The organism is Balneatrix alpica DSM 16621 (assembly GCF_000619885.1).
Classification (GTDB): Bacteria; Pseudomonadota; Gammaproteobacteria; order Pseudomonadales; family Balneatricaceae; genus Balneatrix; species Balneatrix alpica.
Genome location: NZ_KK211040.1, coordinates 282489 through 367191, shown reverse-complemented (window position 1 = coordinate 367191; position 84703 = coordinate 282489). Strand labels below are relative to the sequence as shown.

Annotated in this window: 82 protein-coding genes and 1 other RNA gene (1 of these 83 running past the window's edge); 53 read left to right on the top strand and 30 right to left on the bottom strand. The window is 53.6% G+C overall.

Annotated features, from left to right (window positions below; all coding sequences use genetic code 11):
* Positions 1–231: 231 nt before the first annotated feature.
* The 4 genes from thiI (at position 232) to Q334_RS0114490 (ending at position 5490) form a co-directional block, all read left to right on the top strand.
* Positions 232–1692 carry a tRNA uracil 4-sulfurtransferase ThiI gene (gene thiI / locus Q334_RS0114505; RefSeq protein WP_027313849.1) on the top strand — a complete coding sequence of 487 codons (1461 nt, stop codon included), beginning with the start codon at positions 232–234 and terminating at the stop codon, positions 1690–1692.
* 406 nt (positions 1693–2098) lie between these two features.
* A complete protein-coding gene (locus Q334_RS0114500) occupies positions 2099–2356 on the top strand; it encodes an OadG family protein (protein ID WP_027313848.1) in 258 nt (85 codons plus the stop codon).
* 32 nt (positions 2357–2388) lie between these two features.
* Complete coding sequence (gene oadA, locus Q334_RS0114495) at positions 2389–4170, top strand: sodium-extruding oxaloacetate decarboxylase subunit alpha (RefSeq protein WP_027313847.1); 1782 nt, start codon at positions 2389–2391, stop codon at positions 4168–4170.
* Positions 4171–4182: 12 nt separating this feature from the next.
* Positions 4183–5490: a sodium ion-translocating decarboxylase subunit beta gene (locus tag Q334_RS0114490; protein WP_027313846.1), complete on the top strand. Its 1308-nt coding sequence runs from the start codon at positions 4183–4185 to the stop codon at positions 5488–5490.
* A gap of 97 nt (positions 5491–5587) precedes the next feature.
* On the opposite strand, the gene Q334_RS0114485 is transcribed toward Q334_RS0114490, so the two are convergent.
* Positions 5588–6235 carry a LysE family translocator gene (locus Q334_RS0114485; protein WP_027313845.1) on the bottom strand — a complete coding sequence of 216 codons (648 nt, stop codon included), beginning with the start codon at positions 6233–6235 and terminating at the stop codon, positions 5588–5590.
* Positions 6236–6283: 48 nt separating this feature from the next.
* The gene (locus Q334_RS20690) at positions 6284–6514 is read right to left on the bottom strand and encodes an AAA family ATPase (RefSeq protein WP_027313844.1); all 231 of its coding nucleotides are present in this window, start codon (positions 6512–6514) and stop codon (positions 6284–6286) included.
* 41 nt (positions 6515–6555) lie between these two features.
* On the opposite strand from Q334_RS20690, the gene Q334_RS19295 reads away from it, so the two are divergent.
* The gene (locus tag Q334_RS19295; protein WP_051527829.1) at positions 6556–7761 is read left to right on the top strand and encodes a GNAT family N-acetyltransferase; all 1206 of its coding nucleotides are present in this window, start codon (positions 6556–6558) and stop codon (positions 7759–7761) included.
* Complete coding sequence (locus tag Q334_RS19290; protein WP_027313843.1) at positions 7762–8241, top strand: YchJ family protein; 480 nt, start codon at positions 7762–7764, stop codon at positions 8239–8241.
* Positions 8242–8313: 72 nt separating this feature from the next.
* Here the strand turns inward: Q334_RS19290 and gatB are convergent, their stop codons facing one another.
* The 3 genes from gatB to gatC are packed head-to-tail and all read right to left on the bottom strand — an operon-like array spanning position 8314 to position 11541.
* On the bottom strand, positions 8314–9768 hold the full coding sequence (gene gatB, locus Q334_RS0114465; protein WP_027313842.1) for an Asp-tRNA(Asn)/Glu-tRNA(Gln) amidotransferase subunit GatB: 1455 nt from the start codon (positions 9766–9768) through the stop codon (positions 8314–8316).
* 12 nt (positions 9769–9780) lie between these two features.
* Complete coding sequence (gene gatA / locus Q334_RS0114460; protein ID WP_027313841.1) at positions 9781–11226, bottom strand: Asp-tRNA(Asn)/Glu-tRNA(Gln) amidotransferase subunit GatA; 1446 nt, start codon at positions 11224–11226, stop codon at positions 9781–9783.
* A 27-nt stretch (positions 11227–11253) separates the two neighbouring features.
* Complete coding sequence (gatC, locus tag Q334_RS0114455) at positions 11254–11541, bottom strand: Asp-tRNA(Asn)/Glu-tRNA(Gln) amidotransferase subunit GatC (protein ID WP_027313840.1); 288 nt, start codon at positions 11539–11541, stop codon at positions 11254–11256.
* A 237-nt stretch (positions 11542–11778) separates the two neighbouring features.
* Between gatC and Q334_RS0114450 the strand changes: the two genes are divergently transcribed.
* The 4 genes from Q334_RS0114450 to Q334_RS0114435 are packed head-to-tail and all read left to right on the top strand — an operon-like array spanning position 11779 to position 14830.
* A complete protein-coding gene (locus Q334_RS0114450; RefSeq protein WP_027313839.1) occupies positions 11779–12816 on the top strand; it encodes a rod shape-determining protein in 1038 nt (345 codons plus the stop codon).
* A 19-nt stretch (positions 12817–12835) separates the two neighbouring features.
* Positions 12836–13756, top strand: a complete 921-nt coding sequence (gene mreC / locus Q334_RS19285; protein ID WP_081414472.1) for a rod shape-determining protein MreC — start codon at positions 12836–12838, stop codon at positions 13754–13756.
* Complete coding sequence (gene mreD, locus Q334_RS0114440) at positions 13753–14235, top strand: rod shape-determining protein MreD (protein WP_027313838.1); 483 nt, start codon at positions 13753–13755, stop codon at positions 14233–14235. Before mreC ends, mreD begins: the two co-directional genes overlap by 4 nt.
* Position 14236: 1 nt before the next feature.
* Positions 14237–14830, top strand: coding sequence for a Maf family protein (locus tag Q334_RS0114435; protein ID WP_027313837.1), 594 nt, complete (start codon positions 14237–14239; stop codon positions 14828–14830).
* A 72-nt stretch (positions 14831–14902) separates the two neighbouring features.
* Here Q334_RS0114435 and Q334_RS0114430 read toward each other — a convergent pair whose 3' ends face one another.
* Complete coding sequence (locus Q334_RS0114430; RefSeq protein ID WP_027313836.1) at positions 14903–16543, bottom strand: fatty acid--CoA ligase; 1641 nt, start codon at positions 16541–16543, stop codon at positions 14903–14905.
* Between the two features lie 183 nt (positions 16544–16726).
* On the opposite strand from Q334_RS0114430, the gene Q334_RS0114425 reads away from it, so the two are divergent.
* The gene (locus tag Q334_RS0114425) at positions 16727–17782 is read left to right on the top strand and encodes a helix-turn-helix transcriptional regulator (RefSeq protein ID WP_027313835.1); all 1056 of its coding nucleotides are present in this window, start codon (positions 16727–16729) and stop codon (positions 17780–17782) included.
* 27 nt (positions 17783–17809) lie between these two features.
* On the opposite strand, the gene Q334_RS0114420 is transcribed toward Q334_RS0114425, so the two are convergent.
* On the bottom strand, positions 17810–19336 hold the full coding sequence (locus tag Q334_RS0114420; protein ID WP_081414471.1) for a multicopper oxidase domain-containing protein: 1527 nt from the start codon (positions 19334–19336) through the stop codon (positions 17810–17812).
* 226 nt (positions 19337–19562) lie between these two features.
* Between Q334_RS0114420 and rng the strand changes: the two genes are divergently transcribed.
* The 3 genes from rng to Q334_RS0114405 are packed head-to-tail and all read left to right on the top strand — an operon-like array spanning position 19563 to position 25540.
* A complete protein-coding gene (gene rng / locus Q334_RS0114415) occupies positions 19563–21029 on the top strand; it encodes a ribonuclease G (protein ID WP_027313833.1) in 1467 nt (488 codons plus the stop codon).
* A gap of 30 nt (positions 21030–21059) precedes the next feature.
* Entirely contained in the window at positions 21060–24683 is a 3624-nt protein-coding gene (locus Q334_RS0114410; protein WP_162157439.1) for a YhdP family phospholipid transporter, read from the top strand.
* Positions 24680–25540 carry a carbon-nitrogen hydrolase family protein gene (locus tag Q334_RS0114405; RefSeq protein ID WP_027313831.1) on the top strand — a complete coding sequence of 287 codons (861 nt, stop codon included), beginning with the start codon at positions 24680–24682 and terminating at the stop codon, positions 25538–25540. The genes Q334_RS0114410 and Q334_RS0114405 overlap by 4 nt, the downstream gene beginning before the upstream one ends.
* A gap of 75 nt (positions 25541–25615) precedes the next feature.
* Here the strand turns inward: Q334_RS0114405 and yjgA are convergent, their stop codons facing one another.
* The 12 genes from yjgA to Q334_RS0114345 form a co-directional block, all read right to left on the bottom strand.
* Positions 25616–26131, bottom strand: a complete 516-nt coding sequence (gene yjgA, locus Q334_RS0114400) for a ribosome biogenesis factor YjgA (protein WP_027313830.1) — start codon at positions 26129–26131, stop codon at positions 25616–25618.
* A 12-nt stretch (positions 26132–26143) separates the two neighbouring features.
* Positions 26144–27496, bottom strand: coding sequence for a magnesium transporter (mgtE, locus tag Q334_RS0114395; RefSeq protein WP_027313829.1), 1353 nt, complete (start codon positions 27494–27496; stop codon positions 26144–26146).
* 143 nt (positions 27497–27639) lie between these two features.
* A complete protein-coding gene (locus Q334_RS0114390) occupies positions 27640–27912 on the bottom strand; it encodes an HPr family phosphocarrier protein (RefSeq protein ID WP_027313828.1) in 273 nt (90 codons plus the stop codon).
* 1 nt (position 27913) lies between these two features.
* A complete protein-coding gene (gene rapZ, locus Q334_RS0114385) occupies positions 27914–28780 on the bottom strand; it encodes an RNase adapter RapZ (protein ID WP_027313827.1) in 867 nt (288 codons plus the stop codon).
* Positions 28780–29232 (bottom strand): PTS IIA-like nitrogen regulatory protein PtsN, encoded by a 453-nt coding sequence (gene ptsN, locus Q334_RS0114380; RefSeq protein ID WP_027313826.1) that lies wholly within the window; start codon positions 29230–29232, stop codon positions 28780–28782. Before ptsN ends, rapZ begins: the two co-directional genes overlap by 1 nt.
* Before the next feature lie 9 nt (positions 29233–29241).
* A complete protein-coding gene (hpf, locus tag Q334_RS0114375; RefSeq protein ID WP_027313825.1) occupies positions 29242–29550 on the bottom strand; it encodes a ribosome hibernation-promoting factor, HPF/YfiA family in 309 nt (102 codons plus the stop codon).
* 89 nt (positions 29551–29639) lie between these two features.
* The gene (locus Q334_RS0114370) at positions 29640–31118 is read right to left on the bottom strand and encodes an RNA polymerase factor sigma-54 (protein ID WP_027313824.1); all 1479 of its coding nucleotides are present in this window, start codon (positions 31116–31118) and stop codon (positions 29640–29642) included.
* A 97-nt stretch (positions 31119–31215) separates the two neighbouring features.
* Entirely contained in the window at positions 31216–31941 is a 726-nt protein-coding gene (lptB, locus tag Q334_RS0114365) for an LPS export ABC transporter ATP-binding protein (RefSeq protein WP_027313823.1), read from the bottom strand.
* Between the two features lie 2 nt (positions 31942–31943).
* Positions 31944–32441, bottom strand: coding sequence for a lipopolysaccharide transport periplasmic protein LptA (gene lptA / locus Q334_RS0114360; RefSeq protein ID WP_027313822.1), 498 nt, complete (start codon positions 32439–32441; stop codon positions 31944–31946).
* A complete protein-coding gene (gene lptC / locus Q334_RS0114355; protein WP_027313821.1) occupies positions 32425–32991 on the bottom strand; it encodes an LPS export ABC transporter periplasmic protein LptC in 567 nt (188 codons plus the stop codon). Before lptC ends, lptA begins: the two co-directional genes overlap by 17 nt.
* 9 nt (positions 32992–33000) lie before the next feature.
* Positions 33001–33537, bottom strand: a complete 537-nt coding sequence (gene kdsC / locus Q334_RS0114350) for a 3-deoxy-manno-octulosonate-8-phosphatase KdsC (RefSeq protein WP_027313820.1) — start codon at positions 33535–33537, stop codon at positions 33001–33003.
* Positions 33538–33539: 2 nt separating this feature from the next.
* A complete protein-coding gene (locus Q334_RS0114345; protein ID WP_027313819.1) occupies positions 33540–34511 on the bottom strand; it encodes a KpsF/GutQ family sugar-phosphate isomerase in 972 nt (323 codons plus the stop codon).
* Between the two features lie 190 nt (positions 34512–34701).
* On the opposite strand from Q334_RS0114345, the gene Q334_RS0114340 reads away from it, so the two are divergent.
* The 9 genes from Q334_RS0114340 to hisD are packed head-to-tail and all read left to right on the top strand — an operon-like array spanning position 34702 to position 41241.
* Positions 34702–35520 (top strand): ABC transporter ATP-binding protein, encoded by an 819-nt coding sequence (locus tag Q334_RS0114340; protein ID WP_027313818.1) that lies wholly within the window; start codon positions 34702–34704, stop codon positions 35518–35520.
* A gap of 5 nt (positions 35521–35525) precedes the next feature.
* On the top strand, positions 35526–36308 hold the full coding sequence (gene mlaE, locus Q334_RS0114335; protein WP_027313817.1) for a lipid asymmetry maintenance ABC transporter permease subunit MlaE: 783 nt from the start codon (positions 35526–35528) through the stop codon (positions 36306–36308).
* A gap of 1 nt (position 36309) precedes the next feature.
* Positions 36310–36768, top strand: coding sequence for an outer membrane lipid asymmetry maintenance protein MlaD (gene mlaD, locus Q334_RS0114330; protein ID WP_027313816.1), 459 nt, complete (start codon positions 36310–36312; stop codon positions 36766–36768).
* 25 nt (positions 36769–36793) lie between these two features.
* A complete protein-coding gene (locus Q334_RS0114325; RefSeq protein WP_027313815.1) occupies positions 36794–37405 on the top strand; it encodes an MlaC/ttg2D family ABC transporter substrate-binding protein in 612 nt (203 codons plus the stop codon).
* A gap of 9 nt (positions 37406–37414) precedes the next feature.
* Positions 37415–37708, top strand: coding sequence for an STAS domain-containing protein (locus Q334_RS0114320; protein WP_027313814.1), 294 nt, complete (start codon positions 37415–37417; stop codon positions 37706–37708).
* Between the two features lie 21 nt (positions 37709–37729).
* Entirely contained in the window at positions 37730–37972 is a 243-nt protein-coding gene (locus Q334_RS0114315; protein ID WP_027313813.1) for a BolA family protein, read from the top strand.
* 15 nt (positions 37973–37987) lie between these two features.
* On the top strand, positions 37988–39250 hold the full coding sequence (gene murA, locus Q334_RS0114310) for a UDP-N-acetylglucosamine 1-carboxyvinyltransferase (protein WP_027313812.1): 1263 nt from the start codon (positions 37988–37990) through the stop codon (positions 39248–39250).
* Positions 39251–39286: 36 nt separating this feature from the next.
* On the top strand, positions 39287–39940 hold the full coding sequence (gene hisG / locus Q334_RS0114305) for an ATP phosphoribosyltransferase (RefSeq protein ID WP_027313811.1): 654 nt from the start codon (positions 39287–39289) through the stop codon (positions 39938–39940).
* Complete coding sequence (hisD, locus tag Q334_RS0114300; protein WP_027313810.1) at positions 39940–41241, top strand: histidinol dehydrogenase; 1302 nt, start codon at positions 39940–39942, stop codon at positions 41239–41241. Before hisG ends, hisD begins: the two co-directional genes overlap by 1 nt.
* Positions 41242–41290: 49 nt before the next feature.
* On the opposite strand, the gene Q334_RS19280 is transcribed toward hisD, so the two are convergent.
* Entirely contained in the window at positions 41291–42406 is a 1116-nt protein-coding gene (locus Q334_RS19280; protein WP_051527827.1) for a trypsin-like peptidase domain-containing protein, read from the bottom strand.
* 70 nt (positions 42407–42476) lie between these two features.
* Here Q334_RS19280 and Q334_RS0114290 point away from each other — a divergent pair, with 70 nt between their 5' ends.
* Complete coding sequence (locus Q334_RS0114290; protein ID WP_027313809.1) at positions 42477–43244, top strand: Nif3-like dinuclear metal center hexameric protein; 768 nt, start codon at positions 42477–42479, stop codon at positions 43242–43244.
* A gap of 74 nt (positions 43245–43318) precedes the next feature.
* On the opposite strand, the gene Q334_RS0114285 is transcribed toward Q334_RS0114290, so the two are convergent.
* Positions 43319–43801 (bottom strand): YhcB family protein, encoded by a 483-nt coding sequence (locus tag Q334_RS0114285; protein ID WP_027313808.1) that lies wholly within the window; start codon positions 43799–43801, stop codon positions 43319–43321.
* Positions 43802–43984: 183 nt separating this feature from the next.
* Between Q334_RS0114285 and zapE the strand changes: the two genes are divergently transcribed.
* The 8 genes from zapE to Q334_RS0114245 all read left to right on the top strand — a co-directional run bounded on the left by zapE (position 43985) and on the right by Q334_RS0114245 (position 50185).
* Positions 43985–45091 carry a cell division protein ZapE gene (gene zapE, locus Q334_RS0114280; protein ID WP_027313807.1) on the top strand — a complete coding sequence of 369 codons (1107 nt, stop codon included), beginning with the start codon at positions 43985–43987 and terminating at the stop codon, positions 45089–45091.
* A 154-nt stretch (positions 45092–45245) separates the two neighbouring features.
* Positions 45246–45674, top strand: a complete 429-nt coding sequence (gene rplM / locus Q334_RS0114275; RefSeq protein ID WP_027313806.1) for a 50S ribosomal protein L13 — start codon at positions 45246–45248, stop codon at positions 45672–45674.
* Between the two features lie 12 nt (positions 45675–45686).
* Positions 45687–46079, top strand: coding sequence for a 30S ribosomal protein S9 (gene rpsI / locus Q334_RS0114270; RefSeq protein WP_027313805.1), 393 nt, complete (start codon positions 45687–45689; stop codon positions 46077–46079).
* Positions 46080–46299: 220 nt separating this feature from the next.
* Entirely contained in the window at positions 46300–46896 is a 597-nt protein-coding gene (petA, locus tag Q334_RS0114265; protein ID WP_027313804.1) for a ubiquinol-cytochrome c reductase iron-sulfur subunit, read from the top strand.
* Positions 46896–48155, top strand: coding sequence for a cytochrome b (locus tag Q334_RS0114260; protein ID WP_051527826.1), 1260 nt, complete (start codon positions 46896–46898; stop codon positions 48153–48155). The genes petA and Q334_RS0114260 overlap by 1 nt, the downstream gene beginning before the upstream one ends.
* Complete coding sequence (locus tag Q334_RS0114255; protein WP_027313802.1) at positions 48155–48940, top strand: cytochrome c1; 786 nt, start codon at positions 48155–48157, stop codon at positions 48938–48940. The genes Q334_RS0114260 and Q334_RS0114255 overlap by 1 nt, the downstream gene beginning before the upstream one ends.
* Before the next feature lie 86 nt (positions 48941–49026).
* Entirely contained in the window at positions 49027–49656 is a 630-nt protein-coding gene (locus Q334_RS0114250) for a glutathione S-transferase N-terminal domain-containing protein (RefSeq protein ID WP_027313801.1), read from the top strand.
* A gap of 91 nt (positions 49657–49747) precedes the next feature.
* Positions 49748–50185 (top strand): ClpXP protease specificity-enhancing factor, encoded by a 438-nt coding sequence (locus Q334_RS0114245; RefSeq protein ID WP_027313800.1) that lies wholly within the window; start codon positions 49748–49750, stop codon positions 50183–50185.
* Positions 50186–50188: 3 nt separating this feature from the next.
* On the opposite strand, the gene Q334_RS0114240 is transcribed toward Q334_RS0114245, so the two are convergent.
* Genes Q334_RS0114240 through Q334_RS0114225 form a run of 4 tightly spaced genes read right to left on the bottom strand, consistent with a single transcriptional unit; the run spans position 50189 to position 53544 of the window.
* On the bottom strand, positions 50189–50761 hold the full coding sequence (locus tag Q334_RS0114240) for a BON domain-containing protein (RefSeq protein ID WP_027313799.1): 573 nt from the start codon (positions 50759–50761) through the stop codon (positions 50189–50191).
* Positions 50758–51351 (bottom strand): phosphoheptose isomerase, encoded by a 594-nt coding sequence (locus tag Q334_RS0114235; protein ID WP_027313798.1) that lies wholly within the window; start codon positions 51349–51351, stop codon positions 50758–50760. Before Q334_RS0114235 ends, Q334_RS0114240 begins: the two co-directional genes overlap by 4 nt.
* 14 nt (positions 51352–51365) lie before the next feature.
* Complete coding sequence (locus tag Q334_RS0114230) at positions 51366–51722, bottom strand: YraN family protein (RefSeq protein ID WP_027313797.1); 357 nt, start codon at positions 51720–51722, stop codon at positions 51366–51368.
* Position 51723: 1 nt separating this feature from the next.
* Positions 51724–53544, bottom strand: coding sequence for a penicillin-binding protein activator (locus Q334_RS0114225; protein WP_027313796.1), 1821 nt, complete (start codon positions 53542–53544; stop codon positions 51724–51726).
* 34 nt (positions 53545–53578) lie between these two features.
* Here Q334_RS0114225 and rsmI point away from each other — a divergent pair, with 34 nt between their 5' ends.
* From rsmI to Q334_RS0114130, 20 genes are all read left to right on the top strand, one after another.
* Complete coding sequence (rsmI, locus tag Q334_RS0114220) at positions 53579–54430, top strand: 16S rRNA (cytidine(1402)-2'-O)-methyltransferase (protein ID WP_027313795.1); 852 nt, start codon at positions 53579–53581, stop codon at positions 54428–54430.
* 45 nt (positions 54431–54475) lie between these two features.
* An RNA gene (rnpB, locus tag Q334_RS20170) (RNase P RNA component class A) lies at positions 54476–54823 on the top strand.
* A 134-nt stretch (positions 54824–54957) separates the two neighbouring features.
* Positions 54958–55425, top strand: a complete 468-nt coding sequence (gene mraZ, locus Q334_RS0114215) for a division/cell wall cluster transcriptional repressor MraZ (protein ID WP_035461652.1) — start codon at positions 54958–54960, stop codon at positions 55423–55425.
* Positions 55426–55433: 8 nt separating this feature from the next.
* The gene (gene rsmH, locus Q334_RS0114210; RefSeq protein ID WP_027313793.1) at positions 55434–56366 is read left to right on the top strand and encodes a 16S rRNA (cytosine(1402)-N(4))-methyltransferase RsmH; all 933 of its coding nucleotides are present in this window, start codon (positions 55434–55436) and stop codon (positions 56364–56366) included.
* A 1-nt stretch (position 56367) separates the two neighbouring features.
* On the top strand, positions 56368–56724 hold the full coding sequence (gene ftsL / locus Q334_RS0114205; protein ID WP_081414467.1) for a cell division protein FtsL: 357 nt from the start codon (positions 56368–56370) through the stop codon (positions 56722–56724).
* Entirely contained in the window at positions 56721–58412 is a 1692-nt protein-coding gene (locus Q334_RS0114200) for a peptidoglycan D,D-transpeptidase FtsI family protein (protein WP_027313791.1), read from the top strand. Before ftsL ends, Q334_RS0114200 begins: the two co-directional genes overlap by 4 nt.
* Before the next feature lie 5 nt (positions 58413–58417).
* Positions 58418–59884, top strand: coding sequence for a UDP-N-acetylmuramoyl-L-alanyl-D-glutamate--2,6-diaminopimelate ligase (locus tag Q334_RS0114195; protein WP_081414466.1), 1467 nt, complete (start codon positions 58418–58420; stop codon positions 59882–59884).
* Positions 59881–61242 (top strand): UDP-N-acetylmuramoyl-tripeptide--D-alanyl-D-alanine ligase, encoded by a 1362-nt coding sequence (locus Q334_RS0114190; RefSeq protein ID WP_027313789.1) that lies wholly within the window; start codon positions 59881–59883, stop codon positions 61240–61242. The genes Q334_RS0114195 and Q334_RS0114190 overlap by 4 nt, the downstream gene beginning before the upstream one ends.
* Before the next feature lies 1 nt (position 61243).
* Entirely contained in the window at positions 61244–62329 is a 1086-nt protein-coding gene (gene mraY / locus Q334_RS0114185; protein WP_027313788.1) for a phospho-N-acetylmuramoyl-pentapeptide-transferase, read from the top strand.
* A 9-nt stretch (positions 62330–62338) separates the two neighbouring features.
* On the top strand, positions 62339–63688 hold the full coding sequence (murD, locus tag Q334_RS0114180) for a UDP-N-acetylmuramoyl-L-alanine--D-glutamate ligase (protein WP_027313787.1): 1350 nt from the start codon (positions 62339–62341) through the stop codon (positions 63686–63688).
* Complete coding sequence (gene ftsW / locus Q334_RS19275) at positions 63685–64875, top strand: putative lipid II flippase FtsW (protein WP_051527824.1); 1191 nt, start codon at positions 63685–63687, stop codon at positions 64873–64875. Before murD ends, ftsW begins: the two co-directional genes overlap by 4 nt.
* Positions 64868–65950 (top strand): undecaprenyldiphospho-muramoylpentapeptide beta-N-acetylglucosaminyltransferase, encoded by a 1083-nt coding sequence (murG, locus tag Q334_RS0114170; protein ID WP_027313786.1) that lies wholly within the window; start codon positions 64868–64870, stop codon positions 65948–65950. The genes ftsW and murG overlap by 8 nt, the downstream gene beginning before the upstream one ends.
* Positions 65951–65972: 22 nt before the next feature.
* The gene (gene murC, locus Q334_RS0114165; RefSeq protein ID WP_051527863.1) at positions 65973–67367 is read left to right on the top strand and encodes a UDP-N-acetylmuramate--L-alanine ligase; all 1395 of its coding nucleotides are present in this window, start codon (positions 65973–65975) and stop codon (positions 67365–67367) included.
* A complete protein-coding gene (locus Q334_RS0114160; RefSeq protein ID WP_027313784.1) occupies positions 67367–68305 on the top strand; it encodes a D-alanine--D-alanine ligase in 939 nt (312 codons plus the stop codon). The genes murC and Q334_RS0114160 overlap by 1 nt, the downstream gene beginning before the upstream one ends.
* Before the next feature lie 70 nt (positions 68306–68375).
* Positions 68376–69158: a cell division protein FtsQ/DivIB gene (locus Q334_RS0114155; RefSeq protein WP_051527823.1), complete on the top strand. Its 783-nt coding sequence runs from the start codon at positions 68376–68378 to the stop codon at positions 69156–69158.
* Between the two features lie 43 nt (positions 69159–69201).
* On the top strand, positions 69202–70455 hold the full coding sequence (gene ftsA / locus Q334_RS0114150) for a cell division protein FtsA (RefSeq protein ID WP_027313782.1): 1254 nt from the start codon (positions 69202–69204) through the stop codon (positions 70453–70455).
* Positions 70456–70513: 58 nt separating this feature from the next.
* Positions 70514–71692 carry a cell division protein FtsZ gene (gene ftsZ / locus Q334_RS0114145; protein WP_027313781.1) on the top strand — a complete coding sequence of 393 codons (1179 nt, stop codon included), beginning with the start codon at positions 70514–70516 and terminating at the stop codon, positions 71690–71692.
* Between the two features lie 75 nt (positions 71693–71767).
* Entirely contained in the window at positions 71768–72679 is a 912-nt protein-coding gene (gene lpxC / locus Q334_RS0114140) for a UDP-3-O-acyl-N-acetylglucosamine deacetylase (protein WP_027313780.1), read from the top strand.
* A 145-nt stretch (positions 72680–72824) separates the two neighbouring features.
* Positions 72825–75569 (top strand): preprotein translocase subunit SecA, encoded by a 2745-nt coding sequence (secA, locus tag Q334_RS0114135; protein WP_027313779.1) that lies wholly within the window; start codon positions 72825–72827, stop codon positions 75567–75569.
* A gap of 78 nt (positions 75570–75647) precedes the next feature.
* Complete coding sequence (locus tag Q334_RS0114130; RefSeq protein WP_027313778.1) at positions 75648–76532, top strand: DMT family transporter; 885 nt, start codon at positions 75648–75650, stop codon at positions 76530–76532.
* Here the strand turns inward: Q334_RS0114130 and Q334_RS0114125 are convergent.
* Positions 76522–77031 (bottom strand): hypothetical protein, encoded by a 510-nt coding sequence (locus tag Q334_RS0114125; protein WP_027313777.1) that lies wholly within the window; start codon positions 77029–77031, stop codon positions 76522–76524. The two genes, Q334_RS0114130 and Q334_RS0114125, sit on opposite strands and share 11 nt — an antisense overlap.
* Before the next feature lie 233 nt (positions 77032–77264).
* On the opposite strand from Q334_RS0114125, the gene metE reads away from it, so the two are divergent.
* Entirely contained in the window at positions 77265–79616 is a 2352-nt protein-coding gene (gene metE / locus Q334_RS0114120; RefSeq protein ID WP_027313776.1) for a 5-methyltetrahydropteroyltriglutamate--homocysteine S-methyltransferase, read from the top strand.
* Between the two features lie 31 nt (positions 79617–79647).
* Here metE and Q334_RS0114115 read toward each other — a convergent pair whose 3' ends face one another.
* The 4 genes from Q334_RS0114115 to Q334_RS0114100 form a co-directional block, all read right to left on the bottom strand.
* A complete protein-coding gene (locus tag Q334_RS0114115) occupies positions 79648–81492 on the bottom strand; it encodes a protein kinase domain-containing protein (RefSeq protein WP_027313775.1) in 1845 nt (614 codons plus the stop codon).
* Between the two features lie 71 nt (positions 81493–81563).
* Positions 81564–83141: a dihydrolipoyllysine-residue acetyltransferase gene (locus Q334_RS0114110; protein ID WP_027313774.1), complete on the bottom strand. Its 1578-nt coding sequence runs from the start codon at positions 83139–83141 to the stop codon at positions 81564–81566.
* Positions 83142–83150: 9 nt separating this feature from the next.
* The gene (locus Q334_RS0114105) at positions 83151–84128 is read right to left on the bottom strand and encodes an alpha-ketoacid dehydrogenase subunit beta (RefSeq protein ID WP_027313773.1); all 978 of its coding nucleotides are present in this window, start codon (positions 84126–84128) and stop codon (positions 83151–83153) included.
* On the bottom strand, positions 84121–84703 hold the end of the coding sequence (locus tag Q334_RS0114100; protein WP_027313772.1) for a thiamine pyrophosphate-dependent dehydrogenase E1 component subunit alpha. Its footprint extends 608 nt past the window's final position; the window shows 583 of its 1191 coding nt (coding positions 609–1191); its start codon lies off the right edge, out of view; its stop codon occupies positions 84121–84123. The genes Q334_RS0114105 and Q334_RS0114100 overlap by 8 nt, the downstream gene beginning before the upstream one ends.

The window sequence follows — 84703 nt, the reverse complement described above, 5'->3', positions numbered from 1 at the left end:
CGTAGCTCAGCTGGATAGAGTACCTGGCTACGAACCAGGCGGTCAGAGGTTCGAATCCTCTCGGGCGCGCCATTTGGCTTCTTCCTTATTCCCTGCCTTTTCATAGTTCGCTCCCCTTTTGTTGTTCTGTTAGAATACGCGGCTTTATTTTGGCGCCTGCCCTCAAGCCTGGCTCGGCGTTATTCAGCTTCTCTCGCTAACTGTTTCGCTCAAGAGTCCAGAAGTCGCACTATGAAGTTTATTGTTAAGCTCTTCCCGGAAATCACCATTAAAAGTCGTTCGGTTCGTCAGCGCTTCGCTAAGCGTTTGGCTTCTAACCTGAAGATTCAGTTGTTGCGTCTGGACTCGCGGTTGTGGATTAAACCCCATTGGGATTTTATTGAAATCATTGCGGAGCAGGCCGATCCTGCCTTTGGGGAGGCGATTAAGGATGTATTGGGGCGTACCCCTGGTATTGCCTCTTACTCAGAAGTCAGTGAGATCCCCTTTACCACCTTTGATGCTCTGCTGGAGCCCTTGGTCGAAATTAATGCGGCCCGTTTGGCTGGCAAAACTTTCGCAGTGCGGGTGAAGCGGGTGGGGGATCATGATTTCACCTCTATCGATATGGAACGTTATCTTGGTGGGGGCTTGCGTGCCCGTACCCAGACGGCAGGTATCGATCTGTCCAAGCCTGATGAGGTGGTGCAGGTTGAGCTACGCCATTCTCGTGCCTTTATCGTCACAGATCGACGCCAGGGCTTGGGGGGCTTTCCCCTGGGAACCCAGGATGATGTGTTGTCGCTGATTTCCGGTGGTTTTGATTCTACGGTAGCGACCTATCAAACCATGCGTCGTGGCTGCAAAACCCACTTCTGCTTCTTTAATCTGGGTGGTCTGGCCCATGAGGTGGGGGTGCGTCAGGTGTCTCACCATATTTGGCAGCGCTACGGTTCGGCTGCCAAGGTAAAGTTTATTTCCATTCCTTTTGAAGAGGTGGTGGGTGACATTCTGGAGAATGTGCACCACTCGATGATGGGGGTGGTACTCAAGCGGGTCATGCTGCGGGCAGCGAATAAAGTGGCCTGGCGCTTGGGGGCTGGGGCCTTGGTTACTGGGGAAAGTATCGCTCAGGTTTCCAGCCAAACCCTGACTAACCTAAATGTGATTGATGAAGCCAGTGAAGTGCTGGTATTGCGTCCGCTGATCGTCACGGATAAGCAGGACATCATCAATCAGGCCAAACAAATTGGTACCTATGATTATGCTGCCTCTATGCCGGAATATTGTGGCGTGATCTCAGACCGTCCAACGGTGAACGCTTCTTTGGCGAAGGTAAAAGAAGAAGAGGCCAAGCTGAGTGAGGAGGTCTTCAATCGGGCACTGGATCGTGCCACGGTACGTAAGATCGACCGCATCCTAGAGGATTTGCCTAATCTGGATGAGCTGGAAGCGCCAGTATGCCAGGTAGTACGGGCACAGCAGGATGTAGTTATTGATATTCGTCATCCCGATGAGCAAGAGCAACAGCCGCTGGATTTGCCAGGGCAGACAGTGCTGCATATTCCTTTTTATAAACTTAATGCTGCCTTTGCCGAGCTGCAGCAAAATCGCCAGTATCTGCTCTATTGTGAGCAAGGGGTAATGAGTAAATTGCATGCCGTGCATTTGCGTGATGCAGGCTTTGATAATGTGGGTGTGTACCAACCCTGAAGGCTACCCTTTATCAGTATCAACCCAGGCTTGCCTGGGTTTTTTTATGGTGTTTTTCGGCTAAAAAAAATCAAAAGGGTAATTTGCAACTACTTATATTTGTTCTGCTAGGGGCGGTTAAGGAAAGGTGTCGACACTTGTTTGGCTACCGCCTAGGTCTAATGGCATTTGTTGCTGTCTGTGGCAGACTTGCTGCAGGTCTGTTTCGTTGATTGTCGACAATTTTGTTGCGAATGTAAGGGTTTTCCTCTAGGTAAAAGCGGGGATTCCCTTGTCTAGCCCGGAATGCTTGGGGTAGAGTAACGAAGTTTTGCACTACTGATACGGTGTAGGGCGTCCTCTTGACGAGCTTTACGGAGGGCAAACTGCGGTAGTGTGTCGACACTTCACCCTCGAGGAGCTTCCGATGGATGCCGCTAATCTATTGAATGAAGGTTTCATGCTGATGGTATTTGGCATGGGCTTCGTGTTTGTGTTCCTTTCGTTGCTGGTGGTGGCGACCCAAAGAATGAGTGCCCTGGTTGGTCGCTTCCTGCCAGAGCCTGCCCCTAAAGCAAAAGCCTCTAAGCGCCCATCCGTGGCGCCTGCCCAAAATAATGACCAGGATGGCCAGGTGATGGCTGTAATCTCTGCAGCTGTGCATCACCATCGCACGCGTCAATGAGTCGAACGATAAATTACTAAGGGCTGTTTTCTATGACCAATGCAAAGAAACCCTTGGGTATCACCGATGTCGTACTACGGGATGCGCACCAATCACTGTTCGCTACCCGGATGCGTCTGGATGATATGCTGCCCATCGCGGAAAAGCTGGATAAAGTCGGCTTTTGGTCGCTGGAGAGCTGGGGTGGTGCCACCTTTGATTCCTGCATTCGCTACCTGGGAGAAGATCCCTGGCAGCGTATTCGTGAGCTGAAAAAAGTCATGCCCAATACTCCGCAACAAATGCTGCTGCGGGGGCAAAACCTGTTGGGTTATCGTCATTACGCCGATGATGTGGTGAGCAAGTTTGTTGAGCGTGCGGCGGTCAATGGCGTAGACGTGTTCCGGGTGTTCGATGCCATGAACGACCCGCGTAACCTGCAAACGGCCATTCAGGCTGTGCTAAAGCAGGGTAAGCATGCCCAGGGCACCATTTCCTATACCATTAGCCCGGTACACACCATCGATATGTGGGTGGACCTGGCCAAGCGTATTCAGGACATGGGCGCACACTCGGTCTGCATTAAAGATATGGCGGGCCTGATTAAGCCCTATGTGGCTTTTGAGTTGGTGAGCCGCTTGAAGGCTGAGTTGGAGATTCCGGTGCAGTTACACTGCCATGCCACCACGGGTCTATCGACTGCTGCCATTGTGAAAGCCGTGGAGGCCGGGGTGGATCATGTCGATACCGCCATTTCCTCAATGTCGATGACCTATGGCCATTCCCCCACCGAGTCTGTGGTATCTATCTTCGAAGGCACCGACCGGGATACCGGGCTGGACATTATCGCCCTGGAAGAAATTTCAGCTTACTTCCGTGAAGTGCGGAAAAAATACAGTAAGTGGGAAGGTTCTCTGAAAGGGGTGGATTCCCGCATTCTGGTGGCGCAAGTACCTGGCGGCATGCTGACCAACATGGAAAGCCAGCTTCGTGAACAGGGCGCTGCCGACCGCCTGGATGATGTGTTGGCTGAGATTCCCCGCGTACGTGAAGACCTCGGCTTTATCCCCCTGGTTACCCCAACCTCCCAGATTGTCGGTACCCAGGCAGTTTTGAATGTCCTAACTGGTGAGCGCTACAAGTCCATCTCCAAAGAGACCCAAGCGGTACTGCGTGGCGAATACGGTAGTGCCCCTGCTCCCTTTAATGCGGAACTGCAGGCACGTGTACTCGATGGGGCGGAACCTGTGACCTGCCGTCCAGCGGACTTGCTGGAGCCGGAAGTCGAGAAACTGACCGCTGAGCTGCAAGCTTTGGCCGAGAAGGAAGGCCTGCGCCTGGAGCAGGGCGAACGTCTGATTGATGATGTATTGACCTATGCACTCTTCCCGCAGATTGGTCTGAAATTCCTGAAAAACCGTGATAATCCCGAAGCCTTTGAACCTAAACCTGGCCTACAAGAGGAGAAACCCATGGCTGCAGCGAAATCCAATGGCGGTCCTGCTGTTTACACCATCACCGTTAATGGTCAGCGTTATGTGGTTGAGGTTGCTGAAGGTGGTGAAATCTCCCAGGTTCAACCCGCTGCCGCCGCTCCTGTTGCAGCGCCGGTAGCGAACGAAGGGGAAGAGGTTGGCTCTCCTCTGGCCGGTAACATCTGGAAGGTACAGGTCAGCGTGGGTCAGATGGTCCAAGAGGGCGATGTGCTGGTGGTGTTGGAAGCGATGAAGATGGAAACCGAAGTTCGAGCTGCGCGTGCCGGTAAGGTGGTGAGCGTAGAGGTAAAAGAAGGGGATGCCGTGGTCGTAGGCGATACCCTGGTTACCTTGGCATAAGGGCGGGCTTTCATGGAACGCTTAATGACACTCGTGACCAGCTCGGGTTTATATAACCTGAGCTGGGGACAGACGGTGATGATCATTGTCGGTCTGATGTTGCTCTATCTTGCCATTCGCAAGAACTTTGAGCCTCTGTTGCTGGTGCCCATCGGTTTTGGCGGCATTCTGGCCAATATCCCCCAGGCGGGTATGGCCTTCTCTGCGGTCGAACAGGCCATTTATATGGCGAATCCGGACGTGCTGGCGGCGATGGGGCAAGTGCTGGGTGTGGCCTCAGATAACGCCAAAGAGTTGCTGGAGGCCTATCATTCGGCTTCGGCAGCGGTACATCAGGCAGCCATTAACGTGGCCAATGATGCGGGTTATGGCAATGGCATGCTCTATAACTTCTATTCCGTGGCGATTGCCAGTGGCGTAGCGCCCCTGGTGATCTTTATGGGAGTGGGAGCGATGACCGACTTTGGTCCGCTGCTGGCTAACCCGAAAACCCTGTTCCTCGGTGCTGCGGCGCAGTTTGGTATCTTCGCCACCGTACTGGGTGCAGTGGGATTGAGTGCGATAGGGGTGATGGACTTCAGCATTGCTGATGCTGCCGCCATCGGCATTATCGGTGGGGCAGATGGTCCCACCGCAATCTACGTAGCCAGCATGCTGGCACCGCATTTACTGGGTGCGATTGCCGTTGCTGCCTATTCCTACATGGCCTTGGTGCCTCTGATTCAGCCGCCCATCATGCGTGCACTGACGACAGTGGAAGAGCGCAAGATCAAAATGGAACAGCTGCGTCACGTCTCTAAGACCGAGAAGATTATGTTCCCGATGGTATTGCTGTTGATGGTCGCCCTGTTGCTGCCTGATGCTGCACCCTTATTGGGGATGTTCTGCTTCGGTAACCTGATGCGTGAATGTGGTGTGGTGGATCGCCTAAGTGATACCGCGCAGAATGCGCTGATCAATATCGTCACCATCTTCCTGGGTTTGTCGGTGGGCTCCAAGTTGAGCGCGGATAAGTTCCTGGACGTGACCACGCTGGGGATACTGGTACTGGGTATTGCTGCCTTCTGCATCGGGACCGCCGCCGGGGTCATTATGGCCAAACTGATGAATAAACTGCCGGGTAGCAAGGTTAATCCCTTGATTGGTTCGGCAGGGGTATCTGCGGTGCCGATGGCGGCGCGGGTATCGAATAAGATTGGTTTGGAGGCTAACCCGCAAAACTTCCTGCTGATGCATGCCATGGGCCCTAATGTGGCGGGTGTGATAGGTTCAGCGGTGGCTGCGGGGGTGATGATCAAGTTTGTGGCGGGGGCTGGCTAAAGCACTGCCTAACTTGTTGGAAAATTGTTTGCATAACACTAAAGCCCTCAAATGAGGGCTTTAGTGTTTTTAGCCTACCTGGAAAAGGCGAATGCTTTTAACTGTTTTGCAGGGGTTTTAGCAAAGCTAGTTTGGCTGCAAAGGCGATAAAAACAGTGCCGGTGACTGATTTAAGCCATTGGGTAAAGCGGGGGCTGGTGGCCAGTTGTTTGAGGCGGGCCAAGAGTAAAATCATGGCACTAAACCAAACTAAATTGAGCAGCGCATGGAGGCTAACCAGCAGGTAAGCACTGCTGGCGCTATCTGTAAAGGGTACAAACTGGGGGAAGGCCGCCAGGTAAAACATGGAGACTTTGGGATTTAGCAGGTTGGTCAGTAGACCTTCAACAAAAGCACTCTTTAAGGAAAAGCGCTTGCCTGTCACCGGAGGAGTAGCTGGGTTGGGCAGCTGGGGTTGGCGCCAGGCCTGCCATAACGCTTTGCCACCAATCCAAGCCAGATAAGCCGCCCCCAGCATTTTGAACACGAAAAAGGCCTGGGCAGATTGCAGCAAGAGTACTGAAATGCCAAGAATCGACAGGCTGCCATGTAGATAAAACGCTAGGATAAAACCGGCAATGTTAGCAAAGCCGGCGGCTTTACCGGCACTGGGTACGGTCTTGGCGATGAGGACGCCATTAGGGCCAGGTGAGATGACTAGTAAACTGGCAACCAGGATAAAGCTGAAGATCTGCACGGCTTCCATAATGGGCCTACATGGGGCAAGAGCGAGGAGCCTAAGCCTAGTGTCGATTCAAGAGGCAGGCAAGCCTAGTCTGGCCATTGCCAGGGGAAGGTTGGTTGGCGGTATAGCGAATCCGCTGAGTCGAAGTTCTCCTTGTGCGCTTAGGGCAAGTAAGCGCAGGGTACGGTAGAGATTGGACTTGCCACAGCCGTTAGCGCCGCTAATCAGGTTCAGCCCGGTTAAGGGTAAAGTCAGATTGAGCAAGGAACGGTAGTTCCCTACCGCTAAGGTGGTTAGCATAATGGCTCCCTGCGTGAATTCAGTTGCTAAGGATAACCCTAATGGCGTGGAATGCTTACCCGCATCTTCTCCCTGCATTACGCTGTTTGTCTGGCTTGGCGGAACTGGGGCAGGCACCCTGGCAGGCTATGCAGTCCGCTCACTGTGTTTCTGCTCAGGAAACTGAGGCGTATCCCTTTATTAGTTATGCATTTTTACAGGCTTTGGAAGAATCGGGAGCGGTCGCCGCGGCCACGGGGTGGCAGCCTGCACATCTTTATTGGCAGCAGGCACAACAGGCCGCGGCTTTACCCTGTTATCTCAAGCAGCACTCCCGTGGCGAGTACGTCTTTGATCAGCCCTGGGCAGAAGCCTGGCAACGGGCGGGTCAGAGTTATTATCCGAAAGGGGTGGTATCCATTCCTTTCTCGCCTGTGCAGGGGCCGCGTTTACTGGGGGATCGTCAGGGCTTCCCATTGCTTGAGCAACAACTACGCCACTGGGTGGAGGAGCGGCAACTTTCCAGTGTGCATGTACTCTTTAGTGCAGCAAGTGAACAGGATGTGTGGCAATCCGCAGGTTGGTTGCAGCGGTTAGGTTGCCAGTTCCATTGGTATAACCGTGGCTATCAGGAGTTTGCTGACTTTTTGACGTTATTGCAGGCGCGTAAACGCAAAAATATGCGTAAAGAGCGCGAACAAATTAGCCAACAGGGGGTGAGTGTTCGTTGGCGCGCGGCGGTAACCCTGGATGAGCAGGAGTGGCGACAGTTTTATCAGTGTTATGCCAGTACCTACTGGCGTCGAGGGCAGCAGCCTTATTTACCCTTGCGTTTTTTTCAGCTCCTGGCGGCACGCTTGCCGGAGCAGGTACAGCTAGTACAGGCGCTCCATCAGGGACGCTGGGTGGCCTCTGCCCTGTTTTTACAGGATCAGGATTGTCTCTATGGACGCTATTGGGGATGCCTGGAGCACTACGACAAACTCCACTTTGAATGTTGTTTCTATCAAGGGATGGAGCGTGCAATAGCGACAGGGCTCAAGAGCTTTGATGCCGGTGCGCAGGGGGAGCATAAATTGCTACGGGGCTTTGAACCGGTTCTGACTCATTCCTGGCATTGGTTGCAGCCTGGGTTGCAGCAGGCGGTGGCGGACTTTTTGCAGCAGGAGCGTCCAGCTGTACGGGCCTATGCACGGGAAGCGAGCAGCTATTTACCCTATAACCAAGCTTGGATTGAGCGTTTTGCCCCTGAGGGGGCGGAGGTATAAGTGAGTTTAACGACCTGTGTATGTGGTAGTGGCCGGGATTATCAGCATTGCTGTGCGCCGCTGCACCGTGGGGAACAACGGGCAACCAGCCCAGAGCAATTGATGCGCTCGCGTTATGCGGCTTTTGCTTTAGGTGGGTTAGGGGCGTATTTGCTGCGCACCTGGCATCCCGTGCAACGGCCCGGCCTTACCGAAGCAGAGTTGGATCAGTCAGAGACGGATTGGCAGCGACTCGAGATTGTGCAGGCGCCTTCTCCGCAGGGAGATGAGGGGATAGTGGAGTTTCGCGCCTACTATCAAGAACAAGGACGGTTGGCCTGTCTGCATGAGCGCTCTATCTTTCGCTATAGTGCTGAGGCGGGCTGGCAGTACCTGAGCGGCCAGATTAATCCTCCTGCCCAGCAGTTAGTCAAGGCGGGGCGCAATGATCCTTGTCCCTGTGGTAGCGGTAAAAAATATAAGAAGTGTTGTGGGGGGTGATCGGCCCGCCAGCCGACGGGCCGGAAAACCGGCCTGTCGGGGCTGCCTAGTGGCAACTAGTAAGCGCTGAGGTTAGTCGCAGAGTGCATCCAGCTTTTGCTTGAGCAGTCCTTGTACTTGGCCTGGGTTAGCTTTGCCTCCGGAGGCTTTCATTACCTGCCCCATAAAGAAGCCCAGCATCTTGCCACGTTTGTCAGGCTCGGCGGCGCGGTACTGTTCAACCTGAGGGGTACAGCTAGCGATCACCTGATCAATAGCTGCTTCCAGCGCACCGCTGTCGGTCACTTGTTTCAGGCCTTTGCTCTCGATGATGGCATCGGGAGTGCCCTCACCATTCCACATCGCTTCAAATACGGTTTTGGCAATCTTGGAGGTGATGGTGTCATCCAGTATGCGGCTGATCAGCTGGGCCAGATCAGCGGCAGGTACTTTCAGCTCGCTGAACTCCATACCGGCCTGATTCAGGTATTTGGACACCTCGCCCAACAGCCAGTTTGCCGCCTGCTTGGCATCGCCACAGCCTTTTACGACCTGCTCGAAGTAGTCCGCCATGTCGCGGTAGGCCGCCAACAGGCCAGCATCGTAGTCATTCAGGCCATAGTCCTGCATAAAGCGCGCTTTGCGTGCGTCGGGTAGTTCAGGCAGGGTCTGGCGTACGGCATCGATATAGACATCATCAATGACTACCGGCAGTAGGTCGGGGCAGGGGAAGTAGCGATAATCGTTGGCTTCTTCCTTGGAGCGCATGGAGCGGGTTTCGTTTTTGTCTGCATCGTACAGGCGGGTTTCCTGCACAACGGTACCGCCATCTTCGATCAGGTCAATTTGACGCTCGATTTCATGCTGAATCGCCTTCTCGACAAAGCGGAAGGAGTTGACGTTTTTGATCTCGGCGCGGGTGCCAAACTTTTCCTGCCCTTTAGGACGTACGGAGACGTTGGCATCGCAGCGGAAGGAGCCTTCTGCCATGTTGCCATCGCAGATGCCGAGGTTGGTGACGATAGCGTGGATCTTTTTCAGATAGGCTACCGCCTCCTTGGCGGAACGCAGATCCGGCTCAGAGACGATCTCCAGCAGCGGCGTGCCGGCACGGTTGAGGTCGATGCCGGTCATCCCCTGGAAGTCTTCATGCAGGGATTTACCGGCATCTTCTTCCAGGTGGGCACGGGTCACGCCGACTACTTTCTTGCTGCCATCATCCAGCTCAATTTCGACCTGGCCTTTGCCAACGATAGGGAACTCAAACTGGCTGGTTTGGTAACCCTTGGGCAGGTCTGGGTAAAAGTAGTTTTTACGCGCAAAAACGGAGCGCTTGCCAATTTCTGCCTCAATGGCCAGGCCGAATTTGACCGCCATGCGCAGGGCTTCTTCATTCAGCACCGGCAAGGTGCCGGGCAGAGCCAGGTCAATAGCGCAGGCCTGGGTATTGGGCTCAGCACCGAAGGCGGTGCTGGCGCCGGAAAAAATCTTGGATTGGGTGGCCAGTTGGACGTGAATTTCCAGGCCGATCACAGCTTCCCATTGCATCTTTTATACCTCTCAAGCCTGGGTGGGACGGCGCAGGTGCCAGTCAGTCACCTGTTGGAACTGATGCGCCACATTAAGCAGACGGGCTTCATCGAAGTGCTTGCCGATGATCTGCATGCCGACCGGTAAGCCATCAATTAAACCCGCTGGCACTGACATGCCGGGCAGGCCGGCCAGGTTGAGTGACAGGGTGAAAATATCTTCCATATACATGGCAACCGGATCGTTGGTTTTTTCACCCAGTTTAAAGGCAGGGTGAGGAGTAACGGGGGCCATGATGACATCCACATCAGCCAGCGCAGCGAGGAAGTCTTGCTGAATCAGGCGGCGGATACGCTGTGCCTTGAGGTAGTAGGCATCGTAATAACCGGCAGAGAGGGCATAGGTGCCTACCATGATGCGGCGCTTGACTTCAGTGCCAAAACCCTCGGCACGACTACGCTTGTACAGATCCTGCAGGTCTTGTGGGTTGTCACAACGATAGCCGTAACGAACTCCATCAAAACGCGACAGGTTAGAAGAGGCCTCGGCGGGGGCGATGATGTAATAAGCCGGAATCGACAGGGCAACGTTAGTCAGGCTGATTTCTTTCAGGGTCGCGCCCAGCTTTTCATATTCACGCAGGGCGGCCTGCAGGGTATCGGCCATTTGCCCATCCAGATTGGCACCGAAGAACTCTTTGGGCAGGCCAATCGTCAGCCCTTGCAGCGGCTGCTCCAGGTTGGCGCGGTAGTCCGGTACTTCACGATCCAGACTGGTGGAATCTTTGCTGTCAAAGCCGGCCATGGCATTGAGTAGCAGGGCGCAGTCTTCTGCGGTATGGGCCATCGGGCCGCCCTGATCAAGGCTGGAGGCATAGGCTACCATGCCCCAGCGTGACACCCGGCCATAGGTGGGTTTGATGCCAGTAATGCCGCAGAAAGCAGCAGGTTGGCGGATAGAGCCGCCAGTATCGGTGCCGGTCGCAGCGGGGGTGAGGCCTGCGGCAACGGCAGCAGCAGAGCCGCCGGATGAACCACCGGGCACGCGGTTACGATCCCAGGGGTTTTGCACCGGGCCGTAAAAGGAGTTTTCGTTGGAGGAGCCCATGGCGAACTCATCCAGGTTGGTTTTGCCCAGCATCACCATGCCAGCCGCTGCCAGTTTGTCGACCACGGTGGCGTTATAGGGGGCGATAAAGTTATCCAGCATTTTGGAGCCACAGCTGGTGCGCACGCCCTGGGTGCAGAAAATATCTTTATGGGCGATAGGCAGACCGGTCAGGGTTTCGGCTTGACCAGCGGCACGACGCTCATCCGCTGCTTTGGCTTGCGCCAGTGCCAGCTCTTCAGTCAGGGTGATAAAAGCATTGTGTTGGTCTGCTTTAGCGCGGGCCAAATAATCTTGGGTCAGCTCGACGCTGGATAGCTGACCGGCTTCGAGCTGACGTGCCAGCTCGGCAAGGGTACGGATTGTCATGACAGGTATCCTGTGAGTCGAGGCGCGTTATTCAATAACCTTGGGGACCAGGAACAGGCCGCGTTCTGCCGCAGGGGCATTTTGTTGCAGCTGTTCGCGCTGGTTGGGCTCGGTTACCTGATCAGGGCGTAAACGCTGAACTTCATCCAGCGGGTTTGACAGGGGCTCGACCCCATCGGTATTGACGGCCTGCATCTGATCGACCAGTTCCAGAATGCTGGAAAGGTCGCGGGCATAAGCGCCCAAATCCTCACTTGCAACTTGCAAACGAGCCAGATGGGCGATTTTTTCCACATCGGAATGTTGTAAAGCCATGTGCCTTTTCCATAATCCGCTGTGCCTGACCCTAGGCTAAGGCGTTCGGGTCGGCTAGAATAAGCCGCCCGGACAGCATCTAACACGACACCGCCAGGGGTCAGGCGGGCTGCTCAAAGCCCCGTAAGGTAACATATTTGCGCCTTGCCCAAAATCCCTGCCGTTGCTAGAGTTTAGCGGTTTACTGCTGCCGGTTTTCGCCACGCATTTTCGCCTGCTAAAGAAGCTACGAGTCTCATGTTCAAACGAATTCGCGGACTGTTCTCAAGTGATTTGTCCATTGACCTGGGAACGGCCAATACCCTGATTTATGTACGTAACAAAGATATCGTCCTGAACGAGCCCTCCGTCGTGGCTATCCGTCAGGTCGGTAACCAGAAGCAGGTCGCCGCCGTGGGCCTGGACGCCAAGCGTATGCTTGGACGGACGCCAGGCAACATCACCGCTATTCGTCCGATGAAGGACGGGGTGATCGCCGACTTCCATGTCACCGAGCGTATGCTCCAGCACTTTATCCATAAAGTGCATGAAAACTCCTTCATTACCCCCAGTCCCCGGGTACTGGTGTGTGTGCCCTGCAAATCCACTCAGGTGGAGCGCCGCGCGATTAAGGAATCGGCACTGGGCGCAGGGGCTCGTGAGGTCTATCTGATTGATGAGCCGATGGCGGCTGCCATTGGTGCAGGCCTGCCGGTTGGGGAAGCAACGGGTTCGATGGTGGTGGATATCGGTGGTGGTACCACTGAGATTGCTATCATTTCCCTCAACGGTATTGTCTACGCCGAGTCAGTACGGGTCGGTGGTGATCGTTTCGATGAGTCCATCAGCACCTATGTGCGTCGTAACTACGGTAGCCTGATTGGTGATGCCACTGCCGAGCGGATCAAGCAGGAGATTGGCTGTGCCTATCCCAGCGCAGAAATCCGTGAAATTGATGTGCGTGGTCGCAATCTGGCGGAGGGGATTCCCCGTAGTTTTACCCTTAATTCCAATGAGATCCTGGAAGCCCTGCAGGATCCGCTCTCTACTATCGTGCAGGCGGTGAAAACCGCGCTGGAGCAATGCCCACCTGAGCTGGCCTCTGACATCGCGGAAAGCGGTATTGTGTTGACCGGTGGTGGTGCGCTGCTGCGCGATATCGACAAACTGATCAGCGAGGAAACCGGCTTGCCGGTAATCGTGGCGGAAGATCCTCTGACCTGTGTCGCCCGTGGTGGTGGCAAGGCGTTGGAGATGTTGGACAGCCGCGGACTTGAGCTGTTGTCGGCCGAATAATTAGAACCAGGGGCGCAGGGTGCGTTTAATTTTTCGCAGTTCCTCATCCCGGTTCTGGTTCTGGTTGTTGGTTGTGCTGTCACTGGCGATGCTGGTGGCAGACCGCTATTGGAGTGGGATGGAGCGGGTGCGCTCCGCCCTCACCGTACTGACTGCCCCGTTGCAATGGGTGGTGGATACTCCCAACCAGCTCTGGTCTTTGGCGGATAAAACCCTGGCGGATCGTGAACAACTGCAGGCGGAAAACACCCGTTTGCGTTCACAGATGCTGGTGTTAGAGCGCCAGGCGCAAAAAATGGCGGCCATTACCGCCGAAAATGTGCGCCTGCGTGAGCTACTCAACGCCAGCCAACGGGTGGATGAAAAAGTTCTGCTCGCCGATCTAATCGGGGTGAATCCCAATCCTTTCCAGCTGCAGGTGGTGCTCAATAAGGGTAGTCAGGATGGCGTATTCCTTGGTCAGCCGGTGCTGGATGCCGGTGGCATCATGGGGCAGGTGATTGAGGTAGGGCCTTATACCAGCCGGGTCTTGATGATTACCGATGCCTCCCACGCTATTCCGGTACAGATTAATCGCAATGGTTTGCGCTTTATCGCGTTTGGCGAGGGTGTGCCAGGGGTGTTGAGTCTGGAGCACGTACAGGATACCGCCGATATTCAGGAGGGAGACCTGTTGATCAGCTCCGGCCTGGGGGGGCGCTTCCCCTATGGTTATCCAGTGGGGGTAGTCACCTCGGTGGTGCATGATCCGGGTGAGCCCTTTGCCTTGGTAAAGGTCAAGCCCAGTGCTCAGTTAGACCGTAGTCGCCATGTGCTGTTGCTGTTTGGTAATGAACCCGCCACCCAGGAATCACTTAATGCACCCTTGGCGCCAGGGCAGACACAGCCTGAGCCAGTGGATGCCCGTACTGCTCCGGCGAAAAAGGATGCCTCGCCATGAGCCAACCCGCCCGGGGTGGTTGGCTGATTCTGGCCTCCTTTCTGTTGGCCCTGACTTTAAGCACCATTCCCATGCCTGAGTTGCTGCAGTGGTGGCGGCCTGAATGGGTTGCGATGTCACTGATTTACTGGGTGATGGCGGTGCCAGAGCGGGTCGGTGTTAAAACCGCCTGGTTCTGTGGATTGGTGTTGGACTTGCTCGAATACAGCCCCCTGGGGGCGAATGCCTTGGGGCTGACGGTAGTGGCCTACCTAACCTCGTTATTACATCAACGCATGCGGATTTTCCCGGTATGGCAGCAGGCCTTTGTGGTGTTGATGCTGATCGGGGTGCATCAAATGGTTCGCCACTGGCTGCAGCAATGGTTGGGTGGCAGTGCGGAATCCTTAATCTTTATGGTGCCGTCTTTAATTAGCGCGCTGCTGTGGCCCTGGTGGTTTGTGATGCATCGCGATTTGCGCCGGTTATTTATGGGTTGATATGTCTCGTTTGATTCTTGCTTCGCAATCGCCTCGTCGGCGAGAGCTACTGATGCAGCTGGGGGCGAATTTTAGCGTTGCCAGTGCGGACATTGATGAGAGTGTGCTGGTGGGAGAGCAGGCCGAGGCCTATGTGTCACGCCTGGCGCAGGCCAAAGCCAGAGTGATTGCCCAACGCCATCCGGCGACCTGGGTGCTGGGCTCAGATACCACCGTGGTGGTGGAGGGAGAGATTCTCGGTAAACCCCAGGATGAAGAAGACGCCGTGCGCATGCTGATGCGTTTAAGTGGGCGTTGCCACACGACTCTGACCGCTGTGGCGTTACTGCGGATTGAAGGTGAGGTTGAGCAGTGTCTGAGTCAACGTGTGGCTACCCAGGTACGTTTTCGCCCCTTGAATGAAGCTCTGTGTCGCCGCTATTGGGCTACGGGTGAGCCGGCGGATAAAGCCGGTGCTTATGGTATTCAGGGATTAGGGGGAGCCTTGGTAGAGTCCATTGAGGGGAGTTTCTCTGCTGTGGTGGGATTGCCCCTATGCGAAACTGCCCAACTGCTTGAGCAGGCTGGACTGGCAACCTGGTTGGCAGATGCCTAATAGACGGCTAGTACATTCCTGACTATAGCAACAAGGGCTCACAGGAGCCCTTGTTCGTTTAGTGGCCAGGGGTTATTGCTGGGCCTGCTGGCGGATCAGTTTTTTATTAATTTTGCCGACACTGGTTTTGGGTAAGTCTTCGACAAAAAGGAAGTGCTCAGGAATAGCCCACTTGCTCAGCTCGCCGGCTGTCACATATTGCTGTAGATGTTGCTGCAGCTGTTCGGCGGTGAGACTGTCCTGACGTTTGACTACCAGGGCATAGGGGCGTTCCCCCCAACGCTCGTCAGGGATACCCACCACAGCCACAGCAGCTACCTGGGGGTGTTGACTGATGAGATTTTCCAGGGCGATGGAGGAGATCCACTCACCACCGGTTTTGATCACATCCTTAATCCGGTCTTTGATTTCGACAAAACCATTGGCATGCTGGCAGGCCACATCGCCGGTGTGTAGCCAGCCATCCTGCCATAGTTCGGCACTTTTCTCCGGCTCCTTCAGATAGCCCTGGGTCAGCCAGGGTGCCCGTACTTGAACCTCACCCATGCTACTGCCATCGGCGGCGACGACTTTCCCCTCGGCATCAACGATGCGCAGGTCCACCATATTGGCGGGAATACCGGTCAGTGTGCGCAGCTGTAATTGCTGATCGGCGCTGCTATGGCGCTCCTCAGGGCTTAAATGCGTAATGGTGAGCAGCGGACAGGTTTCTGACATGCCATAGGCAGAGTAGATATCAATGCCGCGCTCCTGTGCGTGTTTGGCTAAGCCACGGGGGAAGGCGCTACCACCAATGAGGATTTTCCACTGACTTAAATCGGCTTGTTGCCCGGCCTCACAGCCTAGCAACATCTGCAAAATGGTGGGCACGCAGTGGGAGAAGGTGACCTGCTCCTGCTCAATTAATTGCACCAGCGCATTAGGTTCATAGCGACCAGGATAAACCTGTTTGACGCCTAGCATGGTTGCTGCATAGGGCACGCCCCAGGCATGGACATGGAACATCGGGGTGATCGGCATATAAACCGAGTCAGAACGCAGTAACGGCAGCGCATCATAGCTACCGAGCATGCCGACCATGTTAAGGGTGTGGAGCACCAGTTGACGGTGGCTGAAAAACACCCCTTTGGGATTGCCCGTGGTGCCGGTGGTGTAGAAGGTGGTGGCAATGGCATCTTCACTGAAGTCGGCAAACTCGCTCAAGGGCGTGGCGGCATCCAGCAGTTGTTCATACTCCCCCAGATAAGGCAAATCGGCCACCTGACTGCTGTCATCATCACTCAAACGGATATAACCACGCACCTGGGGGAGGCGGCTGTGCAAGCTGCTGAGTAAGGGAGCAAAGTCGTCATGCACCAGCACCAGGGTGTCTTCTGCATGTTCCATGGTGTAGTGAATTTGTTCGGGGGAAAGGCGCACATTGACATGATGGAGTACTGCGCCAAGCATCGGGATGGCGAAGTAACACTCAAGGTAGCGATGACTATCCCAGTCCAGTACCGCCAGGGTATCACCGGCCTGCACCCCTGCCTGCTGCAAAGCGGCAGCAAGACGGCGAACCCGTTGACAGAATTGCGGGTAGCTAAAGCGATTTGTGTTGCGGTAGCAGATTTCTTTGCCAGCACCAAAGCGTTCAGCGGACATGAACAGGCGTTTGATCAGCAATGGATAATCATAGGCTTGTGGGGTTTTGGGCAGTAATTTTACAGGCATGGTCGACATCCTTGATTGTTATTGTTGGACCTTCAAAGTGACAAGAGGGAGGCAAATACTCAATCACTTGGCTAAGCTGGGATAACAAAATGGCGCATAAAGACAAGGCTATTGATGGGCGGATGGCACCATGCCTGAGCGCTAAAGGCAGCGTTAAATGGATGTGGTAAAAAGGATAGTACGATGGCGATTGAAGCAGGGGTGCTGGCCTCCTGGCTTGGCGTAGTCAGCCAGGGTATGAGTTTGTGTGGAGTGGAGCCCGGGCGATTACTGGAATATCGAGGGTTGGAGCAGCAGGGGTTGGTACCAAAAGGCTTCAATTGGGGCGGTGGTCATGAGCGCGTCAGCCAGCGCTTACTGAGTCAAATGTTGGTGAAAGGACGCCAGTTGAGTCAGCGTGAAGACTTTATTCTGGTCGTGGCCAAGCAGGTGCGTCCTCCCTCCTGGTATGCGTTGGGCTTTGCCATTTGGGCCAGCTCTTCACTGTTGCAGGCATTGGAATTGCTGCGTGATTATGTACGGGTGTTTGCCGATGCTTACCAGGTTGAATTGCAACTTGAACAGGACCAATTGCGCTTGCAGATTGGTGGTGTGCCTGGGCTGGCGGATGCCTTAACGGAATTAGATTGGCAGCTATTGGCGGCCACCATTGCTTTGACCGTGCGCCACTTACATCCGCAACGTTTACGCCCCACTCAGGCTGCTCTGCCGGGACACCCCCCCAGCACAGAGAGTGTCAAACAAAGCTGGCAACGGGTGATGGGTAGTCAGTTGCTGTGGCAGTCTGCACAGGGAGTGGAGTTGGTTTATCCGTTGACCGCTTTGCAGCAGCCGCTATCCGGTGCAGACCCCCAGTTGCAACGTATTCACCTGAATTTGTTGCAGGCATATTTGGCGCAATTGGACACTCAATATTGGGGCAAGCGCCTTTACCTGGCCCTTCTGCAGCAAAGTCAGTGGCCGCGTAACTTGCAGACCCAGGTGGCGCCACTACTAGGAACGTCAAGACGAACCCTGCAGCGGCGCCTGCAGCAGGAGGGGCTAAGTTTTCAGCAAATCGCTGACCAGGCCCGCTATGCATTGGCTTGCCGCTACTTGCAGGAGGCGCGGCTCAGCATGGGGGAAATCAGCTACCAGCTTGGCTTTGCCAACACTGCCAACTTCTATCGCGCCTTTCGGCGTTGGAGCGGCTTGGCTCCTGGGGCTTATCAAAGCCTGAGGCAGCGCATCCAGGGGTAGACAAGGTGTGCAGTGTTGATGGGGATGCTAGTCGCTGACAGTAAACTGGCCCATCATGCCCATGTCTTCGTGCTCTAATAGGTGGCAATGGTACATATAAGGGAAACGGTGGTTGGCTAAGTGAGGAAAACTAACCAGCACTTCCGTCGCGCCACCATCGTCCACTACCACAGTGTCTTTCCAGCCCTGCATATATTCAGGGGGAGGCGCGCCATTTACACGGAGTATCCGAAAGGAAGTGCCGTGGATATGCATAGGATGCACTTCGTCCTCTGAGGTAAAACGCCATACTTCCATTTCCTGGCGCTTAATCTGCTCATCTATCCTGGTCATATCGAACGCTTTGCCATTAATGCCCATGCTTTGTTGGTGTGTACCCTGCAGTTGATGAAGTGCAGCGCCCAGATTCATATTGAGTACAAAATTACGCTGACGAAGCGCAGTGCTGGCATCCGCAGGGGGAAGGTGTATAAGCCGCTGTGGGAGGTGGGCGGACGAGGCTACCGGCAGCAAGGGATCTTGGATGAAGCGTATCAGTAATTTGCTAGGCAAGCCTATGCCTCCGGTTGCCATCAAATCAGCAAAGTCAGTTTCATCTTCTTCTGGTTCTGTTTCTTCGGCTTCCGGACCCTCTTCAATTTCCAGTACCGACAGCAAATCAAGCGTGGTGGTGTTTGAGCCGTCAAGAAGAACTTCGTACCGTTCGCCCGCATGGATCGCCAGGCCGGCGACTTCAACGGGCTGAGATAGAAAGCCTCCATCACTGGCAATGACCCACAGGGGGGCTTGATCAGCTAATGCAATACCAATGGAGCGTGCATTAGAGGCGTTCAGAATGCGTAAGCGAATCCACCCACGCGGAGTCTGTGCACTTACTCCAGATCGCACGCCATTGACGAGTAGAGTGTTGCCTGCAAAACCTTCTAATAGCATTTCTTCGGTCAGTTGGTAGGACATTTTGCCTTGGTCATCGAACATTTTGTCTTGCAGGACGATGACAAAGTCATCAACGCCATAGGTATGAGGAAGGTCCGTTGCGAGGCTGTCGCTATCTTCGACAATCAAAGGGCCAGCCAGGCCTTTGTATACATGTTCTGCGGTTTTTCCGCAGGGGTGAGCGTGGTACCAGTTGAAGGATGCCCGTTGTTTGATTTCGAGGGAGGGGCGCCAGGTTGTATTGGGAGCGATCATTTGCTGAGGCCCGCCATCTACCTCGCCAGGGACATGCAAACCATGCCAATGCAGTGTGGTGCTCTCGGCGAGTAGATTCTTAACGTTTAGATTAACTGCTTGTGCATTTTTGAGCCTGATGAGTGGGCCTAGATAAGTGCCGTTAATGCCAAAGGTGGTGCCAGATAACCCCTCGCCAAAGTGATGATTAGATTCGCGCAGAATAAGGTTAACGGTTGCCTCAGAAGAGGCTGTCATATCAATAACCCGTGGTATGGGTAATGGCCTCAATGTGCTTTGAGCTCGAAGGCTGAGGGGAAACATTGATGCCATAACGGTGGCACTGCTCAGTGCGAGAAATTGACGTCTGCTGATGGTGTGCATGGCACCCTCCTGATCAATAAGTCATTTGATTGGCAATGTGGAGGGCAAATCTGAAATAAACCTTAAGGTAATAAAGACTAAGGTTGGTGCCATACTGTGCATTTACTGCGTAATGGCTTGTGTGCAAAACCGTTAGCCCCTGCTGTTTAGGCGCGAGGATGGCTATAATGGCCTTTCATTTCCAGCGGGCCGCCTCAGCCCGCGCCAGCACAAGGTTCGAGCTGTGATGAGCGAAGAGATTCTGATCAACTTCACCCCGATGGAAACCCGGGTGGCCGTAGTGGAAAACGGTATGCTGCAAGAGGTGTATATCGAACGGGCGGCGAAGCTCGGTATTGTCGGTAACATCTATAAAGGCAAGGTGGTCAGGGTGCTGCCAGGGATGCAGGCCGCTTTTGTCGATATCGGTCTGGAACGTGCGGCCTTTATCCACACTGCCGATATTCGCACCAGTAAAGAAGATGAGAATAAGCCCATCAGTCAGCTGTTACGTGAGGGACAGGCGCTGGTGGTGCAGGTCACTAAAGACCCGATCGGCTCCAAAGGGGCCAGATTGACCACGCAAATTTCCATTCCTTCCCGTTATCTGGTGTATATGCCCTACTCGGAGCATATCGGTATTTCCCAGCGCATTGAGGATGAACAGGAGCGTGAGCGCCTGCGCAACTGTGTACAGCAGCACCTGGATTTGCTGCGGGAAGGCGGCCAGACCGATGTTGGCGGCTTTATTGTGCGTACGGTGGCCGAAGGGGCGCGGGAGACGGACCTGCTCAAGGATTTGAAGTATCTCCACCGACTATGGCAAAACCTGCAACAGCATATGGAAGCGGCCAAGCCGACCACGGTGATCTATGAAGATTTGCCGTTGTATATGCGAATCCTGCGTGATCTGGCGACGCCGGAGGTGGAAAAAATCCGCATCGACTCCCGTGAGACTTATCAAAAGGCGGGTGAGTTCGTTAGCAAACTGATTCCGGAAATCGTCGACCGCTTGGAGTATTACCCTGGTGAGCGGCCTATTTTTGACCTCTACAATGTCGAAGATGAAATCCAACGTGCGCTTGGTCGAAAAGTGCCGCTGAAATCCGGCGGTTACCTGATTTTCGATCAGACTGAGGCGATGACCACGGTAGACGTCAACACTGGTGCTTTCGTTGGTCACCGCAATCTGGAAGAGACCATCTTTAAAACTAATCTTGAGGCGGCGACTGCGATTGGCCGACAGCTGCGCCTACGTAATCTCGGCGGCATTATTATCCTCGACTTCATTGATATGGAGGATCCGGAGCATCAGCGTCAGGTATTACGTACCCTGGAGAAGGTGCTGGAAAAGGATCACGTCAAGTGCAAGGTTACCGGGGTGTCGGAGCTGGGGCTGGTGGAGATGACCCGCAAGCGAACCCGCGAGAGTTTGGAGCAGGTGCTCTGTGAGCCCTGTGCGGTGTGTCAGGGGCGGGGCATGTTAAAAACCCCGGAAACCGTCTGCTATGAGATTTTTCGCGATATTCTGCGGCAGCACCGTGCTTATAACACCGAGTCTTACTTGGTGTTGGCCAACCAGGCGGTGGTCGATAAGTTATTGGATGAAGAGTCTGACCGGGTAGCTGAGTTGGAAGCCTTTATCGAAAAAACCATTCGTTTCCAGATTGAACCTCTCTACACCATTGAGCAGTTTGATGTGGTGCTGCGTTAAGCGTTGATGATGACCAAGGCAGGTAAGCTAATGCGCCCTCTAGGGCATCTGTTGGTATGGCTGTTATGGCTATGGCTGGGTTTGTTGGCGCTTTTCGTCGCCGCCTGGCATAGCCTGCCCTGGTGGGCTCCGCTGTTGCAGGCACAACTGGGGGTCAACCTCAACTGGCAGCGCCTGCATACCGGCTGGCAGGGAGGGCGTTTATCCTTACAGTTACAGGGCTTGCAGTGGCAAGAGCAACAGTTAGAGCAGCTGTGGTTAGAGTGGGATGTGGTGCGCAGCCTGTACTCATTCCGCCCCATCTTTACCAGCTTGCAAGTGCAGGGTGCTGATCTGCAGGTTACTGCCGGACAGGATGCTGCAGGGTTGCAGCTGAATTGGCCTGCAATGGCGCCTTGGCTGCTGGCGGTGCCAATTCAGCTAGAGCGGGTGCAGTTCACCTATCGTGGCCAACGCTGGCAATTGCAAGGCTATCAGCAGCCATTGGCTGAGGGGCAGAGTGAAGGGCGTATCCAGTTAGCTTTGGCTGGTGCCCAGGCACTTGAGTTGCAATGGCAGGGCAATGCCAAGCAGGGGCAGGGCTACCTGCGTTTACCCGAGCAATCCTATCACAGCTGGTGGCAAGCCTATCAGCAACAGTGGCCGGCGTTGGCGCAGTGGCAGCTTAAAGGTGGAGCTGAGCTATGGTTTGATTGGGCCGATAAGCAACTGCAAAGTGCCAATGGTTTTGTCGATTTGTCGCAATTACGTTGGCAGTCTGCGCAGAATCAGGTCAATTGGCAGCAGGTGCGCAGTCAAGTGGTGTATGACGGCCACCGTCAGTGGTGGGGATTGCATCAATTAAACTGGCAACAAAGTGTGGGGCAGCAGACAACACCACTGAACGTGACTTGGGAGCAAGGGCGTCAACGCCTCACTATCAATCAAGTGGAGTTGGCTGGGGTGTGGCAATGGTTGGCGCAGCAGCAGTTTGCCGATGCGCAGGTTAGCCAGACCCTGATTCCGTTAGCGGCCCGTGGCCATCTGCGTAATCTGTTGTTGCAATGGCAGCAGGAATGGTCATTAACGGCGGACCTTGATCAAGTACATACCCAGGCTACGCAGAATATTCCGCAGCTGCAGGTTGAGCGGGCCAGCCTCTGGCTGACGGAGCAGGGTGGCCAGGTCAGTCTGGATGGCGCTCCCTTTGCGATGGCTTTTCCTGAACTCTATACCCCTGGTTGGCGCTTTGAGCAGGCTCAGGGGGTAATTGGTTGGCGGATGCAGGAAGATGGGGTCTGGCTCAATACCAGTGCACTGCGCCTGCAGCGTCCAGGACTGGATGCCAAGGGGCGTTTTGCCTTGAGTATTCCCAAGGACGATGCTCCCTCTCACTTTAGCTTGGTAATTGGCCTACAAAATGCCGAAGGCAGCCAGGGACTGGAGTTGGTGCCGGACAAACAGATTGATCCGAGTCTGTGGCAATGGTTGCAGCAGGGGCAAATAGATGCCCAGGTGCGGCGCGGGGCCTTTATTTATGATGGTGTTACCCGGGAAGATCCGCAGTGGCTAGCCCATGGGATGCAGCTGTATCTGGAGCTGGCCCAGGCGCGTTTACAGTTCTCGCCGCAGTGGCCGGCGTTAGAGCAGGCAGGCTTACAGCTCTACTTGCATAATGATGAACTGCAGGTGAGTGCGGACCGAGGCCAGTTAGGTGGTTTGGAGTTGCAACAGATCGCCGTGCGTTGGCCCTTGGCGGAAGGAGACAAGCGGTTAGGTATTGATAGCCGCTACCAGGCCAGTCTGCCCCAGGTGCAGGCGTTTTTGCAGGGTATGCCCATTAGCCCCAAACTGGATGCCTTAGCTCAGCTTAGTCTGGAGGGGCAGAGTCAGGGGCAGGTGCAGTTGGCATTACCTTTATTGAGCGATACCAAGCCATTGGAATTGGCGGTCGAGGCACAGGTGGATGCCAAGCGCTTAGCCTTGCCACTCGCCAACCTCAACCTCAGCCAGGTACAGGGGCAGTTGTACTATCAGCAGGATAAGGGCCTCTATACCCGCCAGCCATTGCAGGGGAAATGGTTGGACAATACGGTCAATGCGACCTTACAGCCAGGGCGCCATCAGGCCATTAGCCTGCAGGTGACGGGTCAACATGAATTGCAGCAGTTAGCCAAATGGTTGGACTGGCCATTACCGGAATGGGCCAGGGGGCCGCTTGCCTGGCAGGTGGAGAAAAACTTCTGCAGTCACGAAGATTGTGAAGCGATTCAGATCAGTTCCGATTTGCAAGGCGTGGAGCTGGCGCTCCCCTCTCCCCTGGGTAAAACAGCGCAGCAAAGTCGTGGTTTGAATATACGTCTGTGGCCAGAGCAACCACTGCGGGTGGCTTTGGATGCTGAAACCCTGAGTGCCCGTCTACGGATGGGCGAAAAGGGATTACAGCAGGCAGAGGTTAAACTGAATGCCGGGGTGGCGCAGTGGCGAAAAGCGGAAGGTATTAGCCTGGAAGCCAAACTCTTGCAGTGGCAACCCGCGCAGTGGTTAGCGTTAAGTTGGGCGAAGGCACCGGGCTTGCCCAGTTTGCCTGTGCAGGCCAAAGTGGAAACGGCGGCCCTGCTGCTAGGAGAACAGGACTGGGGTAAGCTGGCTATTGAGTTGCAGCGCCAGGACAACCGCAGTCAAGTGAGTTTGCAGGGAGAGCGTATTGCTGGCCAGCTCAGCTTCCACCCTCAGTTGTGGCAAGCACATCTCAGCCACCTGTGGCTGCCAGCCCCCCCTGAGACTGACAACAATCAACCGCCTGTTTGGCAGGACCCTTGGGCGGAGTGGCGCCCGCAGCAATGGCCGGCAATGCAAATTGAACTGGGGGATTTTAAGCTCGGGCAATGGCCGCTTGGTCAATGGCAAGTGCAGGGACAGCCGAGCGAGCAGGGTTACCGCTGGCAGAAAATTCGGGCCGATTGGCCTCAACACCGTTTGGATGCGCAGTTGAGTTGGCAGGCGGGGCAAGCCGCTAATTCCAGTGTGATGCTAAATCTTGCCGGCAAGGATGTGGGGCATTGGTTGGAGTCCGCCGGCTATGCTCGCTCTCTCACTAGCCAACAGTGGACGTTACAGTCGGACCTAGGTTGGAGTGGATCGCCAGCGGCTTTTGCCCTGGCTTTTACTGACGGTAGCTTGGATTTGCAGTTGCACAAGGGTGAAATTCTGAAAGTCGGTGCAGAGAGCCAGGCACTAAAAATATTCAATATCTTTAACTTCACCCAGATCGGGCGCCGTCTAGCTTTTGATTTTCGCGATCTCTTTAGTTCGGGAATCAGTTATGACCGTTGGCGTAGTTTGTTGCAAATGAAGCAAGGAGTGCTTTTTACCAGCGAACCCACTTTGGTGGAGGGGCCTGGGGCCAAAATTGCTGCCGAGGGCAGTTTGGATTTGGTTAAGGACGAAGTGGACCACCGGGTGACCCTGGCTTTGCCGCTCACCAGTGCATTGCCGCTTGCTGCACTCTTGGCTGGAGTGCCACAAGTAGGGGGAGCGCTCTTTGTCTTGGATAAGCTTACCGGTGATAGTCTGAGTAAATTAACAACAGTTAGCTACAGTGTGCAGGGTAAGTTAGGGCAGGAAGAAATTAAACTGGTAGGCGCCACAGGGTTTCCGGAGGGTGGGCAATGAAAGCAGTTGCTGTGATTCAAATGGTCAGCAAGCCGGATGTGACGGCGAACCTGCGGCAGGCTGAACAGCTATTACGCTGGGCAGCGAAACAGGGGGTTGGGCTGGCGGTATTGCCGGAGAATTTTGCCGTCTTTAGTACCGGTAAGATGCTGGAGTATGGCTGGCAGGAGCGCGATGCTGATGGCCCTATTCGCAGCTTTTTACGGGAGCAGGCACGTAAACTCAACCTATGGATTCTGGCTGGAACGCTACCCTGTGCTCGGCGCCCAGATGGCAGTGTGATTGAGGGACGGGTGCGAGCAGCTAGTTTGTTAATAAGTCCGGATGGGGAAGAGGTTGCTCGCTACGACAAAATCCATCTGTTTGACGTACAGGTAGCGGATGCACAGGGTAGCTATCAGGAGTCCCGTGAGATAGAACCGGGTGATCAGCCTGTATGGGTGGATACTCCTTGGGGGCGTCTTGGTATGGCAGTCTGTTATGACTTGCGTTTCCCTGAACTGTTTCGTTACTACCGCCAGCAGGGGGCGAGCTTGATTGCCTTGCCAAGTGCTTTTACTAAACGCACGGGGGATGCCCACTGGGAGGTATTAGTCCGTGCCCGTGCCATTGAGACTCAATGTGTCCTGTTGGCGGCTAATCAGGGTGGTGTGCACACGGAAACCCGCACGACCTCTGGCGACTCCATGGTGGTGGATGCCTGGGGACAGGTGTTGAACCGCTTGGCACAAGGGCCTGGGGTGGTGGAGGCGTTACTCGACCCTGCTCGTTTGCAGGAAGTAAGGGCGCAAATGCCGATTATGCAACACCTGCGTTTGCCGACTTTTTCAGTGGAAGGCTGTTCAGTGGAAGATTGATAGTAGCGGGGTGCAGAATCAGCGTGTAGGGGTAACCATGGCTACCCCTAGTTTTTTCAGTTTGAAGTCTGGGAATTATTCCGCCGCTTCGATCACTTCACGCAGATACTGAAACAGCTTGCGCGCACTGGCTGGCGGCTTATTGGCTGCTTGTTCGCGTTGAGCATTGCGAATGAGCTGGCGTAAATGCTGGGCTTCAAACGCTGGGTACTGTGCTAATAGCTCGGCGGTGGCCTCGTTGCCTTCACTCAGTAAGCGATCACGCCAGCGTTCAAGGCGATGGAAGTGTTGGGTGTAGGCTTGGGACCCTGCTTCAAAGCGTTCAACGACTAGAGTAATGGCCTCGGCATCTTCTGAGCGCATCACCTTGCCAATATATTGCAGGTGGCGCCGCTTAGCTTCCCCTTGCTTGAGGCGTTTATGCTCGGCGACAGCCTTGGCCAGGGTGTCGCTCATAGGCACCTTGGCCAGTTGCTCGTTGGGCAGGGTGGTGAGCTTTTGCCCCAGTTTTTGCAGGGCCTCCATCTGGCGCTTTAGCTCAGATTTGGTGGGGCCTTCGTCTTCTTGATCGTGTTGTTGCCAGTCCTGCATGTCTTATCCAAATCAGGCATAGAAAAGGGTGGCCAGTCCTAGAAAGGACATAAAGCCAACCACATCGGTAATGGTGGTTAAGATTACACTGCCAGCCAGGGCGGGGTCGATATTCCAGGCTTTGAGTAATACCGGCAGCAGGGTACCGGCCAGGGCGGCGGCAATCAAGTTTATGACAATGGCAGCTCCGATTACGATGCCGATGGTGGTGTCTTCAAACCAGAGAATGGCAGCAATGCCAATCACAATGGCCCAGAGGATGCCGTTCAAACTGCCAACAATGAGTTCGCGATTGAGCAGCCAGCCGGCATTGGAGCGTTCCACCTGGCCGAGTGCCTGACCGCGAATGATCAACGTTAGGGCCTGGCTACCTGCAATCCCCCCCATGCTAGCAACAATGGGCATTAGTACCGCCAAAGCCACAACCTGCTGAATGGTCGCTTCAAAAATACCAATCACAGCGGAGGCAATAAAGGCAGTGATTAGGTTAATGCCCAGCCATACGGCCCGGCGTTTGGTGGTTTTGAGAGCCGGGGCAAAGGTATCTTCATCGTCATCCAAGCCCGCCATACTCATCATGGAGTGTTCGGCATCTTCACGGATAACGTCGACCACGTCGTCGATGGTGATTCGGCCGAGCAATAGTTTGCTTTCTGGATCGACTACAGGCGCAGAGACCAGATCGTGTCGTTCGAATAGTTTGGCTACTTCGGTATCAGGGGTATCGGCGGAAATGGTAATGGCATCGGTATCCATTACCTCTCGTACCATCATCTCAGGGTCACTGACCAGGATTTTTGCTAGTGGCAGCACGCCGATAAAAGCATCTTTACGGCTGACGACAAAGATACTGTCCGTCATAGAAGGAATTTCATCATGACGGCGCAAATAACGTAATACCGTGTCCACACTGATATCAGGACGGACGGTAATGGTATCTGTATTCATTAGACCGCCGGCAGTATCTTCCGGATAGGAGAGTACCTGCTCTAGTCTCTCACGGTCTTGTTGGTCCATCGAACGCAGCACTTCTGCCGTCAGGGTACTGGGCAGGTTTTGCAGCATGTCGGCAATATCGTCGATATCGATATGCTCAAGAGCGGCAACCAGCTCTTCTGCATTCATTTCACTCAGGAAGGTCTCTTGCAGGTCATCGCTGAGATACTGGAGGACTTCCCCTTCGTTTTCCTGGTCAACCAGGCTCCAGAGTACACTGCGTTCACGTGGTGGTGAGGACTCGAGTAGGTGGGCAACATCGGCGGGTTTCAGGCTGACATTGAGCAAGCGCCGGACTTGTTGTAGCTGGCCGGCTTCTAAGGCTTCATTGAGAATGTCGAGATGACTCTTTGCCAGCGTCGTTGCCATGGGAAGTCCTTTCAATACAGCGGGTGGTCAAATGCATGCCTAGCCTGCATAGGGCGTGCCCATTATATGTAAGGCTGGCGGGGGAAGAAATCTAGCCGCGGCAAAGCGGCGATATTTGGCGTGTTAGCAGGGGCGGGGTGAGATTACTCTTCTTCACCAAAGCGTTGCAGGATGATTTCCTCAATGGCTTGCCAGGCTTCAGTCTCGTCGTTGCCTTCGATCTGGAAGTACAGTTCGGTGCCTTTGCTGGCAGCGAGTAGCATCACGGACATGATGCTTTTCGCATCCACCAGGCGATCTGGGCTACGGCCCATCATAATTTTGCTACTGAATTGGGTGGTAACATTAATCAGCTTGGCAGTGGCTCGGGCATGCAGGCCAAGTTTATTAATTAGCGTGATGCGTTGTTCGAGCATGTCAGTCTAACTCCCGATGTCTGACCTGAATATTGGGGCGTTCTGCAGCGAAGTGAGCAAAAAGACGTTCCGCCAAAAATACTGAGCGATGTTGCCCGCCAGTACAGCCAATAGCCACTGTTACATAGGCGCGATTGTTTTGCTCATAGGAGGGTAACCAGCTGGTTAAAAAATGACACAGGTCTTGCTCCATTTTGACCACGGCGGGCTCGTGGCTGAGATAATCTATCACCGGCTGCTCTTTACCGGTATGACCACGTAGCTGAGGAATCCAGTGGGGGTTAGGCAAGCAGCGTACATCGAATACCAAGTCGGCATCCAAAGGAACGCCGTGCTTGAAGCCAAAAGATAAAAATAGCACCGCCAGTTCTTGTTCCCGGGCGGCAACGCGAATGCGCACCATATCTCGCAGGTCATAGAGCGTCATGCGAGTAGTATCAATGGTCAACGCAGCACAATTGGCAATCGGTTGTAGTAGCTGACGCTCTGCTCGTAGTGCTTCTTGTAAGCTGCGCTCAGGAGTCGACAGCGGATGCTTGCGACGAGTAGCGCTAAAGCGTTGTAGCAGTACGCTTTCTTCTGCATCCAGATAGAGCACCTCAACCTGTACACCCAGATTTTCCAATTCAGGTAGTAAACCTGGTAACAGCTTCAGGCCGGCATGTAGGTTGCGCGCATCAATGCTGACTGCCAGTAGGCGTTTTTCTTCGCTGGCGGAGTTTTCCTTATCGCGACGAATTTGTTCGCAAAGAGGGAGTAACAGTTCAACCGGTAAATTATCAATACAGTAGTAACCCAGGTCCTCGAGTACATGTAGTGCCGTACTTTTACCGGAGCCTGAGCGACCACTGATGATAATTAAGCGCATTAAGCTAGCCCTACCGCGGTACGATAAAGGTGACTGTCACTGTCAGCACGACGCAGTCGTGCCCGGTTGTCAGCACTTTGCATCAACGATGCCACACTGGCTAATGCTTGTAGATGGGAGTCATGGGCTTGTTCTGGGGCGATTAAGACAAATACCAAGTCAACAGGTTGACCATCGCGGGCGTCGAAGTCGACTGGCTCAGCCAAATGGATTAATGCCCCTATGACTTGTTCGCAGCCTTCGAGACGGCAGTGAGGAATGGCAATGCCATCACCCAGACCAGTACTCCCTAGGCGTTCACGACCAATCAGGCCGTTGAAGATATCATCCAGATCAAGGTTGGGATATTGAGAAGCCAGCAAAGAGCTGGCTTGTTCGAGGACACGTTTTTTACTGCCCCAGGCTGCACCGTTTAGGGTGCAGCCTTCACTGAGGATGGATTCAAGTTGCATAAAGAAGAGTTAGCGCGCCATGGCACCTTGCATACGATCTTGGTTTTTCTCTTTGTGCTTGAGCAGTTGACGATCCAGTTTGTCGATTAAGCCATCAATGGCGGCATACATATCAGCTGCTTCGTTGGTGGCAAACAGCTGGCCGCCAGCGATGTGCACATCCGCTTCCGAAATTTGACGCTGCTTTTCTACGGTGAGGGTTACCTGCACGTTGGTGATGTTGTCGAAGTGACGCTCCAGCTTTTGAAATTTGGAGTGCACGTAGTCAGTGAGGGCTGCGGTGAGTTCCAGCTGATGGCCAGTAATATTGATCTGCATAGCACTCTCCTGAGTTGCTGGTGGGTGATCCCTAGTTAGTCTCTATATAGCACCAACTCCTGGTGCTCCGTCAACCCCGCTTTATGGGGTTAAATCAAACGTTTGCGTTCATTTGAAGGTGGAATGTTCATTGCTTCTCGGTACTTGGCAACGGTGCGTCTGGCGACGTTAATACCTTGTTTTTCAAGTAATGTTGCTAACTTGGCGTCACTGAGCGGTTTTTTGGGCGGTTCTTCGGCGATCAGTTTTTTGATCATGGCGCGAATCGCGGTCGAGGAGGCCTCGCCTCCATCGCTGGTACCTACATGGCTGGAGAAGAAGAACTTCAGCTCAAATACTCCGCGCGGAGTATGCATGTATTTTTGGGTAGTGACGCGTGAGATGGTTGATTCATGCATTTCGACGGCTTGGGCAATATCTGCCAGTACCATCGGTCGCATGGCCTCCTCTCCTTGTTCAAAAAAGTCGAGTTGCAGTTCAACAATTTTGGTTGCCACTTTGAGTAGAGTGTCATTACGACTTTGTAGGCTTTTAATAAACCAGCGAGCTTCCTGCAGCTGGTTTTTTAGATAGGTATTATCACTGCTGTTATCGGCGCGACGGATCAAGCTGGCATAGCTGTGATTGACTCTGAGCTTGGGCATGGCATCTGGATTGAGTTCAACATGCCAGACATCCTGTCGCTTGCTGACCACCACATCAGGCACTACATACTCTGAGTCGCCACTTTCTATGCTGGCGCCAGGGCGGGGATTGAGGGATTGAATCAACTGAATGACTTCAGCTAGCTCGGCTTCGCTGAGCTTGGTGCGTCGGAGTAAATTGGCATAGTCCCGGGTGCCGAGTAGCTGTAAATGCTCTGCCACAATCTGCATCGCTTGCTCACGCCAAGGAGTATCCGCAGCCAGTTGACGTAGCTGGATTAACAAACACTCACCCAGGTCACGAGCTGCTACCCCTGGGGGGTCAAACTGTTGGATACGGTGTAAGACCGCAACAACTTCGTCAAGCTCCAGGGGGTCTTCATCTTCCGGATCGTGCAGGCTTTCATGTAGATCTTCCAGACTGGAAGTGAGATAGCCTTCAGGAGAAATGCTGTCGATGATGGCCGTGGCAACTAGACGGTCGCGATCCGTCATGGGGGTAAGGTTAAGTTGCCACTCCAAATGGGACTGCAAGCTTTCTGCGGTACCAGTGCGAGATTCAAAATCATAACCTTCACTATCGTGACTGGCAGGTAAGCTGCTGGTGAAGGTGTCTTCCCAGTTGCTGTCTACCGACAGTTCGTCAGGGATATCGTTCACCCAATCACTATCGGTTTCACTTTGATTGCCTGGTTCTGCGGCGCTGAGTTGTTTGTCCAGTTCTTGCAGGCCTTGTTCATAGTCAGGCGTGGCTGCGGCATAGTCCTGCTCTTCTTCCAACTCAAGAAGGGGGTTGCTGTCCAGGGCGGCCTGAATTTCCTGTTGCAAATCCAGGGTGGAAAGCTGCAGAAGCTTGATGGCTTGCTGCAGCTGGGGGGTCATGGTCAGCTGTTGGCCGATTTTTAGTTGTAGAGCGGGTTTCATAAGGATGGAAGATGCTACTCAACTCTTCATCGAATTCAGGGGTCTTTGCATTCTAGTGGCCCTGGCTAGGAAAAGCGATGCTCCGGCAGCGCTGTTCTTAAAAGCGGAAGTGTTCGCCCAGATAAACTTGGCGTACTTGCTGGTTATTGAGGATCGCTTCGGCATCGCCTTCCGCCAGAATAGTGCCTTCATTGACGATGTAAGCATGATCGCAAATAGCTAGAGTTTCACGGACATTGTGGTCAGTGATCAGGACGCCTAGCTGGCGGGCTTTCAGGTGCTGAATAATTTTTTGAATATCCGCCACGGAAATAGGATCCACGCCAGCAAAGGGTTCATCCAGCAAAATAAAACTGGGATCAAGTGCTAGGGCACGAGCAATTTCTACCCGGCGTCGTTCCCCCCCTGACAGGCTCATACCCAGGCTGGACTTGAGATGGGTAAGGTGGAACTCTTCCAGCAGTTGTTCTAACTGTTGCTGGCGTTGCTGGGGGGAAAGGTCGGTACGGGTTTCCAGAATGGCAAGAATGTTATCGGCCACACTGAGCTTGCGAAATACCGAAGCTTCCTGGGGTAAATAGCCAATGCCGGCTTGGGCGCGTTCGTGCACTGGGCTGGCGCTTAGGTCACGTCCATCAAGGCTGATGCATCCCTTATCGGCTGCAACGATGCCCACCATCATATAAAAACAGGTGGTTTTGCCTGCGCCATTGGGGCCAAGCAGGCCAACTACTTGGCCTTGCTTCACCTTGAGCGAAACGTCTTTGACTACCTGCCGCTGTTTGTAGCTTTTACCCAGGTGCTGGGCGTGTAGTTCGCGCATGGTTAATTCTTTTTCTTCGGCTGAAGGACCATTTCTACCCGTTGCCCACTCTGTTTGCCGCTATAGGCATTGACCAGCCCCTTGGCAATATCGTAGTGGATACGGGCGCCTGTAAAGGTGTCTTGGTTTTGGGTGAGCTTGGCTTGGCCATTGGCGGTGAGGGTATCTTCTTTCACCTTGTATTCAATGACATCGCCATAGGCGTGGGTTAGGGGATCTTTGGCTTTTGGCTGTTGTTGATAATGAGCCGGTTTGCCAAAGGCTTCAGCTCTAACCAGTTCACCCTGCTCAAGGTATAACACGGCTTTATCCGCTTCGATTTTGAGGCTGCCTTGAGTGATGAGAACATTGCCGGTGTAGGTAACGATACCCTTGGCATCGTCCAGCGCGGCTTGGTCAGCGGTGATATGCACCGGCTGTTCACGGTCTTCCGGGAGCGCTTGGGTCAAGGCTGGAAGCAGGCCTAGTAGCAGCCCCAGAGCTTTAGTGTTTAGTTTCATAGCGGGCACGTACCTGTGAAAGGAGTTCAAGTTGTTCGCTTTGCCAGTTTAGGCGCATTCCGATGGCTTCGGTAATGCCATTGGCATCAGTGAGCGTGACCTCTCGGTCACTATGCGCAAGTTTGTTAGGTGGCTCTATCGCTAACCAAGGTGTACGCAGGCGCGGAGGAGTAGAAGTGTTATCCAGGCGCTGAATGTCCACTTCGTCAATCAGTTCCAGCCAGGAACCATCATCCCGGTAGCGACCATGCAGGGAGGTAGCTTGCCAGAGGTTCTGTTCACCGTAGCTGAGGAAGCGCGGAGTTTGTAACAGGCTGAGCGCTTGGCCTGCAAAGTGATCTATCCGCGGGCTATGCAGCTCGGAACTGAGTTTGCCTTCGGTATCAAAGCGTTGACTATGTACGCTAAGCAGGTAGGCGTCAGCGGTTTCCCCATCCAGTGTTTGTAAGCTGAGTATGGGTTGATCGGGGCTTCTGAGTTCAAAACGCAGTAGTGCCATCGCTGCTAGGAGCATGGCCAAGCCAAGGATCAGGCGGTTTTTCAGCGACATCACGCGCGCTTACTCCAGGTAAGGGGCAAGGCTGGCATTCAGTTTGTCTTGCGCAGCCAGGATGAGTTCGCATAATTCACGCACTGCACCACGTCCCCCCTGGCGTTGGGTGCAGCAGTGGGCGTGCTCAAGTAATGCCGGCGCCGCGTTAGGCACCGTGACTCCCAGGCCGACGCGGCAGATAATCGGCAGATCTGGCCAGTCATCGCCAATATAGGCAATTTCATCCAGGCTGATTTGCAGGTCTTCCAGTAACTCTTCCAAGGCGTTGAGCTTGTCTTCTCGGGCTTGGAATAGATGGGGAATGCCCAGATCTTTGGCCCGTTTAGCCACCAGGGCAGAACGCCGCCCAGTAATGATGGCAGTCGCAATACCAGCTTGATGCAGCATTTTGATGCCGTGGCCATCCAGGCTGTTAAAGGCCTTAAGCTCATGACCTTCATCGGTGAAGTAGAGGCTGCCATCGGTGAGCACACCATCCACATCCATAATGAGGAGTTTGATCCGGCTGGCCCGCTCACGTAGGGCGTTGTCTGGAATGCTCATGCTTAAACGACTCCGGCTTTGATGAGGTCGTGAATGTGGATAACCCCAACGGGGCGTTGTTGTTCTACCACGATCAGCGCGCTGATGCTGTATTGCTCCATCAGGTTCAGGGCTTGGGCGGCCAGCATCTCCGGTGAGGCCGTTTTGCTTTGGCGGGTCATGACGGCGTCAATGTGCAGGCTGTGCAGGTCTAACTGTTGATCCAGCGTGCGTCTAAGGTCACCATCGGTAAAAATGCCGCACAGTTTACCTTGCTCATCCACCACGGTTGTCAGACCTAAGCCTTTACGAGTCATTTCCAGTAAGGAATCGCGCAATAGACTTCCCGTGCGCACCTGGGGTACGCGTTCTCCTTGATGCATGATATCCGCCACCTTGAGTAGCAGCTTACGCCCTAAGCTGCCACCGGGATGAGAGAAAGCAAAATCTTCCGCGGTAAAGCCCCGTGCCTCCAGCAGGGCAATCGCCAGGGCGTCACCCATTACCAGAGTGGCGGTGGTGCTTGAAGTGGGGGCCAGGCCAAGTGGGCAGGCTTCTTGCGGTACACTGATATTGAGGTGGGCATCGGCTGCCAGGGCCAAAGTGGATTGGGGCGCACCGGTCATGCTGATTAAAGGTATGTGTAGGCGCTTGATTAGCGGCAACAGGCTGATGACCTCGGGGGTCTCTCCGGAGTTTGAGATGGCCATGACCACATCGCTACGAGTGATCATGCCTAGATCACCATGGCTGGCCTCGGCAGGGTGGACAAAGAAAGCAGGTGAGCCGGTACTGGCCAAGGTGGCTGCTATTTTGCGGGCAATATGACCTGATTTGCCCATGCCGATGACGACGATGCGTCCCTGGCAGGCTAATAGGCGCTGGCAGGCTTGGTTAAAGTGCTCATCCAGCAGAGTGGAAAGATTGGCAATGGCCTCTTGCTCCAATGCAATAGTGCGCTGGGCGCTGGCGAGGAAGTTAAATGCGACTGTCATCAGGTGAATACTAAACTGGCTGCAAATCGAAAGTGGCCAGGATCATAGCACGCCTTGGCAAGCGGGCTGAATAATTGTGTATGCACAGGTAAGCCCTTGTATAAGAAAGTATGGGCTGGCTAGGGAGGATTTTGAGCCTGCCCAGGTCATGTTATAGTGTGCGCCTTTGACGTGTTGGAGACAGTACCAGATGGCCGAGCAACCCATGGAAGCCATTGTGAAGGTGCGGGGGATGAGCTTTTATCGCGGTGAGCGTCCGATTTATGCGAACGTTGATCTCGATATTCCCAAAGGACGCATTACAGCCATTATGGGCCCCAGCGGTACCGGTAAGACAACGTTGCTGCGCCTGATTGGCGGGCAGTTGAAGCCGGATGCGGGCAGTATCGAAGTGGCGGGGCAAGATATTGCTCGGCTGAAGCGTCACGAATTGTTTGCAGTGCGCTCACGAATGGGAATGCTGTTTCAATCAGGGGCACTGTTTTCGGACTTAAGCGTATATGAGAATGTAGCCTTCCCATTGCGGGTGCACACTGAGTTGCCGGAGGAAATGATCCGTGATTTGGTGTTGTTAAAGCTGCAGGCCGTGGGGTTGCGTGGTGCCAGTCAACTGATGCCATCGGAGCTGTCAGGGGGAATGGCAAGGCGAGTGGCGTTGGCGCGGGCAATTGCGCTAGATCCCGATATTGTGATGTATGACGAGCCCTTTGCTGGGCAGGATCCTATTGCCATGGGGGTGGTGGTTAAACTGATTCGTCAGCTCAATAAATCACTCGGCCACACGGCGATCGTGGTGTCTCACGATATTCCGGAAACTTTCAGCATTGCAGACTACGTGTACGTTATTTCAGACTCTAAAGTAATTGCCAAGGGTACCCCAGATGAGCTGCGGGCGGCTCAGTCAGAGCAGGTGCGTCAGTTTATTAAAGGGCTGCCGGATGGACCGGTACCTTTCCACTATAAAGCACCGTCATTGGCGGATGACTTGTTGCGGCCTCAAGGAAACTAAGCCTGATGATCAACTGGATTGGACGTTTGGGGCGCCAAGGGCTAGATGTGGCAGCTGCACTGGGACGCTCAGGCATGTTCTTGCTGCAAGCCCTTATTGCGCGACCTGCCTGGGGGGCGCAGTTCCCTCTCTTGTTAAAACAGTTGCACTTTGTCGGTGTCCTGTCACTGGTCATTATTGTAGTGTCTGGGCTTTTTATCGGCATGGTGCTAGGGCTGCAGGGTTATACCATTTTGGTTGACTACGGCACTGAACAGGCAGTGGGGCAGATGGTGGCTTTAACCCTGACCCGTGAGCTCGCGCCTGTGGTGACGGCTTTGCTATTTGCGGGGCGAGCGGGTTCTGCTTTAACCGCTGAAATTGGCTTAATGAAAGCGACTGAACAACTGTCCAGTATGGAAATGATCGGAGTCGACCCGCTACGTCGAATAGTTGCTCCGCGTTTTTGGGCAGGGTTTATTTCTTTACCACTGCTGTCGATGATTTTCTGTGTGGTGGGGGTATGGGGCGGTGTATTGGTCAGTGTGGATTGGCTGGGCGTTGATGCTGGGGCCTTCTGGAGCAATATGCAGGCGGCGGTTGAGTTTAAAGAAGATGTACTCAACGGCATTGTGAAAGCCCTAGTATTTGGCTTTGTGGTGACTTGGATCGCGGTGTTTCAGGGATATGACCTGGTACCGACTTCGGAAGGGATTAGTCAGGCGACAACTAAAACGGTCGTTTACTCCTCTCTTGCCATTCTTGGTTTGGATTTTGTGTTGACCGCGCTGATGTTTGGAGACTTTTAATATGCGCATGCGAACCCTGGAAATTGGTGTCGGCGCTTTTATGCTGGCTGGTTTTGCGGCTTTATTGGTGTTGGCGTTGCAAGTGAGTGGGTTAACCTTTGCGGCTAATGAGCCTACCTATCAAGTCCATGCTCGCTTTGATAATATCGGCGGCCTTAAAGTGCGCTCTAAAGTCACTCTGTCCGGTGTTGTAATAGGGCGGGTGAGTGCGATTGAGCTGGATCCGAGTGATTTTCGCGCTAAGGTGACCCTGGATGTGTTTAAACACGTGGATTACCTTAGCCAGGACAGTTCAGCCATGATTCTGACCTCTGGTTTGCTGGGTGAGCAGTACATAGGTATCCAGATTGGTGCGGATGAAGAAACCTTGCAGGATGGGGATGAAATTGAGTTCACCCAGTCTGCGTTGGTCTTGGAAGACCTGATTGGCAAGTTCTTGTCCAGTCAGGCAAAACAGTAAAGATCGTGAGAAACGGATGAGACAGATGTTGAAAGCGGTTGGCCGTTTGCTGGTAGCGGTAGCGGCATTAGGGTGGGGAGTCTCCCAGGCGGAAGTTCGCAGTGAGGCTGAACAAGTCATCGTCACAACCACTGAATCTTTGCTGGTGGTGATGCGTAATCCGGAAATGCGTAAGCCTGCGGCATTCGACCAGGTTTATCAGCAGGTGGATGATGTGCTGACCCAGGTAGTAGATTTTGACTCCATTGCTAAAGGAGTAATGGGGCCACACTACCGGCGGGCGGATGCCGCTCAGCGTGAAGCTTTCTCTGCGCAGTTTAAGACCACGGTAGTACGCACCTTTGCCAAAGCGGCCCAGGCATTTGAGCTGTCAGGCTATCGTTTGCTGCCGACCTTGGGTAAAGACAAGGAAGGTAAGGCCAGCATTCGGATGGAGATGTCCTCTGCTGATGGCAAGGTCTATAGCATCGATTACAGCCTGCATAACAAGAATGGTGGTTGGCAGATTTATAACGCGGTGATTGATGGTATTAACATCGGTTTGAACTTCCGCAATCAGTTTGCTGAAGCAATGAATCGGGAAGGTAACGACATGGATGCCGTGATTCGTAACTGGACGGTTGCGGTTAAACAGTAAGGAATGGCGATGCTGGTTGAGGCGCAAGGCGATACCTTAGTGCTTGAAGGCGCAGTCGATGTACACACCGTGCAGACTTGGCGCAAACAAGCGGAGCAGGCTTTGGCCCAGATGGGTGACAAGGTCTTAGTGGATGTGAGCCGTTTGAGTGCCTCAGGCATGGTGGTATTGTCATTACTGTTGTGTGTGATGCGAGCAGGTCAGGCTCGGCAACAGCAAATCCTTTTTTCGCCACTGCCAGCCCCTTTGGCGGCTATGGCAGAATTGGCAGATTTAGATGAAGTCCTGCCTGTGCATGTATGAGCAGGCGGTGAAGAGGTAAAAATGCAGGCGTCAGAAGTTAAGTCAATTATTGAGGCGGGTATCGCTGATGCCCAGGTATTGCCTGAGGGTGAAGGTTGCAACTTTCAGGTGGTGGTGATTAGTCCCGCATTCGCAGGCCTGAGCCCCGTCAAAAAACAGCAGATGGTGTATGCCACCCTGGCTGAGCGTATTGCGGATGGCAGTATTCATGCCCTCACCATCAAAGCCTATACCCCTGAACAATGGCAGGCCTTACAAGGTTAAGTCGGAGCCCTCTGCATGGATAAATTAATGATCACCGGTGGGCAGCCCCTACGCGGTGAGGTGCGTGTTTCTGGCGCAAAAAACTCTGCGCTGCCTATTTTGGCCTCGACCTTATTAGCGGACGGCGTGGTTAAAGTCTGCAATCTTCCTCATTTGCATGATGTCACCACCATGGTGGGTTTGATCCGCCGGATGGGGGTTGAAATCGTCATGGATGAAAAAATGAATGTGGAGGTGGATGCACGTACGCTGGAAAACTGCGTAGCTCCTTATGAGCTGGTAAAAACCATGCGTGCCTCCATTCTGGTACTGGGTCCCTTGGTAGCACGTTTTGGTAAGGCGGAGGTGTCGTTGCCAGGTGGTTGTGCTATCGGCAGTCGCCCGGTCGATCTGCATTTGCGCGGTCTGGAAGCGATGGGGGCCAAAATTGTACTGGAGGATGGCTATATTCGTGCTTCGGTGGAAGGGCGTTTACGTGGTGCGCACATCTTCTTTGACACCGTGACGGTGACCGGCACTGAAAACCTGCTGATGGCCGCTGCGTTAGCGGAAGGCGAAACCGTGCTGGAAAATGCAGCGCGTGAGCCTGAAGTCGTCGACCTGGCGGAATGCTTGATTGCTATGGGCGCGAAGATTGAAGGTCATGGTACAGATACGATTCGGGTCCAGGGTGTGCCGTCCCTGCACGGCTGTACTTATCATGTACTGCCTGATCGTATTGAGAGCGGTACATATCTAGTGGCAGCCGCTGCAACGGGTGGGCAGGTGCGCCTGCGCGATGCCCGCCCGGATACCCTGGATGCCGTGCTGCATAAGCTAATTGAAGCGGGTGCCAAGGTAGAGTGGGGTGAAGACTGGATTGAGTTGGATATGCAGGGTAAGCGCCCTAAGGCTGTCAGTCTGACGACCGCACCCTATCCTGCCTTCCCTACTGACATGCAGGCGCAATTTGCTGCGATGAATACCATTGCTGAGGGCACTGGGATTATTCGTGAAACCATCTTTGAAAACCGTTTTATGCACATGAATGAGCTAAAGCGGATGGGGGCGCGCCTAAGTATTGATGGTAATACCACGGTGATTGAAGGGATTGAGCAATTGAAAGCTGCACCCGTGATGGCAACGGACTTGCGTGCTTCGGCCAGCTTAGTGATTGCTGCATTGGTCGCCCAAGGTGATACCGTGATTGACCGGATTTACCATATTGATCGCGGTTATGAATGTATTGAAGAGAAACTCCAGCGCTTAGGCGCCAAGATTCGTCGTCTGGCTGGTTAATCCTGCTGTTGTTGACGACTGACTATGGAAAATAGCATGAAGCAAACATTGACTCTGGCTCTGTCGAAAGGGCGTATTTTGGACGATACCCTACCACTGCTGGCGGCGGCTGATATTCATCCATTGGAAGATATCCGTCGTAGCCGCAAGCTGATTTTCGACACCAACCATGAGCATGTGAAGCTGATTGTGATTCGTGCGACCGATGTGCCGACCTATGTAGAGTATGGCGCGGCAGATCTGGGTATTGCGGGTAAAGATGTGTTGATGGAGCAGGGGGCTCAGGAGATGTATGAGCCCCTGGATCTTGAAATTGCCAAGTGCAAGCTGATGACCGCCGGTGTGGTGGGAGCGGCTCCTGCCCAGGGACGGCGAATTCGGGTTGCCACCAAGTTTGTCAACGTAGCTAAGGCTTATTTTGCTGAGCAGGGTATCCAGGCTGAGGTAATTAAGCTCTACGGTGCGATGGAGTTGGCCCCTCTAATGGGCCTGGCAGATAAGATCGTCGATATTGTCGATACGGGTAATACCCTTAAAGCGAATGGCCTTGCACCCGAGGAGCTTATTGCTCATATCAGTAGCCGTTTAGTGGTGGGTAAGGCTGCGATGAAGATGAAGCATCGCTTGATTGAGCCTGTGATTGAGGCAATGGCGGCGGCAGTGGTGGCGCGTCGGCAGGAGGCTAACTGATGCAAGTACGTCAACTTAGTACACAGGATGCAGATTTCTCCAGTCGTTTGGATGCGCTCCTGGCTTGGGAATCGGTTTCGGATCCTCAGGTGCAAGCCCGTGTAGAGGATATCCTTACCCAGGTGCGCACGCGGGGAGATGAAGCGTTAATCGCTTTTACCCAGCAGTTTGACCGCAGCCAGGCACGCCAGATGAGCGAGTTGGAAATCAGCCAGGCGCGTTTACAGCAGGCTTTGCAGGGTTTGCCTGATGCTCAGCGGCAAGCGTTGGAAACGGCGGCGGAGCGGATTTATCGTTATCACCAGCGGCAACGGCAAGAATCCTGGAGCTACCAGGAAGAGGATGGCACTTTGCTTGGTCAGCAGGTCACGCCTATGGACCGGGTAGGAATCTATGTGCCAGGTGGTAAGGCTGCTTACCCCTCGTCTGTATTAATGAATGCGATTCCGGCCAAGGTGGCCGGCGTGGCTGAAATCATCATGGTGGTGCCTGCACCCGGTGGTGAGCTAAATGAGTTAGTGTTGGCCGCCGCTGCTCTGGCCGGCGTTGATCGGGTGTTCACGGTTGGGGGCGCCCAGGCCGTGGCTGCACTCGCCTATGGCACTGAAACTGTGCCTAAAGTGGATAAAATTGTGGGGCCGGGCAATATCTACGTGGCTACGGCTAAGCGGGCCGTATTTGGCGTGGTGGGGATCGATATGATCGCCGGCCCTTCAGAGATTTTGGTTTATTGCGATGGTCAGACCGATCCGGACTGGATTGCGATGGATCTGTTCTCCCAGGCGGAGCATGATGAACAGGCACAGTCGATCTTGATTAGTCCTGATGCTGCTTTCCTGCAGAAAGTGCAGGAAAGTGTGGCGAAGTTGCTGCCGACCATGGAGCGTCAGACAATTATTGATACTTCTTTGCGTGACCGGGCAGCGTTTATTTTGGTGCGCAATGAGACTGAGGGTTGTGAGCTGATTAATCGCATTGCGCCGGAGCATTTGGAACTGTCGGTCGCTGATCCTCAGGCTCTCCTGCCACAGATTCGCCATGCCGGTGCTATCTTTATGGGGCGCTATACGGCGGAGGCCCTGGGAGACTACTGTGCAGGGCCTAATCATGTGCTACCTACCTCGGGTACGGCTCGTTTCTCTTCCCCGCTGGGGGTATATGACTTCCAGAAGCGTTCTTCGCTGATCATGTTTTCAGCAGCAGGAGCTAGTGAAATGGGTAAGGTTGCCTCGGTGCTGGCGCGTGGTGAACAGTTAACTGCCCATGCCCGTTCGGCGGAATATCGTATTCTGCCCGACTAGCGCAGTGGGGGTGTTAGAGAGCGGCTTAGGCCGCTCTCTTGCTTTAGGCTTAGGTTCCGCGTGCGGGGCGCCTGCCTACCCGTAACTGTAGTTCCAGCGGTTGGCTTTCCCTTAGTATGCGCAGTTTCATTAGTGTGGTGGGGGGGGTGCGGGCAACCTCGTACAGTGAATAGTTATTGCCCATGACCGCTTTGCCATTTAAGTGAGTAATGATGTCGCCGGGCAGTAGGCCAGCTTGATGGGCGGGACCATTACGATAGATGCCGGTAATCAGCAGGCCCTCGCCTGATTCTGTTTTGAGTCCCTGTACTTCACGTGTTTCGACCCCTAGCCAGCCGCGAATGACTTCACCGTGTTCAATCAGGTCTTGTACGATCTGGGTGACCATGGCGGCCGGAATGGCAAAGCCGATACCCTGAGATCCTCCGGAGCGGGAAAAGATTGCGGTGTTGATACCCAGTAACTGCCCTTGGGCATCAATCAAAGCCCCACCCGAGTTACCAGGGTTAATGGCGGCATCAGTTTGGATAAAGTGCTCATAAGTACTTAAGCCAAGCTGACTACGCCCAAGAGCGCTAATAATCCCCATGGTAACGGTTTGGCCGACGCCGAAAGGGTTGCCGATGGCAAAGACAATGTCGCCGATGCGGGCATTCTCACCGTTAAACACATCGATTTGTGGCAGGTTGGGTAAATCAATCGCCAGTACCGCCAAGTCAGTATCAGGATCGCTACCTACTAGGCGAGCAGGAGCTTCGCGACCATCACGTAGCGCGACGGTGATTTCGTCGGCTTGTTGGATAACGTGGTGATTGGTCACGACATAGCCGCGTCGATCAAAAATAACCCCCGAGCCTAAGCTGGACTCCATGCGCTCCCGGTTGGGGAGGTCGGGTATATTAAAAAAGCGACGAAAAAAAGGATCTTGCAGTAGTGGGTGATTGGGTTGGCGTTGATAGGTGCGGGTGTAAATATTGACCACCGCAGGTGCTGCCCGTTCTACCGCATCGGCATAGCTGCTTGGCGGGCTGGGGAGTGTGGCGGCCAGAGCTGGATTAGGTGAAAGGGGGCTGCCCTGTTGCCAGCCAAGTAAAGCAGCGCCCAGCGCAATCCCAGCTAGTGCAGGCCAAATATAGGGTTTGATTGGGGTGAGGCGAATGCCCATAACGCCTTCCTCGTGTAGGCTAGGTTAAAGCTGAGAATACAATGGGTGCTATCAGGGGAGATTCAAGAGTATGAGTGAGGTGTTAACCATTCAGACGGTGGTGGCGCAGGCGGATGCCTGGTTAGAGCCCCAAGCCTTTAAAGACTACTGCCCTAATGGTTTGCAAGTGGAGGGTGGGCGGTCAGTGCGAGTCTTGGTGTCGGGGGTGACGGCTTCCTTGGCGCTAATAGAGGCTGCCTTGCAGCGTGGGGCTGATGCTATTTTGGTACACCACGGTTATTTTTGGCGCAATGAACCTTATCCCATTGTGGGCATGAAAAAACAGCGCTTACAGCGTTTGCTGCAGGCGGATGTCAGTCTGCTTGCTTATCATTTACCACTTGATGCACATCCTGAGTTTGGTAATAACCAGGGTTTGGCAGCGGCGATGGGCTGGCAAGTGACAGGGGGGATGGAGCCGGGTAATCCTCGTTCGATTGGTTTGCAGGGGTATTTACCTGAGCCTCGGACCACCGTGCAATTGGCACAACAGTTGGCTCAGGTATTAGGACATCCGCCTTTGCATGTGGGGCGGGGGCCACAGCAAATTAAGCGTATTGCTTGGTGTACGGGGGCGGCCCAGGGAATGTTGGAACAGGCTGCCGCGCTAGGGGTGGATGCTTTTGTCAGTGGGGAGATATCGGAGCCGAGTGTGCACATCGCTAATGAGCTGGGTATTCACTACTTTGCTGCGGGTCATCATGCGACGGAGCGCTTTGGAGTGCAGGCGTTGGGACAACGCTTGGCTGATCACTTCAGTCTTGAACATCACTTTATTGACTTACCCGTGCCGGTTTAAATAGGTGGTATTACTGGGCGGGTTAAGGACTGTGGTGTCAGTACAAAAATGGGCGCTTGTAGCGCCCATTTTGTTTAGTCTGCTCGCGGTGTGACCACTGAGCTATCTTCTTCCTCTTTTTTCTTTTGCTTAAGGCCATAGCCTTCGGTCAGGGTGCCAGGTTCATCCTGCTTGTGTTTCGGTGCATAGTCCCGTGGAGGATCAATAAAATCGGGTGTTTCCGGCTCAGCGTTGACACTGTCCGCTGCGGGTTGATTGGGAGTCGCTATACCTGCCACTTTTACTGGGTCATCACAGAGCTCTAGAGTGGCTTGATGTAGCTGTTGCTGCAATGCGCTGTAGTTGGCATGTAACTGATTGAAGAGCTGTACGCTGGTATTTAGTTGGGTCTCGACACTATGACGATAACTGATTAATTCCTGCTGCAGGCGTGTGCTGTCCTGCATTAAAGGTGGGGTGTTGGTTGGGGCTGAGCGTCCGCCAAGGCTGCGGCCAACCAGGATACCTATTACAAAGGCAATCACAGCAATCACCAGAGGTTGAATCAAATGCTCCACAAATTACTCCTACCAACGAGATCTATCCTGGGGCCTATCATATTGCATGCTAAGGCTAGGCTCCACCCACAGAGCAGGATAAAACAATTGATCTGACTCCAGGCTTTTGGCGTATTGGCATCCCAGTTGGCTTCTATTAAAGTACACGCCCGTTCTATGACCTGCCTACCGGAATATATAAGCATGACTCCGCTGGAGAGATATCGTCAGGATCTGACCCGCCCCGACTTCCTCTATGACCCTGCCCAGGAGCAGGCGGTAATGCACCTGCAACGGGTCTATGAAGAGCTATTGGTGCGACAACACCAGCCCAAGTCGGGGTTGTTACAACGACTCAGTACTAAGTTTGCCAAGAAGCAGGTGGAGCCTGTTAAAGGGCTGTATTTTTGGGGGGGCGTCGGACGGGGTAAAACCTATTTGATGGACACCTTCTATGACTGTTTGCCGTTTGAGCAGAAGTTGCGTCTGCATTTTCACCGCTTTATGCAGCGGGTGCATGAAGACTTGAAGGCTTTAGCGGGTACGCCAAATCCGCTGGTTGTGATTGGGCGTAAGTATGCGGCGGAAACCCGAGTGCTCTGCTTTGACGAGTTCTTTGTTACTGATATCACGGATGCGATGATACTCGGTGGCTTGCTGGAGCAGCTGTTTGCCAATGGTGTGACCTTGGTGACCACTTCTAACATCGTTCCTGATGGTTTGTATAAGGATGGCTTGCAGCGTCAGCGTTTTTTACCGGCCATTGCCTTGCTTAATAAACATACAGAAGTCGTGAATGTCGATGGTGGGGTAGATTATCGTCTGCGGGCATTGGAACAGGCAGAGCTTTATCACTGGCCTCTGGATGCCGCTGCGGATGTTAGTCTGAATGAAAGTTTTACTGCGCTCGTGCCTGATATAGAGGAGCTGGAGGAGGCGCCCGTTTTACAGATTAATGGGCGTGGCATTCGGGCACGAAAAATTTGTGAGGATGTGGCTTGGTTTGATTTCGTCGAGTTGTGTGATGGTCCGCGCAGTCAAAATGACTATATCGAGTTAGCCAAAGAGTTTCATGCCGTGTTGGTTTCGAATGTTCCCCAGTTGGGGGGGAATAAAGATGACCAAGCTCGCCGCTTTATCAATTTGGTCGATGAGTTTTATGACTCTGGGGTGAAGCTTATTTTATCCGCTGAAGTAGCATTGCATGAGCTATATGCGGGAGGGCGCCTGAGTTTTGAGTTTGAGCGTACCACCAGCCGCTTGCTGGAAATGCAGTCCAAAGAGTACCTGGCGCGAGCCCACCGTGCTTAATGTTTAGCCTTTGCATTAGAGTGGAATGTCGCTATAATGCGCCGCCTGCCTCTAGGGGTGGGTGTATTGTGTTGTAACCGGGCATGTTCGGGTTACAACGAATAAAAATAGGTAGCCGCATCATCGTTGATGCAGGCTGGATAGGAAGAAAGCGATGAAAACTCTGAGCGCTAAGCCAGACGCTGTACAGCGTGACTGGTTTGTGGTGAACGCCGAGGGCAAGACCCTGGGTCGTTTGGCCACCGAAATTGCCCGCCGTCTGCGTGGCAAGCATAAGACTGAATATACTCCTCACGTTGATACCGGTGACTACATTGTAGTAGTGAACGCTGCCAAGGTGCGCGTAACTGGTAACAAGGGTGCGGACAAGATGTACCACCGCCACACTGGTTATCCTGGTGGTTTGAAGTCCATGAGCTTTGACCAGCTGATCGATCACGCGCCTGAGCGTGTTATTGAGCTGGCCGTACGCGGCATGCTGCCCAAGGGTCCTCTGGGTCGCGCCATGTATGCCAAACTGAAGGTATACGCTGGTGCCGAGCATCCTCACGCTGCCCAGCAGCCCCAAGAACTGAATGTGTAAGGGAAGGTAGCCATGTCTGTGACTCAATACTACGGTACCGGTCGTCGCAAGACCTCTTCTGCCCGTGTGTTCCTAAAGCCGGGTAGTGGTCGTATTCTGATTAACAAGCGTACTCTGGAAGAGTACTTTGGTCGCGAAACTGCCCGCATGGTAGTACGCCAGCCTCTAGAGCTGGTAGATGCGACTGAAAAGTTTGATGTGGTAATCACTGTTGCTGGCGGTGGTAACTCCGGTCAGGCCGGTGCTATCCGTCACGGTATTACCCGTGCGCTGATGCAGTATGACGAGACTCTGCGCTCTGCACTGCGTAAAGCGGGTTATGTGACTCGCGATGCTCGTGAAGTTGAGCGTAAGAAAGTGGGTCTGCGTAAAGCCCGTAAGCGTCCTCAATTCTCCAAGCGTTAATCGTTTGGGATTGGCAAAAAACCCCATGGATTCCATGGGGTTTTTTGTTTCTGGAGTTAGACTAAAACCTTATTTGCATCAAGGTTTTTGCCTTGTGTTGGTCGCGTAATTTCATTACCATTTGCGGCATTTCCGTGATTTGGTGCCGTGCACAAGCATTCCGTTTTATTCGCTGAGATGGGCAGCGGGTAAAGTATGCGTATATGGGAGAAAACCTGTAATGAGCAATGACGGCGTGAATAAGGGACGTCGGCGTTTCCTGGTCGCCTCAACCTCCGTAGTCGGTGCGGTTGGAGCGGTCGGCGCTGCAGTACCCTTCGTAGCCTCCTGGAACCCCAGCGCCAAAGCAAAGGCGGCCGGTGCTCCGGTAAAAGTCGACATTAGCAAGCTGGAAGTTGGTCAGCAGATGATTGTCGAGTGGCGTGGCAAGCCAGTGTGGGTGGTGAAGCGCAGTGACGAGATGATCGCTAATCTCGAAAAAATGAACGAGGTTGTGGCTGATCCGTTTTCTGAAAAGCCGCAGCAGCCGGACTATATCCCCAAGGAGGCAACTCGCTCCTTAAAGCCTGATGTGGCAGTAATGGTGGGGATCTGTACTCACTTGGGATGTTCTCCTACTTATCGTCCTGAAGTTGGGCCAGCAGACTTGGGTAGTGATTGGTTGGGTGGTTTCTTTTGCCCATGCCATGGCTCTCGTTTTGACTTGTCCGGTCGGGTTTATAAAGGGGTTCCTGCCCCCACCAACCTGGTAATCCCCCCCCATTCCTACCTGGATGACAATACCATTGTCGTGGGTGTTGATAAGGAGACTGCCTAATGGGTAACCCGAACCGCAGCAAGGCGTCCGGTGGCCTGATGGGCTGGATTGATGAGCGCTTTCCCGCTACCCAAATGTGGGAAGATCATCTGTCCAAATACTACGCGCCGAAAAACTTTAACTTTTGGTATTTCTTTGGCTCCCTGGCACTTTTAGTGCTGGTTAACCAGATCCTGACAGGTGTTTGGTTGACTATGAGCTTTAACCCCAGCGCCGAAGGGGCTTTTGCTTCCGTTGAATACATCATGCGTGATGTTGAATACGGTTGGTTGATTCGCTATCTGCACTCTACTGGCGCTTCTGCCTTCTTCGTTGTGGTTTATCTGCATATGTTCCGTGGCATGTTATACGGCTCGTACCGTAAGCCGCGTGAGTTGGTGTGGATTTTTGGTATGACAATTTACCTGGCGCTAATGGCTGAAGCCTTCATGGGTTATCTGCTGCCTTGGGGACAGATGTCATACTGGGGCGCTCAGGTAATTATTTCCCTGTTTGGTGCCATCCCAGTTGTAGGTGAGGATCTGGCGCAATGGGTGCGTGGTGACTTCCTGATCTCTGGTATTACCCTGAACCGTTTCTTCTCGCTGCATGTTATTGCGTTGCCTATCGTGTTACTGGCACTGGTAGTACTGCATATTATTGCGCTGCATGAAGTGGGTTCTAACAACCCCGACGGTATTGAAATTAAAGCGAATAAAGATGAGAACGGTATTCCTGTAGATGGTATTCCTTTCCATCCCTACTACACCGTGAAAGACATTGTAGGTGTGGTAGTGTTCCTGATGGTGTTCTGTACTGTGGTGTTCTTCTTCCCGGAGATGGGTGGCTATTTCATCGAGAAGCCTAACTTTGAACCGGCGAACCCATTGAAAACCCCTGAGCATATCGCTCCTGTGTGGTACTTCACTCCTTTCTACGCCATGCTGCGCGCAGTTACCTATCCATTATTTGGTGTGGATGCGAAATTCTGGGGTGTGGTTGTGATGGGGGCAGCGATTGCGATTCTGTTTGTGCTGCCTTGGCTGGACCGTTCACCAGTTAAATCCATCCGCTACAAAGGCTGGTTGAGCAAACTGTGGATGGTAATCTTCGCTGTCAGCTTTGTGATTTTAGGTGTATTGGGTGCACTGCCTTCTACTGGTGCTCGTACTGTGGTCTCTCAGATCTGTACTACCCTGTATTTCGCCTACTTCATTCTGATGCCGTTCTACACCCGCATGGAATCCACCAAACCTGTACCTGAGCGAGTGACCGGATGATGAAAAAGCTAATTGCCTTCTTATTTTCCGCGTTACTGCCAGTGATGGCGGTCGCGGCGGGTGGCCCTGCGATTCCACTCGACGAGCATCGTACTGATTTGCACGATACGGCTTCTTTGCAGCGTGGTTGGGCAGCATTTAAAAACTACTGCCTGAGCTGTCACTCTGCTAACTATCAGCGTTATGAGCGTGCAGCTCAGGATCTGGGTGTGCCTGCAGATATTGTGGAGCAGAATCTGCTGCTGCCAGGCCATAAAATTGGTGAGCAGATGACCATTGCCATGCGTGCAGAAGATGCGAAAGCGTGGTTTGGTGCGCCTCCTCCTGACTTGACTTTGGAAGCACGTCTGCGTGGTGCAGATTGGTTGTACACCTATCTGCGTGCATTCTATGTTGATGAGAGTCGTCCTTTCGGTGTGAACAATACCGTGTTCCCCAATGTGGGCATGCCGCATGTGCTGATGGAGCTTCAGGGTATTCCTGAAAAGACCTGTAAGCCTGTAGCGGTTAAGGACGAGAATGGCAACACTAAGGTTGATCCTTTGACGGGTAAGGCCTTTGAAGAAACTCAGTGCGATGTCATTGGCATTCGTCCTGAAACGGCGAAGATGACCACTGCGGAGTATGACCAGTTTGTTTATGATCTGGTTAACTTCATGGTCTACATCGGTGAGCCCTCTAAGCTTGAAAGTCAGCGCTTGGGTACCTATGTGTTGATCTTCCTCGCTATCTTCTTTGTGTTTGCCTATGCACTGAAACGCGAATACTGGCGTGACGTGCACTAAGCCATAAAAGTTAGCTTGTTTTACGCGGCTCCCCAGTGGGCCGCGTTGGCATTTCTGCGTTTTTAATTGATAAAGAGGTTAACGACATGGGTGTTGTGGCTAAGCGTTCTTCAATGACCTTTTTCTCGCATGGTGAAGATCATTACAGTCACCGTGTTCGTATCGTGTTGGCGGAGAAGGGGGTTACTGTAGATGTGCTGGACACTGATCCGGATCATTTGCCGGAAGATGTCACATCCCTGAATCCTTATAACTCCCTGCCCACGTTGTTGGATCGTGATTTGGTGCTCTATGAAGCCAATATCATGATGGAGTACCTGGATGAGCGTTTCCCCCATCCGCCCTTGTTGCCCGTATATCCTGTTGCCCGCGCCGAAAGCCGTCAGCTGATGTATCGTATTCAACGTGATTGGTGTGGCGATGTTGACACGATTCTGGCCAATAAAGATGCCGCTACGGTAGAACAGGCTCGACAGAACTTGCGCGACAACCTGATTACAATCGCGCCGATCTTTAATGAGCTGCCTTACTTTATGAGTGAGGAGTTCACCTTGGTGGATTGCTGTGCTGCACCTATTTTGTGGCGTTTGCCAGTGCTGGGGATTGAGTTGCCAGAAAAGTCAGCGAAGCCTCTGCTGAAGTATATGAGTCGAGTGTTCGAGCGCGAGTCTTTCCGCCTGAGCCTCTCTGAGGCAGAGAAGGAAATGCGCAGCTAAGCGTGCTGATTGGAGCAGGCTAGAGGGGGCATAGGCCCCCTTTTTGTTGGTGTAATAGTATGGTCGTGCTTGGCCAAGTAAGAGGTAATGCATGTTAGCAAGTCGTCCGTTTTTGCTGCGCGCACTCTATGAGTGGGTGCTGGAAAACCAAATGACACCGCATATTGTGGTGGATGCCGAGTGTCCTGGGGTGAGGGTGCCGCGTCAATTTGTGCAAGAGGGACAGATTACCTTGAATGTCGCTCCCTCCGCGGTACAGGGGCTGCAAATGACTAATGCCGATGTTACTTTTTCAGCCCGTTTTGGTGGGGTGCCGATGCAGGTCGTTGTGCCAATTGCGGCGGTCTTAGCGATTTATGCGCGAGAAAATGGCCAGGGAATGGGCTTTGGCTTTGAGCCTGGTGCAGAAGAGTTGGATGCTATCGCAGCAGGGCGAGAGGCTGGTGAGGGTGTAGCAGAGGATGACGGGGATGAGCAGCCTGACCCCACCCCGCCTAAGGGTAGAGCCAAGCTAAAGGTAGTGAAGTAAAGCTTACTGAATATATTCAAACACCTTAACAACTTGCTGGACTCCGCCAACCTGGCGGACCAGCTCCACGGCGCGATCGGCAACCTGGGGCGTAACCAGGCCCATTAGATAGACGATGCCCATTTCGGTGATCACCTTGACTTTGCCACTGGGGACAAGGGGGTCGCCGAACATCTTGGTTTTAATTTGTGTAGTAATAAAGGTGTCTTGGCTTTGTGCCATTAGGCTGGCGCTAGGGGCAATGCTCAGCATGTTGTGCACTTTACGTACTTTGCGCACCTGACTGACAATATTTTGCGCTTCTTGCTTGGCCTGTTCGTTAGGTACCTGGCCTGTCAGTAATACCACACCATTCACGCTGGTAACATTAATACGTGCATGGGTAACCTGGGGTGATCCCTTGCTAATATTGACGTTGGCCTTGGTTTCGATGATCTCGTCATCAATGGCACTGCCGGTGGTGGGAGTGGTGTAGTCTTCTTCAATCGGGCCTTCCCGGCCTGCACTAATCAAGTTTGAGCAACCTGATAGCACTAATGAGCAGGCAAAAAGCGTGGCTAGGGCGCGCAGTTTCATGCTTCTCCTCCAAATAATTGATGATCAAGCAGATCACATAAGCAATGAATAATCAAAGTATGAACTTCCTGGGTGCGTGCGGGTGCTTCTGAGGGCACGCGAATCTCGACTTCTTCTGGGCGTAACAAGGCTGCAATATCGCCTCCATCGGCTCCCGTAAGGGCGATCACCATCATGTCGCGATCATGGGCGGCCTGAATGGCTTGCACAATATTGGCAGAGCGGCCCGAGGTAGAGAGTGCCAGTAGGATGTCACCTGGTTGGCCTAGAGCACGGATTTGTTTGGAAAATATATCGCTATAGCTGTGCTCGTTAGCAATGGCAGTGAGGGTGGCTGCATCGGTGGTCAATGCCAGTGCGGGTAAGCCAGGGCGATCTCGCTCATAGCGATGGAGTAACTGCGTGGCGAATAGCTGGGCATCAATGGCGGAGCGGCCATTACCACAGCAGAGGATTTTGCCGTCACTCAGTAAACAGTGCAGCATCATTTCGCTAGCGTGGGCAATCAGCGGGGTTTGGGTTTCCACCGTGTGCACCATGATGTCGATGCTATGGTGGAACTGCGCAATAATGCGGTCCTGTAACTCCATTGGGTACCTTAAGATCAGGAAAAAGCGTTGCTGAGCAGTTGGTAGTGAAACTGCTGGTTGGTTTCAGTGACGCATACTACATCAAAGCGGCAAAAATGCTGCTGCCATTTTGGATTGGCTTGTAAAAAAGCCTGGGCGGCATGACGTAAGCGCTGTTGTTTGCGCGCATCCACAGCACTAGCGGGATCGACTAAAGCTTGTTGCTGGCGCAGTTTGACTTCGATAAAGACCAGGGTTTGGCCATCCAGCATGACTAAATCAAGCTCCCCGTCCGCCAGACGCAGGTTGCGGCCTAGTAGCTGCCAGCCGCGTTGTTGTAGAAATGCTAGGGCGCGGTCTTCACCACTGCGCCCCCGCCAGAAAGCGTGCATGTTAGTCCTGAGGCTGGTTAGTGAGTAGCGGATAAGGGGTGCCGCTACGCATTTTTACGAAGCTCAGCTCCCGTTGAATTAAGGGCGGCGTGAGCCAGAGGTTCCCTGATTCGCCATAAACACGACTGCTGTGGTGCTCCTGCATTAGGGGTAAACGCATGAAGAGTTCGAAGGCATCCTTACCCATAGCGTAGAAAGTGAGCAGGTTGGCGGGCATTTCCGGTACATCGCTGCTGCCTTCTGCTGCCTTGAGCAGGATGGGCATCAGGGTGAAGTGTACACCGTTCAGGTCTTGATCAAGTTGTGGGTTGGGCTGGCCTGAATAGATGTGCGAAGTAGCATAAACGGGCAGATCGCTGGCAAAGTTAAAGGCTAAGGCAGGTAATAATTGGCGTGCCGCCTGGGGTTGGGCCACGGTAAAGATCATGTCGATGTCCTGGCGTCTGCCGGGCAAGACGCTGCCACTATTACGCTTCTGCAGTGCCTTAATTTGGCTAACGCTATGGGAGAGTTGTAGCCAGTCTTTGACTCGCTCGACAAAGGGCTCATCGGCATTGAACTGATACTTATCCTGGATTTGCCCGCCCAATTCCTGCCAGCGCTGACTAAAGGCATCGGCTGCACGCTTAGCCCAGTCGGTTTGTTGGATCAAGAGGAGAGGGCGGCGCTGCCCTGCTTGCCAGGCCTGATCAGCTAATTGCTTGGCTTCATCCTCAATTTGCAGACTGTACATAAAGAGTTGATCGGGGTAATAGGGGGCATCCACTTGATTGAGTGCCAGAGTGGGGATGCTGAGCTGATCAACCTGTAGGAGTTGTTGTAGTTGTTCTTTGCGCAGGGGGCCAACGATGAACTCGACTTCCTGGCTACGCAACTCATCATAGAGTGAAAGTAGATTGGGGTAGTGCTCACTGTCCTTCATCAGTACTTCTGGTGTGGGAAGTCCACTTTGCTGACGCAGAAAGTAGGCTTGCATAAAGCCTTGCTGAATGGCTTGGGCGACACTGGCGTACTGACCAGAGAAAGGCAGTAATAGCGCCACTCGGGGGGGGAGACTCAGATTGGTTTGCAGTAGTGAGGCTAACTCCCCGGGTAACTGGGTGCTTGCCGGGTGCTGAGGATAGTTGCGCTTCCAGTTAGTGACCTGTTGTAGTTGTTGCGCCAGATCGCTGCTTTGGCGAACGAGTAAGGCAAGTTCCAACCAGCCTTGGCTATGCTCATCCAAGGCTTCGCGGCGGGCTTGTTGTAGTTCTGTATCGCGGCTCTTATTGAGGTTGCTCCAAATCAGGTTGTGCTGAGTTTGCCGCTGTTCTCCCTGTAGCAAGGCTGCCAGGTTAATCCGTTCTTGCGCTGCTAGGAGCCACTGCTGGCTCATTTCATGTGCCTGGGCACGTAATTGATGCAATAACTGGGCGTCGACGGCGCTGAGTTGGATGCGTTTGAAAATAGGAGAGTGCAACCAAAACAGTGCTTGCCCGGCATCCTGACGATTGATTTCGAGCTTAGCGCGCAGGAAGGCGTATTCCAGTTGCAGCTCTGCATCGAGTTGTTGGGCGTCAACTAAATCGGCGAGGCGACTAGCTTCGCCAGGGCGTCCATCCGTCATCAATTGTTCTGCGTTGAGTAATAAAAACTCGGCGCGTTCACCGGCCTCCATCGTGGCGGCTTGTTGTTGCACATGCTCAATGGACTGCCAGTTGTTAGTGTTAGTGGAAGAAGCACTTTGATTTACTGAGGTGCCGGTAGAAACACATCCAGACAGTGTTAAGGAAGCTGCTATGGCCAGGGCAAAGGCCAGGCTCTTATAATGGCGCACGCTCACAGTCGATCCTTGTTTGTTAAAAAAGTGACCAGGCATGCTTGAACACGCCCTATATATAGTTGCAACGCCCATAGGCAATCTTGGCGATATTACTCCCCGGGCCCTTGAGGTACTACGTTCCGTGGATGTTATCGCGGCTGAAGATAAGCGCCATAGCCAGCGCTTGTTATCTCATTTTGATATTCGCACCCCTATGGTGGCGGTGCATGATCATAATGAACGTCAGCAAACCGAGGCTATTGTACAGCGATTAACGCAGGGTGAAAGAGTGGCGATTATCTCGGATGCGGGAACGCCACTCATCTCCGATCCTGGCTTTTATCTGGTGCGTGCGGTGCGCCAGGCTGGCTTTAAAGTAGTGCCGGTGCCGGGGGCCTGTGCACTAATCGCGGCGCTTTGTGCCAGCGGAGTGCCAACAGATCGCTTCATTTTTGAAGGTTTTTTACCTGCTAAAGCACAAGCTAGAGAGCAAAGTCTGCAGGCTTATGCGCAGGAGTCGCGGACGCTTGTGTGTTATGAAAGTCCACATCGTATTCTGGCGACCCTGGAAGCCATGCACAGTGTTTGGGGAGGCGAACGTCACCTTGTTTTAGCGCGCGAACTGAGTAAAACCTTTGAAACTTTTCTGTCCGGCCCAGTTGCTGAGGTGTTGGCTCAGGTGCGTGCCGATGCTAATCAGCAAAAGGGTGAGATGGTGCTGATTGTGCAGGGAGTGGAAAAGCCTGAGCAGACAGGTATTTCTGCTGAAGGTGAGCGGGTGATGACAATTCTATTGGAGTCGATGTCGGTGAGCCAGGCCGCGGCAGCGGCGGCAAAAATTACGGGAGAGTCACGCAAAGTGCTCTATCAGTGGGCCTTGGCACAACAGAACGGCGCATCCGTATAAGACGGGGGCTTGTCAGGCATATTTGGCATGGTATCCTTGCCGCCCTGAGTTCGCCGGACAGTCGCCGCCTGCATGCAGGGGGAGGAAAGTCCGGGCTCCATAGGGCAGAGTGCCAGATAACGTCTGGGGGGCGTGAGCCTACGGAAAGTGCAACAGAAAGGACACCGCCTAAGCTCGTAAGAGCCGGTAAGGTTGAAAAGGTGCGGTAAGAGCGCACCGCGTGGGTGGCAACATTCCACGGCGATGGTAAACCCCACTCGGAGCAAGACCAAATAGGGATCCATAGGCGTGGCCCGCGCTGGATCCGGGTAGGTCGCTTGAGGCTTGTGGTGACGCAAGCCCTAGATGAATGACTGTCCAAGACAGAACCCGGCTTATAGGCGAACTCAGCCTCTTCTTCTTTATTTTCCTTTACGTACTCATCACAGCTGGAGCGCTGTAATGCGCTACTGCAGGGATGCGCTTGCATTTGTGTAGGCTGATTCCTATAGTTCGTGGGGGAAAGTGGGATAAAGTGGGGCATATTGGTGAGCGAGACCGGTCTGCGTGGCTTAGCAAGCTTGAATCTCGATGATAAGGGGCGAATGACGCTCCCTAGTCGCTATCGTGATTTGATGCTGGAGCTGGCTGATGGGGCGCTGGTGCTGACCATTGACACAGAAGACCCCTGTTTGCTGCTTTATCCCTTGTCTGCCTGGGAGCGTATCCAGGCGAAGTTGCAGGCATTGCCCAGCTATAACCCGGCAGCGCGTCGGATCCAGCGTTTGCTTATTGGTCACGCAACCGATGTGCAAATGGATAAACAGGGGCGGGTATTACTACCAGGATTACTGCGTGAGTACGCAGGGCTGGATAAACAAGTGGCCCTCATTGGCCAAGGCCAGCGTTTTGAGCTTTGGGATGAAAATTGTTGGCGCCGTATGCGTGAAAGTTATCTGGCGGCTCCCAAAGAGCTGGCCGAACTACCAATAGAATTGACCGAGCTGGCACTATAGGCACTTCAATGACACAAGAGTATCGGCATGTAACTGTGTTGCTCGAGGAGGCGGTTGAGCAACTGGTGACCGATCCGAATGGTTTCTATGTAGATGGCACCTTTGGTCGGGGTGGGCATAGTCGCTTAATCCTTTCTCGCTTAGGGCCGCAGGGGCGTCTTTTGGCTATCGATAAAGACCCTGAAGCGATTGCCCATGCTGAGCGTGAATTCGCCCATGATCCCCGTTTCGAAATTGCCCATGCATCCTTCGCTGACTTAGCACAGTTAATCACTGAGCGCGATCGTCAGGGGCGAGTGCAGGGTGTTTTGTTGGATTTGGGAGTCTCCTCACCTCAGCTTGATAACCCCGAACGCGGCTTTAGCTTTCAGCATGACGGTCCCCTGGATATGCGCATGGATACCAGTCGTGGTATGAGTGCTGCACAGTGGCTGGCCCAGGTCGGTGAAAAAGAGTTGGCGGACGTGCTCTTTACCTATGGTGAAGAAAAGTTTGCCCGACGTATGGCCCGCGCCGTGGTGGAAACCCGTCAAGAACAGCCATTGGAGCGTACCGCGCAGTTGGCGAAGCTGATTGCGGCGGCTAATCCCAAGTGGGAAAAAGGTAAGCATCCCGCTACCCGTGCGTTCCAGGCGATTCGTATTTTTATCAACCGTGAGTTGGAAGATATCGAGACCTGTTTGGCCGCTATCCCACCGGCTTTATGTCAGGGTGGCAGGATGGTGGTGATTAGCTTCCATTCTCTGGAAGATCGTCTGGTTAAACGTTTCATTCGCAAAGAGTCGAAAGGGGAGGAGTTGCCTCGGGACTTACCCGTTCAGCACAGTGCCCTCAATGTTACCTTGCGTCCTCTAGGAAAAGCCTGGAAAGCCTCCGATGGTGAGGTGGATGACAATGTGCGTTCTCGTAGCGCCGTGATGCGTGTGGCGGAGCGGATCTAGCATGACGGCTTGGCGCTCTCATTTGCGCAAGTTAACACGTGGCAGTGGCCTGGATACGAGCTTGCATCCAGTGTTGCAGTTGCCCTGGGGATCATGGCGTCTCAGGCTGCTGAGTGTGTTGGTGGTGTTGCTGTTAGGTACGGCGGTGGCTGTTATTTTAAATGCTCACTGGAATCGCAAGTTGTTTGCTGAGTTGCAGGGGCTGGAGAAACAACGGGATCAGCTTGAGGTAGAGTGGGGCCAGTTGTTACTGGAGGAGAGCACCTGGTCTGCCCATGGCCGTGTTGAACTGTTGGCACGGGAACGCCTGCAAATGTATGTGCCGGACACCAAAAGCATTCAAATGGTGCAGCCATGACTGATCATCAGCCACTGTTTCCTTGGCGGATGCGCATTGTTCTCGGTGCGCTGGCGTTGCTGGCGCTGATTTTGGTTGCCCAGCTGATCAATTTGCATCTGATCAATAAAGAGTTCCTCAATAATCAGGGGGATGCGCGGGCGTTACGCAAAGAAGAGATTCCTGCTCATCGCGGCATGATTGTTGATCGTAATGGCGAGCCCCTGGCGATCAGTGCGCCAGTGGAGACCCTTTGGGCGGAGCCACAGATTCTATCCCAGCATCCAGATCGTTGGACTGAGTTGGCCCAGGCGTTGGCCATTCCCGCTGATCGCCTCTCTAGCCGTATTGAGGCGCTAGCCAGTAAAGAGTTTATGTACCTGCGCCGCCACATGACCCCAGGTGAAGCAGAAGCGGTGATGCAGCTGCAAATTCCCGGAGTCTTCAGTCGTAAAGAATATCGCCGTTTTTACCCTGCAGGGGAGGTGACCAGCCACTTGCTTGGCTTTACCGATGTGGATGGTAAAGGACAGGAAGGGATGGAACTGGCCTATGATCAATGGCTGCAGGGGGTCCCGGGGGTTAAAGAGGTGTTGCGTGATCGTTTAGGGCGCAATATCAAAGACATCCGTTTGGAGCGTCCCGCTAAGCCTGGTCAGGATCTCCAGTTGAGTATCGATCTGCGCTTACAGTATTTAGCCTATCGGGAGCTGAAGGCCAACGTGGCAGCCAATGGTGCTAAGGCGGGTACCATGGTGGTGCTGGATGCCAAGACTGGCGAAGTCCTGGCAATGGTGAATCAGCCGGCTTACAACCCCAACAATCGTAATGAGGTGACCTCAGCCAGTCTGCGCAACCGCGCGATTACGGATTTGATTGAGCCAGGCTCCACCATGAAGGCCATTACAGTCGCTGCGGCTTTACAGGAAGGCTTGGTGAAGCCTAGCTCGCTAATGGATACCAATCCTGGCTATATGCGAGTCCTGAATAAGACTATTCGCGACCATCATAACTATGGCGTACTGGATATCACTGGGGTGATTACCAAGTCCAGTAACGTTGGCTCCACCAAGTTAGCATTGGCTTTGCCGGAGGGGACGCTGTGGAGCTATGCCTATAACTTCGGTTTGGGGCAGCCAACAGAAACCGGCTTCCCTGGCGAACAAATCGGTACGTTACCTCGTTATAAAGCTACCCAAACTTTGCAGTTAGCGACGATGTCATATGGTTATGGCTTGTCAGTGACGCCATTGCAGCTTGCCCGAGCTTATCTGCCTTTTGCTACTGGCGGCATGATGTATCCCCTGTCCTTATTGAAGCGGGTTAATTTACCCCAGGGACAGCAGGTGCTGAGTCCAGAAGTGGCCAATCAAGTGTTAAATATGTTGGAAACAGTGGTTAAACCTGGCGGCACTGCCTCCCGTGCCCAGGTACCAGGTTATCGTCTCGGCGGTAAAACCGGCACCGTACATAAAGTGGGGGCAGCGGGTTATGAAGCAAAAAAATACCTGTCTGTGTTTGCCGGCGTGGCGCCCATCAGTAACCCCAAAGTCATTGCGGTGGTGATCATTGATGATCCCAGCGGCAAGGAATACTACGGTGGTGCCGTGGCTGCACCGGTATTTCGTAATTTTGTTTCCGGGGCAATGCGCTTAATGAATATTCCCCCAGATGATTTACAAGCCCTGACTGCCAATAACAGCAAGTGAGCAACATGACCCAACCTCAAACTTTGGGACAATGGATAACCGATGCAGCCCTGCCGGAAGGCTGGCAACAGCGGCCTGTGCGCCCGTTGCGCTTGGATAGTCGCCAGGTACAAACCGGTGATTGGTTTGTGCTTGAACAGCCGCAACATCCGCAGCGTCAGGCATTTGTGCGTCAGGCACTGGAGCGGGGGGCTGAGTTAATTGTCAGTGCTGAGCCTGTAGCCGATTGCCCTGTCGAACAGCAACTGGTGATTGCCGGATTAGCATCCCGCTTGGGAGAGTACCTGGCTCGTTATCATGGAGAGCCTGCTACCTGTATGGATGTAATAGGGGTGACGGGGACTAACGGTAAAACCTCGGTAACCCAGTTTATTGCCCGGGCACTGGATAGTTTGGCTAAGCCTTGCGCCCTGATGGGAACACTGGGTTATGGTCGGGTAGGGCAGTTGGATGAAGCGACCCACACCACTCCGGATGTGCTGCGTGTGCATCAATATTTGCAGCGCTTTCAACAGCAGGGCTGTCAGGCACTGGCGATGGAAGTCTCTTCCCATGCTTTAGTACAGGGGCGGGTAGCTGGAGTGCGTTTTCGCACCGCGGTTTTTACCAATCTGACCCGTGATCATCTGGACTTCCATGGCACTATGGAGGCTTACGCCGCCGCCAAGCAACGGCTATTCACCTGGCCTGATCTGGCCGAAGCGGTCGTGAATCTGGATGATCCCTATGGGCGTCAAATTTTGCAGCAACTGCCTGCTGGAGTGCGTCCGCTCAGCTATTCCTGGGGGCAGCCAGAAGCGGATTTTCATGTGCTGGAATGGCAACCCCATACCCAGGGTATGGCGTTGCGGCTATATACCCCCCTGGGTGAGCTGGCGCTCGAATCTGTTTTGTTAGGCCGCTTCAATGTTAGCAATCTGATGGCTGTGGTCGCGGTACTCTATGCGCAGGGCTTTACCCTGAGTCAGATCGCTCAGGCAGTGAATAACCTGCCCCGGGTAAATGGACGTATGGAGTCCTTGGTGGTGCCGGAGCGGCCTTTGGTGGTGGTGGATTATGCCCACACCCCTGATGCTTTGGTGCAGGCACTCACTGCTCTGCGTGATCACGTACAGGGGCGCCTGTGGTGTGTGTTTGGTTGTGGCGGAGATCGTGACCGTGGCAAGCGTCCATTGATGGCGGAGGCGGTTGAAGCGCATGCGGATCAATTGGTCTTGACCCAGGATAACCCGCGCTTTGAGGATCCAGAGCAGATCATTAGTGATACGTTGGCGGGCTTCCGTCACCCCGCACGGGTGCAGATTATTACCGATCGTGCCAAGGCGATTGCCAGTGCCATCGCTCAGGCGGATCGCACCGACATTATTCTAATTGCCGGTAAGGGTCATGAAACCTATCAGGACATTGCCGGTGTGAAACATCATTTCTCTGATTTGGATGTCGCCAGACATTACCTGGAGTTAGCCCCATGATTGGCTCCTGGAGCCTTGCCACCATTGCAGAAGCGCTGCAACTTCCTCAGCCCACACAGCAGGCTAAGGTACAGCGTATTTGTACGGATAGCCGTAGTTTGCAAAGGGGTGATGTGTTTGTTGCGCTCGAAGGCGAGCGTTTTGATGGTCACCAATTTATCGATCAGGCTGAGCAAGCCGGTGCGGTGGCGGTGGTGGTACATAAAGCAGTGCAAAGCAGTTTGCCTGTCTTTCAGGTCACTAACACCCTCACTGCTTTGGGGCAACTAGGGGCCTATAACCGGAGCTTGTTCAGTGGCAAAGTGGCTGCGGTCACTGGCAGTGCGGGTAAGACCACCGTTAAAGAAATGCTAGCAGCGATTATGCGTGAAGAGGGCTTTACCCTAGCCACGCGAGGCAATCTGAATAATGAGATCGGTGCTCCCCTGACGTTGTTAGAGCTTAATGAGCAGCACCAGGCGGCAGTGATCGAATTGGGTGCCAGCGGCATAGGGGAAATAGCCCGGACGGTTGCGATGACCCGCCCTCAGGTCAGTATCCTGACGAATGCTGGGCGGGCCCACATTGAGGGTTTTGGCAGCTTGGCCGGTGTGGTGCAAGCCAAGGGAGAAATCATTGATGGCTTGCCTGCCGCTGGTGCGGCCATTTTGAATGCGGATGATCCTCATTTTGGTAATTGGTATCAGCGCGCGGGGCAGCGTAGAGTGCTGTCTTTTGGTTTGGCGGAAGCCGCTGATTGCCGGGCAACTGATCTGCATATGGATGCTGACGGTCATTGGCATTTCACCCTGCAGTTAGATGGACAGGCACGCGGCATAAAATTGCAACTGCTTGGCCGTCACAATGTAGTGAATGCCTTAGCGGCCGCTGCCGCTGCCTATGCTCAAGGCGTCAGCTTGGATGCGATTCAAGCGGGGCTGGAAGGGGTAGAGGCAGTGAAAGGGCGTTTACATGCCCAGCGTAGCTCTACAGGGCTGCGGGTAATCGATGATAGTTACAACGCCAATCCCGAGGCGATGTGTGCGGCTATTGATTTACTAATGAGTTTGCCTGGCCCTCATGTGCTGGTGGTCGGCGACATGGCAGAGTTGGGTGAAGAAACTGTGCGTGGCCATCAGTTGGTTGGTGAGTATGCCGGGCAGCAGGGCGTTGAATGGTTATTTGCCTGTGGGCCCCAGAATAAGGCTGCAGTTGCGGCCTATCGTGGTCCAGGACAAGCATGGCATTTTGATAATAAAGAGCAGCTGATTGCTGCATTAAAAACCAGGGTGAATCCAGACATGGTGGTATTGTGCAAGGGCTCGCGTAGTGCCCAGATGGAGCAGGTGGTGAAGGTGTTGCTGGAGCAGGAGAACTAAGATGCTGCTTTGGCTAACTGGCTGGTTAACTCAGTTTTATAGTGGCTTTACGGTTTTCCAGTACCTGACTTTTCGCGGCATTCTCGGTGTATTGACTGCGCTGCTGATTTCGCTGCTGATTGGCCCTGCGATGATTCGCAAGTTGCGCGAATACAAAATTGGTCAGGCAGTACGTTCCGATGGCCCTCAGACCCATCTAAGTAAGGCGGATACCCCTACGATGGGGGGCGCGTTGATTCTCATCGCCATTGCTATTAGCACGCTCTTATGGGCGGATCTTAGTAACCGCTACGTATGGGTGGTGTTAGCGGTGATGACGATTTTTGGTGCCGTGGGTTGGGTAGATGACTATCGTAAAGTGGTCGAGCGTAATCCCCGTGGTTTACCTGCGCGCTGGAAATACTTCTGGCAGTCTATCGGCGGCCTAGGGGCGGCGATTTTCCTTTATATGACTGCGACCAGCCCGGTGGAAACCACCCTGATCCTACCTTTCTTTAAAAATGCGGTGTTGCCATTGGGGGCGTTGGCCTTCGTGGTGCTGACCTATTTAGTCATTGTTGGCAGCTCGAATGCGGTCAACCTGACCGATGGCCTGGATGGCCTAGCGATTCTGCCGACAGTGATGGTGGCAGGTGCACTGGGGGTTTTTGCTTATGTCACCGGCCATATCAAGTTTGCTGAGTATCTTCTGATTCCTCATGTGCCAGGCAGCGGTGAGTTGCTGGTGATATGCGGGGCGATTGTTGGGGCAGGACTCGGCTTTCTCTGGTTTAACACCTACCCCGCCCAGGTCTTTATGGGAGATGTGGGGGCTTTGGCGTTAGGGGCTGTGTTGGGGGTGATCGCGGTGATTGTGCGCCAGGAGCTAGTGCTCTTTATCATGGGCGGCGTCTTCGTGATGGAGACCGTATCGGTCATCTTGCAGGTCGGCTCGTTCAAGCTGACTGGGCGGCGGATTTTCCGTATGGCCCCTCTGCATCATCACTTTGAACTGAAAGGCTGGCCCGAACCCCGTGTCATCGTCCGTTTTTGGATCATCACCGTGGTATTGGTGTTGATCGGTTTGGCTACATTAAAAATTCGTTAAGGCGTGGCTATGCAGCAAATAGGAAGTGATCAGTTAGTGATCGTGGTCGGTCTGGGTAAGACCGGCTTGAGCTGCGTACGTTTTTTACGGCAACGGGGTAAAAGGGTGGCGGTGGTGGATACCCGTAGCCAACCGCCAGGCCTGGCTGAGTTGCAGGCTGAGTTTCCGGATGTGCCTTATGAGCTGGGAGGGCTGCAGGTCGAGACCCTGAAGATGGCCTCGGAGTTAGTGGTCAGTCCAGGCCTGGCCCTCAGCACGCCGGAAATTGCGGCAGCTATCGCATCAGGTGTGCAGGTGGTTGGGGATATCGAACTCTTCTGCCGAGAGGCCAAGGCACCTATCGTAGCGATCACCGGCTCTAATGCTAAAAGTACGGTAACGACCTTGGTGGGCTTGATGGCGGAGCAAGCCGGGCGCCGGGTTGCGGTGGGAGGCAATCTGGGCACCCCTGCCTTGCAGTTGCCATTAGAGGATATAGACCTCTATGTGTTGGAGCTGTCCAGCTTTCAGCTGGAAACCACCCATAGTTTGCGTGCCGAAGTGGCAACCGTGCTGAATATCAGCCCGGATCATATGGATCGCTATCCCAACTTACAGGCTTACCATGCGGCCAAACATCGTATTTTCCGTGGTTGCCGCCAAGTGGTGGTGAACAAAGATGATGTGTTGTCACGCCCGTTGGTGGCCGATGCGCTGCCTCACTGGTATTTCAGCTTGGGCCCTTCTGATTTGGATACCTTTGGACTGGAGCGAGATGAGCAGGGGCACAGTTGGTTGGCATACCGTAAGCAACGTCTGCTACCGACCTCCAGTTTAAAAATCCGCGGTTTGCATAATCAGGCCAATGCCTTGGCAGCCTTGGCATTAGGGCACAGCGTTGGTTTGCCGATGGAGGCTATGCTGGCCACCTTGCGAGAGTTTGCAGGGCTGACTCATCGTTGCCAATGGGTACGTGAGCGTCAGGGGGTGCTTTACTTCAATGACTCCAAAGGCACTAATGTCGGTGCTACCTTGGCTGCCTTGCAGGGCTTGGGAGGCGATCTAAGTGGCAAAATTGTGTTGATTGCTGGGGGAGATGGCAAGGGAGCCGACTTTATTGAGCTTGCCCCGCCATTGGCGACCTATGGCCGTGCCCTGGTAGTGATTGGTCGTGACGCGGAGAAAATCGCTGCCCATGCAGGTGATTTAGCAGTGGTGCGTGCCACCTCTATGCAAGAGGCGGTCGAGCAGGCTGCTATGTTGGCGCAACCGGGGGATGCGGTGTTGTTATCCCCCGCCTGTGCCAGCTTCGATATGTTTAACCACTTTGAGCATCGGGGCGAGGTCTTTATGCAGGCAGTACAGGAGTTGCCTGCATGAGGTGGCATTGGGGCAAAGCGGTTGAGGTGCCGGTCTATGGCCGCATCGCTGGACCCTTTGATGGCTGGTTGATGCTGGCGGTCGGCGCTTTGCTATTGATTGGTTTGGTGATGGTGACCTCTGCGTCGATAGAGGTGGCTGAGGTTCGTTTTAATGATCCCTTCTATCAAGCCAAACGTCATGCGGTCTTTATGGTCGTCGGGCTCATCATCGCGGCATTGGCCTGGCGTGTTCCCTTAGAGTATTGGCAGCGTCAGCATTGGTGGTGCCTGTTAGCTGCGATCGTGCTACTGGTGCTGGTCTTGATTCCGGGGGTTGGGCGGGTCGTTAACGGGAGTGCGCGCTGGCTAAGCCTGGGCCCGATCAATATCCAGGCCTCGGAAGTCGCCAAGCTGTTTTTGATGATGTACATGGCCAGCTATTTAACCCGGCGCTTGGATGAAGTGCGTAAGCATTGGTCTGGTTTTGTCAAAGCGATGCTGGTGCTGGTGCTCCCCGTCATTCTCATGCTGATGGAACCGGACCTGGGTGCGGCGGTGGTCACCCTGGGCATCGTGTTTGGCATGATTTTTATGGGCGGCATGCGCATGTGGCAGTTCTTGCTGGTGATTGCCAGTGCTCTAGCCGCGGTGGGGGCGGGAGCCTGGTTAGAGGATTATCGCCGCCAGCGCTTGATGACCTATCTCGATCCCTGGGCGGACCCCTATGGTAGCGGTTACCAGCTAACACAGGCACAAATTGCCTTTGGGCGGGGGGATTGGTTTGGCCTGGGCTTGGGTAACTCTGTACAGAAACTGTTCTATCTGCCGGAGGCTCACACTGACTTCGTTTATGCGGTACTGGCAGAAGAGTTGGGATTGATAGGCGCGTTGACGGTCATCGCACTCTATGCCTGGCTGGTGTATCGAGCCTTTTTAATTGGCCAGCGTGCAGAGCTGCTGCGCCAGCATTTTTCTGCCTTTATGGCCTATGGCACGGCACTGCTGATTGCAGGGCAAGCCTTTATCAATATCGGCGTAAATGTGGGAGTGTTACCCACAAAAGGCCTGACGTTGCCGCTGATCTCTTACGGTGGCAGTAGCCTGGTGATCTGTTTAGTGTTGATCGCCATTTTGTTGCGGGTCGACTACGAGGCGCGCTGTGAAGCATTGCGGCGGGCTCAACTCAGGAGTGTGGTGTATGGCTAAGGTTGCCCTGATTATGGCGGGTGGCACCGGTGGCCATGTGTTTCCGGCGCTGGCTGCCGCGCAAGTGTTACGAGAGCGTGGATATGAGTTGCACTGGCTAGGTACTCAACAGGGTATAGAAGCGAAGCTGGTGCCCCAGGCGGATATTCCCCTGCATGCGATTGAAGTCGGTGGTTTGCGTGGGAAGGGGCTCAAAGGTTGGTTGTTGGCGCCTGTGCGTTTAGCCCGGGCCTGTGGCCAGGCCCTTAAGGTGGTGTCGGTACTCAAGCCCCAGGTGGTATTGGGAATGGGGGGCTATGCCAGTGGTCCCGGCGGTTTGGCCGCTTGGGTATTGCGACGCCCTTTGGTAATCCATGAGCAAAATGCTATCGCAGGCTTAACAAACAAGGTTTTAGCCCGCTTTGCTAAGCGGGTGCTGGCGGCCTTTACGCCGGCCCAGGCCGGCTTGGGGAGTGCGCAAATCGTTGGTAATCCTGTGCGTGCCAGCCTGTTTCAGTTGGCTCCGCCCCAACAGCGTTATGCTGAGCGTGGCGATGCGCCTTTGCGCGTGCTAGTGGTAGGGGGCAGTCTTGGTGCCGCAGCCATTAATGCAGTGATTCCTGAGTGGTTGGCTGCACTGCCTGCAGAACAGCGTCCAGAGCTTTGGCATCAGACGGGGGAGCGTCATTTTGAAGCGACCCAGCGCCTGTATCAGCAACATGGCTTAAACGCCCGTGTTGCTCCTTTTATTGATGATATGGCAGCAGCCTACGGCTGGGCGGACTTGGTAATTTGCCGTGCAGGTGCACTGACGGTGAGTGAATTGGCAGCGGCTGGTGTGGCTTCGGTGTTGGTACCTTTCCCCCATGCGGTAGATGATCACCAGACCGCGAATGCTCGCTTTTTGGTGGAGGCTCAGGCGGCCTTACTGTTACCACAGTCAGAGCTGAGCGTATCGCGCTTACAGCAGCTGATGCAGGATTATGGCCAGCGTAACCGCTTACAAATAATGGCCATCCAAGCGAAACAATTAGCCAAGCCCATGGCGGCCTTGGAAGTAGCAACCGTATGTGAGGAGGTAAGCCGTGACCGCTAAGGGCCAGGATTGGATTCCGGAAATGCGTCGTATTAAACGCATCCACTTTCTGGGAATTGGTGGGGTTGGCATGTGCGGCATCGCAGAGGTGTTGCTTAACCAAGGCTACCAGATCTCAGGAACTGATCTCAAAGCCTCCGCGACCACTCAGCGCCTCCAGGAAAAGGGCGCCATGATCTTTATTGGTCATGCGGCAGAGCAGGTGGAAGGTGCTGATGTCGTAGTGATCTCTTCGGCTGTCCATGAAGATAATCCGGAGTTAGTGGCGGCGCGGGCACTGCGTATTCCCGTCGTGCGGCGGGCGGAAATGTTGGCGGAGCTGATGCGCTATCGTCATGGTATTGCGATTGCGGGCACCCATGGCAAAACCACTACCACCAGTTTGGTTGCTTCGGTGTTGATTCAGGGTGGGCTGGATCCAACCTATGTTATCGGTGGACGTCTGACCAGCGCGGGCACCAATGCCAAACTGGGGGCGAGTCGTTACCTGGTGGCGGAGGCGGATGAAAGCGATGCCTCTTTCTTGCATCTGCAGCCGATGACGGCAGTGGTTACCAACATTGATGCTGACCATATGGAAACCTATGGCGGCGACTTCAATCGGCTCAAGCAAACCTTTATCGACTTCCTGCATAATTTGCCGTTTTACGGTTTGGCAGTGGTATGCATTGATGATCCGGTGGTGGCGGAATTACTACCCCGCATCAGTCGTCCAGTGTTGACCTATGGTTTCAGTGAAGAAGCCGATATGCGTGCTGTCGAGGTCCATCAACAGGGGTTGCAAACTTGCTTTACCGTGGTAAGCAAACAGTACCCGCCGTTGCAAATCAGCTTGAATCTGCCAGGGCGTCACAATGTGTTGAATGCCTTGGCTACTATCGCTATTGCACGGGACGAAGGGGTGGCGGATGCGGTGATTGCTGAAGCCCTCCAGCGTTTTGAGGGAGTAGGGCGTCGCTTCCAGATTTTGGCTGAGCTGCCTGTGCAGGGCGGGGGTAAAGCAACCGTAGTGGATGATTATGGTCACCATCCCCGTGAAGTGGCTGCCACGATTAAAGCTTTTCGTGATGGTTGGCCAGATCGCCGCTTGGTAATGGTGTATCAACCCCATCGCTATACCCGCACCCGTGATCTGTATGAAGACTTCGTACAAGTCCTTTCAGAGGTGGATGTGCTGCTATTGATGGAGGTTTATGCCGCCGGCGAAGAGCCGATTGCGGGGGCGGATAGTCGCAGCCTTTGTCGCAGTATTCGTCAGCGTGGACAGGTTGAACCCATCTATGTTGAGAATGCCCAGGAAGTCTTAGCGGTATTACCCAACTTGTTGAAAGATGGCGATTTGGTCATGACCCAGGGCGCAGGAGACATCAGTGCCTTAGCGCAGCAACTGGCCGCCTTGGCAAAGGAGCAAAACTAATGGAAGCGCAGCAGTGGATTGAAAAGGCTGGCCGGGTTGCCGTGCTCTATGGCGGTCGTTCGGCTGAGCGAGAGGTGTCATTAAACAGTGGCGCAGCGGTACTGACTGCTTTGCAGCGTGCGGGGTTTGACGCCTTCGGTATTGATCTCGGTGGTCAAGGGCAAAACCCGTTGCGTCAATTAGAAGCCTTGGAGTTCGACTCGGCATTTATCATTCTGCATGGTCGTGGTGGCGAAGATGGCACGCTACAGGGGGCTTTGCAGCTGTTGGATAAACCCTATACCGGCAGTGGTGTAGGAGCCTCGGCGCTGGCAATGGATAAGTGGCGGACGAAGCTGGTGTGGACTCAGTTAGGTTTGCCCACGCCGCCCATGCAAATGCTCAATGCTGACACTGATTGGCAAGCGCTGATGGAGCAGCTGGGCGCACCGGTGGTGATTAAACCTGTGCATGAGGGTTCGAGTGTGGGGCTGGTAATAGCCCATACTGCCGCTGAGGCTGAGCAGGCATACCGACAAGCCTGCGAGCTTGACTCCATGGTGATGGCGGAGAAATACATCAAGGGGCGTGAATTTACCGTGGCGGTGCTGGAACAGCAGGTACTACCGCCAATCTGGTTGCAGCCGGCGGTAAGTTTTTATGACTATCATGCCAAATACATTAGTAATGAAACTCGCTATCATTTTGACGCTGGCTTGACTGAACAGCAAAACGCAGATCTGAAAGCGCTGGTTTGGCAGGCTTATCAAAGCATTGGTTGCCAGGGATGGGGACGGGTAGATTTGATGCAGGATGAGTCTGGTCAATTCTGGCTATTAGAGGTCAATACTGCACCGGGTATGACGGATCACAGCCTGGTTCCGATGGCGGCGCGTGAGGCCGGCATGAGTATGGAACAATTGGTGACCCGTATTCTCGCCTCCGCGTTAACGCGTTGAGGCCAGGGAGGCAGCTATGCTGTGGGGGCAAAGTATCAGAGCAAGTAGCAAACCGCGGGGAGCGACCCGTATGCAGCCTAAGGTGCAGCGCCCCAAGCGAGTGCTGCCCTGGCGGCGTTGGTTGACTTGGTGTTTTAATAGCTTTGCCCTGGTCGTACTGGTGGTGACGGCTGATGTATCCTACCGGGAATTAAAGCCCTGGCTGGATCGCCCCATTAGCCAGGTCAGTTTGGAAGGAGAGTTTCAGTACATTGATGTACCTGAATTGACAGCATTATTGCGTGCCGAGTTGCAGGGCACCTTCTTCAGTTTAGATTTGCAACGCTTACAGCAAATGCTGGAGGCTGATCCCTGGGTCGAACGTGCTGAAATTCGACGGGTATGGCCTGATGAGGTGGTTATCACCTTGGAAGAACAATTACCCGTTGCCCGTTGGGGGGATGAGGGCTTGGTGAATCCAGCGGGAGAGGTGTTTTCTCCTGCCAATGTTCAGGATGAGACTTTTCGAGCCTTACCTCAACTCTTTGGGCCGCAAGAGCAGGCGCCCGAGTTAATGCGTTATTTCTCTTCGCTGAGTCAGCAGTTACGGCCGCTGGGGATGAATGTGGATGAGCTGGTACTGGAACAGCGAGGAGCCTGGACGCTGGGCTTAAGTGTGGATCAGCAGCCTTTGCGGGTATTGATGGGGCGTGAAGACTTGCGACCGCGCTTGCATCGCTTCATGCGTGCTTACCAAAGTGTATTGAAAGAGCGTGTTGCGCAAATAGAACAGGTTGATGTGCGCCATACCAACGGTGTGGCAGTACGCTGGCGTCCCCCCGCAGTAACAGCTGAGACGCCAGCCAAAAGTTAATAGCTAGGCCGAAGCCAGGCAGACAACAGGCAGAGATGCAAGCATGAGCGGTTTAACGGAAAACAACATGATCGTCGGACTGGACATAGGGACCTCCAAGGTAGTGGCTATTGTCGGCGAGGTTATGCCGGACGGTCAGATTGAAGTGGTAGGAATTGGTTCGCATGCCTCGCGTGGGATGAAGCGTGGGGTAGTCGTGAATATTGAGTCCACTGTGCACTCTATCCAGCGCGCCGTTGAAGAAGCGGAACTGATGGCGGGTTGTAAAATCCACTCTGTAACAGTAGGGATTGCAGGAAGCCATATCGCCAGTCAAAACTCACACGGCATGGTTGCGATTCGTGAGCGTGAAGTGATCAGCAGCGACATTGAGCGTGTCATTGATGCTGCCCGCGCTGTACCTGAGCTGGATAAGGAAAAGGTGCGTATTCTGCACATTCTGCCGCAGGAATATATCATCGATAATCAGGATGGTATTCGTGATCCATTGGGCATGTCAGGAGTGCGCCTGGAGGCGCGGGTGCATCTGGTGACTGCGGCCTTGAATGCTGCACACAATATTGAGAAATGCATCCGACAATGCGGCTTAGAAGTGGATGCGATGGTATTGGAGCAATTAGCCTCCAGCTATGCGGTATTAACGGAAGACGAAAAGGAGCTGGGTGTGTGTATGGTCGATATTGGAGGGGGTACCTCCGATATGGCTATTTTCACTGGTGGTGCTATTCGTCACACTGCGGTTATTCCTATTGGCGGTGATCAGGTTACCAATGATATTGCCATGGCACTGCGCACTCCCCAGCAACACGCGGAAGAAATTAAAACCAAATATGCCTGTGCACTGGGAAAGTTAGCCAGTGTTAATGAAATGATTAAGGTTCCCAGCGTTGGGGACCGGCCTGCCCGTGACTTGTCACGCCAGTCTTTGGCAGAAGTGGTTGAACCACGCTATGCCGAACTCTTTGAAATGATCCAGAATAAAATTCGTGAGAGTGGTTTTGAAGATTTGATCGCCGCTGGTATTGTGTTAACCGGTGGAACCTCCAAAATGGAAGGTGTGGTTGAGCTGGCGGAAGAAATTTTCCATATGCCTGTTCGTTTAGCCTCTCCTATGGGTGTTAAAGGATTGACGGATATTGTCCAGAATCCGATTTATGCAACCGCAGTGGGTTTACTGCTTTACAGTCAACGTGAACGAGCCGAGCGTGTAGCGGGCGAGGTGACAATGACTGGAAAGAGTGAAGCGCAGGATGGCTTTATGAAAAAAATGCGTAGATGGTTACAGGGAAATTTCTGATAATAAACAATGGCCTTGCGTGTAGAGAATGCTCCTACAGGGGCAAGAGGAGAGGGACATGTTTGAGCTTGTAGATAAAGTGCCGCAAAACGCGGTGATTAAAGTAGTCGGTGTGGGTGGCGGCGGTGGTAATGCCGTCAATCATATGGTGAATTCCGCCGTTGAAGGTGTTGAGTTTATTTGTGCCAATACCGATGCCCAAGCCTTGAAAGATATGGGTGCTCGTAGTTTGCTGCAACTAGGTAGCGAGATCACCAAAGGTCTTGGTGCAGGAGCCAACCCCGAAATTGGGCGTGAAGCAGCATTAGAAGACCGCGAGCGCATTGCAGAGATGCTGCAAGGTGCAGATATGGTGTTTATCACGGCCGGTATGGGCGGTGGCACCGGGACTGGAGCAGCCCCTGTCGTCGCTGAAGTGGCTCGTGAGCTAGGTATTCTGACTGTTGCGGTGGTGACTAAGCCTTTCCCCTTTGAAGGGCGCAAGCGCATGCAGATCGCTTTTGAGGGGATCCGTCAGCTGCAGGAGCATGTCGACTCCTTGATTATTATCCCGAACGAGAAACTGCTGCCGGTACTGGGTAAGAATGTTTCTCTGATTAACGCCTTTGCTGCTGCGAATGATGTTTTGCAAGGTGCAGTACAGGGGATTGCGGACCTGATCATTCGTCCCGGTATGATTAACGTCGACTTTGCAGACGTGAAGACTGTGATGTCTGAAATGGGTATGGCCATGATGGGTACAGGCTCTGCTCGTGGCGAGAACCGTGCTCGTGAAGCGGCTGAAGCGGCTATTCGCAGCCCGTTACTGGAAGATATCGATCTACATGGTGCGAAAGGCATTCTGGTTAATATCACTGCGGGCCTTGACTTGGCTTTGGGTGAGTTTGCCGAGGTGGGTAACACAGTGGAAGAGTTTGCTTCGGACGAAGCAACAATCGTTGTGGGTACTGTTATCGATCCTGAGATGACTGACGAACTGCGAGTTACCGTAGTTGCTACTGGGTTGGGGCAAAAAGCAGAAGCTAGCATCAAGGTGGTGGGCAATGGCGCACCTGCTAAGGCCAAGCGTCCTGATAACTTTGAGCAGCTGGAGATTCCAGCCGTAATGCGCCGTGGCAGTGAGCCTGTACAGGCACAAGCACCTGCTAAAGATGCTCAGCCTGCTGCTAAAACACCGGCTAAAGACAGCATGGAATACCTGGACATTCCAGCCTTCCTGCGTCGTCAAGCCGACTAAGGAATAGTCATAAGAGACTGTCCCTGATATAATGTTCGCTTATGTTAAATTTGGCTTAAGGTATCTGGCTTCGGCATGATTAGACAGCGCACCCTTAAAAACAGCATTCGGGCAACCGGTGTGGGTTTGCACACTGGCGAAAAAGTTTACATGACTCTGAAGCCAGCCCCTGCCGATAGTGGCATCACCTTTCGCCGTGTAGACGTTGAGCCAGCCGTAGATATTAAAGCCTGGGCGGAAACCGTGGGTGATACCACCCTCTCCACCAACTTGGTAGACCACGGTGTCCGCGTGGCAACGGTTGAACATCTCATGTCTGCTTTTGCCGGACTGGGTATTGATAACGCCTGTGTGGAGTTGTCTGCGGCAGAAGTGCCCATTATGGATGGTAGTGCTGCGCCCTTTGTTTTCTTGATCCAGTCTGCTGGTATTCAAGAACAAGAGGCGCCTAAGCGCTTTATCCGTATTAAAAAACCGGTAGTGTTTGAGCATGGTGATAAATGGGCGAGCTTTGAGCCTTATGATGGCTTTAAAGTCAGCTTCACCATTGATTTTGACCATCCGCTATTCCGTGGGCAAAACACCCATGCTGAGCTGGACTTCTCTAGCACTTCTTATGTGAAAGAGGTGAGCCGCGCTCGTACCTTTGGGTTTATGCGTGATATCGAATATCTGCGCTCTAAAAATCTTGCTCTCGGCGGTAGTGTCGATAATGCCATCGTGGTTGATGATTATGGCATCGTCAACGACGGTGGCTTGCGTTATGAAGATGAATTCGTCAAGCACAAGATCCTTGATGCGGTAGGGGATCTATACCTGTTAGGCAAAAGCCTAATTGGGGAGTTTAAAGGTTATAAATCTGGTCATTTCCTCAACAATATGCTGCTGCGCGAGCTGCTAAAACACCGTGACAGCTGGGAAGTGGTGACCTTTGAAGAGGCAGAGGAGGCTCCAATCTCTTATGCCAGCCCCCTAGTTGCTGTGTAAATCCGTGATAAAGCCGGCCTAGTGCCGGCTTTATACTCTCTGTAACAAGTTTCCAGTCCGGATCTGTATGAGTGAGCCAAAAGTTGCTATAACCTCTGGCTCTGGTCGCGGACGTCCCGTTCAAGTTTGGTAACGATACTGGCTTATGATTGGCTCTCTTATTCGAAAAATAATCGGCAGCAAGAACGATCGTGAATTGCGCCGTATGGGAAAGATAGTTACAGCTATCAATGGATTGGAAAAAACGCTGAAAGAGTTGGACGATCAAGCTCTGCAGGCAAAGTCGGCAGAGTTGCGCCAGCGTATTAGTGAGGGTGCCAGCTTAGATAGCATCTTGCCCGAAGCCTTTGCACTGGTGCGAGAAGCCTCTAGCCGTGTGATGGGCATGCGTCACTTCGATGTGCAGCTGATTGGTGGTATTACCTTGCATGAAGGCAAGGTAGCAGAAATGCGTACCGGTGAAGGTAAAACGCTGGTAGCAACCTTGCCTGTGTACCTTAATGCCCTGAGTGGTAAAGGGGTACATGTCATTACTGTGAATGATTACTTGGCTCGTCGTGATGCTGAGTGGATGAAGCCCCTTTATGAATTTTTAGGGATGAGTGTTGGGGTGGTGGTCGCAGGGCAAGATCCGCAAATGAAGCGCGATGCCTACGCTGCGGACATTACCTACGGTACTAACAATGAGTTTGGCTTCGACTATCTGCGCGACAACATGGCCTTCAGTAAAGGCGACAGAGTACAGCGTGGCTTGAATTTTGCCGTGGTCGATGAAGTGGACTCCATTCTTATCGACGAGGCCCGTACACCATTAATCATTTCTGGGATGGCGGAAGACAGCTCAGAAATGTACCGTGCCATCAATCGTCTGATCCCGCTGTTAAAGCGTGAGCCCTTAGATGAAGAAGGCAAGCCTGTTGGGCAGGGTGGACACTTTACTGTTGAAGAGAAACATCGCCAGGTCGAATTGACAGAAGATGGTCATCAGTATGTGGAAGAGTGGTTGACGCATGAGGGACTGTTGCCTGAGGGCGAAAGCCTCTACGCTACTCAGCATTTGAGCCTATTGCATTATGTTAATGCTGGTTTGAAGGCTCATGTGCTGTTCCAACGTGACGTTGATTACATCGTTAAAGACAACGAAGTCGTTATCGTTGATGAACACACTGGCCGCACCATGCCGGGCCGGCGTTGGTCAGAGGGGATCCATCAGGCAGTTGAAGCGAAGGAAGGGCTGAGGATTAATCCTGAGTCCCAAACTCTGGCATCAACTACCTTCCAGAATTACTTCCGCTTATACACAAAACTGTCGGGCATGACCGGCACAGCAGATACGGAAGCGTTCGAGCTACGTCAGATCTATGGCCTAGATGTGGTGGTTATTCCCACTCACCGCCCCATTCAGCGTAAAGACTTTAACGATCTGGTGTATCTGACCCAGGCAGAAAAGTTTCAGGCGGTGATTGAAGATATTAAGGGACGCATCGAAGAGGGGCGTCCTGTTCTAGTTGGGACTGCCTCGATCGAGAGCTCTGAGCTGGTTTCTCAGCTACTTAATAAAGCAGGTATTAAGCACAACGTTCTTAATGCCAAGCAACACGAACGTGAAGCGATGGTAATTGCCGAGGCAGGTCGTCCTGGTACGGTTACCATTGCGACTAATATGGCGGGGCGTGGTACCGACATCGTGTTGGGGGGCAACTGGAAAGCGGAAGTGGCTGCGCTGGAGAACCCGACAGACGAACAGGTCGAAGCAATCAAATCTGCTTGGGAAATCCGCCATCAACAAGTTTTGGCTGCTGGTGGTTTGCATATCATTGCCACAGAGCGTCATGAATCCCGTCGTATCGATAATCAGTTGCGTGGTCGTGCTGGTCGTCAGGGGGATCCAGGCTCTTCCCGCTTCTATTTATCCTTGGAAGATAACTTGATGCGTATCTTCGCCTCTGACCGGGTGAAGAACATGATGGTTGCCCTTGGTATGAAAGAGGGTGAAGCCATTGAGCATAAGATGGTAACCAATGCCATTGAGAAAGCTCAACGTAAGGTTGAAGGGCGTAACTTCGATATTCGTAAGCAGTTGCTCGAATTTGACGATGTTGCTAACGACCAGCGTCGGGTGATTTACCAGCAGCGTAATGAGTTGCTTGAGGCTGATACCATCAGCGATACCATCAGCGCGATTCGTGCAGAAGTGGTGGCGAAAGTCATAGATAGCTTCATCCCGCCCCAGTCTTTGGAAGAACAATGGGATGTAGCTGGTCTGCAAGAGGCGCTGGAGAAAGAGTTTGCTGTGCAGTTACCCCTGCAAAACTGGCTGGATGAGGATGACACCCTCCACGAGGACAACCTGCGTGAGCGTATCCTGAGTGAAGTAGAGGGTGCTTATCAGGCCAAAGAAGAGGTGGTGGGTAGCGACACACTGCGTAACTTTGAGAAGCAAGTGATGCTGCAGGTGCTGGATACCCTATGGAAAGAGCATCTGGCTACCATGGATCATCTGCGAATGGGCATTCATCTGCGCGGTTATGCGCAAAAGAATCCTAAGCAGGAATATAAGCGGGAATCCTTTGAGTTGTTCCAGAACTTGCTGGACAGCATCAAGCATGACGTTGTTAAGGTACTGTCTCATGTTCGCGTACGTACTGCCGATGAAGCAGCAGCTGAGGCTGAAGCGGTTGAGCAGCGTCGTCGAGAAGAGCAAGCTAAGACCCGTGTGAGCTATACCCATGCCGAAGCCTCAGCAATGGCAGAAGACAAGGGTGAAGGGGAGGAAGCTGACAAAGGAGCCGATCCTTTTGTTCGTGACCAACCTAAAGTGGGTCGTAATGAGCCTTGTCCTTGTGGCTCAGGCAAAAAATATAAGCAGTGTCATGGTCGTTTAGCCTAACACTGGTTTGTTTACAAAAGCCCCGCATCTGCGGGGCTTTTGCCTTTGTTAATAGCCGTTTTCAGCAGGGAGGGGATGATGTCAGAACAGTCAGGGAAAGCGGATGCGCTGCTAATCTTGGTGACCGTGATTGCCGCCTGCGGCTGGATATTTTCCAAAGAGGCATTGCAGGGGTTGCCGCCATTACTCTTTATCGGCGTGCGCTTTATCTTGGCTGGAATGGTTATCGCTGTTGTGGCAGGGGCACGCTTTAGGCAACTCGATGTTAGCCAGTGGCGGCATGCTGGTTTGGCCAGCTTGCTAATGGGGGTAGCAATGATTTGTTGGATACTGGGCCTGTTCTATGGTCAGTATCTTGCTGAGGGGGCTTTCCTGACCAGCTTGGGGGCAATTCTGGTGCCTTTGCTGGCACGGCTGTTGTTCAAAGATCCACTGCCGTTGAGTCTGTGGTTGGCGTTGCCTTTTGCGATTGCCGGGTTGGCGGCGTTGTCGTTACGCGATGGCTTGCGCCTGGAGTTAGGCTCAATATTCTTTTTGAGCTCGGCCTTGCTGTTTGCACTGCACTTTAATTTGATGTCTCGTTCCAGCGGTCGTATTCACGCTTTACCACTAACCGCAATCCAGTTGTTGGGAGTGGGGCTTACCTCTTTGCTAGTGTCTTCATTGACAGAGAGCTGGCCTGAACAAGTAGAGTGGAATGTGTTGGGCTGGTTGCTGGCGAGTGCTTTTATCGCCACCAGCTTGCGCTTCTTTTTACAGGTTTATGCGCAGGGATTGACCAGTGCGTCCAGCGCGGCGCTTTGGATGACGCTGGAGCCGGTATGGACAACCTTGTTGGCGGCGTTATGGTTTGCTGAAGTGCTCAGCCCACAGCAGTATCTAGGCTGTGGGCTAATATTTGCGAGCGTGCTAATTAGCAAGGGACGTAATCTACGCCAAGGCTGGCAGCGCTTTACTCGTTAACCTGATATCCCAGCTGGCCAAGTAGATCACGGGCATACTGTAGCTTGCGCACTTGTAGCTTGGTTCCCCCCAAGCCAATGATTTCCAAGTTGGCACAAACATTCAGTGGTAATCCATTCGCTTGGATGCTGAGGCTCTCAATGCGGTTAAGTTTCATGCAAGCCTGGGCGCTATTAGGCCAGCTTTGATGAATGTAGAGGCTATCACCATCCAGGTGTAGTCGGGTGCCCAGTGCGTAAGCAATCTCATTAAGCAGATGCTTAAGGGCAAACAGCAGGGGGATATACAACAGCCATACCAGCCAGCTACCCCAGCCGGGATTGATCAACTCGGCAATCAAGTCCATTGACTTGAGCCATTCGAAAAAACCACGTAACCCTGCTTCTACGGGGTCATGCAACCAGGATGCTAATAACAACAGTGCCAGGCTGAGTAACAGGGGGCCCAGCAAGCCAAGTGGGCTGACCCGGTATAGGGTCAGAGGAAATTCCTTAGTCATTGAGAGATCCTTTATTAGCCAACTGGGCAAGCCTACGTCAGTTTTTCTGTACTGTGAAGATGGTTAATAAAAGTGACGGTATCAGGGTGGACCCTGGCGGATTGTGCCATTCATTCGCATGTAAGTGTGATTGTGTTAATTAAAATATTTCAAGCGAGTTCTTAAATAATTGAGTTTTACTAATTTATTGGCTGCCCTCATTATTCGTGATACTCATGAATATGGAGGTTTGTATGGCTATTTCTCATGTTTTTGGTTTTCCGCGCATTGGTATTCGCCGCGAGCTTAAATTTGCCCTGGAGTCTTACTGGCGTGGTGAGGTGAGTGCAGAATCCCTACAGCAGCAGGCTGCCAATCTGCGCGCCAAACATTGGCAGTGGCAGGCTGAACAGGTGGATTATGTCGCGGTCAATGATTTCTCTTTCTATGACCATATGCTCGACACCGCTGTACTCTTTGGCGTGATTCCTGCCCGCTTTAAAGATGCACAGCAACAAGATGCCAATGATTTGGATACCTACTTCCGCATGGCCCGTGGCCGTGCCCCCAGTGGTGAGCCAGTTGCTGCCTTGGAAATGACGAAGTGGTTTGATACCAACTATCACTACCTGGTACCTGAGTTAGAAGCTGATCAGCAATTTGAGCTGAATCCGCAAAAAATTCTGGCGGAGTTGGCTGAGGCACAAGCATTAGGCCTGAAGGTAAAGCCGGTTTTAGTCGGCCCCTTAACTTTCCTATGGCTGGCTAAGTTGCGGGGCTCAGCCGCGCAAACTGGCTGCTGTAGTGGACAGACGACGGCACAGCCACAGCTAGAACAGGAAGCCAAGCTGACTCTGCTGGATGGGCTGCTGGCACAGTATCAGCAGTTGCTAACTCAGCTGGCTGCGCAAGGTGTCGAATGGCTGCAGTTGGATGAGCCCGTTTTTAGCTTGGATTTACCGGCCAGTTGGCAACAGGCAGCGCAGTCGGTGTACCAGCGCTTAGCCGCAGTGCCGCTTAAAATTTTGCTAGCCAATTACTTCGGTCGTTTAGATAGCAACCTAGCTACTTTTGCCAGCTTACCCGTGGCGGGGTTGCATGTGGACGCTGTGCGTGCTGGCGAAGAGGTGACGGCCTTACTGCCATTGCTGGATAACGAGAAGATCCTGTCCGTAGGCATCGTGGACGGACGCAATGTCTGGCGTACGCCGTTAGTGGAGCCTTTACAGTGGTTGCGGCCCTTGGCGCAGCAGCTTGGCCAGCGTCTGTGGCTGTCATCCAGCTGCTCACTGCTACACGTACCGGTGGACTTAGAACAAGAGGATCAGCTGCAAGCCGAGCTTAAGCAGTGGTTGGCCTTTGCCAAGCAGCGACTAGTGGAAATTGCGGTGTTAACCAGGGCGTTGAATGGTCAGGAGGATGAAGTCGCCTCGGCGTTGGCGGCATCTCAGCAAGCGGCTCAGGCACGTCAGGTTTCGCCATTGATTCACGATGCCCGCGTTAAGCAACGTCTGGCTGCACGTCAGCCCAGTGATGAGCAACGCCAGGCTGCCTATCCTGAGCGTGCGAAAGCTCAGGCAGCGCATCTGCAGTTGCCCTTATTACCTACTACCACTATTGGCTCTTTCCCTCAGACCAGTGCAATTCGTCAGGCGCGTCAGGCATGGCGCCAAGGTGAATTAGCGGATGCGGCCTATCAGGTGCAGATGGAGGAAGAAATTCGTTACTGCATCAAGCAGCAATTGGACTATGGCCTGGACGTTTTGGTTCATGGTGAAGCCGAGCGTAACGACATGGTGGAGTACTTTGGTGAATATCTGCAGGGCTACGCCTTTAGCCGCTTCGGTTGGGTGCAGTCCTATGGTTCCCGCTGCGTCAAGCCACCGTTGATCTATGGCGATGTGAGCCGTCCCGCTGCGATGACAGTGGCCTGGAGTCGCTATGCTCAGTCCCTCACCACCAAACCGGTTAAGGGGATGCTGACCGGGCCGGTCACGATGCTGAAGTGGTCCTTCGTTCGGGATGATCAACCTCTTGAGCAGACTTGTTTGCAGATTGCCTATGCATTGCGGGATGAGGTACTGGATCTGGAGCAGGCTGGGATTAAGGTGATTCAGATTGACGAGCCGGCGATTCGTGAAGGGCTGCCGCTACGGCGTCAGGATTGGCAAGCGTACCTGGACTGGGCGGTGAGTGCCTTCCGTATCAGTGCTGCAGGGGTGGCCAATGATACCCAGATTCATACGCACATGTGCTATGCCGAATTTAACGACATCATTGAATCCATTGCAGCGATGGATGCCGATGTGATTACCATCGAGACTTCTCGGTCGGCTATGGAGCTGTTGGATGCCTTTGTGAATTTTGCCTACCCCAACGAAATTGGCCCAGGGGTATATGACATCCATAGTCCCAATGTGCCGCAGGTTGAGCAGATGGTGAAGCTGATGCGTAAAGCTGGGGAGCACTTGCCCTGGCAGCGCCTGTGGATCAACCCTGACTGTGGTTTGAAAACCCGTGCTTGGCCGGAGACAGAAGCAGCCTTGCGTGCCATGGTGCAGGCTGCCCATCAATTACGTGAAGAGTTGGCTAATCAAGCGGCTTGATTGAGGCAAGGGGCAGGTGTCTTACCTGCCTCTACTCCGGTTGCCGCAATACGGCTTTGGGGTTGCGGGGATAATAGCGCTCCGGCAGGGCATCAATATGCTCAAACTGGCGGGTGTTTTTATAGGGCATCTTCATAAAGCCGGATACTCCTAAACCACGAATTTGGGGCACAGCGGCAAGAATGCGTTGCAAGGCTCCGGCAAACTCAGCCTCCTTACTGGGATCAAGCAGTACATAGTAGCTGTGAATTTTGAGGTGAGTGGGCAAGGCTTCAAAGATCAGTAGCCCGGTATGCCGAATCTCATTGAGGTAGACAATTTCATCCATAATTGCCGCCGGCAGCTGTAAAAATTCATCCGGGTCCTGGCCATCCTCAAAGTAGGAGTGGTTACGGCTTTTATCTTCGATCTGAGGGGTAGTGTGTACCTCATAGGGAATTCGCAGGGTAGGCGGTGGAATAAAGGGTTGCTGTTCATCACTGCGCTCCAGGTGCAGAGTGACCCGCGCATTAAACATGCAGCACTTAAATACCCCCACCCGGTGGATGGCACGTGCCAGGGTGACCATATTATTGACTGCCATCAGAAAGGGCTGGCGTAGTTCCCGATTGTGCAGGTTAAGACTGGAGTCAATAAACACCCCGCCAGCCTCCCAACGTACTGCCAAACCACCAACAATGGGGTACTTGCCCAAGCGACTGACAGCAGCGAGAAAGGCCCGTTCGGTATCTCCCATGCCGTGCATAAAGTTTTTGTAGTACTTCTCGAGCTCTACATCTTTGACATCAATCAGATAGTGATCAGCGTTTTCTTCACGCAGGAAGCTTTTGCGGGAGCTGTAAACCACCGTATCGATTTCGTGTTCCAGCTCAAAAGTCCAAATAGGAATAGGGGCTTTTTCCTCTGCCTGGGGCAGTTCTGGCAAAACCAGTTGGCGCATGTATTTCATCTGACTAAACAGGTAGTCACCCGCTTGGCGCCGCTGTTGAGGGTCGCCGGCCAACATCCTTTGCAGGGTGCGGGCAAACTCCATCGGCAAACCCAGGGAGGTGGCTGGAATGGCACGGAAGCCATAGCGGCAGGATTGGCCCGAGGCCAAAGCATAGAGAGTGGCCGCGGCTCCCTGCTCATCAAAGCGGGGCGAACTGAGCCCGCCATTGAGTTGTTCATCACCAATAAAGTACACATCCCCCAGTTTGGCATTGGTGTACTGCAACTCTTGCCCCAGCATACCCAGGCTGCCTTGCCCCACGGCCTGCCCTTGGGCATCGAGCTGAGCAAAGACACTGGAGCCCCAGTCGATCAGCTTGATGGTTTCGCTACTGGGGTCGAAGACAATATTGGAGGGTTTGATATCGCCGTGAACAATGGGGGCCGGCTCGCCGTCCTGGCGAAATTGGCGTAGCACCTGCAAAACATCCACCAACTGAGCAGCAATTTTGATAATCAGGCGGGGGCTTAAGCGGCCATAGCGCAGCGAGTAACGCTCCAGGTCGACACCTTTCGCCCGCTCCATCATTAATACCGATTGTTTTTTGATTTTGGTGTATTCGCTTACCGCCGGAATTTGCGGGTGAATCACCTGGCTTTGCATCCAGGCTTCTTCCTCCAGGCGGTCCTGCACATGCTGGGGCAGGTTGATACGGGAAAACTTAAAGACGAACTGATTACGGTCGGCATCTTCGCCACCAAAGACGAAGCCATAAGCCCCCTTGCCAATAAACTCGATCTGGGCAAAGCCTAACTGTTCCAGCTGTTGCTGACAGAGATTGACCCAGTCTTTGATTTTCTGGGCATCCTGATGACTCATCAGGTAGATGGACTGCTCCTCGTTGATATAAAACTGGCGTAACGAGGGGGGATGGGGCGTTTGCATGGGTGGCGCCACTCACTTTGGGCCGGAGGCTGGGCGGGAATGAGGGGGCAGGCAAGGCTGCCCCCGTCACCTTAGCGCAGCTCGCTTAACATGGAAACCGGGTCTTCCAGATAGGTTTTCCATTGATTGCAGAAGCGGGCAATGGTGCCGCCATCAATCACCCGGTGATCACCAGACCAGGAAACCTGCATAATCTTGCGTGCTTCTACTTGGCCTGCACTGTTAAAGCGCGGCAGTGTCTGGATTTTACCAAGGGCAACGATGGCCACTTCCGGTTTGTTGATAATCGGCGTGGCGACGGTGCCACCGAGTGCGCCGATATTGGAAATGCTGATGGTGCCACCTTTGAGATCCTCCGGACTGACACGACCGGCACGGGCGCTTTCGGTCAGGCGGTTAACCTCGGCGGTGACTTCCTTCAGGCTCTTGTCCTGCACCCGTTTGACATTGGGGACGAGCAAGCCGATGGGGGTGTCGACCGCCATGCCAATGTTAATGCTGTCAAGGTAGGTCAGTTCGGTGCAGTCGTCGTTGACCCGGGCATTCAAGACCGGGAAATCGCGAATAGCCAGCGCCATTGCCTTCATAATCAGGGGCATGGCGGTCAGCTTTAAGCCGGCTTCGGCAAAACGGCCTTTGAGTTGTTGACGCAACGCATCCAGGGCGGTGACATCAATTTCTTCCGCATAGGTGAAGTGTGGAATGGTGGAGACGGAGTCCACCATCTGCCGAGCCATGGCGGCACGGATACCCCGAATCGGCTCAACCCGATCCCCTGCCGTGTTGCTGTTTGATACCGCACTCAGGGCAGGGGAGGGCGCTTTCGCGGGACAGCTCTTGCTCTGCTGTTGGCCTTGTTGCCATTGCAGGATGTCTTCTTTTAATACCCGTCCATCCTTGCCGCTGCCGGGGATTTGGCTGAGGTCAAGGTTATGCTCGCGGGCCAGGCGGCGCACAGCGGGGCTAGCCAGGGCTTTGCCGGGACGGGCAAGGCTCGGTTGAGCATTGGCCGCAACAGGATGGTGACTGGCCTGGGGCTGATTTGGACTTGTTGCAGCCGGAGTGGTGCTATGGGTTGAGGATGTTGCTTCCGTGGCGACCTCAATCGCAAACAGCGGGCTATGTACTTTGGCGATCTCGCCTTGACGATAGTAGAGCTTATGGATGCGACCGCTATCCATCGAGGGAATCTGTACCAGTGCTTTGTCGGTCATCACATCGGCAACGGGTTGGTCTTCTTCGACCCAGTCACCTTCTTTGACGAGCCACTCCACCAGTTCACACTCAACGATCCCTTCACCAATATCGGGCAGGATAAAGTCCTTGAGCTGGCTGCCCTGGGCCTCACTGCTGGCTACTGGAGGCGCTACCACTGCAGTGCTGACGGCCTCTTTCAGGGGCTCACTGGCCCCTTCTGGTAACAGTGCAAACAGCGGGGTATGCACCTTGGCAATTTCCCCTTGCTGGTAATAAAGCTTGGTGACCTTGCCAGAATGCATGGCGGGAATCTGTACCAAGGCCTTATCGGTCATCACATCGGCGACGGGCTGATCTTCAACGATCTGATCGCCTTCTTTCACCAGCCACTCGACCAGTTCACACTCGACAATGCCTTCGCCAATATCCGGCAGAATAAAATCGATTTGCATGACCCTCTCCTAGAAATTGACGCAGCGTTTGATGGCCTCAAAGGTTTTGAGGTGATCAGGCATGTACTCCTTCTCGAGCGCGAGGGGGAAGGGAGTATCCAACCCGGTTACGCGACAGATGGGAGATTCCAGATAGAGGAAACAACGCTCCTGGATGGTGGCGGCGATTTCTGCGCCAAAGCCACAGGTCAGCGGAGCTTCATGGTTGATCAGCAATCGACCGGTCTTTTTCACCGAAGCTTCCAGGGTATGAACGTCCCAGGGCAGCAAGGAGCGCAGGTCAATAATCTCACAGGAGATGCCCTGCTCGGCTGCCAGGGCGGCGGCCTTTTCAATCGCTTCAACCTGAGCACCCCAGGCAACCAGGGTGATGTCTGTGCCTTCCTGGACGATATCGGCTTTACCCAGCGGTAGCTCGTACTCGCCCTCGGGCACCTCGCCGATGGCGGCACGATAGAGCTTTTTCGGCTCGAAGAACAGTACCGGGTTGGGGTCGCGAATCGCCGCCAGTAACAGGCCTTTGGCTTGATAGGGGTTGCGTGGTACTACCACTTTTAAGCCTGGAGTGTGGGTGAAATAGGCCTCCGGGGATTGGGAGTGATAGAGGCCACCATTGATGCCACCACCATAGGGAGTACGGATAGTCAGGCTGCCCACATTAAACTGATTGCCAGAGCGATAACGGTACTTGGCCGACTCGTTCACGATCTGATCGAAGGCAGGAAAGATGTAATCGGCAAACTGGATCTCGGCAACGGGTACCATGCCCTGTACCGCCAAACCGTTGGCAAAACCGATAATGCCCTGCTCCGTCAGCGGAGTGTTAAAACAGCGTGCTTTGCCGTAACGTTCTTGCAGATGGCTGGTGGCACGGAACACTCCGCCAAAGTGACCCACATCTTCACCGAAGCAGATGACTCGGTCGTCTTTTTGCATGGATAGGTCCAGGGCGGAGTTAATCGCCTGGAGTAGGTTCATCTCACTCATGGTTTAGTCTCCAGGCCGTTTTCTTGTACGCATCAGGATATTTGGCAATGTGCTCGAGTAATTGAGCCCGTTGCTCCTGGAGATTCCATGGCAATTGATCATAGACATCGTTGAACAGGTCTTGCAGCGTGGGAGCTGGGATTTTCTCCGCTGCTTTCATCGCCTCCATCACCGCTTTACGGTGTTGTTCACGACGGCTGGTCTCTTGTTCCTCATCCCACCAACCTTGCAATATCAACCAGTTCTTAAAGCGGGCAACCGGGTCTTTCTGGCGCCACAGCTCTTCCTCTTTACGGCTGCGATAGCCGCTGGGGTCGTCCGAGCTGGAGTGAGCGCCCAGGCGGTACGTCATGGCTTCAATCAGCACCGGTTGGTGTTCTTCCACCGCCAGGCGGCGGGCTTCCTGAGTGGCTTTTAATACCGCCAGGACATCATTGCCATCGACGCGGATGGTCTTAAGGCCGTAAGCAATGCCACGGGGAGCGATACCATCGCCAGCGAACTGTTCATGGGCGGGGGTGGAAATGGCGTAACCATTGTTGCGGCAGAAGAAGATAACCGGAACCTTAAAGACC

What these genes read in the sequence shown, in the direction of transcription:
- lptA (WP_027313822.1), bottom strand. Translation starts at nt 32,441, where the DNA reads ATGAAACTAAACACTAAAGCTCTGGGGCTGCTACTAGGCCTGCTTCCA.
- thiI (WP_027313849.1), top strand. Translation starts at nt 232, where the DNA reads ATGAAGTTTATTGTTAAGCTCTTCCCGGAAATCACCATTAAAAGTCGT.
- Q334_RS0114260 (WP_051527826.1), top strand. Translation starts at nt 46,896, where the DNA reads ATGGGTAACCCGAACCGCAGCAAGGCGTCCGGTGGCCTGATGGGCTGG.
- secA (WP_027313779.1), top strand. Translation starts at nt 72,825, where the DNA reads ATGATTGGCTCTCTTATTCGAAAAATAATCGGCAGCAAGAACGATCGT.
- Q334_RS0114115 (WP_027313775.1), bottom strand. Translation starts at nt 81,492, where the DNA reads ATGCAAACGCCCCATCCCCCCTCGTTACGCCAGTTTTATATCAACGAG.
- Q334_RS0114155 (WP_051527823.1), top strand. Translation starts at nt 68,376, where the DNA reads ATGCAGCCTAAGGTGCAGCGCCCCAAGCGAGTGCTGCCCTGGCGGCGT.
- Q334_RS0114235 (WP_027313798.1), bottom strand. Translation starts at nt 51,351, where the DNA reads ATGGAGTTACAGGACCGCATTATTGCGCAGTTCCACCATAGCATCGAC.
- kdsC (WP_027313820.1), bottom strand. Translation starts at nt 33,537, where the DNA reads ATGAGCATTCCAGACAACGCCCTACGTGAGCGGGCCAGCCGGATCAAA.
- ftsA (WP_027313782.1), top strand. Translation starts at nt 69,202, where the DNA reads ATGAGCGGTTTAACGGAAAACAACATGATCGTCGGACTGGACATAGGG.
- Q334_RS0114430 (WP_027313836.1), bottom strand. Translation starts at nt 16,543, where the DNA reads ATGCCTGTAAAATTACTGCCCAAAACCCCACAAGCCTATGATTATCCA.
- Q334_RS0114390 (WP_027313828.1), bottom strand. Translation starts at nt 27,912, where the DNA reads ATGCTCGAACAACGCATCACGCTAATTAATAAACTTGGCCTGCATGCC.
- Q334_RS0114195 (WP_081414466.1), top strand. Translation starts at nt 58,418, where the DNA reads ATGACCCAACCTCAAACTTTGGGACAATGGATAACCGATGCAGCCCTG.
- Q334_RS0114340 (WP_027313818.1), top strand. Translation starts at nt 34,702, where the DNA reads ATGGCCGAGCAACCCATGGAAGCCATTGTGAAGGTGCGGGGGATGAGC.
- Q334_RS0114435 (WP_027313837.1), top strand. Translation starts at nt 14,237, where the DNA reads ATGTCTCGTTTGATTCTTGCTTCGCAATCGCCTCGTCGGCGAGAGCTA.
- Q334_RS0114345 (WP_027313819.1), bottom strand. Translation starts at nt 34,511, where the DNA reads ATGACAGTCGCATTTAACTTCCTCGCCAGCGCCCAGCGCACTATTGCA.
- Q334_RS0114405 (WP_027313831.1), top strand. Translation starts at nt 24,680, where the DNA reads ATGAAAGCAGTTGCTGTGATTCAAATGGTCAGCAAGCCGGATGTGACG.
- yjgA (WP_027313830.1), bottom strand. Translation starts at nt 26,131, where the DNA reads ATGCAGGACTGGCAACAACACGATCAAGAAGACGAAGGCCCCACCAAA.
- hisG (WP_027313811.1), top strand. Translation starts at nt 39,287, where the DNA reads ATGAAGCAAACATTGACTCTGGCTCTGTCGAAAGGGCGTATTTTGGAC.
- Q334_RS0114125 (WP_027313777.1), bottom strand. Translation starts at nt 77,031, where the DNA reads ATGACTAAGGAATTTCCTCTGACCCTATACCGGGTCAGCCCACTTGGC.
- rapZ (WP_027313827.1), bottom strand. Translation starts at nt 28,780, where the DNA reads ATGCGCTTAATTATCATCAGTGGTCGCTCAGGCTCCGGTAAAAGTACG.
- mreD (WP_027313838.1), top strand. Translation starts at nt 13,753, where the DNA reads ATGAGCCAACCCGCCCGGGGTGGTTGGCTGATTCTGGCCTCCTTTCTG.
- gatB (WP_027313842.1), bottom strand. Translation starts at nt 9,768, where the DNA reads ATGCAATGGGAAGCTGTGATCGGCCTGGAAATTCACGTCCAACTGGCC.
- murA (WP_027313812.1), top strand. Translation starts at nt 37,988, where the DNA reads ATGGATAAATTAATGATCACCGGTGGGCAGCCCCTACGCGGTGAGGTG.
- Q334_RS0114160 (WP_027313784.1), top strand. Translation starts at nt 67,367, where the DNA reads ATGGAAGCGCAGCAGTGGATTGAAAAGGCTGGCCGGGTTGCCGTGCTC.
- mlaD (WP_027313816.1), top strand. Translation starts at nt 36,310, where the DNA reads ATGCGCATGCGAACCCTGGAAATTGGTGTCGGCGCTTTTATGCTGGCT.
- petA (WP_027313804.1), top strand. Translation starts at nt 46,300, where the DNA reads ATGAGCAATGACGGCGTGAATAAGGGACGTCGGCGTTTCCTGGTCGCC.
- Q334_RS0114110 (WP_027313774.1), bottom strand. Translation starts at nt 83,141, where the DNA reads ATGCAAATCGATTTTATTCTGCCGGATATTGGCGAAGGCATTGTCGAG.
- Q334_RS0114425 (WP_027313835.1), top strand. Translation starts at nt 16,727, where the DNA reads ATGGCGATTGAAGCAGGGGTGCTGGCCTCCTGGCTTGGCGTAGTCAGC.
- Q334_RS0114370 (WP_027313824.1), bottom strand. Translation starts at nt 31,118, where the DNA reads ATGAAACCCGCTCTACAACTAAAAATCGGCCAACAGCTGACCATGACC.
- rplM (WP_027313806.1), top strand. Translation starts at nt 45,246, where the DNA reads ATGAAAACTCTGAGCGCTAAGCCAGACGCTGTACAGCGTGACTGGTTT.
- gatC (WP_027313840.1), bottom strand. Translation starts at nt 11,541, where the DNA reads ATGGCTTTACAACATTCCGATGTGGAAAAAATCGCCCATCTGGCTCGT.
- lptC (WP_027313821.1), bottom strand. Translation starts at nt 32,991, where the DNA reads ATGTCGCTGAAAAACCGCCTGATCCTTGGCTTGGCCATGCTCCTAGCA.
- Q334_RS0114250 (WP_027313801.1), top strand. Translation starts at nt 49,027, where the DNA reads ATGGGTGTTGTGGCTAAGCGTTCTTCAATGACCTTTTTCTCGCATGGT.
- lpxC (WP_027313780.1), top strand. Translation starts at nt 71,768, where the DNA reads ATGATTAGACAGCGCACCCTTAAAAACAGCATTCGGGCAACCGGTGTG.
- Q334_RS0114190 (WP_027313789.1), top strand. Translation starts at nt 59,881, where the DNA reads ATGATTGGCTCCTGGAGCCTTGCCACCATTGCAGAAGCGCTGCAACTT.
- Q334_RS0114230 (WP_027313797.1), bottom strand. Translation starts at nt 51,722, where the DNA reads ATGCACGCTTTCTGGCGGGGGCGCAGTGGTGAAGACCGCGCCCTAGCA.
- Q334_RS19280 (WP_051527827.1), bottom strand. Translation starts at nt 42,406, where the DNA reads ATGGGCATTCGCCTCACCCCAATCAAACCCTATATTTGGCCTGCACTA.
- metE (WP_027313776.1), top strand. Translation starts at nt 77,265, where the DNA reads ATGGCTATTTCTCATGTTTTTGGTTTTCCGCGCATTGGTATTCGCCGC.
- oadA (WP_027313847.1), top strand. Translation starts at nt 2,389, where the DNA reads ATGACCAATGCAAAGAAACCCTTGGGTATCACCGATGTCGTACTACGG.
- Q334_RS0114130 (WP_027313778.1), top strand. Translation starts at nt 75,648, where the DNA reads ATGTCAGAACAGTCAGGGAAAGCGGATGCGCTGCTAATCTTGGTGACC.
- Q334_RS0114490 (WP_027313846.1), top strand. Translation starts at nt 4,183, where the DNA reads ATGGAACGCTTAATGACACTCGTGACCAGCTCGGGTTTATATAACCTG.
- Q334_RS0114410 (WP_162157439.1), top strand. Translation starts at nt 21,060, where the DNA reads ATGCGCCCTCTAGGGCATCTGTTGGTATGGCTGTTATGGCTATGGCTG.
- Q334_RS0114290 (WP_027313809.1), top strand. Translation starts at nt 42,477, where the DNA reads ATGAGTGAGGTGTTAACCATTCAGACGGTGGTGGCGCAGGCGGATGCC.
- ptsN (WP_027313826.1), bottom strand. Translation starts at nt 29,232, where the DNA reads ATGCAACTTGAATCCATCCTCAGTGAAGGCTGCACCCTAAACGGTGCA.
- murD (WP_027313787.1), top strand. Translation starts at nt 62,339, where the DNA reads ATGCAGCAAATAGGAAGTGATCAGTTAGTGATCGTGGTCGGTCTGGGT.
- zapE (WP_027313807.1), top strand. Translation starts at nt 43,985, where the DNA reads ATGACTCCGCTGGAGAGATATCGTCAGGATCTGACCCGCCCCGACTTC.
- ftsL (WP_081414467.1), top strand. Translation starts at nt 56,368, where the DNA reads ATGACGGCTTGGCGCTCTCATTTGCGCAAGTTAACACGTGGCAGTGGC.
- rng (WP_027313833.1), top strand. Translation starts at nt 19,563, where the DNA reads ATGAGCGAAGAGATTCTGATCAACTTCACCCCGATGGAAACCCGGGTG.
- Q334_RS0114240 (WP_027313799.1), bottom strand. Translation starts at nt 50,761, where the DNA reads ATGAAACTGCGCGCCCTAGCCACGCTTTTTGCCTGCTCATTAGTGCTA.
- lptB (WP_027313823.1), bottom strand. Translation starts at nt 31,941, where the DNA reads ATGCGCGAACTACACGCCCAGCACCTGGGTAAAAGCTACAAACAGCGG.
- Q334_RS20690 (WP_027313844.1), bottom strand. Translation starts at nt 6,514, where the DNA reads ATGCTAACCACCTTAGCGGTAGGGAACTACCGTTCCTTGCTCAATCTG.
- Q334_RS0114500 (WP_027313848.1), top strand. Translation starts at nt 2,099, where the DNA reads ATGGATGCCGCTAATCTATTGAATGAAGGTTTCATGCTGATGGTATTT.
- Q334_RS0114105 (WP_027313773.1), bottom strand. Translation starts at nt 84,128, where the DNA reads ATGAGTGAGATGAACCTACTCCAGGCGATTAACTCCGCCCTGGACCTA.
- Q334_RS0114315 (WP_027313813.1), top strand. Translation starts at nt 37,730, where the DNA reads ATGCAGGCGTCAGAAGTTAAGTCAATTATTGAGGCGGGTATCGCTGAT.
- ftsW (WP_051527824.1), top strand. Translation starts at nt 63,685, where the DNA reads ATGAGGTGGCATTGGGGCAAAGCGGTTGAGGTGCCGGTCTATGGCCGC.
- gatA (WP_027313841.1), bottom strand. Translation starts at nt 11,226, where the DNA reads ATGACAATCCGTACCCTTGCCGAGCTGGCACGTCAGCTCGAAGCCGGT.
- rsmH (WP_027313793.1), top strand. Translation starts at nt 55,434, where the DNA reads ATGACACAAGAGTATCGGCATGTAACTGTGTTGCTCGAGGAGGCGGTT.
- mraY (WP_027313788.1), top strand. Translation starts at nt 61,244, where the DNA reads ATGCTGCTTTGGCTAACTGGCTGGTTAACTCAGTTTTATAGTGGCTTT.
- Q334_RS0114325 (WP_027313815.1), top strand. Translation starts at nt 36,794, where the DNA reads ATGTTGAAAGCGGTTGGCCGTTTGCTGGTAGCGGTAGCGGCATTAGGG.
- mlaE (WP_027313817.1), top strand. Translation starts at nt 35,526, where the DNA reads ATGATCAACTGGATTGGACGTTTGGGGCGCCAAGGGCTAGATGTGGCA.
- mgtE (WP_027313829.1), bottom strand. Translation starts at nt 27,496, where the DNA reads ATGGCAACGACGCTGGCAAAGAGTCATCTCGACATTCTCAATGAAGCC.
- hpf (WP_027313825.1), bottom strand. Translation starts at nt 29,550, where the DNA reads ATGCAGATCAATATTACTGGCCATCAGCTGGAACTCACCGCAGCCCTC.
- murG (WP_027313786.1), top strand. Translation starts at nt 64,868, where the DNA reads ATGGCTAAGGTTGCCCTGATTATGGCGGGTGGCACCGGTGGCCATGTG.
- hisD (WP_027313810.1), top strand. Translation starts at nt 39,940, where the DNA reads ATGCAAGTACGTCAACTTAGTACACAGGATGCAGATTTCTCCAGTCGT.
- ftsZ (WP_027313781.1), top strand. Translation starts at nt 70,514, where the DNA reads ATGTTTGAGCTTGTAGATAAAGTGCCGCAAAACGCGGTGATTAAAGTA.
- Q334_RS19295 (WP_051527829.1), top strand. Translation starts at nt 6,556, where the DNA reads ATGGCGTGGAATGCTTACCCGCATCTTCTCCCTGCATTACGCTGTTTG.
- Q334_RS0114200 (WP_027313791.1), top strand. Translation starts at nt 56,721, where the DNA reads ATGACTGATCATCAGCCACTGTTTCCTTGGCGGATGCGCATTGTTCTC.
- murC (WP_051527863.1), top strand. Translation starts at nt 65,973, where the DNA reads ATGCGTCGTATTAAACGCATCCACTTTCTGGGAATTGGTGGGGTTGGC.
- Q334_RS0114245 (WP_027313800.1), top strand. Translation starts at nt 49,748, where the DNA reads ATGTTAGCAAGTCGTCCGTTTTTGCTGCGCGCACTCTATGAGTGGGTG.
- Q334_RS0114255 (WP_027313802.1), top strand. Translation starts at nt 48,155, where the DNA reads ATGAAAAAGCTAATTGCCTTCTTATTTTCCGCGTTACTGCCAGTGATG.
- Q334_RS0114320 (WP_027313814.1), top strand. Translation starts at nt 37,415, where the DNA reads ATGCTGGTTGAGGCGCAAGGCGATACCTTAGTGCTTGAAGGCGCAGTC.
- rsmI (WP_027313795.1), top strand. Translation starts at nt 53,579, where the DNA reads ATGCTTGAACACGCCCTATATATAGTTGCAACGCCCATAGGCAATCTT.
- rpsI (WP_027313805.1), top strand. Translation starts at nt 45,687, where the DNA reads ATGTCTGTGACTCAATACTACGGTACCGGTCGTCGCAAGACCTCTTCT.
- Q334_RS0114450 (WP_027313839.1), top strand. Translation starts at nt 11,779, where the DNA reads ATGTTCAAACGAATTCGCGGACTGTTCTCAAGTGATTTGTCCATTGAC.
- Q334_RS0114420 (WP_081414471.1), bottom strand. Translation starts at nt 19,336, where the DNA reads ATGCACACCATCAGCAGACGTCAATTTCTCGCACTGAGCAGTGCCACC.
- Q334_RS0114485 (WP_027313845.1), bottom strand. Translation starts at nt 6,235, where the DNA reads ATGGAAGCCGTGCAGATCTTCAGCTTTATCCTGGTTGCCAGTTTACTA.